This window comes from Pauljensenia sp. OF14-1SRA, assembly GCF_027694595.1.
GTDB lineage: Bacteria > Actinomycetota > Actinomycetes > Actinomycetales > Actinomycetaceae > Pauljensenia > Pauljensenia turicensis_B.
Window position 1 is genome coordinate 1 of sequence record NZ_JAQEVQ010000008.1, and the last position, 84,134, is coordinate 84,134.

Genomic DNA, 84,134 nt, shown 5'->3' on the forward strand with positions numbered 1-84,134 from the left:
CTAATCCCGACACGCCAACAAAAACACACATTTTGTCGTTTAACCCGCAAATGAGACCGATGGTCCGGAGATGGCAGTAACAACTCCGGGCCACCGGCCCCTACGAAAAATTCCACCACATAACATGAACAACATCAAGGACATCTTGATCTCGCTCGCTCTCGCATGCATCATCGTCTGGCTTGCCGTTGAAGGCTATACGGTCTACGCAGCAATCGCAGGCACGTTGCTTGTCGTCGCATGGGTCATCTACCTGATTGCATTCATCATGGGAAGGAACAAGAAATGACAGACCAGACACCCGTCTACCTGTCTCGCTCGGAGTTCGCTCAACGTATCGGCGTCAAAACAGGCACCCTAGCGCGCTACAAAATCCCTGAGCCTGATGTCATCATCGGATCAGGGCCACGTCCCACATTCGGGTGGCTACCCGAAACAATCGACGAGTGGAACGCTAACCGCCCGGGACGTGGCAACTGGTCAAAGCCAACCATTTGACAGCTGGGAATCAGACAAAAACTGCCCTCACAATCCACATGGGAAAGTGAGGGCGGTTTTTCTGATTTTCAGACAATAGGCTAGGAGGGCTGGTCAGGGTTTGTAGCCGATTATAAATGGTTCAAGCGCGATTCCAACCTTTCGTGTGTTTTCTCTGCCGACGCGGTCAGTGCGCGAACGTCGAGTCTGAGCCCATTTGGGGTTAATATCCAAAACCCCGGCACCATTAGGTGACAGGGGTCGGTAGTAGCTTGTTAGCTTTTGTTCGGTCAGGCTTCTTCTAGCCTTGGCATGAAGAACTCGTACCAGTATGGTTCTTCTTCTCGCAGGATCTGAATCTGCTCTGGGGTGAACTTAGAGGGGAAATCAGTCCACAAGTTGAAAATTGTTCTCTTGTCAAAAGTAACAAGAATGGGGCCGCGCAATGGTGATCCATCATCACTGAGCTCAGCTACTCTCCATACGCGACGGCTAGAATCGTTGACGTTATGGATTGCATAGTCACTATTTAATGTCACCGCGATTCCAACCTTTCGTGTGTTTTCTCTGCCGACGCGGTCAGTGCGCGAACGTCGAGTCTGAGCCCATTTGGGGTTAATACCCAAAACCCCGGCACCATTAGGCGACAAGGGCTAAAAGAAAGCGGAGCAGACCGGGCTAGGTGCCGGCAATTTTACCCAGCTGGAATGCATGAAAACTAGCGTAATCTTCATCGTCTTCGCGTATCTTCGGCGAAGTCCATGCCAGATACTCGGTCTCGAGAGACTTCGGAAGCCTCTCCTTCGACTCTGTGAGGGAGTAGAGCATCTCATGCAATGCGATCGTCGACTCTTCATCGATCGTCGAATAAAGATCCGCAACGAACTTTTCGCCAAGAATTACTGCTGCCCGTGTTGTCTTCCAGAAATCAAACAGAGTAAACGCAAGGCGCGTCTGTTGCTCATAGGAAGAAGTCGTTTCGGACATACCTAAAGCGTACCCTTCACACGCCCATTGTTGGATAAACGGAGGAAACTCAGTCTTTCTCGGTTTGCTATCACGCCGTTTGTGGCGGGGTGGTGGGGTGGCGCGGGTGAGGTTTCCCTTCTTTGGTCAGATAAAGTTTGCCCTCAGCGCTGTGAGATTGCCCCTCTTCGGTGCTTCGCCTCTTTTATGTGCGCTTCGCTCAGCAAAGTATCTGACAGAGTGTCATAATAATTGTGTGTATGGCATTCGTTCGTTGATCCACATCAAAGGTCGTTGAAGTATGAGCGCAGTAAACCAGAGTTCTGAAGCAGCGCCCACACGCCGTGACTGGATGGCTCTAGCAGTCCTCTCCATCGGTCTGGGGCTCATTGTCCTTGACGGCACAATCGTCGGAGTTGCTCTTCCCGTTATTATTGGGGACTTGCAGCTGAATATTACCGACGCGCAATGGGTAAACAGTCTCTATGCAGTCCTGCTCGCAGCGCTTCTGCTTTCGACGGGCAACTTGGCTGATAGGTGGGGGCGTAAAAAGGTATTCCTGATCGGTATCGTCGTGTTCGTAGCGGGAAGTTTCTTAGCTGCCCAATCCGAAACCGCGGGGGTTCTGATCTCGTCGCGCGCGGTCCAAGCATTGGGGGCGGCTTTCATTATGCCCTCAACGCTTTCAACGGTAAATGCGGTATTCCGTGGTCGATATAGGGCGGCGGCATTCGGTGTCTGGGGTGCTGTTATTTCCGGCGCTGCCGCAGTTGGTCCGCTTGCGGGTGGAGCGCTGACTCAGTGGGCCTCGTGGCCGTGGATCTTCCTGGTCAACCTTCCGATTGGTGCGCTGGTATTCGTCGCTGCACTGTTTACCGTGCCGAATACTCGGGGGAAGAGTGGGCGTCCCGGCATCGATGTTGATGGAGCCATGCTCAGTGCGATTGGCTTCGGAGCTCTTGTTTTCGCCGTTATCGAGGGTCCTGACCTTGGGTGGTGGACTCCGAAGGGTGAATTCAGCATCTTTGGGTGGAATTGGCCGACAACTGCAGCGCTTTCTCCCGTCCCTGTTGCCTTGGGAGTCGCAGTGATTGCGTTGGCCCTCTTCGTGATGTGGGAACACCATCGTGAGAAGGTTCAGCGCACAGCTCTTCTTCGCCTGGGCCTCTTCCTTCTGCCGACCTTTGCGTGGGGGAATGTGACTGCCGGAATGGTCGCGGTGGGAGAATTCGCGATCATTTTTGTTCTTCCCCTGTATCTCATCAACGCGCTTGGCTTGGACATCATGGGCGCGGGGCTCGTCCTTGCGGCGATGGCAGTTGGTGCGTTCTTGTCGGGTGCGTCTGCGCGATATCTTGCGGCGAGGTTCGGCGCTCCGGCGACAGTATTGATCGGGCTGGCTCTTGAAGTGATAGGCATTCTGGTTCTCGCACTTCTTGTGAGCCCGACGACCCCGGGGTGGGTGATTGGCGTGCCTCTGACCGTCTATGGTCTTGGACTTGGTCTTGCATCAGCGCAGTTGACGGGCACGGTACTTCGGGATATTCCTGTTCAATTCTCCGGTCAAGGATCGGCGACCCAGAGTACGGTCAGGCAGATTGGTTCGGCTTTGGGAACTGCTGTTGCGGGGGCCATGCTCTCCGTTTCACTGTCGATGTCTCTTCCTCAAGCGCTTGAAGACGCCGGACTGACAGGGGAGGCGTTCGATTCCATTGCCGAGGCAACGCGCTCGTCCGCTGGCGTCATGATCGTGCAACTGCGAGCTCAAGGCGATCACAGCGTCCTTGGCGATCAAACTGCTCTCACTGTGGAAGCGCTGACGAGGGGCTTGAGTGATGCCACAAGCTGGGCGCTCCTGGTCGCGAGCCTCTTCCTTGTCATCGGCTTTGTCGGTGTACTACGCCTACGCCGTGCGTCCATGATTTCTTCTGGCGACGAGGCAGGATGAGGCAGGCAGATTGAGCGGGTCTCCTTCTGGGAGCTGGCGCGTCCCATTATTAGGGATTCTGGTATTAGGGATTCTGGGTGCGCAAAAGTAAATACTGGAGTGGACCCCGTTATTGGACAGTTTGACGGTTGTGTTTGTGTCCTGAATTGAGGTGTTGGTGTATTTCGTTGGAGTTTGGTTGCGGGGAGCGGGAAAGTGCCACCTCCCACTCCTCTTTGTCAGGCTATGCGACCGGGTAGTGCCTCGTACATCACGTGACGCACCCCAGCGGAAACTCCTCGCGATAATTCCTATAGGCTCGAGATGAAGACCCCAGAACTTTCACTGGTGAAAGCTACATTGTCGGGGGTTATGTATTTGAGAGCCTAGGGATCCTTGAGCTTCCGCGACTGACGAATGACTGGTCTATGGATAACTCTTTGGAAACTTCGAAGGTGGAGTCGCCCCCGATTAGTGGAGTTGCGCGCATTTAAGCCATAAACCTGGTCTCGATAGGGACATTGACGCGGGTCTGTCGTAAACTAGGCGAGTTGTCATGCGCCCGAATTGGGTGCTCCCGCAAATTTGAAACGTTTTGGAGTGCACGCACGTGAAGAGCACCGTTGAGACTCTCGAACCCACCAAGGTTCGCCTGACCGTTGAGGTTCCCTACGAAGAACTGTCCGATGAGATGAACAAGGCCTACAAGGACATCTCCGGCCAGGTCTCCATCCCCGGTTTCCGTAAGGGCCACGTGCCACCTCGCATCATCGACCAGCGTTTCGGTCGCGCAGCCGTCATTGAGCAGGTCGTCAACGAGGTCCTGCCGGGTCACTACTCGGATGCAGTCGCAGAGCATTCGCTTCGCCCGATGCAGCAGCCGCAGGTCGAGGTCACCGAGATCCCGAACACCACCGGCGAACAGGGTGGGCAGCTGGTCTTCACCGCTGAGGTCCCGGTTGTGCCGGACTTCGAGCTCCCCGAATTCGACGAGAAGACCGTTGTCACCGTCGACACCACCGAGGTTACCGACGAAGACGTCCAGAAGGAACTCGACGAGCTCCGCTCTCGCTTCGCAACCCTGAAGACCATCAACCGCAAGGCCAAGACCGGCGATTACGCAACCATCGACATGGTTGCCACCATCAACGGTGAAGAGGTCGACTCGGTCGCAGACGTGTCCTATGAAATCGGCTCGGGCAACATGCTCAACGGTCAGGACAAGGCTCTGCGTGGCACCAAGGCGGGCGACGAGGTTTCCTTCACGTCCACCCTCAAGGGCGGCGACCACGAAGGTGAAGAAGCAGACGTCACCATCACCGTGAAGTCCATGAAGGCGCGCGAACTGCCGAAGGCAGACGACGACTTTGCTCAGATGGTTTCCGAATTTGACACCATTGACGAGCTCATGGAAGACCTGCGCACGCAGGCTGGCCAGTCAAAGACCTCGCAGCAGGCGCTACAGGCCCGCGACAATCTGATTACCGACCTCCTCGAAAAGGTTGAGATTCTTCTTCCTGAAGAGGTCATCGAACACGAGGTTTCGCGCCGCGTCTCCGAAGGTGCCAAGCCGAAAGAAAAGAAGGAAGCACGCGCGGCCGTCGAGCGCGAACTGCGTTCTGAACTCCTCTCTGAGGCAATCGCGAAGAAGTTCGATGTTCAGGTTTCCCAGCAGGAACTCATCGACTACGCGATCCAGATGTCGCAGAACCTCGGCATCGACATCAACCAGCTGTTCTCCTCCTCGCAACAGATGGCAGCAGTTGTCGCAGACCTCGGACGTTCCAAGGCTATGATCGAGGCCCTGCGTCAGGTCACCGTCAAGGACACCGAAGGCACGGTCGTTGACCTATCTGAGTTCTTCGGCGACGTTGCAGAGGAAGAAGCAGAAGCTGAAGAGGCAGAAGAGACCACTGAAGCCTGATTCAAGCATGCGCTAGCAACGCGCTAGTGAGTGTGGCCGGTACTTTCGGGTACCGGCCACATTGCGTTTGGTAGGCCTCATACTGCTATGAGCACTGCGCCTACAGCGAACAGAGGGGGATTGGCTGAGCCTTGTCCGCGTGAAACCGATAAGTTATACCCAGTGGGATCTGAAAGCGGATCCATTCGACCAAGGAGAATCCTCGTGAGCGACCAGGCTGTAATGGCAGGCGGTGGCGTGCAATCGCCGATGGGTCTGTCCGACTCCGTGTACCAGCGACTTCTTGCAGAACGCATTATTTGGCTGAACGGCGAGGTCCGTGATGAAAACGCCAACGCGATCTGCGCCCAGATGCTTCTGCTTGCCGCCGAAGATCCGGACCGCGACATCTACCTGTACATCAACAGCCCGGGTGGGTCGGTGACCGCAGGCATGGCAATTTACGACACTATGCAGTACATCAAGCCTGATGTTGTCACTGTTGCGATGGGCTTGGCTGCTTCGATGGGTCAGTTCCTGCTGACCGCGGGCGCGCCGGGCAAGCGTTTCATCACCCCGCATACTCGCGTCTTGCTCCACCAGCCTCTTGGTGGTGCCGGTGGTAGCGCCACTGAGATTCGTATTAACGCGGACCTGATTCTGAAAATGAAGAAGGAACTCGCCGAGATCACCGCTGAGCGCACCGGTAAGTCCGTTGAGCAGATCGAACTGGACGCGGACCGTGACAATTGGTTCTCGGCGTACGAGGCTCTGGAATACGGCTTCGTTGACAAGGTCATCGTGAACCCGCAGGAAATTAGCACGCTCGGCCAGGATGGAGAAAACTGATGAGCACCGCCCCATACTTTGAAGGTATCGCCCGTCAGATGCCGCAGGCTCGCTATGTTCTGCCGAACTTCGAAGAACGCACCGCTTATGGTTTCAAGCGCCAGGATCCCTACGCCAAGCTGTTCGAGGATCGCATTGTGTTCCTCGGCGTGCAGGTTGATGACGCCTCTGCTGACGACGTGATGGCGCAGCTTCTGGTTCTGGAAAGCCAGGACCCGGATTCGCTGATCACCATGTACATCAACAGCCCCGGTGGTTCCTTCACCGCGCTGACCGCAATCTACGACACGATGCAGTACATCAAGCCGCAGATCCAGACCGTGTGCCTTGGTCAGGCCGCATCGGCTGCAGCTGTTCTGCTGGCGGCCGGTTCGCCGGGCAGGCGCCTGGCACTGCCGAATGCTCGTGTTCTGATCCACCAGCCGGCCATGGAAGGCATGCAGGGGCAGGCGTCCGATATCCAGATCGTTGCTGACGAGATCGACCGTATGCGCGCGTGGCTGGAAGATACGCTCGCGCATCACTCGGGCATCCCGGTTGAGCAGGTTCGTCGCGACATCGAGCGCGACAAGATCCTGACCGCTACCCAGGCGAAAGAATACGGCCTGATCGACCAGGTTCTTCAGTCCCGCAAGGGCGCCTGAAAAGCGGTGAAGACGGCACCTCGTCACGCGCGTGACGAGGTGCCGTCTTCACCGCTCAGAGGGAGGGCGTCAGACGGCGTCGTCGCGGCCATCGACTCCGTATCGCGCGATGATGCGGAAGCTGAGGAGCTCTGCGACGACGACGGCGCTCGACACCACGGCGAGGGAACGGCTGAGGACATGCACCCTCCCCTCATCGGGACCGAAGAGCCAGACGAGGAAGGAGACCGCGAAGACGGTGAGACTGACGGCGAGCCCGAAACGGCGCGCAATCCGCCTGCGCTGCCAGGTGCGCAGCTCAGGCTCCTGAGCGGATTTCGGCTCTCGATCGTCTAGCACTTCGTGCTGACCCACACCATGAGGGCGTCGAAGCCGTACGCATAGATGAAGGCCACGACTGCGGCACCGGCCGCACCGGCGGCGAGCGCCGTAGCCAGAGCAGCCGACCAACCTGCGTGATGAACGAGAGTCACCACCCAGATTGCGTACGAGCACAACAAGGTCGAATTCGATGCGGCGAGCATCGGTGGGTGGGGGGCGTCGTCGTTCGGAAGGATGAGCGGCGATGGGGTCGCCGTGTCCTTCAGGGATACCAATTGAGCCGTGGAAATAGGCTCGATCGATGTCGGTGAGAATCCCGGCGGCGGGGGGAGGAGGACCTCGTCGCCGCCGGAGTAGGTCACCCGGAACAGACCTGATGAGGCATCGAACTCGGCTGTCACGCTCTGACCGTCAACTTCGATGGTGGCGTGACCGTTTCCAAGCGATTTCATCGTGAGGGGGTTGACGGGATCGGCAAGTTCGAAGTCTTCGATGCTCGCGATTGACAATAGTGGTGTCTGCGGTTGCGGAGAGGCTGCGAGGGATGAGGGTGTCATGAGGCTTGTGACGAGGAAGAGAGCGCAGGTGACAACTAGAGATTCGGTAATGAGGATCAGCTTCTTGTACACGGGTGCGCTCCACATCTGCTAGCTCCCATACAGTGTGACAACTCACAGTCTAGGGAAACTGCCATGCGCATCGCAATGCCTGGCTCATTGGAATTTCAGGAATTCGATCGGAACCGTCGAGGCGCCGCGGAGGATGCTCGAATGACGCCGCGCGCCAGATGGCGCACGGCGTCTGCCTGCTATAGGCTGAACCGCAAGGAAAGCGCCAGTCGGCGCTCACAATGAAGCGGAGGAACCGTGGCTCGACTGACCGACGGAGCTGAACTGCTCAAGTGCTCGTTCTGTGGAAAGAGCCAGAAGCAGGTGCGCAAGCTCATCGGCGGGTCCGGTGTCTACATCTGCGACGAGTGCATCGACCTCTGCAACGAAATCATCGCTGAGGAATTGGGCAAGGCTCCCGAAGAAACCTCGGAACTGCCCCTGCCGAAGCCGATTGAGATCAACGACTTCCTGAATTCGTGGGTGATCGGCCAGGATCGTGCGAAGCGTGCGCTGTCTGTCGCGGTCTACAACCACTACAAGCGTGTGAAGTCGCGTGACGCTGGACATGCGGAAGACATGCAGGGGACCAAGTCGAACATTCTGTTGCTTGGCCCCACGGGTACGGGCAAGACTCACTTGGCGCGTTCGCTGGCGCGTATGCTTGACGTTCCTTTCGCAATCGTTGACGCGACTGCGCTGACGGAAGCCGGCTACGTTGGTGAGGACGTCGAGAATATTCTTCTCCGTCTGATCCAGACCGCGGATGGTGACATTAAAAAGGCTGAACGAGGCATCATCTACGTCGACGAAATCGACAAGATTGGCCGTAAGGGCGAGAACGCCTCGATCACACGCGATGTTTCCGGCGAAGGTGTCCAGCAGGCTCTACTGAAGATTATTGAAGGCACGGTTGCTTCGGTGCCACCGCAGGGCGGACGCAAGCACCCGAACCAGCAGTTCCTGGAGATCGACACGTCGGGCATCCTGTTCATCGCAGCGGGAGCTTTCGCAGGCATTGAAGAGATCGTGAAGGCTCGCTTGGGTCAGCGTTCCACCGGTTTTGGTTCAGATCTGAAGTCTGCTGCCGAAATGGGTGACCTGTATAAGGAGATCACCCCAGAAGATCTGCACAAGTTCGGCATGATTCCAGAATTCATTGGTCGTCTGCCGATCCTGACGTCCACGCAAGAACTGACCGAAGAAGACCTCGTCCGCGTCCTGACCGAGCCGACGAACTCTCTAGTCCACCAGTACCAGCATCTTTTCGAGCTTGACGGCATTGATCTGGAGTTCACACACGAGGCGCTGCTCGAGGTTGCAGCCTTGGCAAACGAGCGTAAGACCGGTGCCCGTGGCCTGTCGTCGATCATGGAGAACACACTGTCTGACCTGATGTTTGAGCTGCCCAGTCGTGACGACGTGGGGCGCGTTGTGATTACGCGCGAGTACGTTCTTGGTGAAGGTGAACCTGAGCTTTACGTCGAGCGCGCTCATCAGATTCGCACCGCCTGAACCGGACGGGAAACTAATGGCAGAAGAAACGCAGATCAGCGCCCACACGTCCGGAGACGCTCTGATCGGAACAGGCATCCCTGCCGAGCTGGCTGACGCGCGTGGAACCATCGACAACATCGATGCTGCGCTCGTCCATATTCTTGCTGAGCGTTTCCGCTGTACCCAGCGAGTCGGACACATCAAAGCTCTCCATGATCTTCCGCCGGCTGACCCGGCACGTGAAGCACGACAGGTTGCGCGCCTGCGATCGCTCGCCGAAGAATCCGGCCTCGATCCCGACTTTGCGGAAAAGTTCCTTGCCTTCATGGTGAAGGAAGTTATTCGCCACCACGAAGACATCAAGGCCGAGTACGACGAGGGGGCGCGCCTCTAAAACGCGCGCCGGCATCCCTCAGGCCATTGCGGTGCTAGAGAATTTCGACCCCACGAATCGTCACCGCCGACACCCATTTGCGCGGAGGTGAATCGGGTCAGAGGCGGGGAATGTGCGAACGCCCCCGCCTCGTTTAGCCCTCTCAGGGTTGTTTGATGAAATTCTGCGCGGGCTCCCCGATAGTTTTCAGGTAGCTTTCAGGGTTGTGGACTGTAATCTATTCAGGCAGTGAGAACCATTGCTGATAAGCAGTCCTCAAGGAGTTTTTTGATGAAGAATCGCACGCAGACGCGCGCCCTTGCCGTCATCGCCGTCACCATGGCGACGGTCCTCAGCGCATGCGGATCGACCGGCTCGTCCACCTCGTCCGCGTCCAGCACCGAGAGCCAGAGCGCAACGGCCACCAACGCGGCCAGCAACGACCCCAATCTGCTGTTTGCTCAGTGCATGCGTGACAAGGGCTTCGACGTGCCCGACACAGGCCTGACGCCCGATCAGCTCAACGATCACTCCACCGCCTTCGACTCTGCCCTCAACGAGTGCATGATGAAGGTCTCCGGTCTGACCGGCGAGGACAACATCGCGAACGACCCCGCAGCGCGCGAGTCAATGGTCAAGGCAGCGCAGTGCCTGCGTGAGGCCGGATACGACGTCAAGGACCCGCAGGCCGGCGAAGGCATCAGCGTCAAGGACATCCCTGAGGATGTGCTCAACAAGTGCTTCCAGCAGTCAGGGGCCGCCAAGTGAAGCGTTCGCGAACCCTACGCCCCGCGGCACTCGCGATCCTGGCGATCGGCGCGCTGAGCCTGTCCGCCTGCTCGGGCACCAACACAGACGCCCAAGCCCCCCAGTCCTTTGACGGCGCGACGGAGACCATCACGAAGGGAGACCTGGTGGGGGAGACCACTGTCCAGGGAAACCTCCACTACGCTGACTCCTACACACTCAAGAGCGCCTTCGAAGGCGTTGTCACCTCCTTGCCCACGCCCGGCACGTCCCTCACCCAGGGATCGCACGTGTACACGGTCGCCGGCAACAACACGTACCTGCTCCACGGCTCTATCCCCGCCTGGCGCACGTTTGAGGAGGGCATGGGCAACGGCGAGGACGTCACCCAGCTGGAGACCGCGCTGTCCGAGCTCGGCTATTTCGAGGCCACCCCCGATGCTCACTTCGACTGGAACACGATCGTGGCGATCCAGAGGTGGCAAAAGGCCCTCAACCTGCCCCAGACCGGCTCGCTGCCGCTGGGCACCATCCTCTTTGCACCTGAGGACCTGCGTATTGGTGCGCTGAAGGCTCGCGTCGGCGACAACGCGACGATGGAGACGGACCTGTTCACGGCCTCGTCCTCGCGTCAGGTCATCTCTGCGAACCTGAAGCTCTCCGACCAGGCCCTCGGCGTCGTCGGAAACTCAGTGACCGTGCGCCTGCCCGGCTCCGCCACCACGACGACCGGGACGATTACCTCGGTCGAACCCCCGCGCGAAAAAGCCGGCGAGGAGGAAGCCGAAGAGACGACCAAGGAACGAATCATTCCGATCACCGTCACCCCCGATGACACCTCCGCCCTCGAAGGGCTCCAGGAGGCCTCGGTCTCCCTGGGCTTGACCTCCGAGACTCGCACAGACGTGCTGTCCGTGCCCCTCAGTGCGCTCGTGGCCCTAAGTGCCAACCAGTTCGGCGTCGAGGTCGTGGATGAGGCGGGCAAGATTCGTCGGGTCCCTGTCACCGTCGGCCTGTTCGCGGGAGACCGCGTCGAAGTGAGCGGCGACGAGATCGCCGAAGGCCAGCGCGTGGTGGTGCCCAACCGATGAGCCACATCCTGCAACTGACCGACGTGCACCGGTCCTTCGGCAGCCCGCCCGTGCACGCCTGTAACGGAGTATCCCTGGCCGTCGACGAGGGAGAGTTCGTCGCCATCGTCGGGCCGTCCGGCTCCGGAAAATCCACTCTGCTCAACCTCATCGGAACGCTCGACCGACCCACCTCGGGCAGCGTGTGCATCAACGGCACGGACGTGTCCTCCCTGCGTGACACGGAGCTGTCGGGAGTGCGATCGTCGCTGATCGGTTTCGTGTTCCAGCAGTTCCACCTGACGGCCGGCGTCTGCGCCCTCGACAACGTCGCAGACGGACTGCTCTACCGGGGCGTGCCCCGTGCCAAGCGACGCGAAGCCGCACGTGAGGCTCTGACCCGCGTGGGCCTCGGACACCGCATGGACCACAAGCCCCACCAGATGTCGGGCGGTGAACGCCAGCGCGTCGCGATCGCTCGTGCCATCATCGGGCACCCGGCCCTACTGCTGGCCGACGAGCCCACCGGCAACCTCGACTCGCGCTCGGGCGCGTCCATCGTCGCCCTCCTGCGCGAGCTCAACGAAGCCGGCACCACCATCATTGTGATCACCCACGACAACGACCTGGCGGCCTCGCTGCCCAGGCAGATCGCCATCCGCGATGGTGAGATCGTCTCCGACTCTGCACACCCGGGAGGTGGCCTTGATGAGTGAGAAGAACTCAGGAACCGGCCGTTCCGCCCTGCGCTTTTCGGACGTCGCGCGCCTGGGCCTGACGGGCCTGCGTGCTCGCCCCATGCGCGCCGTGCTCTCGGCCCTGGGCATCGCGATCGGCATCGCGGCCATGGTTGGCGTCGTCGGCGTCTCCGCATCCTCGCAGGCCCGCCTGCAAGAACAGCTACGAGCACTGGGAACCAACATGTTGACGGCGCGCAGTGGCGCGGATCTGTCGGGAACGGACCTCATCCTGCCCGAGGACGCCGTGGGCCGCACTCTCATGATCCCGGGCGTCACCGACGCGGCCTCGACGTCGACGCTAAGCGGCGTCTCCGTGTACCGCTCGCGCCTGTCCGACCCGAACGCGACCGGCGGCATCATCACGATGGCGGCCGACACGAACCTCCTGAAGGTCGTATCCGGGACCATGAAGAAGGGGACATGGCTCAACGATGCCACCGCGAAGTACCCGGGCGTCGTCCTGGGCTCGAAAGCCGCGCAGTTGCTCGGCGTCGTCGAGCCGGGCACCCAGGTGTGGTTGGGTGGCATGTCGTTCACCGTCCTGGGCATCATGGATCCAGCACCCCTGGCCGAGGAACTTGATAACGCCGCCCTCATCGGCGTTGCCGCCGCGGGTACGTACTTCGACGCGGGTAAGACCCCCACGACGATCTATGAGCGCTCCTTAGAGGAACAGGTGGAGAATGTCCGCGAGCTCCTCGGACCGACGCTCGCCCCGCAGGGCGCCACCGGCCTGAAGGTCTCACGCCCCTCCGATGCACTGGCAGCCCAAAACGCAGCCGACCAGACGCTTACGACCCTGCTCGCCGGCGTCGGCTCGATCGCACTGCTCGTCGGTGGCATCGGCGTGGCCAACACAATGATCATTTCCGTCCTGGAACGTCGCAAGGAGATTGGCCTGCGCCGCTCGCTCGGCGCCAGGAGGGGACACATCACCGTGCAGTTCTTGGCCGAAGCCCTACTACTGTCCTTCCTCGGAGGACTCGCCGGATGCCTCATCGGCGCCGGCGTCACCTGGGGCATGTGTTACGCGTACGGTTGGCCGCCCACCCTGCACTGGTGGGTGATCGCCGCAGGCCTCGGCTCCACTCTCCTTATCGGCGCCGTCGCCGGGCTCTACCCCGCGATCCGAGCGGCCCGCACGCCACCCACAGCGGCGCTCGCCTCGCAGTAGGACGCCCACACAAGAAAGCCGTGGCCGGCTCGCCAATCCCGACACCGAGCGGGGAAGTGCGAGCCGGCCACGGCCTTGTTCATGGGCGCGTCAGTCCTGCACGGGACCGCCGTAGATCTCGTCGATGACGGAGGCAAGGCGGCGCGTGGCCTCCAGGCGCTTGATCTTGAGCGAGGGTGTGAGCAGGCCGTTTGCCTCCGTGAAGTCGGTTGTGAGGACCTTGATCTTGCGGATCGACTCGGCGCGCGAGACGTGCTTATTCGCCGAGGCCACCGCCTTCTCCAGGGAGGCCAGGACCTCGACGTTCGTGGCCGCCTCCGCCACACTCATCGGGGGCAGTGAGTGCGTGGCGAGCCAATCGGGCAGCATCTCCGCGTCCAGCGTGATGAGCGCGGCGATGAACGGCCTCTGGTCCCCCACGACTAGGACCTGGGAGATGAGGGGGTGGGAGCGCATCGGGTTTTCGAGGGCAGCCGGGGCGACGTTCTTGCCGCCCGCTGTCACGATGATCTCTTTCGCGCGGCCCGTGATGGACACGTAGCCGTCGCGGTCTAGGGACCCCAGGTCGCCCGTGCGGAACCAGCCGTCTTCGGTGAAGCAGGCGGCTGTCGCCTCGGGGTCGTTGTGGTAGTGCTGGAAGACGCTTGAGCCCTTGAGTAGGATCTCGCCCTCGTCGCTGATCTTGAAGGACATGGGTGGCAGGGCCGGGCCCACGGTGCCGATCTTGGACAGACGAGGCGTGTTGACCGAGACCGGGCCGACCGTCTCTGTCAAGCCGTAGCCCTCCAGAACGGGGATGCCGACGCCACGATAGAAGTGGGCGAGCCAAGTGGCCAGGGGCGCGCCGCCCGAGACGATGTAGTCTGCGTTGCCGCCCACCAGGCGGATGATCTGCTGGTAGACGAGCTTATCCGCCAGCGCGTGCTGAGCCTTGAGGGAGGCGCTGGGGCCTTCCTCGGTGTCGAGGGCACGCGAGTAGGCGATCGCGATCTTGGCGGCCCAGCGGAAGATCTTGCGCTTGGGGCCGGAAGCCTTCGTGTCCGCCGAGTTGTAGATCTTTTCCAGGACGCGCGGGACGACGAGGAGATAGCTCGGCTTGAAAGATGCCAGGTCGTTTAGCAGGTTCTTGATGTTGGAGGCGTGGCCAAGCACGCCGTTGCCACTGATCTGGAAGACCTGCAGGAAGCGGGCGAACACGTGGGCCAACGGTAGGAAGAGGAGTAGGCGTGAGTCTTTGCCGGCGGCGATCTCTGGCATCCACGAGTGGGCGTTCAGGCATAGGTTCGTGAAGTTCTCATGGGACAGGACTGTGCCCTTGGGCGTGCCCGTCGTGCCCGACGTGTAGACGATGGTTGCGATGTCGTCCTTGGTGAGGGCCTCTGAGCGGGCGAGGACGCGCTCGCGCGGGGTGGCCGAGCCCTCCGCGATGAGGGTCTCGATGGCCTCGGAGTCCAGGGAGAGCACGTGGGTGTTGTCTCGGTTTTCTCGCTCTGCTGCCGCGCGCACGATCTCTGCCATGGACACGGTTTCGGTGATGATGAGGTTGACGTCCGCGTCGACGAGGACGTGGGCGACCTGGTCGATGGAGCTGGTCTCGTAGATGGGTACGGGGACGAGGCCGGCCGCCCAGCACGCGAAGTCGAGGAGGGTCCACTCGTAGCGGGTGCGGCTCATAATTGCGACGCGGTCGCCGGGTTCGAGGCCTCGCGCGATGAGGCCGGCGGCGAGCGCGTGCACCTCATCGTAGAAGTCGCGCGCCGTGATGGAACGCCACGTGTCGCCGATACCGATCTTGCGCAGGATGAGGGGGCGGGTGGCACCGCGCTGCACGCGCTCTTTCAGCAGGTGGGGGATCGTCGTGTGATCGTCGATGCGCACTAGGACGGGGGCGTGCCACTCGAGGGCCTTGGTGGTCGTCTGCGCCTGCGTCGTCTTGTCGTCGTTGGACGAGGCCGGGGTTTCTTCGGCTCTCATGTCTGCTCCTTGGTCGCTGGGCGGTGTGCGCTGCGGGACGGAGCCAGCGACGCTACTACTGTTTTCCCTATCCTACGCGCCCGTAGAGTGGGGGAGGGGGACCGTCTTTAGGGGTGGGTGTCTTTGCCTTGGGTGGTGGAGTCGCGGATTTGTGGCTTTGATGCTGTGTATTTCGGGCATTAGCCCTGTCTTTCAACGGTGCGTAAAACGAGGGGCCGCCCGTGGTTTCCCACGGGCGGCCCCCAGCAGCCTAACGCTCAGCCCTTGCGCTTGGCAGGAGCCTCGCCCAGCTCGAAGGATTCGACGACGGCCTCGGTGGCCTCAGCGTCATCGGAGGCGGTCACGGTCAGGGCGTCCACGGCCTTTGAGGCGGCCTCCAGGTCACTCTTCACGGACTCCAGAGCCTCGACCTGAGTCTGCGGGGCACCCACTGTCACCGCCAGGAACGGCGTACGCGGCGACACCTTCGCCTCAGACTTCACGCGACGCAGGGCGATCAGAGCGGAGGACGCGGCCTCGAGCACCGAGGGATCGCCCTCGACGCCAGCCAGGTCAGCCACGACCGGCCACGGAGCGGTGTGCACGCTACCCTCGCGGTACCAGCTCCACACCTCTTCCGTCACGTACGGCAGATAGGGGGCGAGCAGACGCACGACGTTGTCGATAACGATCGCCAGAGCCGCGCGGGCGGACGCGGCCGAGGCCTCGTCCCACGCGCCATCACGGTTGTAAGCGCGCTCTTTGACCAGCTCCAGGTAGTCGTCGCAGAACGTCCAGAAGAACGACTCCGTGACCTCGAGCGCGCGAGAGTGCTCGTAGGACGCTAGGGCAGCCGAGGCCTCGTCGATGACGGAGGCGAGTGTCGCTAGCACCGAACGATCCAGTGGCACCGTCACCAGCGCCGGATCCAGATCAATCGCCGCGCCCTCACCACCCATGGTCAGAGCAAACTTCGAAGCATTCAGAACCTTGATTGCCAGACGACGACCGATCTTCATCTGCGCTTCATCGAAGATCGCATCCAAGCCCAGTCGAGCGGACGTCGCCCAGTAGCGAACCGCGTCCGAACCGTACTTTTCAAGCAGACCCATCGGGGTGACCACGTTACCCTTGGATTTCGACATCTTCTTATGGTCAGGATCAAGGATCCAGCCCGAGATACCAGCGTGCTTCCACGGAAGTTCACCGAACTCGAGGTTTGCGCGAACAACGGTCGAGAACAGCCAGGTACGAATGATGTCTTGACCCTGAGGGCGCAGATCCATCGGGTACGTACGGCTGAACAGATCCTCGTCCTCGAGCCAACCACATGCCAGCTGCGGGGATAGTGACGACGTTGCCCACGTGTCCATGATGTCCAGTTCTCCCACGAAACCGCCGGCAACGCCACGCTGGGCTTCCGTGTATCCAGCCGGAACATCAGACGAAGGATCGACGGGCAGTTCGTCTTCAGTCGGCGTAATGATCTGGTTGTAATCGACCTCGCCGGCCTCGTTCACCTTGTACCACAGCGGGAACGGAACACCGAAGAAACGCTGGCGGGAAACCAGCCAATCATTGTTCAGGCCAGTCACCCAGTTTTCGTAGCGTACACGCATGAAATCGGGGTGGAATGCCAGCTCGCGACCGCGACCAACCAGCTCTTCGTTCAGATCCTTACCTGACGCCGGGTTCGTCCACGGCTTGCCCCCGTTACGGATGTACCACTGGCGCGAGGTCACGATTTCGAGCGGCTTATCGCCCTTCTCGAAGAAGTTCGTCTGACGCATCGTCTTCGTCGGCTCACCATGCATCTCGCCGGACTTAGCGAGCATCGCAACCAGGGTCTCGCGTGCGGAGAACGTCGTCTTACCGGCGATCGCCTCGAATGCTGCGATACCTTCAGCGGACGTGATCCACTCGGGCGTTTCAGCGATGATACGGCCATCCTTACGCAGGATCGCGCGCAGAGGAAGGTTGAGGTCACGCCACCAGTCGATATCCGTGGTGTCACCGAAGGTACAGCACATGGCGATACCAGCACCCTTATCCATCTCGGCCTGTGGATGAGGAAGAACAGGAACCTCAACACCGAAGACGGGGGAGGCAACGGTCGTGCCGAACAATGGCTTGTAACGCTCATCATCCGGGTGAGCAATAAGGGCAACACACGCGCCGAGCAACTCCGGACGAGTTGTCTCGATGCAGACGTCCACGCCGTTCTCCACGGGAGCACCGGCAGCGACAGCCTTCGCGGCAGCATCAGCATCCGTCAGGTGGAACGCCAGACGGTGGTAGAAGCCCGGGTATTCACGCGACTCAAGCTCAGCCTGAGCAACAGCGGTCTGGAACGTAATGTCCCAAAGGCCGGGAGCCTCGCTCTGGTAGGCCTCACCGCGAGCCAAGTTGCGCAGGAACGCAGCCTGAGCGACCTTGCGGGCGCGCTTACCGATCGTCTGGTAATGCTGTTTCCAATCCACGGACAGACCAAGGTAGCGCCACAGTGCCTCGAACTGTGCCTCATCTTCAACCGTCAGGCGTTCGCAGAGCTCAACGAAATTCTTACGCGAAATCGGTTTTTGATCACGAGCCTTGATCGACTTACCTTCGCCACCCTCATGCGGGGGAACAAAGTCAGGATCGTAGGGGAGCGTCGGATCAACGCGAACACCAAAGTAGTTCTGCACGCGACGTTCAGTCGGCAGGCCGTTGTCATCCCACCCCATCGGGTAGAAAACGGACTTACCCATCATGCGCTGGTAACGCGCAATAACGTCAGTGTGGGTGTAGGAGAACACGTGTCCAACGTGAAGAGAACCCGAAACCGTGGGCGGCGGAGTGTCAATCGAGTACACCTGCTCGCGCGTTGCCGTACGATCGAAATCGTAGGTACCTGCGTTCTCCCAGCTCTCACCCCACTTGTGTTCCAAACCTTCAGCGCCAACACGGTCAGGAACCGTCGGGGCTACAACAGAAGTCGGGGTCGAAAGACGGCCACCCATATCAATATTCTCCATCCGAGTCGTGGACATGTACCCCACTAGAGTAGTGGGATTTCAGGGGGAAAACCAAACGTGCACATCGGGTATTCGCGACCTTTCCACCCCTGGCGATCAATCAACGAGGCCCGGGTAGGAACCTCGTCAATGAAACACAAAAAGGCTGGCTACGAAGTCTCCTTCGTAGCCAGCCACGCGAGTGTGAAATCCTCAATCAGAGAACAACAGCAGCAATCCAACCGCCGATGAGCAACGGAATGTTGAAGTGCAGGAACGTGGGGATCACAGTGTCCCGCATGTGGTCGTGCTGACCATCAACATTCAGACCGGTTGTGGGGCCAAGGGTTGAGTCAGAGGCAGGCGAACCAGCATCACCCAAGGCGCCCGCAGTACCGATCAAAGCGACCGTCGCAACAGGGGAGAAACCGAGCGTCGCACAGAGCGGAACGTAGATCGCAGAAATAATCGGCAGGGTCGAGAACGACGAACCAATGCCCATCGTGATGATCAAACCAACAAGTAACATCGCGAACGCTGCGATGACTTTGGAACCGGCGAAAAGATCAGCGGTCTGCTGAACCAACGGTTCAATTGCGCCGGATTCGTTGAGTACTGAGGCGTATCCCTGAGCGGTGATCATGATCAGACCAATCAGGGACATCATCTTCATGCCACCAGAGAAAACGTCATCAGCTTTCTGCCACGGAACAACGCGCATAAACAGCAGGATGCAGAGGCCAACAAGCGCCCCCACAAGCAATGGGTCAGCAGCAGAATCAACCAGCGTCAACCCGGTCTGAATAACAAAGCAGACGATGATTGCAAACAGCGCAGCCCACACCTTACGAGGCTCAATTGTTTCGATCTTGCGCGTGTATTCGCTAGTAGTGGGCTTGTACTCACGTGACTTCCCATAGGAGAAGAACGCGATGATCAAACCAACAAGCATCGAAAGAGCGGGGATACCCATTGCGACAACCGGGTTCACACCAGTGAGGTTCATCCCAGCTTTTTCAATGTTCGCAAACAGAATGTCATGCAGGTAAATACGACCGAAACCAATCGGCAGGAACATGTAGGTGGTGATAATACCGAACGTGATCGCCGATGCAACAAGACGACGATCCATCTTCAACGTGTTCATCACGCCAAGAATTGGCGGGATTAGAAGCGGGATAAACGCAATGTGAATCGGGATCAGGTTCTGACTCATGATGCCCATGGCAACAACACCCGCAACGATGCTCCATTTCGTCACGGAACGAATGCGTTCACCTCGAGAAGGGTCAGCGCTCTTCATCTTCGAAACAAGCCAGTCGGCAAGCAATTGAGGCAGGCCGGAATGCGCAACCGCCATGGCGAAGGCGCCAAGCAAAGCATAGGAAAGCGCGATCTTCGCGCCACCAGCTAGGCCATCCTGGAAGGCAACCATCGTGCCTTCAATGCCCATATGTGCGGTCAGACCCGCAACCAGAGCAGCAATGAACAGGGAGATAACGACATGCACACGCGCAATCGAAAGCGCGAGCATGATGATGACTGAAATGACAACAGCATTCATTGGGAGATGGGATTTTCTTAGTCGGGTTCGCGCAACTGGAAGTGATTACGCGCAGGACAGACAAAGATCAGGAAGACACTTCCTGATCGCGTGCAATGGCAGCGTCGACAGCTGTAACAAGTGCGGGGGACAGACCGGTGTTTTCAGCGGCCAGCAGACCGGCAATCGTGGTGCCACTGGGCGAGCAGACCGAATCAATAAGCTGGGCAGCATTCACACCGCGTTCTTGGCTTGCAAGAAGCAGATCCGCTGAGCCAGCAACAGCTTGGGCGGCAATCAAGGTGGCAGAAGACTTCGTCAACCCATGTTTCACGCCGGCTCGGGCAAGCGTCTCAATAATCTGGAAAACCCACGCGGGCGAGCAACTTGCCAACGCCATAAACGCAGGGAATTCTTTCTCGCTGATTCGCACGGTACGCCCGACAGCGCCGAGCAGGCGTTCGGTTGCTCCAAGCTGAGCCTCGGTTGCATCCTGAGAGCAGATTGCGCTCATTGACTGGCCAACCTGTGCATTGACATTCGGCATCACGCGGATCAACGGAACCGCTGCGCCGAAATCGTGGAGCATCGAATCAAGGGTGCGACCGGCAGCCAAAGAAACAACGGCCATATCTGGACGCTCGCGAACGATATGAGCGATCTGTGCGATCACTTCAGGCTGAATATGAGGTTTCACCCCAAGGACAAGCAGATCAACCTGATGAGCGAGCGAACCATTGGATGAAGCAACCTGCCCACCAACTTCGCGGGCAAGCGCCGGAGCATGGACACCATTCGCGTCAGTGAAAAGGAAATCAGCTCCGTTCATTCCAGCGGCAACCGCACCGCGTGCAATTGCGGCGACCATTGAACCGGCTCCAATAAATCCGATGCGCATGTCGATTCCTCTTTCAGGCTCTGCTTGATGAAGAAGCATCTCGCAGTGGATAAAGCGAATTGCTCGCCACTGCTGTGTTCCTTAAGCCCTTAGCCTAGTTGGAATAGGCCGTAGCGTGCGCGCCTGTCCGATTTGGAGCCCTACTCAAAGTCAGCGTTTGTCGCTCCCTGACGCAAGCCGGTGCCCACATGGATGTCGGCGCAATCGGAGTTGGGCGACCTGATTCATTGAGAACCGTGACACCTGCTTGTCCGGTACCACGATGTGTCAGAACCTCGTCCAATGCCAAAGGCGTTTCGGGGAATGTCTGAGCTTGACGTTCTGCCTTTCATCCTCAAGGAGAACGAGGCCGGGTGGCGTGACTCACGCCAACCTGTTGATAGCCGGATAAGTTATCCACAGTTTTCTCATTACGTAGGTACGTGAGGAGGTATTGCTTCTTAGTGTGTGCGCATGAATGTCACGAATCGTCTGAATGTCGCTCGTCTGACCGAGGCAGTGTTTGAGCCTGAAGATGAGGATCCGCTCGATGAGCCACGTCCCGAGTGGAAGGTGCGTCTGCTCCCGTCGGTTCAATCGATGATGCTACTGGGAGTCGTTGTTCTTCTTGTTGCGGGGATCGGCGTGTGGAAAACAACCACGGCATCGTCGGCGAAACAGATGAATGACGGTGGAGACTACGCCAGCACTGAGTCTGCGCAGTCGATTCAGGTAGCGTCATCCGCCGGCCAATCCGCGTCGCTTCCGGCACCTCAACAGAGCATAGAACAGGTCACCGTTTATGTGACGGGAGCGGTCAATTCCCCGTCCCTAGTGACCCTAGAAATGGGCAAACGGGTCGCTGACGCACTCGAAGAAGCGGGCGGAGTGGCAGAAGATGCCGATGTTGAACAAGTAAATTTAGCGCGCCCACTGGTGGACGGGGAACATATTGTGATTCCTCGGCTGGGCGAGGTCGCACACACACCTTCTGATTCCTCGTCGCCGACCGCATCAACAACTGGGAGCTCATGTATTGACCTGAATACGGCCGATGTTGGTGCTCTCGAGCAGTTAGATGGCGTTGGTCCGGCACTTGCCCGGCGAATCAAAGAGTTCCGAGACCAATCCGGCCCGTTCCAATCGGTGGATGACGTTGATGCGGTGCCGGGGATAGGACCAGCACTACTAGAGAAGATCCGTTCTCGGGTGTGTCAATGAAACCGCCACCGACAATGCATGATTGGCGTCTTGCCCCCGTGGCGGTGGCAGTCTGGTGCGGTGCCCTCTTCGGAACGAAAACGGACAGCAACACGGCCGTAACTGCTGTTGCGGGCGCTACAAGCCTGGGGTGCGTGTGGATGCTGGCATCGTTGAATGCGGTTCAGCCACGCCAAGGGCGTCACAACCTGATCCCATTTGGTTCCCTGCGAGCCCTGCTAGCACTGGTTAGTTTTGCCACTGTTGTGGCCGTGTGTTTGGGAGCGGTCGCTCACAACAGTGCACGGCGCACCGAGGTCTTCCAAGCGGCTCAAACTGGATCGCTGATCACGATACGTGGCGAACTAGAAGATGATCCATCTGAAGTCTCAGGGCAGTTTTCGTCAAATTCGCAGATCGTTTCCCTTCGCGTGACACACGCAGGCACACAATCGATGCGACCAACTAGCCCTATCAAAGTGCGACTAACAGGAAGCCACTGGCCCTCTCTCTATCGTGGGGACACAGTTGAAACTAGGGGAGTGATCGACACTGAGTTCAGCGCGCATCTTCCTTGGGCAGGAATCATTCACACCTCGAAACTGAAATGTGTTGCTAGGCCACAAGGGTGGCGAGCTGCGGTGCGAAGAATTCGCACCGGCCTCGTCGATCTGGTTGCTGACTTGGAACCTCAAGCGCAAGCTTTGGTTCCGGGAATGGCAATCGGTGATGACTCTGCTATGACGAAAGAACTGAAGGAAGCTTTTCGCCGGACCTCACTGTCGCATTTAACTGCAGTCTCCGGCTCGCATTTGGCGATCATCATGGGAGTTGCCGCCCTCGTCCTACGAGGCCGCACACGTTTTCGTCTGTTCGGAATCGCAGCAATTCTGACCATCGTGGTTGCAATAGTTGGGGCAACGCCTGCAGTAATGCGAGCGGTACTCACCTCGGCGTTGGGGATTGGGGCAGAGTTTAGCGGTAGGGGAAAACAAGGGGTGACGACGTTAAGCGCAGTCACCATCGGATCAATCCTGTTCAACCCGTGGGTCGCAAGTAACTTCGGTTTTTCACTCTCCGTAGCGGCGACCTTTGGAGTTGTTGTGATCGCTCGGCGCCTCCTCGATTATCGGCGCAGAAGAATCCGCTCAGATACACGCATCGGCAAAACAATTGGCATCGCGATTGACTACTTGGCAATCCCAGTCAGTTGCTATGTGATGACTTTCCCCATCCTGCTTCTTGCCAACCCACGCGTCCCGGTATACGGCATACCGGCGAATGTTATGGCGTCGGTAGCGGTTGCGCCGGCGACATTGCTGGCGATCGCGGCAACATGCCTGCTTGGAGTCTCTCCTTGGCTCGCTCACGCGTGTGCGCAAGGATCAGCGTTCTTCACGCGGTGGATTACGAACGTTGCTTTCTTCTTTGCACACCTTCCAGGGGCTAGTCATCAGCTTTCGCACCGTGATGTGATCGTCGCTAGCATTGTGAGCGCGACACTGGTGCTCTACTGGAAGCGTGCACTCGTCATCCCCCTACTACGTAGAGTGCAAACGCATGTGTACATGGAACGTGTCAGACTTATAGGGCGTGCGAAGAAAGAGAGGTAATCAATGGGTAGTCGGGGAACTAAACCGTCAGCTCCGGTTGCTATTGAACTGGCTCCTATTGTCCTGATTAAGGGCAAAGAAGGGCTGCTGATCGATCGCGCTCTTGATTCTCTGCGCTCGCAGGCGCGTTCTGCAGATCCAAACCTTGAACGCACAGACCTGAACGCTGCCACCTATCAGGCGGGTCAACTGGACATGATTGCCTCGCCATCACTGTTTGGTGAAAGCCGACTGGTGATCATTCGTGACCTTGAAACGATGAGCGACGCTCTTGCCAACGACCTCTTGACCTATATTGCGGCCCCTGCCTTCGATGTGTGGCTTCTTCTGGTTCACCCCGGCGGAAACGCAAAGGGAAAAAAGGTCACCGATGCTATCGCAAAAGCTAAATTCCCCGTTATCCCCGCAGAAATCATTAAATCTGACCGAGACAAGCTTGAGCTGATCCGCTCTGATGTTCGCCGTGCTCATCGTCAGATGGATCGTGATGCGATGCAAGCGATCGTTGACGCGCTTGGCTCCGACCTGCGCGAAATGGCGGCCGCAGTTGCCCAGCTTCTCTCTGACTGCGAAGGCATAATCACGCTAGAGGACGTGCGTCGCTACCACGCGGGACGCATTGAAGCCAGCGGATTCGAAGTAGCCGATGCGGCCATCGCTGGTGAAACATCGCGAGCCCTCACCCTTGTACGGCACGCGTTCGCTACGGGTGTTGAACCTCAACAGCTTGTCGCCGCCCTGGCAATCAAGATCCGACAGATGGCGAAAGTATCTGCCTCATCAAGCGGACGCGGAGTCAACGTGGGAATGCAACCGTGGCAGGTGAATATCGTGCGTAGCCAGTTGCGGGGGTGGAACGATCGTTCGCTCGCAGGTGCTATCCAAGCGGTTGGACTTGCAGACAGTGAAACAAAAGGCTTGTCCCGCGACCCGCGCTACGCAGTTGAAAAGGTCATTACGACGATCTGCCGGTTGCATCGAAGGCGTTAAACTAAAGCTCGCGGGTGAACGGGTTATCCTACACGTCCGTCCGTTGCCTGATGAACACGTCGTATAAAAACACTTTGGGGTCGCATCTAACGTGGATGCGACCCCAAAGGTGAAGAATTAGCGATCAGCCGAGCGAAGAAACTCGCTTTGCAAGCTTGGACTTGCGGTTAGCGGCCTGGTTCTTGTGGATAACACCCTTGGAAACAGCCTTATCCAGCTTGCGGGAAGCGGTCTTGAGGGACTCGATTGCGAGCTCCTTGTCTCCTGCTTCAACAGCTTCGCGGGTCTTGCGAACGAGCGTCTTGAGCTCGGACTTCACAGACTGGTTACGAAGACGACGCTTCTCGTTGGTGCGGATCCGCTTGATCTGAGACTTAATGTTCGCCACAGTCGGAAAACTCCTTGCTTGAAGTGATTACAGGGTCGGTGAGGGCTGTGTCAGAACCGGGACTGGGACGTGGGGACATCCGCAAACGGTTCGGACCAGACCCCCTGCCCGACCAGGCCGGGAGTCCGACTAACAACGTTACCAGCGCGATACGCCGAGCGCTATTTTCTTAGCGGAAAGTGGGCGTGAATGCGCTCACTAAACGCGCTTATGCGTGTGCTTCAAAGCCTCAGAAATCTCAACCTCGTCAATGCCACTGTCGCGAGTGGTAGACGAAGCATACGAAGAATGGGACTTCTTCGATCCTGAGCCGGACTTTCGTGAAGTGCTCGTACGACGGTGCGAAGTTATCCACACAGTGCACACCCCCTGAGTTATCCACAATTTGCCACTGGGAAGATGGCGCACTTTTCATCGAAGGCAGATAGTGGGTGCACCAATTACCAATGCGTACAAGGAGGAACGCGATCATGGCACTTCAGTTCACGTCTGCCACCCCTATCGACGAGGCAGGGAATCCCGCCGATTCGCATGCCCCTGACTGGGGTGGGAGTGGCACGGGTTTTTCGCACATGCGTGTGCGCGAGCGTATGGAGGAGGCACTCCAATCAGACTCGGGCGAGGTGATCGCAAAGATTGAGGAGCTGGTCAAGGACGAATCAGTTGATGTGCGCGAGCGATTGACGATTGCTCGGGCACTTGTTGATTGGTATGCGCTCAATGACCAAGCAACCGACTGTCTTCGCCTGGCACGTATCGCTACCGAAATCGGACTGAACAACCTGGGACCGTTGGATGAGGATGTGTTGGTTGCCCGTAATTCTGAGCTTTACTGGCAGGCGACGCTGGGAAAATACCACAATATCGATAAGAACTACCGGATTCTGATTCGCGATGTTGAGCATGTCCTGGGGAACCACAGCGAGCTCGCGTGGGCGGTGCGAACAAATTCCGCGATGCCCGCTAAAGCTAGGGGCGACTTTACAAAGGCCGTTTCAATTTATCGGCGCGTTGTGCGCGATATGGGTACGTGCTTGGCCGAAGACGACTCGCTGGCGATGAGTGCGCAAGACAACTTGGCTGAAGCCTTGGTGCTGGCTGATAAGTACGACTCTGCACTAAAAATTTATCGAAGCCTGCATGGGATCTCAAAGAAGAAGTGGGGGCTTCAAGACGGAAGAACTCTTCGCCTACGCGGGGAGATTGCTCGAACAAAATTCTTGCTGGGGCGCAGAAAACAGGCGATGAAAGAGTGGAAGCAGACGTTCGCTGACTGCCTAGAGGTCCTTGGGGCGCATAATCCGCTGACACTTGAGATTCATTGTGTTCTTCTTGCTGCGTCGATTGATATGGATGATTCGCAGGCGGTTATCGAACTTTCAGAGATGCTCGTCAATGATCCCCCCGAGGAATTGGAAGGAGAAGAGATCGAAAGCTTCCGCCAGATTAGTGAAAGCTATCGTCAGATCGGAGCGATGGAAGGTGAAGAGTAGGGATGCAGCGCAGTTCTTTTATAGGGAAGAACGTGATGTGCGCGAGGTCGCGCGCTCATAGTTGGCACTTGGGGGCGCGTTAATGGGACGATAAAGGGGAATATCTATTGGAGGTACCGTGCCAATCCCTACGCCCGCACAAGTGGAAATGATTCGTCCTGCTCACACCGAGCAGTCACGCCTGCGAAACTTCTGCATCATCGCGCACATTGACCACGGTAAATCCACGCTTGCTGACCGCATGTTGCAGTTGACCGGCATTGTTGAGCAGCGTGATATGCGCGCTCAGTACCTCGATCGTATGGATATTGAGCGTGAGCGTGGCATCACCATTAAGTCTCAGGCTGTTCGTATGCCGTGGACACGAGATGGCCAGGCGTACGCGCTCAATATGATCGATACGCCCGGTCATGTTGACTTCACCTACGAGGTCTCTCGATCGCTTGCAGCGTGTGAAGGCGCGGTTCTTCTGATTGATGCTGCGCAGGGTATTGAAGCACAGACTCTGGCAAATCTTTACCTCGCTCTGGAAAACGATCTTGCGATCATTCCCGTTTTGAACAAGATCGATCTGCCCGGTGCTCAGCCTGAAAAGTATGCTGCCGAGGTTGCTCAGCTGATTGGATGCGATGAATCCGAGGTCCTGAAAGTGTCGGGTAAGACCGGTGAAGGCGTTGCCGAGTTGCTGGATCGTATCGTCGAAGTCGTTCCCGCTCCGAATGGCAACCCAGACGGTGCAACCCGAGCCATGATTTTCGACTCCGTCTACGACACCTACCGCGGTGTGGTGACCTATGTTCGTGTCGTTGATGGTGCCCTGTCCACGCGCCAGCGCGTCAAGATGATGTCGACCGGCGCGACCCACGAACTGCTTGAAATCGGTGTGATTTCGCCAGAACCGATGCCCAGCGAAGGTATTGCCGCCGGCGAAGTAGGCTACCTCATCACGGGCGTGAAAGACGTGCGTCAGTCGCGCGTCGGCGACACGGTGACATTGAACGTTCGAGGCGCTGAGGAACCGCTGTCCGGATACAAGGATCCGCGTCCGATGGTCTTCTCCGGTATCTACCCGGTTGACGGTTCGGACTTCCCTGATCTGCGAGATGCCCTTGAACGTCTTCAGCTCAATGACGCAGCGCTCACCTTCGAACCTGAATCGTCGGCAGCCCTCGGCTTTGGGTTCCGTTGTGGCTTCTTGGGCCTGTTGCACCTCGAAATCATCCGGGAGCGATTGGAACGCGAATTCGGACTCGACTTGATCGCAACAGCGCCGAACGTTGTCTACACGGTCGTTGCAGAAGACGGAAGCGAGATCATCGTTGAAAACCCAGCGATGTTCCCCGAAGGGAAGATCTTAGAGGTTCGCGAGCCTCTTGTTGAAGCAACAATCCTGACGCCGACTGATTTCACCGGCACGATCATGGAACTCTGCCAGGATCGTCGCGGAACCATGAAGGGCATGGACTACCTGTCCGAAGAACGCGTCGAGCTCCACTACACCTTGCCTATGGCAGAAATCGTGTTCGACTTCTTCGATCAGTTGAAGTCGCGCACTCGCGGATACGCCTCGCTTGATTACCAGGAGAAGGGTGAGCAGAGTGCCGATCTGGTGAAGGTCGATATTTTGCTCAACGGTGACCGCGTTGACGCGTTCAGCGCGATTGTTCACCGCGATGCTGCATATGCGTACGGTCAGCGGATGACGAAGCGTTTGAAGGAACTGATCCCCCGCCAGCAGTTCGAAATCCCTGTTCAAGCAGCAGTGGGTGCACGCGTTATTGCTCGCGAAACGATCAAGGCACTGCGTAAGGACATGCTGGCTAAGTGCTACGGCGGTGACATTACGCGTAAGCGCAAGCTGCTTGAAAAGCAGAAGGAAGGCAAGAAGCGCATGAAGTCCATCGGTCGCGTGGACGTGCCACAGGAAGCCTTCATCGCAGCCCTGACATCGGATGTTCCAACCGGAAAGAAGTGATTGTGGCGGATCGCCCCAGCTATCGCTCAGGAGAGGCTCCCGAAGGGGAAGTCTTCTTCGCGCGGACCAAGTCGTTTACACGTCGTAGTCGTGAGCTCCCGCTGAATCTCCAGCGAACCTGGGATACTCACGCGTCGAAGTATGTGATCGAACCTGAGCGGGGGATCGGCTATACGACTGTCGCCGATACTTTCCGCTTGGATCCGGTTCAACTTTTCGCTCGCAAGGCCCCTCTGACTGTTGAAATCGGATCGGGCACAGGCGAACAGATCGTTGAAGCGGCTCGCACGCACCCTGAACGTGATTACTTGGCATTTGAAGTGTGGGTGCCCGGTATCGCGAAGCTGATCTCCAAAGCCGTTGAGGCTGGAGTAACGAATGTTCGTGTGATCGAAGCCGATGCTCAGCAGGCATTCCCGATTGTTTTCGCCGACTCAGCCGCTAACGAGGTTTGGACATTCTTCCCCGATCCGTGGAGGAAGTCGCGTCACCATAAGCGTCGTCTTGTGTCCCCCGAGTTTGCTCTCGAGGTTGCACGAGTCCTCGCTGATGGCGGTATCTGGCGACTTGCAACCGACTGGGACAACTACGCGTGGCAGATGCGCGACGTAGTAGAGGGATGCCCGCTGTTCGCTAATCCCTACGAAGGCGAGCGCCCCGACGAATCCGATGAACAGCCGACTCGCGGTGGTTTTGCCCCTCGCTTTGCAGGTCGCATTGTCACGCACTTTGAAACCCGGGGCCTTGACGCAGGTCGTGTTGCCCACGATGTTGTCGGAGTTCGTTTGCCTCGTGAAACCACTCATGCGCGTACGACCCAGGGTGAAAACACTTCCGATCAGGCGGAATAAGGAGCTGGCTGTTGCCTCCGGTCCAACCCGATGGAATTGAATGGCCGAAAGATGGCCATCTTGATTCAGCAATAGCTGAAGTTGACCAAGGGCGTCCGTTTTCGCTCTACGTGCACGTTCCGTTCTGCACGGTTCGATGCGGATACTGCGACTTCAACACGTACACAACAGGATTCGGTGTGGGGGCAGAGCCTGGCTCATACGCACGCTCCATTGAAGCCGAAGCACAATTCGGTAGGCGCGGCCTCGTGAATGCCGGATTTGAACCGCGACCAGCTGAAACTGTCTTCATCGGTGGTGGAACGCCCACTCTTCTTGACACCGACGAAGTGGCACACATCCTCGATAGCCTGCGAAATCATTTTGGGATCGCACAGCAAGCCGAGGTCACGATTGAAGCGAACCCCGATTCAATCGACGCCAAGGGGCTGCTCAAGTTAAAGGAGGCGGGCGTCACTCGGGTTTCTTTCGGAATGCAGTCAGCAGTACCTCAGGTGCTTGCAACGTTGGACCGCACGCACAATCCCCAGAAAGTCCCCTCTGTCGTCCAAGCCGCGCGCGATGCTGGCTTGGACGTGTCCGTCGACCTGATCTATGGGGCGCCGGGGGAGAGCATCGATGATTGGCATCGGTCGTTGGATGCTGCGGTCGCTCTGGAAACGGATCACATTAGTGCGTATGCGCTGGTGATCGAAGAGGGCACAAAAATGGGCGCGCAGGTCGCTCGCGGTGAGTTGCCCATGCCGGACCCGGACGACGAAGCAATCAAATACGAACTCGCTGACCAGGTCCTTACTGACGCGGGCTTCAAATGGTACGAAATTTCGAATTTTGCGCGCCCGGACGTAAACGAAGCTGGCGTGGAACCGACCGAACTACGTCACGCAAGCCGACATAACCTAGCCTACTGGCGTGACTGGGACTGGTGGGGGCTAGGACCCGGCGCGCACTCGCACGTGGGACGTTACCGCTGGTGGAACGTCAAACACCCGGCCGCCTACGCGGGGCGCGTGCAAGCGGGAGTTTCTCCGGCGCTCGCGGGCGAAATACTTCAGTCCGATGCTCGAGCACTGGAGAAAGTCATGCTCGCCGTGCGCACCTCCGAAGGCATACGCACGTCGGATGTCATCAATATCCACGCGTTGCCAGGCTTGATCGCAGACCAGCTGATCGACGGAGTAAATGCGCTGAAAGGGCGGGTCGTTCTGACGCTGAAAGGGCGACTTCTCGCCGATTATGTGACCCGCGAACTCATGGGATTCTGACCTTCATCTCTCGTTGCCACTGCATTCCTATAGGGGTGCCTCTATCCTTGAAAGGGAGCGCGGTCATTACTGGCCGCAGATGATCCGTCAATAGGAGGGCACGATGAGCCAAGACATGGGACCCAACCCGTACGTCGTCAACATCGAAGAAGCGACGATGGAAAACACCAACTACCGCACCACCCTGTGGACTGGTAAGAACTTGCAGCTCACCGTTATGTGCATCCAGCCCGGACACGACATCGGCCTGGAAATTCACGAAGACCACGACCAGTTCCTCCGCATCGAAGGCGGGCGCGGCCTGGTGCAGATGGGGCCGGCCAAGGATGATCTGTCCTTCGAGGTCGAAGCCTCAGACGATGATGCCATTTTCGTTCCGGCTGGCTCCTGGCACAACGTCACCGCAATCGGTGATGAGCCCCTTCGCGTTTATTCGATCTACGCTCCGCCAGAGCACGCACATGGCACCATCCACGTGACCTACGAAGAAGCCATGGAAGCCGAAGCCTTGGAGCATGGCGAACACTGAGCTTCATAGAAGGGCTGAGCCTTAAAAGGGGCGGGTGATACCGGAGTGATCCGGTATCACCCGCTTTTGCTTCCATTCGAATCCAGCCTGTAGTCCCATCGCGTTGTCTCGTCGGCGAAACTAGAGGCTGAGCATTCACGTGAACTGCAATAATGACAAAGGTTTGCCGAATTTGCTGAGAAATCTTGCGGTGATAAACTCCCGTCGGCACATTCTATTAAGTAGAGAGTCCGGTTATATGCCCAAGACAACACAATCGACGGGGACGTCGCTGAAGGAACTGACTCTGCGAGGCGTCATTATCGGTGGCATCATCACCGTCATCTTCACCGCAGCGAACGTATACCTCGGCCTGAAGGCGGGCCTGACCTTCGCAACCTCCATCCCCGCGGCCGTCATTTCGATGGCAATTCTGCGTTACTTCAAAGACCATACGGTCCAAGAAAACAACATCGTTCAAACGATCGCGTCCGCGGCAGGCACACTGTCCGCGATCATCTTCGTTCTCCCTGGCCTCGTCATGGTCGGTTGGTGGCAAGGTTTCCCATACTGGCAGTCGGTCTTTGTCATCGCTCTCGGTGGCATTCTCGGCGTTATGTATTCGATCCCGCTACGTCGCGCACTGGTCACGCACTCTGACCTCCCCTACCCCGAAGGCGTCGCTGCCGCCGAGGTTCTGAAGGTTGGCGATACCAACGAAGGTGCCGAAGAATCCAAGCGTGGTTTGCTCGCCATTATCTGGGGCGGTCTGTCATCAGCTGGTTTTGCCATCCTCGGCTCAATGAAGGTTCTCGGCACCGAAATCGGCACCGCTTTCAAGTTCGGTGCGGGTGGCACCATGGCTTCGGCTTCGTTCTCGCTGGCCCTGATCGGTGTTGGACACCTGGTTGGCATTGGTGTGGGTATCGCAATGATCGTCGGCCTGGCGATTTCGTACATCGTCTTGCTACCGTGGCGGACCTGGGGAATTGTTGACCCCTCGGCTCTTGCTGACACGGTTGGTACCGTCTTCCGTTCTGAAGTCCGATTGATCGGCGCTGGCGCGATTGCTGTTGCAGCAGTGTGGACGCTGATCAAGCTGATCGGCCCCATCGTCATCGGTATTAAGGATTCGCTTGCATCGACTGCGAAGCGCGAGTCGGGTGAAACTGTCCCGCTGACCGAGCAGGACCTGTCCGGCAAGATCGTTATCGGCGTGACCCTTGCAGTGATGCTCCCGATCGGTGTTCTGCTCTGGCTGTTCTTAAAAGACACCGCCATTGCACACAACTCGTTGGGCCTGATCATCATTTCGATCCTGTTTATCCTGATTACGGGGCTTGCTGTTGCATCCGTCTGCGGTTACATGGCGGGTTTGATTGGTGCCTCCAACTCGCCGATTTCCGGTGTCGGCATCATCGTCGCTATCGCAGCTGCCCTGGTTGTGAAGGCTATTCACGGCACCGCATCCGGTGACGAACTGTCCGCCCTGGTTGCCTACACGTTGTTCACTGCAGCCGTTGTCTTCGGTATCTCCACGATTTCGAACGATAACCTGCAGGATTTGAAGACCGGTCAGCTGGTGGGTGCAACCCCGTGGAAGCAGCAGGTTGCTCTGGTTATCGGCGTTCTCTTCGGCGCGATCATCATTCCGCCGGTTCTGAACCTGATGGGCAACGCTTTCGGTTTCCAGGGCGCTCCGGGCGCTGGCGAAAACGCTCTTGCAGCTCCGCAGGCCTCTCTGATCTCTGATCTGATTAAGGGCGTCTTCGGCGGAGACTTGAACTGGAATCTGTTGGGCATCGGCGCACTGATCGGCATCGTCGTTATCATCATTGACGAGGTCCTGAAGAAGACCACCAAGAAGATGTCACTTCCCGGTCTGGCTGTCGGCATGGGCATGTACCTGCCGATCTCGATTACCCTGACTATTCCGATCGGTGCGCTACTCGGTATGGTCCACGACAAGTGGGCCGCCAAGCAGAAGGATCCCGAGAAGGCAAAGCGCATGGGTACCCTGGTTGCCACCGGTTTGATCGTCGGTGAGTCCCTCTGGGGCGTCGTTTACGCCGGTATCGTCGGCTTCTCCGGTAAGGACGCACCACTTGCGTTCATGCCTGATTCGTTCGCGGGAGTTGCTCAGTGGCTCGGCCTGGTCGTTTTCGCTGGTGTGATCGGCTTCTTGTACTCCAAGACCCGCAAGGACACGCTGAAGTGATCAACGTGAACTAATGCGTTCTGGTGATTGCGCGCTAAGGTGCCCGGTGCCCGTTAGGGGTGCCGGGCACCTGCGTTTCGTGCAGGCACTGCCTTGCAATCTTGCTTAGTGTGGTCGAGTGATGTCCCAAGAAAACCGCTTCGACCCATATTCGACTTCGTTCGACCCGTATGGCACGGATATTTTAAGCTTTGACCCGCACCGTGATGGGCCACATGCGCCTCGCCCGCGTTCGCAGGAAATCCCGGTTGAACTGGGCATGGTGTTAGAGGACGTGGTAACAGGCTGGGTTGGTGCTGTTATTCGCGTTGAAAAATCGGGTGGTATGCACGTCGTTGAATTAGAAGATCGGCGAGGGGCAGTCCGGTCCTTCCCTCTCGGTGGCGGTTTCTGGCTGGAGGGCCGTCCCGTTACGCTTGCACCGCCTCGCCCTCACGAATCTGACGTGCCCACATTCAGGCCTCAGTTGACTACCCACGGTGGGCGTGCGGTGACGAACTCGGGTTCGATTGCTGGGCCGAAGAGGGTCCCGAAGATAGCGAAGCAGTCGCGGATCTGGGTTGAGGGTCGCCACGATGCGGAGCTCGTCCAACACGTGTGGGGCGATGATCTGGCAGAAGTGGGAGTAGTCGTCCAGTTGCTTGAGGGCGTGGATCATCTTGAAGAGATCCTGGAAGTCTTCGGACCGTCTGATGAAGTTCGCGCCGGTATTCTGGTCGATCACCTTGTAGAGGGGTCGAAAGAGTCGCGGATTGCCCAGCGTGTTCAGTCGCGTTGGTCTAGCGGTGTGCTGGTTGTTGGTCACCCGTTTGTGGATATTTGGCAGGCCGTGAAACCTGCTCGCCTGGGGCTGACGCGCTGGCCGGATATTCCGCGAGGTACGGATATTAAGCATGGCACTCTCGATGCGCTGGGCTGGTCGCATGCAAATCAAGCGGATATTGCGATGGGGTGGAAGCGAATTCTCGCCCAGGTCCGCAATTATAAGGACGTTGAGCCGGCTCTGCTGGGGCGCGTTGAAGAGCTGATTGATTTTGTCACTGAACCAGGTACTCGTTAGCGTCTGCGCAGTTGGGGGATAGTTCCACCGCCATTCATTGTTTCGTAGTGACGAGGCCGGGACTGTCAGCAAAGGCTTTGCTTGAGTATTGCCCGTTGTGAAGAGGTAGCGCCAACGTTGTGCTCGTTACTTCGGCTGGGCGCTTTGATGGGCAGGGAGTAGAATTGGCACTCAGATAGAGCGAGTGCCAGATTCGTGTCGAAACCGATCCTTCACATCACGGCTTCGATAGCGCGTGGTACTCCGCGTCAGTTTTCGCTTGGAACGGAGGACACATGAACGACGATCGTCGGCTTGGCGTTCTTCGAGCGATCGTCACTGAATACGTGCACACCCGTGAACCCGTGGGGTCAAAGGTGATTGCTCAGTCGCACGATTTAGGTGTTTCTTCTGCGACGATTCGTAATGACATGGCTCTGTTGGAAGAAGCTGGTTTGATCTATCAGCCTCATACCAGTGCTGGTCGTGTTCCCACGGATAAGGGCTACCGACTTTTTGTTGATTCCCTGTCCGCGTTGAAACCGATGAGTGGCCCGGAACGCAGTGCTGTTGAGCATTTCCTTGAGGACTCATTGAACTTGGACGATGTGGTTGTCCGAACCGTGCGTCTGCTGGCGCAAGTAACGCATCAGGTGGCTGTTGTTGAGTATCCGACGTTGACGTTGCAGACGCTGAAGCGGGTAGAGATCGTTGATCTTGCTGCAAGCAGCGTGCTGGTCATTGTCGTGACCGATTCCGGACGCGTTTCTCAGGACACTATTGAGCTTCGTACGCAGTTGAGTAGCGGAGATATTACGGTTCTTCGCGAGAAGCTCAATGCTGTTTTTTCAGCTCTTGGCCCCGATGAGATTCTCGGTAGCGTCGAGGCCCTGAAGGCGCTTCTTGAAACGCGTTTGCATGATGTGGCAGATGTTCTTGCCCAGAGCATTGCGCATCTCCTTCGCCCCAGTGGTGAATCGAAGATCGTCATGGCTGGTATGTCGAATCTTGCCAGAGGAGCAGTTGACTTCCATGATATTGCGCCGGTCTTAGACGCTTTGGAAGAGCAGGTAGTACTGATGCGCCTGTTCTCTGAACTGCAGCTTGATGATGATGTTCATGTTTCAATCGGTGCGGAAAATGAACATGACGCGCTTGCTGAAGCATCGGTTGTGGCTTCCACGTACCATGCGCCTGCACGTAGCGGTAATACGCGTGCTCACCTTGGTATTGTTGGCCCAACTCGCATGGATTATGCGCGAACGATGGCTTCTGTCAGGGCTGTTGCTGCCTATCTTTCGCGGTACTTGAATCGCTAGATTGCCTCCCATGAGCTTCACCGCCGATGCGGTGATCACACGAAAGAACATAAGGAACGAAGAGAAGTGAACGACTACTACGAGGTCCTTGGCGTATCAAAGGATGCGACTGCCGACGAGATTAAGAAGGCGTATCGCAAGAAAGCGCGTTTGCTACACCCTGACTACGCTGGACCCGAGTCAGAAGAGGCTTTCAAAGAGCTTTCTGTTGCCTACGAAACGCTCTTAGATCCCCAGAAGCGTCAAATGTATGACCTTGGAGGGCCGGATGCCGTGCGTGGTGGTGGTTCACCATTTGGTGGTGCTGGTGGCGGGTTTTCTGACATCTTTGATGCGATGTTCTCTGGTTTCTCCGGTCAAGCTTCCGGGCCGGTGCCTCGCGTTCGTCGTGGTTCCGACCAGCTGATCGGCGTGGAGATTTCCTTGAAGGACGCTGTTTTCGGCGCGAAGAAGGAAGTTTCATACGGAACGTATATTCTGTGTGATTCGTGCCATGGTTCAATGTGTGCTCCCGATACTGAGCCCACACGGTGCGGGACGTGTAATGGAACGGGCTCGGTGACGCGCGTCCAGAACACGATGTTTGGCCGTATGCAGTCGCGTGGAGCCTGCCCGGCCTGTCAGGGGTATGGCACGATTATTGCATCGCCCTGCCATGAATGTGCCGGTCAGGGGCGTGTTCGTTCGCGTCGTACGATTACGGTTGATATTCCCGCCGGTGTAGACGAAGGAACTCGTATCAGGGTTGGTTCCGAAGCTGAAGTTGGCCCCGGTGGCGGTCCGAATGGTGATCTCTATCTTGAGATCAACGAGAAGGCGGATGATGTTTTCGTCCGCCAAGGCGATGACTTACACACGTGGATCACGATCCCGATGACAACGGCTGCTTTGGGGACGAAGTTTGACCTCGATACGTTCGACGGTGCGCAACACGTCGAGATCCCGGCTGGTACTCAGCCGAATGCTGATATTGAACTGAAGAATTTGGGTGTCAGTCGTTTGCAGCGTTCTGGTCGCGGTGATTTGCACGTCCACGTGAATGTTGAGATCCCGAAGAAACTTGATGATCGTTCGCGTGACCTTCTGGAGCAGCTTGCGGATCTTCGCAAGGAGACGCGTATCGAACCAGACCGCCGTCCCTCGTCGATGTTCGACAAGATCCGTGAAGCGTTCACCGGCCAATGACACGTCCCGTTTTCATTTACGAGGGCGACCTAGTCCCCTGCGAGTTGGATGCGGGCGATACAGTCTCGCTTGAAGGAACTGAAGGCCATCACGCGGCCACCGTTCGGCGTATCGGAGTAGGTGAGTGGATCGACCTGATGGATGGCCACGGTACGAGGCTCACGTGCGAGGTTCTCTCCACCTCGAAGAAAGGTCTTGATCTTCGTGTTGATCGGCGTGTGATCGAACCTCAGGCGACGCCCCAACTGATTCTTGTTCAGGGGCTTGCAAAGGCTGGACGAGACGAACAGGCGATTGAAGCCTGCACCGAAATCGGGATTGATAAAGTGATTCCCTGGCAATCTGAGTATTCGGTTGTCCGGTGGAACGGTCCAAAAGCCTCAAAAGGTAAAGCGAAGTGGGAATCCGTCGTTCGTGCGGCCGCTAAGCAGGCGCGACGAGCGTGGATCCCCAGCGTCGGCGACGTTGCCAACTCAAAAGCGCTCGCCACATGGGTTGAAGCAAATATAAAAGCCGGGGGCAAGGTTTTCATTTGTCACGAGGAAGCAACCGAATCGCTGAGTTCAATCATTGCCAGTGATCCCACGTCGTTCACCGCAGCGTCAAGTTTGACGCTGGTGGTTGGCCCAGAAGGCGGAATGAAGAGCGAAGAAGTGGACTGGCTTCAAGACGCTGGAGCGTCTTTGGTTGGTCTTGGCGCAAATGTTCTTCGCTCGTCGACGGCTGGAGCCGTGGGAGCGACGCTCTTAAGCGCGACGCTTGGACGCCTGTAACTCGAGCATGTGCACTGGTGGCCGACAGTGCATACTGTCGGCCACCAGTGCTTCTATGGGTTAAAGCCTCAGCTTTCGATCGAACCGATGATCGTGAAGGTCATTGTGTGGGATTGGCCAGGGGCAAGCACAATGAGATCCTCGCCTGAATTAAAGGCATTCGGAGGGCAGGTCATTGGCTCAACGGCGATGCCGGTTCGTCCCATGGAATCAGCAGTGAATGCCTGAACCCACGGGGTGTCAGCTTTCAATTGAACCGTCAATCCGGTTTCCGGATCACGCAGTTGAACGGTCCATTCACCTTCGGGCAAACCGGTGAAAGCATGGTCAACAGATTGTGAGCCAAGTAGGCGCGGAGTGCGGAAATCACGCTCAAGATCGCCTACCGGGATCGTTTTAATGGGAGCCATGTTCTGGTCGACTTGGATGATCTCAGAGGCTGGAATCGTAACCTCGTATCCATCATTCTTCTTGCCATCGAGCGACAGGTAGGGGTGGGATGAAACGCCATATGGGGCGGGTGTGGAGCCGACGTTCTTTGCCACTAGAGTGATGGTTAGACCACGGCAGGCACTGAGTGCGTAGGTTACCCACGCTTCAATCGGCCACGGGTAGCCGTAGCGGGGAGCGATGAATGCTCCCAGTGTTGCTGAGTCAGAGTCAGCGTGAATGATCGTCCAGTCAACCCAGGTCATCAGACCGTGCAATGCTGAGCCGGTTGCAGCTTCATTTACGTCAACCGTGTAGGTGACGCCTTCCCACGTGTATGCTCCTCCAGCAATACGGTTCGGCCAAGGCATCAGCGTTTTCCCCAAATAGCCTTCGGGAATTTCATCCGCGTCATGGGCGACGACTAAGTCGCGCCCTGCGTACTTCAGCGAGGCGAGTCCGGCGCCGACGGTAACGATCCGAGCCTCGTATTCGCCAGAAGAAAGAAGGATTTCGTAACCGGACGCGTGACGGGTAGGCATAGGTGCTCCTGACGGTTGGTGAATGCGTGAACTAGCGCGCTTATGCAATCAAGCTTAGTTGCGACAAGTGACAAAGTGAGGAAGTAGATTGACGAGGCACGAACTGTCACTCTACCAATTTGTTCAATGGCTAGATGTTCGTCATTCGGCCGTGACACAATGGGCGGATAACACTTTCGTCGCACACTCTTACCAAGGAGGAATCGTGACCACCACCGTCACGCGTGAATTCGTTGCCGGCCTGCCCAAGGCAGAACTGCATCTCCACCTTGAGGGCACGCTTGAACCTGATCTTAAGCTTGCTCTTGCTACCAAGCACGGCGTCGATATCGGTCAGTCGACCATCGAGGAAGTTCAGGCCAGCTACAACTTCACCGACCTGACCTCCTTCCTCGCTGTCTATTACCCGGCGATGAATGTCCTGCAGGATGAAGAGGACTTCGAGGCTCTGGCCTCCGCTTACTTCGCACGAGCCAAGGCGAACGGTGTTCGTCGCGCTGAGTGCTTCTTCGACCCCCAGGCTCACACCACGCGTGGTATTGCGATTGAAACTGTCATCAACGGCTACTACAAGGCTGTTGAGAAGGCTCGCGAAGACGGAATCTCCGCTGACCTGATTCTCTGCTTCCTGCGTGATATGAGCGCAGAATCCGCGCGAGAAACCCTTGAGTCGGCACTGCCGTACAAGGACAAGTTCTTCGCCGTTGGCTTAGATTCTGACGAGCGCGATAATCCACCGGAGAAGTTCGCCGAAGTCTTCGCGATGGCGAAGGACAACGGTCTGCATGTCACGATGCACTGCGACATTGATCAGGTTGGCTCCATCGACAATATCCGTCGTGCGCTGACTGAGCTTGGTGCCGAGCGCCTTGACCATGGCACGAACATCGTGGAAGACGATGCGCTGGTTCAGCTGGTCGCAGATAAGGGTATCGGCTTGACCTCGTGCCCGCTATCGAACTCGTTCGTCACCGCGAACAACCACGATATGAAGGACAAGGAAGTGAAGGCTCTCCTTGAACGTGGCGTGAAGGTCACCATCAACTCTGATGACCCGGCCTATTTCGGTGGCTACGTTGCCGACAACTTCTACGCTCTTGCCGCCCAGGCAGGCTTCACTAGGGACATGCTTGTTCAGCTGGCACGTAATTCTCTTGAAATCGCCTGGGTTTCCGACGCAGAGCGTGCACGCCTGCTGGGCGAGCTCGACGCTTTTGTTGCAACCAACTGACTAGTCTTCTGGTTTCGCTGGGGGCAAGAGCTTCGCGAAGTTCGAACTCGACGTTGAAGGTGTAATCGTGTGAACACACGCCCATTTCACGAAAGAATACCCGCAAAGTGCATGACGCGCAGAGCAGAGAGACTCATGTGAGGCCTCGTCGATAGGACGAACAGTGACTGAGCGTCAGTGAACCTCGAAGCCCAGTAAGCGGAAGTAATCACGAACTTGTTCGGTCGCCTCAGGCGAGGGAGGCTTTGTGTCACGCAACTGATAATCCAAGCCCAGCGAATCCCACTTATCCTGACCCATCTGATGGAAGGGGAGGACCTCAACGCGGTCGATGACATTGCGCCACTGTGTGATGATGTTTCCGATCGCTTCGATATTGTCCTTGCCGTCAGTCAGTCCCGGCACCAAGACAAAACGAATCCACACGCGTGTCGTGCCACGCGCCGCCAGGCGATCACCGAAGTCAACAGTCGGCTGAAGGTCGCCGGTCGTGACCTTCTTATAGAGCTCAGGGATACCGGACTTCACGTCCAGCAGAACCAAATCCAGATCGTCGAGCATCGCGTCATCGCAGTTCGCGCCAAGGAATCCCGACGTATCCAAACAGGTGTGAACGCCCATTGCTTTCGCTCCGGCCAGGATGCGACGAACAAACTCCGGCTGCATCATGGCTTCGCCACCCGACAGGGTGACACCGCCACCCGTCGTGCGGAAAATCTTACGGTAGCGACGGATGCGGCCGAGGATCTCGTCGATCTCAACGGGCGTTCCATTCTTCATGAAGAACGTGTCGGGATTGTGGCAGTACAGGCAGCGGAGCCCGCAGCCGTTGAGGAAAATTGTCAGACGCGTTCCCGGGCCGTCGACAGCGGTCACCAGCTCCCACGAGTGAACGGATCCCAGCGTGCCGTCATGCATCTTGTGCAGGCGCTCCGTGCGTTCCACGTCGCTCAGCTCAGCCAGGCCTGCGACTCCTTGACCGCCTACGCGACCGGTCGGTGCTTGGAAGTCTTGATCGCGGAGCTTCGAGTGGGAATCAATGGGTCCGGTAGGAACGATTGAAGATCCATCGCCTACGGGGGCGGTGTGGGAAAGCTCAGTCATGGTGTCCTGATTGTGAATGAAGGGGAACGAGGTGCACGTTCACACTCTGTTCATTGTGAGTGCGCAATTGTCAAGGGCTGCCGACGCAATTCGGGGCGCAGGAAGAATCCCGCGCCCCGAAGCGGAAGATGCTGAATCTGTTTTACGCCAGCGTAAAGCGGATATCAGGCCGAGTGGTGGAAGGTACGCGAGAGAACGTCAAGCTGCTGCTCGCGGGTGAGCTTCACGAAGTTAACGGCGTAGCCGGAAACGCGAACGGTCAGGTTCGGGTACTTCTCGGGGTGCTCGATTGCGTCTTCCAGGGTGGAACGATCAAGAACGTTGATGTTGGCGTGGTACAGGCCATCGGACTCGCCGCGCTCTTCACGGGCTAGCTTCATGTCTGCGAGGCGCTCTTCGTAGGTCTTGGTTGCCATGATGATTTTCTCCTTATAGGTGTTGGCTGGTCGCGGAGCGAGGCTCGGTAGCGCCCCGCTCCCGGTAAGAATGATCAGTTACTGGAAATCATTTCACAGGTATCGTCCGGGACGAAGCCTGCATCGAGGATTCCGACAAGGTTGTCGATCTGCTCGTCCTTTGTACGGCCAAGGCCGGACGGGGTGATGGTGTTCGTCAGCGAGATGCCGTCGAGCGCATCGTTGTAGTCGAGTTTGCCGACCGACAGCATGGAAGCAACCATGCCGTGGGTGTCGATGCCGTTCTCCGGGTTTGCGCCTGGTGCGAACGGGGTGCCTGCGCGGTGCCCGGATGGGAATGCGCCGGTTGCCTTGCCGTAGACGACGTTCGAGGTGATCGTCAGGACGGACTGCGTCGGGATTGCGTCGCGGTACATCGGGATCTGACGGATCTTGTCCATGACGGTGTGGACGACGGTTGCGGCGATGTCATCGGCGCGGTCGTCATCATTGCCGTAGGTCGGGAATTCGCCTTCGGTTGTGTAGTCGACAACCAGTCCGGTTTCGTCGCGGATCGGTGTGACCTTTGCGTACTTGATGGCTGCCAGCGAGTCAGCAACGATCGACAGGCCTGCGATACCGCAACCCATGGTGCGGATGATTTCGGAATCGTGCAGTGCCATTTCGACTGCTTCGTATGCGTAGCGGTCGTGGCAGTAGTGGATAATGTTGAGGGCTTCAACGTAGGTGCCGACAACCCAGTCGAGCATCTCTTCGTACTTGGCCCAGACCTCGTCGAAGTCGAGTGGGCCGTCACCCTCGATGGGGGCGTAGCCGGTGACGACCTGCTTGCCACTCATTTCGTCGCGACCACCGTTGATGGCGTAGAGCAGGGCCTTTGCAGCGTTGACGCGTGCGCCGAAGAACTGCATCTGCTTGCCGACCTTCATCGGGGAGACGCAACATGCGATGGCGGCGTCGTCGCCCCAGTGCTGGCGGATCTGCGGGTCGGACTCGTACTGGATGGACGAGGTTTCGATCGAGATCGCTGCGCAGAATTCCTTGTAGCCCTTGGGCAGGTTTTCATCCCAGAAGATCGTGATATTCGGTTCGGGGGCGGGGCCCAGGTTACGCAGGGTCTGCAACAAGCGGAATGAGGTCTTGGTGACCAGCGTGCGACCGTCGTCGCCGAAGCCTGCGTCCGACCAGGTTGCCCAGTAGGGGTCGCCCGAGAAGATCTGGTCGTAATCAATCGTGCGGAGGAAGCGCGTGATGCGGAGCTTGATGACGAGGGCGTCAATGATCTCTTGGGCGTCGGACTCGGTGATGAGACCGGCGGCGAGGTCGCGCTCGAAGTAGATGTCGAAGAAGGCTGAGAGGCGGCCGATCGACATCGCGGCGCCGTCCTGGCTCTTCACGGAGGCAAGGTAGCCGAAGTAGGTCCACTGGACCGCTTCCTTCGCGGTCTTCGCGGGCCCGGAGATGTCGAAGCCGTAGTCGGCCGCCATCTTCTTCAGCTTCTTGAGCGCCTTGATTTGCTCGGAGTGCTCCTCGCGGTAGCGCGCCCAGTGCTCGGAGAACGGCTGGTCTGCGTAGCGGTCCTTGTCCTGTTGCTTCCATTCGATGAGCTGATCGACGCCGTAGAGGGCGACTCGGCGGTAGTCGCCGATGATGCGGCCACGGCCGTAGGCGTCCGGCAGGCCAGTGATGATATGCGAGGAGCGGGCGGCGCGGATCCGCGGCGTGTAGATGTCGAAGACCGCGTCGTTGTGGGTCTTGCGGTACTGGGTGAAGATCTTCTTGACCTCGGGGTCGACCTCTTTACCGGCCTCCTTGATGGCGGTCTCGACCATGCGCCAGCCACCGTTGGGCATCATCGCGCGCTTGAGGGGGGCGTCTGTCTGCAGGCCGACGATAACGTCGTCGTCGGAGGAGATGAACCCGGGCTTGAAGGCGTCGATGTCGGCAGGGGTGTGGGTGTCGACATCGAGGATGCGGACCTTGCGCTCCTCGGAGAGGTACTCCTTTTCGAGGGTGTCCCAGACGCGAAGCGTCTTTTCGGTGGGACCTGCGAGGAAGGAGGCATCGCCCTCGTACGGCGTGTAGTTGCGCTGGATGAAGTCGCGGACGTCGATTTCTTTGTCCCAATTTCCAGTTTTGAAATCGGTCCAAGCGTCTTGTGTGGGGATGCTGGGAGCGGTCTGCTCTGTCATCGTTCCTCTTCTCAATAAATGCTTGCGGACGATCGTTGTACCGCACGGCATTAGATGATTCTCGAATGTGTACCGGTAGGTACCTTGTAACAATTGTGTACCTACATAGTGAGGGTTTCCATACAGAGGTCATTTGTCACAGGTGCGGGTTATCACAACCTGCACGATTGTTAACAATAAACATTTTTAATAGGGACGTTAGTCCTATGCGTGGGTGTGATGCTCTTTAAGTACGAGGTCGCGCTCGACTATTTTTCTCTCTCAAAGAAATGGACGTGCGCATGTATTGAGTCCTATCTATGCCTATGCTCATTACCAACAGCGCAAACACGTTCGTGAGTGGTCAAGGAGTTTCTCGGTGGAAGAGCGTAGCCCCGAACTGAAAGTCGGTGTTCTCGGTGCAGGTACCGTCGGATCACAGGTTATCCGCATGCTCACAGAGCAGGCCGACGATTTTGAAGCTCGTTCAGGTGCGCGTATACGCGTGAACAAGGTGGCGGTCCGCAGACTTGATGCGCCTCGTGACTATGATGTGGATCCTGCACTTCTTTCGACCCGTCCCGAAGAAGCCATCGATGGCCAAGACATTGTCGTCGAATTGATCGGCGGTATTGAGCCAGCCCGAACCTATGTCATCCGAGCACTCAAACAGGGCATTTCCGTGGTGACTGGCAACAAGGCGCTTCTTGCTGCTCACGGTCCAGAGCTGTATGCTGCTGCGGCTGAAACCGGCGCAGACCTCTACTACGAGGCCTCGGTTGCGGGCGCAGTTCCCGTCGTTTACGGCCTGCGCGAATCGCTTGCGGGTGACCGCATCACCAAGGTGATGGGCATCGTCAATGGCACGACCAATTTCATCCTCGATGCGATGGCATCGCGCGGTCTGTCCTATGAGGAAGCGCTGAATCAAGCCCAGGAGCTCGGTTTTGCCGAAGCCGATCCCAGCTCAGATGTTGACGGTTTCGATGCGGCAGCAAAGTGTTCAATTCTGGCCTCGTTGGCTTTCCATACGCGCGTCGGAATCGATGACGTTGCCGTTGAAGGCATCACCAAGATTACGGCAGAAGATATGGAAGAAGCTGCCTTCTTCGGTCGTGCGATCAAGCTTCTTGCCATCGCTGAGCGTCGTGTTGGAGAAGATGGTAAAGACGGCGTTGCCATGCGCGTCCACCCTGCGCTCGTCCCGCTCGATTCGCCTCTGGCCAGTGTCGACGGAGCGTTCAACGCCATCCTCGTCGAAGGTGAAGCAGCAGGCCGTCTGATGTTCTACGGTCAGGGTGCAGGCGGTGCTCCCACCGCGTCCGCCGTTCTTTCGGACCTCGTCGCTGCTGCCCACCACCGCGCGTTCGGCGGACACGCACCCCGTGAGTCCGTCTACGCTCACCTGCCGATTCTTGACCCGGGCACGGTTTTCACTCGCTACCAGATTCGTATGCAGGTAGAGGATCGCCTTGGCGTACTTTCCGATGTTGCCGGAATCTTCGCTCGCCACGGCGTCTCCATCCAGTCTGTGCACCAGCGCGACGACAAGGAATCGGGTGCCTGCGTTATCGTGGCGACAACCCACCTTGCCCGCGAAGCGAATCTGGCGGCAGTCGCACACGCCCTGTCGTGCTCGCCCGCGGTTCGTGAAGTCACCAGCGTAATTCGCGTCGAAGGGGAGTGACGTGAGAGTCACCGAAGAATTCGTTGCCGTCCGTGTCCCCGCAACCAGCGCGAACCTTGGCCCAGGATTCGACTCGATGGGGCTGGCGCTGAACCTTTGGGACGAAGTCGCAGTTCACGCAACCTCCGGAGTCCACACAAGCGTCACCGTTGAAGGTGAGGGAGCAGGGAACATTGCAACCGGTGAAGACAATCTTGTCGTCCAAGCGATGCGCTTAGCGCTCGATCGTGCGGGCGCACCGCAGGTTGGCGTGAAAATGCGTTGCACAAACCGTATCCCTCATTCGCGCGGAATGGGTTCATCGGCCAGTGCGATCGTTGCGGGAATCCTTCTTGCCCGCGCGCTTATCGGGCGCGAGGATGTCCTGACGGACGAAGAAGTCCTCATGATCGGTACCGAACTGGAAGGACACCCCGACAACGTTGCGCCAGCAATCGCTGGTGGAGCAACAATCGCGTGGGTCGATAACGGCCGGCCGGCTGCAGTTTCACTCTCGGTTCCTACCGCCATTGCCCCCGTCGTCTTTATACCTGACTTTGAATTGGCAACCGAAAAGGCCCGTTCCGCTCTTCCGCAAGTGGTCACCCATACAGATGCGCGCTTCAATGTCGCCCGAGCCGCTCTTCTTTCTGCCCTCCTTTCAGGACAGGCTCGTTCGGTGGGGCAGGCCTCGTTCCACGATCTGCTGATGGATGCCACGGCGGATGTTTTGCACCAGGAATACCGACGCGAAGCTATGGAGCCTTCGCTTGCGCTGGTGGATTGGTTGCGCAATGCCGGCATCGCGGCCACAGTTTCTGGTGCTGGACCGACGGTTCTGGCCATGGAGACGGTGCCGGACGAAATCTGCCAGGACGCCAGATCAGCGGGCTGGAAAGTCATGACTCTTGACGTGCCAAGCAAAGGTGCAGCGATTACTCGCGGGCGACTGGCGAAACTCTACTGATTATCCTTCGGTTCTGTTTTCTTTGTTTTCTTTCACTTTCGTGTGACTTTATGCGCACAAGCGCGCGACTTTAACGTTGTGGTGCGCATCGAGACAAACGGTTGGTACACTTGAAGCAGGTCTTATGGCCTGCCACGTTTTGGTGGCTCATCCCTTACGTCACGCGATCAGCGCTATCGCAACGTATTCCTCCCGTTTCAAAGGGAGATCCCCATTTGCTCGAAAAGAGCACTCCATATCCAGTGAGGATTCATTCGTGACAAACGAACAAGTCGCCCCCAAGACACGGTCTGCATTGCGGAGCATGAAGCTGGCTGAACTCCAGGCGCTAGCTTCCAGCCAAGGTCTCAAGGGCACGTCAAAGATGCGTAAGTCCGACCTGATCGAAGCTCTTTCTTCCTCGTCTGCGCCAGCTACGAAGGCTTCCGCTTCATCTGACGAGGCTCCCGCGCGTCGTGCCCGTGGTACGCGTCGTGTGGCTACCGCTGAAGTTTCACATGACCAGGTTGCGCCTGCTACCCAAGCGCCTGCCCAGGATCAGGGAACGAAGAATGACGACGCTGAACAGCCCCAGCGCAAGTCGCGTCGTCGTCGCGTCGCGACCGCTGGACCAACCGAACCGGCGACGATTGAACTGCCGGCTCCCAAGAAGGGTGGCGAGAAGCCCGAAGCGGAAGAAAACGCTTCCGTCAAGGCTCCGTCTCTGGACGCCATTGAGCTTCCCGAAGGGGAAGAAGGCGAAGAGCGCGGTCGTAACCGCCGTGATCGCAACAACCGTCGCCGTGATCGCAACAACCGCAACGATCGCTATAATCGTCGTAACCGTGACCGTAATGATCGGGGTGACCGCGAAGAACAGGTGCGCGAAGACGAACAGTTTGCTCCGATCGCTGGCATCTTGGATATCCAGGACAATCACGCATTTGTCCGCACTTCTGGTTACCTTCCCGGTCCGAACGATGTGTATGTCACCCTTGGCAACGTTCGCCGTTGGGGTCTGCGTGCGGGCGATGCCGTTGCAGGTGCCGTTCGCCAGCCCCGTGAAGGCGAACGGCAGCGTCAGAAGTACAACGCTCTGGTTCGCGTTGACTCCGTGAACGGCATGTCGATTGAGGAGGCGCAGGCTCGTCGCGAATTCTCCAAGCTCACCCCGGTTTACCCGAATGAGCAACTACGCCTCGAAACGTCCGCAAAGGCATACACGCCACGCGTTATCGACTTGGTCGCTCCGATCGGTAAAGGCCAGCGTGGCCTGATCGTTTCGCCACCGAAGGCCGGTAAGACGATGGTCATCCAGCAGATCGCGAAGGCTATCGAGATCAACAATCCTGAGGTTCACCTGATGGTCGTCCTGGTTGACGAACGTCCGGAAGAAGTGACGGATATGCGTTCGATCGTCAAGGGTGAGGTCATTGCCTCGACCTTCGATCGCCCCGCATCGGATCACACGATCGTCGCCGAACTTGCCATAGAGCGCGCAAAGCGTCTGGTTGAACTCGGCCAGGATGTTGTCGTTCTTCTTGACTCGATCACGCGACTGTCGCGCGCCTACAACCTGGCCGCACCGGCTTCCGGCCGCATCCTGTCGGGTGGCGTTGACGCATCCGCCCTGTACCCGCCGAAGAAGTTCTTCGGCGGCGCCCGTAATCTCAAGGAAGGTGGCTCGCTCACCATCATTGCGTCGGCTCTGGTTGAGACCGGCTCGAAGATGGACGAGGTCATTTTCGAAGAGTTCAAGGGCACCGGCAATATGGAACTGCGTCTGTCGCGACAGCTGGCAGACCGTCGTATCTTCCCGGCGATTGACGTCAATGCGTCCGGTACCCGCCGTGAAGAAATGCTGTTCCAGCCTGAAGAACTTCGCATCATGTGGAAGCTTCGCCGGGTGATCGGCACGCTGGATCAGCAGTCCGGTCTGGAACTGATCCTTGAAAAGCTCAAGGAAACCCAGTCGAACGCTGAGTTCCTGATGATGGTCCAAAAGACCACTCCCAGTGCTGACTGAGAACCCCTGACGTGAAACGCACGTCAAAAGGTCGCGCGTTTCACGCATATGAGGGCCCTGCCACATAGACGTAAGAGCGCCGAAAGTGGCACAATTGACGCCGTCGGCCATCGGTTCACCGGTTCGCCACCGTTTGGATACTCCAAGGCGGAAGGATACTTGCCACCAGATGTGGGAAGATCTGCGGATCCGGACCCGGGGCACCAACGAACCCAGGAGATACTCCATGAAGAAGGACATCCACCCCGAGTACGTGGATACCCTCGTGACTTGCACGTGCGGTAACAGCTTCCACACCCGTTCCACCCTCACCACCGGTGAGATGCGCGTGGACGTGTGCTCCGCTTGCCACCCGTTCTACACCGGCAAGCAGAAGATCCTCGACACCGGCGGTCGCGTCGCTAAGTTCGAGGCACGTTACGGGAAGCGTGTTCGCCCCTCCAAATGAGGCCAGCATACGTTGCGTTTTGATCGGCGCCGGGAGCGTTAAGCGCCCGGCGCCGAGGCGTATCTGACCACTCAGCTTTAAAGGAAGTCCATGGCAGTCGATAACGAGACCAGTGAAGGTCTGAGTGCCCTTGAAGCACTCTTGAGCGAGTATGAAAGCGTCGAACAGGAGATGGCGGCGCCGGATACTCTTTCCGACCCTGCGAAGATGCGTCGCGTGGGAAGGCGTTTCGCTGAGCTGTCTCGCATCAAGGCTGCTGCTGATCGACTCTCGAGCACCCGAGATGACCTTGACGCTGCCCGTGAATTGGCCACGGAAGATCCATCGTTCGCTGACGAGATTCCAGGCCTCGAAAATGAGGCGCAAGACGCCTACGACGCGCTACTGAAAATCCTCGCACCGCGCGACAGCGAGGATGCCCTCGACGTCATCCTCGAAATTAAAGCGGGGGAGGGCGGCGAAGAATCCGCTCTTTTCGCATCCGACCTCGCTCGCATGTACGCGCGCTACGCCGAATCGAAGGGGTGGAGCGTCCAAGAACTCTCTTCAACGGACACTGAACTCGGTGGCTACAAAGACATCACGCTGGCAATTCGCGCCAAGGGAACCGTGACCCCAGAAGAAGGCGTGTGGGCTCACTTAAAGTTTGAGGGCGGAGTTCACCGCGTGCAGCGCGTGCCCGTCACCGAGTCGCAGGGTCGTATTCACACCTCCGCAGTCGGCGTCTTCGTCATGCCCGAAATTGAAGATGACACTGAGATTGTCATTGACCCGAACGACCTGCGCATTGACGTCTACCGTTCCTCGGGTCCCGGCGGCCAGTCGGTGAACACCACGGATTCCGCTGTCCGCATCACCCATATTCCGTCGGGCATCGTGGTCTCGATGCAGAACGAAAAATCGCAGCTACAGAACAAGGAAGCAGCTCTGCGCGTTTTGGCGTCCCGTTTGGCAGCCGAAGCTCGTGCGAAGCGCGAAGCTGAAGCATCGGCCCAGCGCCTCTGCCAGGTTCGCACCGTTGACCGTTCCGAGCGCGTGCGCACCTACAACTTCCCAGAAAATCGCATCGCTGAACACCGCACCGGCTACAAAGCGCACAATCTTGATCGCGTGCTTGCCGGCGAACTTGAGCCCGTCATCGCTTCGCTGATCGAAGCCGATGAAGCCGAGCGACTCGCCTCTGCCAGCGCCTGAGAGCCTCTTGCGACCATTTCACCTGCTGTCCAATGACTGCCGAGATTTCCACCGTCCGCGACGCTCTTGCCTTCGCACGCGCCCAACTTTCTCAGATCGACGAGGCCGCTCCAGCTTCCGAGGCACGTGAACTTCTGGAATGGGCGGCGGATGTGGACTCAGTGTGGTCAATCCGTGAGCCTATCGCCCCGCCGATCGTTCATCGCTTTATTGATGGGGTGGAACGACGAATGAAACGTGTTCCACTGCAACACATCACTGGGCGTATGTTCTTCCGTGGTTTGACGTTGCGTGCAATGCCAGGCGTCTTCGTGTGCCGTCCAGAAACCGAAGTCGTTGCGGGCCAGGCGATCGATCAGGCGCGCGAGATCTTGAAAACTCGTGACAGCGTGCGCCTCGTCGATCTGTGTACCGGATCAGGAGCAATCGCCTGCTCGCTTGCACACGAAATCCCCAAAGGCGATGTTTTCGCCGTCGAACTGTCGCCGGTGGCATTCCAATGCGCCAGGGAAAACTGCGAAAAATACGGTGGCGGGCGCATTGGCCTCGTGAACGGTGATGCAACTGACCCGGCCACTTTGGCTGACCTTGACGGCAGTGTCGACATTGTTGTCTCGAACCCGCCTTACGTTCCTTTTAACGAGGCTCCGACGCAGGCAGAAGCTCAGCGAGACCCGGATATGGCACTCTACGGGCTGGGGGAGAGCGGCATGCAGATTCCATCTGCGATCCTCGCGCGCAGCGCCACCTTGCTGAAGCCCGGCGGTTGGGTGATTGTTGAACACTCGCCGAGTCAATCAGAACTGATGCGTACCGCTGCACAACGGGCAGGCTTCACGCACCCTCAGACCATGCCCGATCTGACGGGTCGTGATCGCTACCTTGTTACCAGACGTGGCACAATGCCGATGTGACTACGCGAATCATTTCTTGCACCCCCACGTGGGATAGCTCAGACCTGAAGGAAGCGACAACCGCTGTCAAAAGCGGTCAGCTGATCGTCATTCCGACAGACACCGTGTACGGAATCGGGTGCGATGCGAGTAATCCTGACGCAGTGGCTCGCGTTCTTGCTGCCAAGGGACGAGGTCGCCAAATGCCGCCACCCGTTGTCGTTCCGGGGCGCGAATCAATCGAAACTCTCTGCGTCGATATCCCCGAGGTTGCATACCGCTTGGCAGATGAATACTGGCCGGGCGGATTGACTCTGATCCTGCGGGCACGCCCCGATCTTGGTTGGGATCTGGGTGAAACCGGGGGAACAATCGGTGTGCGTATGCCGAACGAGCCCCGCATCCGCACGCTGTTGGATACGGTCGGACCACTGGCTCTGACCAGCGCAAACACCACAGGAAATCCACCGGCAACAAGCGTCGACGAAGCAGTGGACTACTTTGGGACGCAGGTTCTGCTCTACGTTGACGGTGGCCCGACTCCCGGTTCGACACCCTCAACAATCCTCGACTTCACGAAGGGTGGGGTGCGGGCAATCCGTCTGGGCACACTATCCTTAGAACAGTTATCGCTTACCGCTGGAACCACCATCGAACCCGCGAACGCGTCAAAGTGATCGCAACCGATTCACACTGAAAGGCCTGGAACCCCCGACCGATGAAGGTCTATATTCTGCTCATGCTCGTCGCCATGGGAGTCACCGTTTTGATGACTCCCATCGTCAGGCGTGCGTGCATTGCGTGGGGGATTGTTCCCAAGCTGCGTTCCCGCGACATCCAGAAGGACCCGATTCCTCGCCTTGGTGGAATCGCGATGACGGTCGGTCTTGTCGTGACGCTTCTATTGGCGTCGAGGATTCCCTACATGAGTCCCCTGTATGCAACCAGTATTCCTTGGGCAGTCCTTTTTGCCACCCTCGGAATGTGCATCCTTGGAGTTATCGACGACGTCATCGAACTGGACTGGATGGCGAAACTGTCCGGGCAGATCCTGATCACCGGAATCATGGCGTTTAACGGTGTTCAGCTGGTATCTTTTCCGATCTTCGGCATCACCATCGGGTCATCGCGCCTGTCCTTGATTGTGACAGTGTTCCTTGTCGTCGGCATCATTAACGCCGTCAACTTCATTGATGGTCTTGATGGGCTAGCAGCGGGGATTATCGCTATTGGGGCGGCGGCATTCTTCGTCTATTCCTATTCGGTGACCCGCATCGTCGGCGCAACATCGTATGCGACGACGGCCTCGTTGATTACGATCACTCTGGTAGGCGTATGCGTCGGCTTCCTCTGGTTTAACTTCCACCCATCGTCAATCATGATGGGCGGGGGAGCGGAAACGCTCGGCCTTGTTTTGGCCGCAGCCGGCATCATCATGACCGGGCAAATTAACCCATCACTGCTGGGGACGCAACAGATTTTCGTCGGGGTGCTCCCGATTGTCCTGCCCTTGTCGGTCATTTTCATCCCGATTCTTGACTTGGTTGTCACGTCGATCAGGCGAATGCTTCGAGGCAAGAGCCCCTTCCACGCCGACCGATCCCACTTCCATGATCGTCTGATCATGCGAGGACACTCACACCGCACGGTTGTCGCGATTATGTGGATGTGGACAGCCCTAGTGTGTATTCCCGCAGTCTGCCTGCTTGTGGTCGACTGGAAGATCATTCTGCTGATTACCAGCCCATTCTTGGCTGTTGCTGTCGGTCTGACACTGCGCGAATTCCCCAGTGCCCGCTACAGCGCACGCTGAATATCCGTCGCCCACTTTTGAGAGGACTACCTGCAATGATGACTCCCTCCCAAAATCACGAACCGAAGGAAAACGAAGGAGTAGACGATTTTCGTCCCGCGTTCTTCGCTTCGACCGTGGCGAAGCTTGCGCGTTTTGAAATCGTGACCGCAGTGGTAGCGATCCTCTTTGTAGGAGCGCTGGGCTACGCGGGGGAAGTACAGATCCTCTCAATCCTCCTTGCTATCGGCGCGATTGCGTCAATTATTGGCATTCATGTGGGGTCGCTTCTGGCGCTCGGCCAGCCCGCCCGCAATCCTCTGGCGTGGATTGCCTTTTCGTACATCGGTCGCATCGGCGCAATCACCCTGTTCGTCTATCTACCGACCGCTTTTGCCCAGCCGGTGCGTTTTCCCGCTACCTGCGCTTTGATTGCGATCGTCGCCTCTCTATTGTTCGAGTTGGTGGCGCTGGTGCGAATGCGCCAGTTTAACGTCGACTAGTTGCGCGAAGGTTCACGAGGCACAGAAAGAACCTCGTGACTGGCTTTCGACTGTGTGCGAACTCCTCCTCTGAACGCCCGTTCGTTCCCATTTGGGAAAACGTGAGCCACAACAATCTGGTGAGCTCATGTTTAAAGATGAATCAAAGCTCACACTGCTGGTAGGATGGTCAAACCGCTTCATCAACGGTGAAAATGCCTGTCAAAGTCGATTAACCTACCCGGGAGGACACCCTGTCCACGTCATCGCCCTCGACGAGCCGTCGAGCAAGCACTGCAAAACCGGTCTGGTATTGGACGCTTCTTGTCGTTCTCGTCATCGTTATCGTTGTTACGGCAGTCCCTGCTTTTACACAGCACCCCCATCAACCCGGACTTGAGGATTTTTTCCCGAGCGCAATTTTCGGGGAAGGAACTCTTTTTGAGTTCTCACGCTTAACCCTTGCCCGCGTGATCATGGCGCTTGTTCTCTGCCTTGCACTGGTCGGTGTTGCCCGTAAGCCGAAGCTCGTTCCAAGTCGCGGTCAGATGGCCGTTGAATTCCTCGCCGATTTTATTCGCACAAATGTTGCGCTTGAAATGCTTGGTAACAAGAACGGTCGTCGCTTCGCAGGATTCATCGGGTTCGCTTTTTTCGGCGTCTTGGCCATGAACCTTGCCGGCGTTATTCCCGGCATCAACATTGCAGCATCCTCGGTTGTTGCTGTTCCGATGGTGTTCGCCATCATCACTTACGTGACCTTCGTCGGAAGCGGTATCAAGGCCCAAGGCGTTGGCCACTACTTCAAGTCCCAGCTTTTCCCGCCGGGATTGCCGAAGGCAATGTACCTGCTAATCACGCCGATTGAGTTCCTCTCGACGTTCATCGTTCGCCCGTCCACCCTGATGTTGCGACTTTTGGCGAACATGATTGCTGGTCACCTGCTCTTGGGTATGACCTATTTCGGTACCGCAATCCTTTTGCACGAGCTCAACGCAATGAGCTCCCTCGGCGTGCTGACCGGCGCAGCAATGTTTGTCATGACGGCCTTCGAGGTTTTCGTTGCGTTCCTTCAGGCGTACATCTTCACGATCCTTTCCGCCGTTTACATCAAACTGTCCATCGAAGCTCACTGAGCCCAACCGCGCCTCTTGGCGTCCAACACAAAAGGAAGAACACTATGACAACCGCAGCACTTGCCTACATCGGCTACGGTCTTGCAACCCTCGGCCCTGGCATCGGCATTGGTCTCCTGGTCGGAAAGACCCAGGAATCCACCGCTCGTCAGCCTGAGGTTGGTGGCCGTCTGTTCACCAACATGATTATCGGTGCCGGCATGGTCGAGGCACTCGGCCTCATCGGCTTCGTTCTTCCGCTCATCGTTAAGTGACCATCGCTATGCACCAGGTAATCGCCGCGAGTGAGGAAGTAGGTGGCCTCGGCGTCATTCTTCCTCCGCTCTACGAGATCTTCTGGTCGGCGGTTGTTCTGCTCAGCGTCCTCCTCCTCGTTGGTAAGTTTGCTCTTCCGCGTCTTTACGCTGCAATGGACGAACGCCAAGCGAAGATCGAAGAGGGCCTTGCTTTTGCCGAAAAGGCAAAGGAAGACCAAGCACGTGTAGCACGCGATCGTGAAGACGCTCTGAAGCAGGCGAGCATCGAAGCTCACGAGATTCGTGAAAAGGCTTCCCAAGAAGCGCAGGGCATCATTGCTGACGCGCGCCTGGAAGCACAGAACGAAGCAACCCGTATCCTCGAGAACGCGCAACGTCAGATTCTTGCCGAAAAGCAGGCAGCTGAGATCTCCCTGCGCTCTGACGTTGGTCTTCTGGCAACCGAGTTGGCAGAAAAGATCGTTGGTGAACATCTGAGCGACACCGCGCTGACCAGCCGTGTCGTCGATCGTTTCCTTGACGATCTTGAGGCGGATACTCTCCGTGAAAGCGAGCGTACGAATCGATGAGTGAACTCGGTCGACTCTCTAGCGTTGCATGTGCAACGCAACTCGAAGACGCACTAGCCCAGAGCGATGTTGACGCGCGTGCAGTGGGAGAGGACTTCTTCTCCATCACTGACCTCGTGAAGAAAGAACCGCGGGTTATTCGTGCATTCACTGATCCATCACGTAGTGGTGAGGACAAAGCCCAGCTGGTTCGCACTTTGCTGAGCTCGCACCTTACAACGGACGCTTCACTCAGCGTTCTTCAAATGATGGTGCGTGAACACTGGTCGGATCTCGATAGCTTTGCCGATGCCACGGAGGTCCTTGGTATCCTCGCAGTTCTTTCAGATGCGAATCGTGCTTCGAGCCTCGATAGAGTCGAATCCGAACTCTTTGAAGTACGCCATTTCCTTGAAGGCAACCGTGAACTCCGCTTGAAGCTTTCCGATGCTTCGCTAGGCACATCCCATGAACGTGGTGATCTAGCCACCGCGATTTTTGAATCGAAGCTTTCAGTGTGGACGATGCGTTTGCTACGTCGTGCCGTCGGTCGTTCTCGTCGCGGGCGCCTTCTGGTGAACCTTCGACGCTTCGCCGAATGGTCAGCTGTCATCCAAAATAGGCGGCTTGTCACAGTTCAAAGCGCGGTCGAAATGTCGCCGGAGCAGATTTCTCGTTTGCGTTCGCTCTTGGAAAAGCGCTTTAACTCAGAGATTTCACTTGCTATCTCGGTTGTCCCCGGTCTTGTCGGTGGCTTCAAATTACGTGCACAGACAACATCGATCGATGCCAGCCTCTCGACTCGTATCTCAGATATGAAACAGGCTCTGGCTTCCTAACAGCCACCACTACCGATTAGAAACGTTTACAGAAGGAATTACTCATGACTGACCTGTCTATCAGTCCCGAGGAGATCCGTGGCGCATTGGACTCCTTCATGCAGTCCTACCGTCCCAGTGAAGTAGCCACCGAAGAGGTTGGCCACGTCACCGAGACCGCCGACGGTATCGCTCACATCGAAGGCTTGCCGGGCACAATGGCCAATGAGCTTCTCCGCTTCTCCGATGGCACACTTGGCTTGGCAATGAACCTGGAGCAACGCGAAATCGGTGCCGTTATCCTCGGTGACTTCGGTGGCATCGAAGAAGGCCAAGTTGTTCACCGAACGGGTGAAGTTCTTTCTGTCCCGGTTGGTGATGGCTACCTTGGACGTACGGTTGACCCGCTGGGTCGCCCGATCGATGGCTTGGGCGAGATCACCGATGTTGATGGTCGACGCGCACTCGAACTGCAGGCCCCCGGTGTCATGATGCGTAAGTCGGTTCACGAACCGTTGCAGACCGGCCTGAAGGCAATCGACTCAATGATCCCGATTGGTCGCGGACAGCGACAGCTGATCATCGGTGACCGCAAGACCGGTAAGACCGCGATTGCTCTGGACACGATCCTGAACCAGCACGAAAACTGGAAATCTGGTGATCCGAACAAGCAGGTGCGATGCATCTACGTTGCGATCGGTCAGAAGGGCTCGACGATCGCTTCTGTGCGTTCAACTCTGGAAGATGCCGGTGCACTCGAATACACGACCATCGTTGCCTCCCCGGCTTCCGACCCCGCAGGCTACAAGTACATGGCCCCCTACACGGGTTCTGCACTTGGCCAGCACTGGATGTATCAGGGCAAGCACGTTCTGATCATCTTCGATGATCTTTCCAAGCAGGCTGAAGCCTACCGAGCGGTTTCCCTTCTTCTGCGTCGTCCACCAGGGCGTGAGGCATACCCCGGTGACGTTTTCTACTTGCACTCTCGTCTCCTTGAACGTTGTGCGAAGCTCTCCGATGAGCTCGGTGCGGGTTCAATGACCGGGCTTCCGATCATTGAAACCAAGGCAAACGACGTGTCTGCCTACATTCCGACCAACGTCATTTCGATTACCGATGGTCAGATCTTCTTGCAGTCCGATCTGTTCAACTCGAATCAGCGCCCGGCCGTTGACGTCGGTATCTCGGTTTCTCGAGTTGGTGGCGACGCACAGGTGAAGGCAATGAAGAAGGTTGCTGGCACGCTGAAGCTGACACTCGCTCAGTACCGTTCGATGGCTGCATTTGCCATGTTCGCTTCCGACCTTGATCCGGCAACCCGCCAGCAGCTGACTCGCGGTGAGCGTCTGATGGAGCTTCTGAAGCAACCTCAGGCATCGCCGTATTCGACTGCAGAGCAGGTCGCTTCGATCTGGACTGGTACGCATGGCTACTTGGATGACCTTGAGGTCGACGCGGTTCTTTCCTTCGAGCGTTCCCTGCTGGATCATCTGCGCGCGAACTCTTCAGTTCTGAGCACGATCGAATCAACCGGTCTGCTGGAAAGTGAAACAGAAGCTGAACTGGAATCCCAGGTGAAGGCATTCCATGATCAGTGGGTCAGCGCCGGTCGAGGTGTCGCCACACTGGATGACTCTGAGGTGGAAGCTACTCAGACTCGCGAAGAAATCACCCGTCAGCGTCCCTCGAACGAGAAGGCCTGATCCATGGGTGGTCAGCAGAGGATCTACAAGCAGCGGATTGCGTCAACGCAAACGCTGGCGAAGGTCTTCCGCGCGATGGAAATGATCGCAGCGTCAAGGATTGGAGCTGCGCGTCGCGCGGCTTCGGGCCTTGGCCCGTACGAAAAGGCATTGACGCAGGCAGTTGCAGCAGTTGCGATCCACACGGATTTGGATCACGTACTGACGCGTGAACGTCACAATACGCATCGCGTGGCTGTTCTTATCATTGCTTCCGACCGTGGCATGGCGGGTGCCTATGCGGCGACGATTCTTCGTGAATCGGAACGCCTGATTACTCGCCTGAAGGATGAGGGCAAAGAGCCCATCATCTATACCTTCGGTCGTCGTGCACGCTCGTATTTCCGATTCCGTGGAGTCGCCATCGAACGCTCATGGGAAGGTGAATCTGATTCGCCGACTCTTGAAACAACTCGTGAGATCGCAACCGAACTTCTCTCCCGTTTCTTGGACGGCACCCTGATGACGGGTGTTTCAGAAGTTCACCTGGTATACACGCGTTTCGTGTCCGTGATGAGTCAGGTTCCCGAGGTCCGACAGATGCTTCCGCTTTCTGTTGTTGACGCTCCCGAATCGGACCAAGAACGCGGGGAAGAACGCGGTTACTACGACGATCCATCATCGACGTTCCCCGAATACGAATTTATCCCATCCCCGGAAGCTGTACTCGATGCGATCCTTCCGCTGTATGTGGAAAGTCGTATTCATAATGTGCTCCTGCAGTCGGCTGCCTCTGAGCTTGCGTCGCGTCAGCGCGCAATGCACACCGCAACCGATAACGCAGAAGAGCTCATCACCAAGTACACGCGCCTGGCCAACTCGGCCCGTCAGGCGGACATCACCCAGGAGATCAGTGAGATCGTGGGCGGGGCCGACGCATTGGTCGCGGGCTGAGCCCCAGAACACGGAGAAGAACTATGAGCCAGGAAGAACAAAAAGCGGAAGGTCGCGTCGCTCGCGTCGTCGGCCCAGTCGTTGACGTCGAGTTCCCGCCAGACAGCATTCCTCCGCTGTACAACGCACTGAAGGTCGATGTTGATCTTGCCGGACAGGGCGAGGGTGAAGGATCCTTCACCATGACCCTCGAGGTCGCGCAGCACCTCGGTGACAACCTTGTTCGTACCATCGCGCTGAAGCCGACCGATGGTCTAGTTCGTGGTGCTGTTGTCACTGACACGGGTGCACCGATCTCGGTTCCCGTCGGCGATATCACCAAGGGCCACGTGTTCAACGTGACCGGCGAACCGCTGAACCTGAAGGAAGGCGAGCAACTCGAAATCACCGAGCGTTGGCCAATTCACCGCCAGCCTCCGGCATTCGATCAGCTTGAAGCCCGCACCAAGATGTTCGAAACGGGCATCAAGGTTATCGACCTTCTGACCCCCTACGTCCAGGGTGGCAAGATCGGTCTGTTCGGCGGTGCAGGCGTCGGCAAGACCGTTCTGATTCAGGAAATGATTCAGCGTGTTGCTTTGAACCACGGTGGCGTGTCGGTGTTCGCCGGTGTTGGCGAACGTACCCGTGAAGGCAACGACCTGATTCGCGAAATGGAAGAGGCAGGCGTCTTCGACAAGACCGCGCTTGTGTTCGGTCAGATGGACGAACCGCCAGGTACGCGTCTGCGTATCGCACTCACCGGTCTGACGATGGCTGAGTACTTCCGCGACGTTCAGCATCAGGACGTGCTTCTGTTCATCGACAACATCTTCCGTTTCACTCAGGCAGGTTCTGAGGTTTCAACGCTTCTTGGCCGTATGCCTTCGGCCGTCGGCTACCAGCCGAACTTGGCCGACGAAATGGGCCAGTTACAGGAACGTATTACCTCCGCAGGCGGTCACTCGATTACGTCGTTGCAGGCCATTTACGTGCCTGCCGACGACTACACTGACCCGGCTCCGGCAACGACCTTCGCCCACCTCGATGCAACCACCGAACTTTCGCGTGAAATTGCATCGAAGGGCATCTACCCGGCAGTGGATCCGCTGGCATCCTCGTCACGAATCCTTGATCCGACTCTGGTTGGTCGCGAACACTACGACACTGCAACCCACGTGAAGGCGATTCTTCAGAAGAACAAGGAACTCCAGGACATCATCGCGATTCTTGGTGTTGATGAACTCTCCGAAGAAGACAAGGTCACGGTCGCACGTGCACGTCGTATTGAACAGTTCTTGGCACAGAACATGTACATGGCTGAGAAGTTCACCGGTGTTCCCGGTTCGACGGTTCCCCTGTCTGAAACCATCGAAGCGTTCAAGCGTCTTGCCGAGGGCTACTACGACGAGGCTCCGGAGCAAGCGTTCTACAATGCTGGTGGCATCGAAGACGTTGAGCGTGCATGGCATGAGCTCAAGAAGGATGCCTGATGGCCGACAAGGTACTCCAAGTCGAAATCGTCTCCCACGAGGGACGTCTCTGGCACGGCGTTGGTACGTCCGTCCAAATCCCCGTGGTTGATGGGCAGCTGGGTATTTTGCCGGGTCGTCAGCCCATGCTTGCCATGCTGAATGCAGGCACGGTGCTGGTGACGACCAAGGAAGGTGTCCAGACGTGCACCGTAGACAGCGGATTTGTGTCCGTTGACTCTGATTTTGTGACCGTGGTCGCTGATCACGGTACGATTTCCTGATAAGGAGCCCCCGCTCGGGTGAATCCGAGCGGGGGCACTTTCACACTTTTGAACGGAGGTGCTTCATGACTTCGCTTTTCGTCATTCTGGTGTGGCTCGTGGCATGTGTTGTGGTTATTGGTCTGCTTGTCTTGCTGATCATTAACGTGCGTGCTCGTCACTTGGAAAACAAGCTTGGCGCCTTCCGGTCATTCTCACGTCCCGATCAGCACTCGGGATGGACGGCGGGACTGGGCCTCTACGACGTTGAATCGCTGTCGTGGTATCGCTTGGTTGGCTTGACGAATAAGCCCGTGTATTCTGTGAAGCGTCGAGGCCTTCAGATCTTAGCGGCGAACCCGCATTCTAAAGATGGCGAACTTGTTGAGATTCGCCTGCTCTCCAACGAGAAGCGCTATGAGATCGCATTGTCAAAGGAAACATACAATGCGCTTGTCTCGTGGGTCGAATCCGGTCCGCCTCAGGTCTGAGATCCTTTCATGCACTGCTACTAGGTTGCCTGATTCCTGCTTTACAGCCTTGAAATTTGAGCATCTCGCCACGTCTGAGGTGTTGATAGTAAAGATCGGGTGCCTTCACCTGTTAGGCTCTGGGGCGTGCGAGTCCTCATTGCAACGTGCACCGTTGATTATTCCGGTCGTCTGTCAGCCCACCTTGACCCCGCCACGCGCGTCATCATGCTCAAGGCGGATGGTTCAATTTTGATCCACTCCGATGGTGGATCATATAAGCCTCTGAACTGGATGAATGCCCCGTGCACGGTCACTGTGGAAGTGCCTGAAAGTGATGAGGAAGTCGACGGCGTTACTGAAGTTTGGACTGTCCAAGCAGATAAGAAAGATGACCGTCTTGTCATCTCGATTCACGACATCGTCTCGGATGTGAATGTTGATTTGGGCGAAGATCCCGGTCTTGTGAAAGACGGCGTTGAGACACATCTTCAGGCGTTGCTGGCAGAGCAGGTTCCTGAAGTCTTGGGTGAAGGCTGGACTTTCGTTCGCCGTGAGTTTGAAACTCCGATCGGCCCTGTTGATTTGATGGTGAAGAACCCGCAGGGTGAGCACGTTGCTATTGAAGTGAAACGTCGTGGCGGTATCGATGGTGTTGAGCAGTTGACTCGCTACCTTTCGCTTTTGTCGCGCGATCCGTTGCTGAAGAATTTGTCGGGCATTTTTGCCGCCCAGGAGATTTCGAAGCAGGCTCGTACTCTGGCCGAGGATCGTGGCATTCGCTGTGTTGTACTCGATTATGACGCTATGCGTGGCTTCGATGATCCTGAGTCACGTCTGTTCTGATGTCGTCGAACGCGCGCTGACATCTATCGCCATGATGAAGAAGCGAATGGAGAAGTAGGGGCCGTGGCACGGCGTTCAATGAAACGGCGATGGGGTGAGCCTCACCGTGAGCTTGATATGACACGGCTTTCGTCGATGCCTCATACGGAAACAGGGCCTGATGGTAGTGATTATCAGGTTCGTCGCGTCTCGTCATCTTCGAAGGAATATACATGCCCGGGTTGTTTGCGTCCGGTGCTTGTTGGGGCAGCGCACGTTGTTGCCTGGCCAGAAGAAGCTCCCTATGGCCTGCCACAGGGGCTCGATGGTAGGCGTCATTGGCACACGGATTGTTGGAACAGGGGACTGCGTCCGAACTAGGAATCGCTCTAGGTGCATGGCAATGCCCTTTAATCTCATGTTATTTGTCACGAGATAGTGAATTTAACGTGTCTGTTCGTGCGTTTCCTCGTATCGTTGAACGGTTAGAGTCTTTACTTCATAACCGAGGAGGCAACGCGTGGACCGAATCAAGGCGTACGCCGCTGCTACCACCGCTGGCGCGATCGCACTGGTTTTTGTGATCATTGGTGTCCTTGCTCTGACCGTTTTTCAGCCGGCAAAGGAACTGTCGTCGTCTATTGAGTCGCCAACCGCGATCATCATGACGCATGACCGCGTTCTGCCGTTGCTTGACAAGAACGTTGTCGTGACGGCGACGTCAAAATCGGGCGCTGAGCTGACGCTCGGTGTCGGCACTCCCGGTGACGTCCTCGGTTGGATCGGGAACGATCCCTACACCGAAGTTGTTGGTCTGACCTCGGATCGTAGTGTCCTGAAGGTGAATCAGCACGAAGGCGTTGCTGGTGATACCGGTCAGTCGGGCCCGCAGTCTGGTGCTCAGTCTGGCTCGGATACGTCGCACTCCGGTGCTCAGTCGGGCCCGCAGTCTGGTGCTCAGTCTGGCTCGGATACGTCGCACTCCGATGCTCAGTCGGGCGCTCAGCCTGGTGCTACTCAATCTCAGGTGGGGACTGAGCCTGCTCAGTTGGTTGCCGACGCATCCAAGTCTGATATGTGGTTGCACTCTGTGACGGGTGAGGGCACGGTATCCATGTCTTTAGATGATGTTTCCGCTGGTCTTTCGGTGCTGGCAGTCTCTACGTCGGGTGCTTCTGATACGACCCTGACATTGACGTGGGCAACCCGTAGTGTGAATACTCTTGCGATTGTTTCCTTTATTCTTGCGATCCTGTTTGCGTTGATCGCAGGTGTGGCATTCCTGAGCCGTTACCAGCTTCTTCGTCATCGTGCCGAGCGCGCGAAGGCGCTGGAAGAGCGTCGTAGCGCTGACTCGACCGATACTCAAACAATTGACGTTAATGCGGTGAACGCTCTAGCCGATGCAAAGAAGGTCGAAGAAATCGAAGAAGCTTCTGTTCAGGACACTTCCACCGAGGAAAACGAAGAGTCTGCGCAGCAGGACACTTTAGATGAAGCCCTCCACGTCGCAGATACTGAAGCTACAGACAAGGCCAGCGATTTTGAAGAGCCAGTAGAGCAGGCAATCGACGAATGGGCGACAGGTGACCGAGTAAACGCTAGCGAAACCACTGAAGAAACCAGTGACGCGACCACTTCTGATGATGTGGCCTTCGATGATGCCTCTGCTTCCGACGACAGTGAGCAGGGCGCTCAAGCAGAATCTGAAGATTCAGCTGTGGGTGAAGACGACCTCTCAGAAGAAACCCCCGAAGCAGAAGAAACGCTGAAGCCGGTGGCTGGCCGCCACGGTGAATGGACGGGCACCGAAGACCAGGATCCACCGGAGAAGGTCTCAACCGATACCGGCATCATCGATCTGTCGAGCATCCGCCCCGGCGTCACACTTCCAAGCCGTCGCGCACTGCGCGAAGCTCGTGAGAAGGGTGAAGAGAAGATTGTGATCGATGGACGCGAGTTCAACACCGGCCTGATCCCGATCGTGCACCAGACGGATTCTGATGATTCGACGGGATCAGAGTCTGAAGAATCCTCGTCTGCTTCCCGTAGTGGAAGTGACTCGTGGACGAAGCTCATGTCTAGCTGGTTGAAGAAGAACTGACGAAGGAGATTGCAATGAAACGACGCACTCTCGTCTTTTCGACCGCTCTTGTAGCGACGCTTGGCCTGGCTGGATGCGGCAGGGGAGAACTGACTGTTCCTGACACCAACCAGTCGGCCTCCGTTTCTCCGAACCTTGATGAAGAGCGGATTTCGTCAGCGCTGGCAAAGGTTCAAGAAACGTTGAACAGTGCTGATGAAGCGCTCAATGGTGACGTGTTTGACGGCCGTATTTCCGGTGGCGCAGCTCGTATGCGTGAAGCCCAATACGCTTACTCTGTTGCGTCCGCTGAGGCTGTTCCCCAGCTTGACCTGACTCCTCAGACGATAGCAGTGACGAACTCGTCGCAGTGGCCTCGTGCCATCGTGAATATCCGCCAAGCCGACACGTCGCAGTTGCCTGTCATCGAGATGCTCGTGCAGAACGATGCTCGTAGCGAATACTCGCTGGTTGCGTGGGCGCGTATGCTCGGGGGAACTTCGCTGACCACTCCTGCGGTGACGAAGGGGTCGGCATACGTAACGAATGACACCGAGGGCTTTGTCATGACACCCGGTGACGCTGCGCAAGCGTATGTGGACATGCTGAACGCGTCTTTGTCTTCGAATGAAAACTTCGCTTCAGACGAGTTCACGTCCAAGTACCTTGATACAGCATCGGCGTTGAATTCCTCGCTGGCAGCTGCCGGTAAAGTGACTGCGTCGGCAAGTCTGACGGATAACCCGGTGTCGGGCGTTGTGCTGGAAGATGGTTCGGCTCTTGTCGCGACGACGTTCTCGTACACGTTGACGTATTCTCGCACGGTTGCTGGATCGACGATGCGACTGGGCGGCCAGACGGCAACCATGAACGCCGGAGACGATGATTCGGTCAAGGGCACTGCGGTTGCAACCTACGTGGCGACCGTGATGATGAACATTCCGTCGAGCGAACAGGGCGGTGTCGCGCGTATTATCGGCGCTGAACGTGTTCTTGAATCCGTGACGATGGACGAATCAACGAACCCCGGTAACTAAAGTGTTCACAATTCGGCGGTGGTTGCTTGATTGGGCACCACCGCCGACGTATGTCTGAAATGTATTGGAGGAACAATGCCGAATGAATCGAGCATGATGCCCGCTGACTCGCATGGGGCAGTGGAGCTGGGAGCTTTAGCTTCCGCTCCGGTTTCTGGCCAGGAAACGGTGTCATCTGAGGCTCAGGTGGGGTTGAATGTACCACTGGTTGTGCAGGTCAGTGAAGAGAACTTCCAAGATCTGATGGCGAATTCGGCGACCGTTCCGGTTGTCATTGTCATGTATTCGTCGTCGCAGTTGGAGTCGAAGCCGTTTGTTGCTTCGATGGAGGATCTTGCTCGCGACTATGCGGGTCGTTTCCAGTTGGCGACTGGCGATGTTGATGCGTCGCCTCAAATTGCGCAGGCGTTCCAGGTTCAGGGTGTCCCCGCTGTTGTGGCGTTGATGAATCAGCGTCCGCTTCCGTTGTTCCAGGGAATTGCGGCGAAGGATCAGGTGCGTCCGATCATCGATCAGGTGTTGGATGCTGGCGCTCAGATGGGGATTAACGGTCGTATTGCGGTGTCCGAAGAGGATACGGCTGCTCCGATTCCGCCTGCACATGAGGCTCCTCTTGCTGCCGAACAAGCAGGACAATTGGATGAAGCAATCGCTTTGTGGGAGAAGGTTCTGGATCTGAATCCGAAGGACGAGGCCGCGAAGGCTCACTTGGCGCGTGTGCGAGTTGCTGCACGGAGTGCTTCAGCTGATGCGTCTGATCCGGCCGCCCGTGCTGATGCTCTCTTTGCGTCCGGTGATCACGAAGGTGCGTTTGACCTGTTGCTGAAGATCATTGCGACGGCCGATGACATGGAAGCAAAGGATGCAGCGCGGTTGCGCTTGCTGGATCTGTTCCGCGTCGCCGGTAACACTCCCGACGTCATGAAGGCGCGCATGGTTTTGTCGACGCTCGTGCTTGTGTGAGCGACGTAGAAAGCAAGATTTTTCTTAGACTCTTGTGGGGCGGGCATCGTGATGATGTCCGTCCCACAGTGGTTGCTGCAGGGATAGCGCTTCAGTCTTCAGTGATGAGAGCTTCGATGGCTCGTACTGGAATGTCAATCCAGTCGGGGCGGTTTCGTGCTTCGTACACGGCTTCGTAGAGAGCCTTGTCGAGTTCGAGGGCTGCGATCAGTGCTCGCTTACGTTCGGTGTCTGCCTCGTTCATGTCACCGAATGAATCGCGGTATCCATCGATGAAGGCGGTGCGCATGTCGGTTCGCCATGTTTCGTCGGTGGCTTTTCCGACGGCTGCCGCGTAGTCGAAGGAACGGAGCATGCCGGCAACGTCGCGCATGGGTTGGTCAGGCATTGAGCGTTCGGCAAGCGGACGTAGGGGCTCGCCTTCGAAGTCGAGAACAAACCAGCGTGGTTCTACGCCTTCTGGAAGATCTTTTTCGTGGAGAACCTGCCCCAGGTGGTAGTCGCCGTGGATGCGTGTTGCTTCGTCGAGGCGATCAAGAGCTTCGAGGCGTGCGAAGACGCGGTCGACTTTCTCTTCGAAATTCTGAATGCGTTCTGCAAGGAAGGCGACTTCTGCCAGCGCCCACGAGGCGCGTGATCGCAGGGAGTGGGCAAGCTCTGATGGGGGAACGGGGGCGGATGTACCTAGGGAGGTGGCCATATGGGAGTGCATCTGGGCGGTCGTTTGACCGAGAGTGAATGCTAGTGCTTTTGCGGAGCTACGAACTGTTCCATTCGCTTGGTTGTCATGGGTGGCATAGTCGCAGAAGAGTTCAAAACCGTCGTCAGCGGCTGGAATGAAGGTGCAGGCTACCGCGGAGTCGGTCAGGATGGTTTCGCCCGTTAGAGCGTCGTTCCAGGTGAGTGTGGACCATGCGACGGGTGTGCGGACGCGATCCCACCCGTCCTTTGCCAATGCAACAGACACCTCAACATCGGGGTTGCGACCTGCGGCGAGAACACGGAAAAGCTTGATGACAATGTCATCAGCATAAGGATCACCTTCACCGCTACGCATGACGACGTTCGTATTCGACTGCTCACCGGTCATGACTCGTCCGCTATTGGCGCGTCTTTCGATCGCAGCGATGCCCTTATCGTCAAGGAATAATCCCTGCGTGTGGGCAAGCCTCGCCCACGCACGCCAGAAATCGGGGTGGTGCGGACCGTCAATGAATGCGACCTCGGGGGTGCTTTCCATGACGAAACCATGCGATCCGGGGATTTCGCCGGCGACAGCAAAGGAATCAAAGTCTGAAGCGGGTGCTAGGGCTAAGGGGACGTGAATCAGAACGGGGGCCTCGTCGAGAGCGTCGGGGCGTTTCACGCTGATCAACAGATCACGAATCGTGTCGCCCAATGCAACATCGGCGTGGATGCTGAGTTCATCAAGTGTCGGTGCTGCGTCACCTTTCAGTGGAAACCAACGGCGGTCCTGCATCCATGCGTGGAGCCCGGCAAGGAGGTCCTCATCTGCGGGCCACGACAGGTGCGAGGTCGAGGTGTTCACTGTTTAGTCTCCTTTGACGGATGGGGAGCATCGGTTGATGGTGCGCGGTGCATTCGTGTCTGCCCTTGTGTGGGCAACACAAATGCGGACTCATTCTATCGACATTCGTTCGATGAATGAGTCCGCCCTGAAGGTGTCAGTGCTTTGTGTCAGGCTTGACGGGTGCCAGCCAGAGTCCACCGAGCGGCGGAATACGCAGTTCGACTGAGAACGGACGGCCGTTCCACGGGATCGGTTCTGCGATGATCACACCTGGGTTGGTCACGCCGGAGCCTGCGAATTCTTCGGAGTCGGTGTTGAGGATTTCAGTCCATTCGCCACCGAAGGGCAGTCCCACTCGGTAGCCCTCATGCGGGTTACCAGCGAAGTTTGCTGCGCAGACGACGACCGGCTGTTCGGTGCCTTCACGCTTGCCCTTACGCAGGTAGGTGATGAGATTGTGATCCCCGTCGGATGCATCGATCCACTCGAAGCCCGTGTAGTCGTCATCCCAGAAAGCGGGATTCTGGGCGTACAGGTGGTTGAGTCGGGAGACCAGCGCTTGAACACCAGCGTGGCCTTCGAAGTCGGTGATCCACCAGTCGAGCGAGTAGGACTCGTTCCACTCCTGGCGCTGGGCGATCTCTTGACCCATGAACAGGAGTTGCTTGCCGGGGTGCGACCACTGGTAGGCGTACAGTGCCTTGGTGCCAGCGAAACGCTGCCAGTCGTCACCGGGCATCTTTTCGACGACGGTGCCCTTGCCGTGAACAACTTCATCGTGGGAGATCGGTAGCACGTAGTTCTCAGAGAATGCGTAGACCAGCGAGAACGTGAGTTCGCCGTGGTGCCAACGCCTGTTCACCGGGTCTTCTGCCATGTAGTGGAGGGTGTCGTTCATCCAGCCCATGTTCCACTTCATGCCAAAGCCCAGGCCACCACCACTGGTCGGTGCGGTCACGCCCGGCCATGCGGTTGATTCTTCTGCGACCATGACAATGCCAGGATGCGTGCGGTAGGCGGTCGCGTTGGCTTCCTGCAGGAATTCAATCGCTTCAAGGTTCTCGCGACCACCGTACTGGTTTGGACGCCACTGGCCGTCCTTACGCGAGTAGTCGAGGTAGAGCATCGAGGCGACAGCGTCGACGCGCAGACCGTCAATGTGGAAGTCTTCGAGCCAGTACAGGGCGTTCGCAACCAGGAAGTTGCGGACCTCGCGACGACCGAAGTTGAAAACGTAGGTTCCCCAGTCAGGATGCTCGCCACGCAACGGATCCGGATCCTCATACAGGGGAGTACCGTCGAAACGAGCAAGCGCCCAGTCGTCCTTTGGGAAGTGGGCGGGAACCCAGTCGAGAATGACGCCAATTCCGGCCTTGTGGAATTCGTCGACAAGGTAACGGAAATCGTCGGGTGTGCCGAAACGCGAGGTGGGTGCGTAGTACGAGGTCACCTGATAGCCCCACGACCCGCCGAAGGGGTGCTCCGCCAGAGGCATGAACTCAACGTGCGTGAAGCCCATTTCCTTGACGTAGGGGACAAGCTCGTCAGCCAGTCCGCGGTAGCCCAGACCCTGCTTCCACGATCCAGCATGGACCTCGTAAATCGACATCGGGCCTTCATGGACGTTGCGCTCGGCGCGGTCAGTCATCCACTTTTCGTCGGTCCACTCGTGGTAGTAGTCGGTGACGACGGAGGCTGTTGCCGGCGGTATTTCGGTGGCGCGTGCCAGCGGGTCAGCCTTCTGGAACCAGTTGCCACCGGGGCCTTGGATTTCGAACTTGTAGCGTGCGCCTACCTTTACGCCGGGGACGAAGATTTCCCAGACGCCGGACGAGCCGAGGGAACGCATCGCGGTTGCGGTGCCGTCCCAGAAGTTGAAGTCGCCGACAACGCGGACAGCGCGTGCGTTCGGTGCCCACACGGCGAAGGCAACACCGTCGACGTCGCCCATGTCGCCACTGTAGTGCTTAACGTGTGCGCCAAGAACCTTCCAGAGCTGCTCATGACGGCCTTCGGAGATGAGGTAGGTGTCCATCTCGCCGAGCGTTGGCAGGTAGTGATAGGGGTCGTCGAGAGTCGTGATCTGATCACCGTAGGTGACGCGAACGCGATAGTCGGGGATCTCTTCACCGGGAAGGACGCTAACCCACACGCCGGCGTGTTCGTGGGTCGCGGGGTACGCTGCAGTTGCGGTGACAATGTCGACTGCGTCGGCAAGGTGATGAACGGAGCGGATGGTGACTGATGAATCACCAATATGTGCGCCGAGGACAGAGTGAGGATTGTAGTGAGCGCCGTTGCCAACGGCATCGAGCGTCGCTAGATCCACGGGGATGGGGGTCAAGTCATTAGTCATGTCCACATTCTCGCACGTCATCGGCATCTTTGTGAGCTAGGCGACACTAAAGATCGCCATAAGACACCGTGAGAGCCATCCTTTCTCGATGTCAGTGTCGGTTGGTCCAAGGTTCGAGGTCAGTTGTGGGCTCAACAGAGAACACATGACCAAGACGAGTAACGGGGGAAAGGTCAACCCAGCCTTCGGATCCCCAGGTGTAGGTGGCGCCATCAAGCTCGTCGACAATGCGGAAATGACCACCGGCGGTCTGAATTCCCAGGTCGTTCAGATCAATGTGCACGGTGCCTGACACACCTTCATGAGGATTGAGCGACACAATGCAGATCACCGTGTCCGTGTTCCCGGACTCGGTGAATGTTCCGGAAACCTGCTTGGAGAAACAAATGATCTCTGGGTGAGAGGTCGGGTGAATCCGAAGCTGGTGAAGCTGACGCAGGGCCGGGTGCTTCGCGCGAGCAGCATTCAACAGGGTGAACAGTCGTGTAATGCCAAGAGGCTCAGCATCTTCCCAGTTACGTGGGCGGAACTCATACTTCTCGTTATCGTTCTGCTCTTCAAAGCCAGGACGCTGAACATTCTCAACGAACTCGTAGCCCGAGTAAATCCCCCAGTTCGGAGCGCCAAGAGCGGCGAGCATTGCACGAATCGCAAAGATCGCGGTACCGCCCGTCGTCATCTGCGGGGTCAAAATATCGTGAGTGGTCGGCCAAAAGCTCGGACGCATCAGGTGAGCGGTCTGCGTCGAAACCTCGGTCAGGTACTCTTCGATCTCCTGCTTTTGCGTACGCCAGGCAAAGTACGTGTAGGACTGATCGAATCCGACTGCGCCCAGGGTGCGCATCATCGCGGGGCGAGTAAATGCCTCGGCGAGGAAAATAATCTCCGGGTGCGTATCGTGGACGTCAGCGATGATTTCCTGCCAGAAACGCACCGGTTTCGTGTGCGGGTTATCAACGCGGAAGATCGTCACGCCGTGCTCGATCCACACTTCGAGAACATCACGAATGGCCTCGTAGATGCCGTCATAGTCGTTGTCGAAGTTCAGCGGATAGATGTCCTGGTACTTCTTCGGCGGATTCTCCGCGAACGCAATCGAACCGTCGGCGCGGGTCGTGAACCATTCGGGGTGTTCGGTGACCCACGGGTGATCGGGGGAGCACTGCAACGCGAAGTCGAGGGCGACCTCAAGTCCAAGCTCAGATGCGCGCTCAACGAAATCGTCGAAGTCATTGAAATCGCCCAGCTCGGGGTGAATCGCATCGTGTCCACCATCGGGGGAACCAATGCCATAGGGGGAACCCGGATCGCCCTCGTAGGCGACCAGCGTATTGTTCTTACCCTTACGATTTGTTGTGCCGATCGGGTGAATAGGCGTCAGATAGACGACATCGAAGCCCATTTCAGCAATGCGGTCGAGCTCGTAGGAAGCCTGCTTTAGAGTTCCCGACACCCACGATCCATCTTCACGCTGGAACGCGCCGGCTGAACGCGGGAAGATCTCATACCAGGCACCGGTCAGGGCGCGCTCACGGGCAACAGCCAGAGGGTATTCGCGTGAAGACCCAAGAAGATCGCGTACGGGGTGGGCACGGAACACGGCGCGCACGTGTGACGATACGCCCGCGGACAGGCGTTGCTGAACCGAACGCGACGTATCGCGCAGGTGGGCTGCAGCGTCACGCAGAACCTCGGCGTCCTTGGCATCGAGGGGCTTTTGCAGGGGGTTGTTCAGGGCATTTCCGTCGATGGCGCGTTCCATCAGGAGTGCGCCTTCTTCCAGCATCAATTCGACGTCGACACCTGCGTCAACCTTAATGGTTGCGTCGTGACGCCACGTGGCATAGGGGTCCGACCATGAATCGACGCGGAAAGACCAAGTGCCGGGGCGATCGGGTTTGACCCATGCTTCGTACCGGTCAAGGCCAGGCGCGATGTCCGCCATTGGAGCGCGCATGTGCTCGACGCCATCGGGGTCGAGCAAGACCGCTTCGGCCGCAAATGCGTCGTGTCCTTCACGGAAAACCGTCGCGCGAATGGGAAGAGGCTCGTTTTCTGTTGCCTTTGCAGCCAACGTGCCGTCTTCAACGACAGGGAAAACTTCAGTGACTGGGATTCGAGGAAGAAGAATGTCGCTCACGTCACCAGCCTACGTCAGTTGGGGCGCTCGCGTGGTCAGCGTGGGGCTGGAGGTTCGTGTTTGTGGCTGCGGTCAGTTTCAGATAAACCAAACCGGCTTCGTCGCCGAATTGGCGAGGTCGGCCGCGTTTTTAGACTGCGACGCCGAATATATGGCCGACGACGAAGGTCAGTGCCATTGCGACGCTACCGCCAATGAGCAGACGTGCAATTGCGGGAAGGCGAGGTGCACGACCAAGAATCGCTGAGATCCACCCAGTCAAACCGAGCGCAACAAGAACGGCGATGAATGTTGCGGGGATACGCATGCTGGGTGGGAACAACAGCATCGTGAGCAGGGGGAGGAGCGATCCACATAGGAAGGCAAGGAAGGAAGATCCCGCTGCCACCCACGGGTTCGTCAGATCGTCGTGGTCAATGTTGTGTTCAAGCGACAGGTGAGCATCCAGTGCGTCACTTTCGCTTAACGTCCGTGCTACCAACGTCGCGGTGTCTTTCGGCAGGCCTCGTTCTTCCCACAAGGACGCAAGGCGCTTTTCTTGACCAGCTGGATCAGCCGCCAGGGCAGCCTTCTGGTCGGCGACAATCTGTCGCTCCGTGTCGCGTTGGGTGGAAACGGAGACGTATTCGCCGACGGACATTGATAGGGCTGCAGAAACGATACCGGCTACACCTGCAATAGCGATGGCCTTCGTGTTTGCCGGGTTCACAGCCGCGACGCCAACAAGAAGACCCGAAATCGACACGATTCCGTCATTGGCGCCAAGAACGCCTGCGCGCAACCAGTTGAGGCGAGCCGCAAGAGACTCCTTCTTCTGGGCTACAGGCGCAATTGAAGCGACGGGTGAGCCTTTGACAGAGTCGGAAAAAGTGAACGGAATAAGAGTCGTCATGCTTTCAAACTAGGGAGAAAAAGACTGCCCCGCTAGCAAGGAAAAGCGCGCCTCTAGGACCTTTGTACTACCTAAAAATGGGTGCCCTCAATGCGCTGAGGACACCCATAGTTAGTCGGCCTGACCAGCAAAAATGGTGGTTCAGTAGTTCATCTTCATGGCGGTACGTACCTCGTGGAGGGTCTCGTTCGCCTGCTCATTCGCCTTTTCGTTACCAAGTCGTAACACTTGGAGCAAGTAGTCCTCGTTGTTGATCAGTTCGCTACGCTTTTCGCGCAGTGGAGCAAGCATCTCATTGAGGGCCTCGGTGACGAACATCTTGAGCGTGCCGGCACCCTTATCGCCGATCTGCGCGGCGATTGCCTCGGGAGCCTGACCAGACGCCAGGCAGCCCAGCATCAAAAGGTTCGCGACCTCAGGACGATTCGCGGGATCGTAGGTGATCGTGCGCTCAGCGTCAGTCTTCGCCTTCTTCAGGATCTTCGCCGTTTCGTCAGCGGTCATGCCAAGTTCGATAGTGTTGCCACGCGACTTGGACATCTTCGTGCCGTCGGTGCCGAGCAACAGCGGAACCTCGGACAAAAGGGCCTCGGGACGACGGAAGACAGGAACCTCAGGATTAGCGCGACCATAGCGCTTATCGAAACGCTGGGCGATCAGGCGAGCCTGCTCCAAGTGTGGCAGCTGATCCTGACCAACGGGAACAAGATTCGCCTTGCAGAACAGAATGTCAGCAGCCTGGTGAACTGGGTAAGTCAGCATCAGGCCAGTCATAGCGCGACCGTCGGTGGCTTCGAGTTCTGCCTTCACCGTAGGGTTTCTGTGCAACTCAGACTCGGTGACGAGAGACAGGAAGGGGAGCATCAGCTGGTTGAGCGCCGGAACGCTAGAGTGATTGAAAATCGTCGAACGCTCCGGATCAATACCGGCAGCAATGTAGTCGGCAATCAGACCAAGGACGCGTTCACGAATTGGGCCAACGCCGTCGCGGTCCGTGATCACCTGATAGTCGGCAACCAGAACCCACGTTTCAACGCCACGGTTCTGCAACAGAACACGGTTACGAAGCGTACCGAAGTAATGACCGAGGTGCAGGTGCCCGGTCGGTCGATCACCGGTCAGGATACGGAAGCGAGTGGGATCCTCATCGATGGCCAGGTCGATTTCGGCTGAACGAGCCTTCGAACGAGCAAGCGATGCGTCGGATGTCGAGTGTGCAAGTGCGTCTTCACTGGAAGTCATGGGTGTGATTCTATCGAAAGACGCGCCTAACGCTATTTCGCGTCCGCCCGCAGTTAGCGTTTGGGCGGTACCGCAATATCGGAAAGCAAGACCTGCATCGAGTTCGGTCGAAGAGTCACGATGGACTCATTGGCGACCTGTCCCAGGCTCAGGCTCAATGCGCGAGGATCGGTCCCCGGTTGAACACCCTCGTCAAGGCGAGTCCACGCTGTATTCACGCATACGAGCCAATCGACGCCGTGGCCGGTCGGAAGGCTCACATTCTGCTCGTCCAAAGCGCCGTTCACAATGACCAGAGCGTCGCGGTCGTTCCAACGCACGCCCGAACGCAACATTTGGAACACGCGATTGTCGGAAAGAGCCCAGCCTTCTGTCGGCATGGGAGCACCGGTCTTATCCAGCCACGCCACATCCGAGATTGAATCGCCGGGGACGGGTGTACCTGATTCGTAGACATCGGGGCGCAATACGGGGTGAGCTTGACGCAGGCTGATCAACCAACGAACGAAGTCCTTGTGTGCCAGTTGCTCGGGTGTCAGATTCCAGTCGAACCACGAGATTGGGGAATCCTGACAGTACGCATTGTTATTGCCCTGCTGAGTGCGACTAAATTCATCGCCGCCGAGGATCATCGGGGTGCCCGCAGAAATGAGCAGGGAGGTCAGTAGGTTGCGCTGGGTCTGGTAGCGACGACGAGAGGTCGTTTTGATTGCTTTTTTTGCCTCAACCGGGTCAACTTCGTCATCGGTCATGTTCGCGATTGATGCGACCCAGCCTTCAATTCCGTGGTTCCATGAACGATTGTCGTTCGATCCGTCGCGGTTGCCTTCCAAATTCGCCCAATTGTGCTTGGTATCGAACGCCGTGAGGTCAGCGAGGGTGAAGCCGTCGTGCGCGGTAATGAAGTTAATTGAGGCACGAGGCCCGCGTCCGATTCCGGTGCCATGATCGAAAACGGGGCGGGAACCGGCCAAACGGGTCGCTAGGTTATTCGGGCCAGACGCGCCGTGACCTTCGACGAGGGAACGAACGTCGGAGAGCCAGAAGCCACGCAGTGCCCCGCGGTAGTGGTCATTCCACTCTGAGAAGGGGAGCGGGAAATTGCCGGTCTGCCAGCCTCCGGGGCCGATATCCCAGGGCTCAGCGATGAGCTTTGTCGTTGACAGTGTTCGGTCGGTTGCCATTGCCATCAGCAACGGGTGCTTCGGGTCGAATCCCGTGGCGAAGCGTCCAAGGGTTGCGGCCAAGTCGAAGCGGAAACCGTCGACGCCCATTGTGTCTGCCCAGTAGCGCAGGGAATCGAGGATCATCGACATTGTCTTGGGATTGTCGACGTTCACGGTATTTCCGGTGCCCGTGTCGTCAATACAGGCGACGGGAACCGTGTTCGTGTGGCGGTAGTACAGGTCAGAATCGAGTCCACGCCACGAAAGTGACGGGCCGGCGTCGCCACCTTCACACGTGTGGTTGTAGACGACGTCGAGGATGACTTCGATCCCTGCCTCGTGCAGGATCGACACCATTCCGCGGAACTCGTCGACGACTGCTTGGGCGCCACGCTCTTGCGCTGAATGAGTTGCGTAAGAAGGCTCAGGAGTGAAGAAGTTCAGGGTCGAATAACCCCAGTAATTAGTCAGACCACGTTCCGATAGGAACGGTTCCTCACATTTCGCGTGAACGGGGAGAAGTTCAATGGAAGTGATTCCCAGGTTCTTCAGGTAATCCACTGACGCAGGATGTGCCAAGCCCGCGTATGTTCCCTGCAATTCGCCAGGAATACCGGGCATGTTCTTCGTAAAGCCCTTGACATGGACCTCGTACACAATCGTCTTTTCCCACGGGACTCGTGGCTTTGGTGCCACGGGGAAGCGGGAATCAACGACAACGGAGCAGGGGACATGCTCACGCGAATCAAGAGGCGAACGCGCAAATGGATAAGAAGTCGGATATAGGTTCTCGTCAACGATGTGCCCGTAGACTGCGGCACTCATGTCAACGCTTCCCTCGAGGCCTCGTCCGTAGGGATCCAACAGGAACTTCGCCGGATTATAGAAGAAGCCATGATCGGGATCCCACGGGCCATCAGCGCGGAAACCGTAACGCGTGCCCACACCCAAGCCATTGATATGACCGTGCCAAATGCCCTCGTTGCTAGGAATTAGCGCATACCGCGTTTCAGAGTCGTCTAAGTCCAGAACACAGAAATCAACGTGCGTCGCCAGGCGTGCCACGACGGAAACGTCAAGACCACCGTTTGCAACGTGGACACCGAAGCGAGGAGGAACAGGGTTCGGCTGAGTAACATTCACGAGCGCCACCGAGTGATCGTGCGAATGGTCGTGGCCCATGATGTCCTCTCTCTAGCCAGAACATGCTTGAACGGTAATGGTTCAAGAAACTGTTGATGGGAACTGCGTCTTCTTGTCAATGTATCGCGCACATACTCAAAAAATGTACGCTACCACCCGCACTATTATTGCAAGCCGGCAAGGTTTCTGACGCAACGTAGTCAAAGCGTGTGGGAAAACCCATCTCACACCCCTTGCTCTTCGGGCTTACTCGCCCTTTGTGGCACGCTAGAAGCTATGAGAATTGTCGTATGCGTGAAACACGTTCCAGACATGCAGTCGGAACGCCGATTCGAAGATGGTCGCATTGTTCGTGGCGAAGATGACGTCCTCAACGAACTGGACGAAAACGCCATTGAAGCAGCCGTTCAACTGGTCGAAGATAACGGCGGTGAAGTCATCGCCCTGACCATGGGGCCCGAGGACGCTGAAGACGCCCTGATGCGCGCGCTCCAGATGGGGGCCGACCGGGGTGTTCTTATCAGCGACGAGGCACTGGCTGGAGCTGATGCCGGGCTGACCGCGCTCGCATTGGCTGGAGCCATTCAGACGCTCGCCGACGAAAAACCCATTGACCTTGTTATTACGGGTATGGCATCGCTCGACTCGATGACCTCAATGCTTCCCGCGGCGCTTGCGACCCGCTTACACTTCCCGTTGCTCGGTCTGGCCCACGAAATCTCCGTCGATACCGGCGCCTCGACCATTGATATCAAACGCAACGCCGACGGGTACGAGGACGTCCTTTCCGCACCCATGCCGGCAGTTGTCTCGGTCACCGACCAGATCAACGAACCCCGCTATCCGGCATTCGCGGCCATGAAGGCCGCACGCAAGAAGCCAATGGACACCTGGGAACTGGCCGACATCGAAGAAAGCGTTGCCGGCTCGGCTATCGCCCAGCGTGGCCAGGTTACCGAGGTCCTCGAATCCAACGAGATCACCCGCGACAGCGCCGGAACGATCATCCCCGACTCCGGTGATGCAGGCGTCCGACTGGCCCAGTACCTCCTCGAAGTGGTGAAGTGACATGGCAACTCTTTCTCAACCGATCCTCGTCCTTGCTGACCACCAGGGCAGTGACGCCGACGGCTGGCACCTGACCCCAGCATCGGCGCAGATCATTTCTCTCGCGTCCACGTTGAGCGACGCTGGAGTTGTCGCACTTTCCCTAACCACGAACCCGGATATGACCACGCTGGGTGCCCTCGGCGTGGAAAAGGTCCTCGTCCCCGGTATTGACCACTCCAGCGCACGCGTCAGCGCAGTCGTCGCAGACGCCGTCGCATCCGCAGTCACGACACAGAAATTCGGAGCCCTCTTCGTTGTCTCGACCTACCGAGGCCGTGAAGTCGCGTCCCGTATCGCCACCCTGACCAACTCCGGAGTTGTCAGCGACGCCATCGGCGTTGAGGTCGACGACGACTCCCTGGTTGTCACGACCACCGCGCTCGCGGGCTCGTGGTCGAATCGCCTGAAAGTCTCGGGTTCGCTTCCGGTTGTGGCTCTTCGACCCGGATCCTTTGATGTCCTCGAGTCCGCGCCGGTCACTCCGGTCGCCGAATCCATCGACGTTGAGCTCAGCGATGAGGCTCGTGCAGTGACGGTCGTCTGCTCGTCTGCACTGGAGTCAACGGGCGTTTCGCTGACTGAGGCCTCCACCGTTGTTGTTGCAGGTCGCGGAACAAACGGCGATGTGAACATCGTCAATGAATTGGCAGATGAACTCGGCGCGGCAGTTGGCGCTACTCGCGTTGTCTGCGATGAAGGCTGGGCACCTCGTACCATGCAGATCGGCCAGACCGGTCTGTCAGTGTCGCCGAACCTCTACATTGGACTGGGTGTTTCCGGAGCTATCCATCACACGGTTGGTATGCAGTCCAGCGCCCACATCGTCGCTGTCTGCGATGACCCTGATGCTCCGATCTTTGAGATCGCAGATTTCGGCGTTGTTGGCGACATGTTCGAGGTTATTCCGGCTGCACTGGAAGAAATCAAGAAGGCGCGCGACGCCGAGTGACGCACTACCTAGATCACGCTGCAACAACCCCGATCCGTCCTTCAGCGTTGGAGGCATGGGTCGAGGCTCAGCGTGAGCTCAGCGCCCATCCCGGGAACCCGGCTTCATTGCACGGTGGCGGTAGACACGCAAAGAGGATGTTGGAGGACGCCCGCGAACGTGTCGCTATCGCCTTGAGCTGCGAGAAGCCCGAAGTGATCTTTACGTCCGGTGCCACCGAATCAGATGCCATCGGCGTACACGGGGGAGCGCTCGCTGGACGTGCATTTAACGCTGATCGGAACACTGTTCTTCTGTCCCCGGTTGAGCACGATGCTGTAGGAAATCAACGCGAGTATTTAGAATCGCGCGGGTTTGCTGTTGAGCTTTTCCCTGTGGCGTCCAACGGCGTGTGCGTCATCGATACTGACGCGTTGGCGCAGGTGAAAGATCAGTGTTCTCTTGCTTCGCTCACCTTGGTCAGCTCAGAAATTGGGACAATTCAGCCGGTATCGCAGATGGTCGAGGCGCTTGATGGTCGTTCCATGCCGATCGCTCAGCGTCCACTGACCCACACCGATGCCGCGCAGGCAATGTCTCTGATGGACGTGTCCTATGCGGAACTCGGCGTTGACTTGATGACCGTGGGTGGTCACAAGATTGGTGCGCCGGCGGGGACTGGTGTGCTGGTTGCACGTCGCGGGCTGAAGATTCCAACCGATCGTCCCGGCGGTGGGCACGAGCGCGGGATTCGTTCAGGAACCCCCGACGTTGCCGGCGCGTGCGCGTTCGCAGTAGCGCTTGAAGAAACGGTTGCTCAGCGCCAAGAGTGGCAGGTCCGCGCGACGCTTCTGCGCGATCGTTTGGCGCGCGCTCTGCCGGACTGTGCGCGACTGACTGTTTCTCCGGATGACGCGTTGGCTTCGATCGTTCATCTGTCGATTCCGACGTCGCATCCTGAAGCGGTCCTGATGGCGATGGACATGGCAGATATCCACGTCTCTGCTGGTTCTGCGTGCCACGCGGGGGTGACGCGCCCGTCCAACGTTGTCCTGGCACTGGGAGCCACCGAAGCTGAAGCGCTGGGAGTCCTGCGCATTTCCACCGGACATGACACGACCGAAGCGGATATTGATGCATTCGTGGATGCTCTTGAACGCGCCGTCCTTGCAGGGCAGGCGTTAGACTCTCACGATCGAGACCGCATGCACGGTCGAACCCACTGAAAGGACAATTGAATGCGTGTTCTTGCCGCACTTTCCGGAGGGGTGGATTCGGCTGTCGCTGCAGCGAAAGCGGTCGAGGCCGGCCACGATGTTGTCGGCGTCCACATGGCTTTGTCGAGTCAACCGCAGGAATGCCGTATCGGTTCGCGAGGTTGTTGCTCCGTTGAAGATGCGGGCGATGCTGCGCGAGCAGCCGAAATCATGGGGATCCCGTTCTACGTGTGGGACCTCGCCCAAGAATTCGAAGAAACCGTCATCGAAGACTTCGTTGAACAGTACAAGCTGGGGCATACGCCGAACCCGTGTGTGCGTTGCAACGAGTTCGTGAAATTCCGTGAACTTGCGACGCGCGCGAAGGCACTGGGTTTCGATGCTGTCTGCACTGGCCACTACGCTGCAATCGTTGATGGTCCATCCGGCCCGGAATTGCACCGCGGCGCGGATTCTCTGAAAGACCAGTCGTATGTTCTGGCAATCATGGGGCGTGATGAACTGTCACGCGTTCTACTACCCCTTGGCGATGCTCCCACCAAGGCGTGGGTGCGCTCCGAAGCGCAGCGTCTTGGCCTGGGCGTGTCCAACAAGCCGGATTCCTACGACATTTGCTTCATTCCCGACGGAGATACGCAGGGCTTCTTGCGCACTCGATTGGGTAGCGATGAAGGTGAGATCGTGAGTCCCGACGGCGAGGTCCTCGGCACCCACCAGGGCTACTGGAACTTCACGGTTGGTCAGCGACGAGGTCTGCATATTGATCGTCCCGCCGAAGATGGCAAGCCTCGCTATGTTCTGGAAACCCGTCCGGAATCGAACCAGGTCGTCGTTGGAGCATCGACTCTGCTCAGCGTGGATCGAATTGAATGTGAGGACGTCGTCTGGTTGGCTCCCGATGATCTGGGGGCCTCAACGGATGACCTGTTCGTCCAGGTTCGCGCCCACGGTACGCCCGTTCCTGTTTCCCTAGTCGAGCACGATTCCGAAGACGAGGCGCGTGAAGGAGGGGAACGCCACTTGGTCGTGTCCCTTTCCGAATCGATCCGTGGCGTTGCTGCCGGCCAGTCGCTGGTCATATACCGTGACACCCGTGTCTTGGGGGAAGCAACGATCATGCGGGCAAGCCGAGCCTCGTCGTTCGCAGCCTGATGGTTTCTTACGAGGTCCACGGATAAGCTCAGTTCGCCGGGGTTGCCACCGACCTTGTACACTAAACGAGCACTGTTTGCGAGCATAGGTTCCATGCGGAACCTCGTCACCCTCGAAAACAGGTTCGCGCGCGAGTGGCGGAATTGGCAGACGCGCTGGATTTAGGTTCCAGTGTCTTTGACGTGTGGGTTCGAGTCCCATCTCGCGCACCAGGTTTTCCCGCATGATTCTGCGGAAAGGCCGAGGTGCCACAAGCGCCGAGACTACAGCGAGACTACAGATGACCAGTGCAAGGGGTTATCTTGAAGAATCGTTGACCTAGTTTCGGATGGCCTTGCGAGGCGTATCCTCATGCTCAAACCGTCCCCCGTCGTCCTCAAAAGCGGCACGATCATCTACCGCGTCCAATACCGTCTGCGCCCCGGCGCGACCCCGACATCCGACCGTTTCGAGACTTACCGGCAGGCCCTCTACTTCTGCGCCCTCATCGACCGTGTCGGCCCCTTCGTGTGGTTTCCACCCTCGATCACAATGACGGGAGTAAAGTCGATGAGCTGTAAGTCAGGCGGCATGGAAGCGTTTGTTTGCTCCTTGGCGGGTCATGCCGAGAACGTCGCCGATTGCTTGCCAGGAAATGCCTGCTTCTCGGGCGGACGCAACGGCGGCGTCAAGGGCTGTTTCGGCTTCGCGGGCGCGCAGTTGAGCGACTGCGATTCTAGCCAGGGTCGGATCGTCAATGGTGGTCAGAGGATCGGGTCCTGTTCCGTTGTTGGCGTTTTCGATTTCGTTAAGCATCTGTGCAGTGGTTTTCATGGGTCACTTCTTCCTGAGGAACTTCTTTCGGGCGGGCATGGCGTGGAAAACGTTGTTTTCGTTATTCACGCCGATTTCGAGGAGTGTGCCTGTATCTGTCGAGCCGATGACTATGACGTAGCCGTCGAAATAGTGGACAAGGATGGGGTTGTTCAAAGCGTGGTCGATCTCTTGGCGAGAGAAGCCATGTTTCCAGGCGCTGTTCAGAAACCCCATAACGGTAACTATAGTTACCATTCCCCATGTTGTCAACTCCTGTTACCAAGGTGGAGGGGTGTGAAATGCCTGAGGAGGAGGTGATGCGATGTCGTGGGTAAGGCAGGGGCTGACTCGGGTGGGGCTGGCGGTCGCCGGTCTAGGAAGAGGCGTAGAAGGAGGAAGCGTTGATGGGTGGTGGGGTGTGTCCAGTTTCTGGTGAGTCTTTGTTGGGTGGTCAGACTATTAGCAGGACTGCGGTCGCAAGAGTGGGCACTGCTGTTTCTGATCTGCCGGAGTTGTTGGCGGATCTTGACTACGTGGCAGGTGGTCTTTCTCATGGGGATTCTGCCGTGGGTGGGGGTGTTCCTTCTTCGAAAGAGCCGGTCAATCTCAGTTTGGTTCTTGAGGTGTGGGAGGCGGTGGACTTGTTGGCTGAGTGGGCTAACGCTTTGTTGGTCTTTGTGACGGGTCCGAAGTCCCATCTCGCGCACAACGGAAGGACACCAGTTGAATGCTGGTGTCCTTCTTTCGTCAATAGCCCGAATACAGTTGTGCCTCCAAGTAGAAAGTCTCGGAGGCACAACCATGAATCGTAAGGATCAGGCGATGAGCGGCAGGCGAGTACGCACGTACACGGTTAGTGCAACGAGCGCTGCGAGCACAATCCCCAGGCCGATGAGTCCTGAACCGGTGATGGAGAACGTGATGTAGCCAAGCAACGCAGCTCCTGCACCGGCAAGCGCATAGGGAAGCTGAGTGTTGACGTGCGTGATGTGGTTACAGCCAGCGCCGGTCGACGACAGAATCGTCGTATCGGAGATCGGGGAGCAATGGTCGCCCCAGACGGCTCCAGCAAGAACAGCGCCGAACGCGGGAATCAGCAGGTCGGAACCGTTGGGAACAGCTGCCATGACTTCGCCGGCAATCGGGAGCAGGATTCCGAAGGAACCCCACGATGTGCCCGTCGCGAACGCCATAGCACCTGCGATGACAAACATCAGTGGCACCAGCCACTGGGCAGGCAGGCTTGAGGATTCAACCAGCGCACCAAGGTAGGCGCCAGTACCGAGCTCAGAAATGAGCGAGCCTAGCATCCATGCAAACAGCAGGATCTCGATAGCCGGAAGCATCGAACGAGCGCCCTCGACGACACCCTTTCCGGCAGTCTTTAGCTCGAAAGCAGGATCCTTGTGCGTGTAGTGGAAGTAGTAGTATGCCGCGGAGATCAGGCCAAGAACACCACCGACATTCAGCGACACGGCGACGTCGGTGTTTGCCAAGATATCCAGGGCATTCCACGACTTAGAAGCAGAGTGGCCGGTCCATGCGATGCCAGCAAGAACGCCCAGGATCAGGATGACGAAGGGGACGATCAGTGCGCGCATGGCGCCAGGTTCGTGACGTGGTAGGTTGTCGGTCAACTGGCCGGGAATCTGCTCTCCCGGATCGTAGACGTGACCGTGCTCGACCGCGCGACGTTCTTCGCGTCGCATCGAGCCGAAGTCGACTTCGAAAATGACGGTCAACCACAACAGGACGACTGCGCCGATGGCGTAATAGTTCATGCCCGCGCTACGCAGGAATGCGCCCGCGTCGGTCACCTGAATTGAGGTTGCTGCAACGATCGGTGCCATGATGCCGATGATCGAGGCGCCCCACGAAGAAAACGGTGCAAGAACAGCGACCGGTGCCGACGATGAGTCGATCAGGTAGGCGAGCTTTGCGCGAGACACCTTGTGGCGGTCGCTAATAGGGCGTGCCACCTGGCCTACGGCAAGCGCGTTGAAATAGTCGTCAATGAAAATCGCGGTACCGAGTGCGGCGGCGAGAATGTGGGCACCTCGCCGACCTTTGATCTTCGTCATCGTCCATTCTGCAAACGCTGCGGTGCCACCAGCCATCAGGACAAGCGAGGTGATAATGCCCAACGTGATAAGGAACAAGAGAATCAGAACGTAATAGGCGTTGATTGCGCCTTCGGTGAAGAAAATCTGAGAGAAAGCACCCCAGATTTTAACGACTGTTGCGACGATCCCGCCGTTTTCGATAAGGAATGCAGCGGAGATAACGCCGGCTGCGAGCGACATGATGACCTTCTTGGTCGTGATGACAAGAGCAATCGCAAGAATCGGTGGGATGAGTGTGAGAACGGGGTATGCCTCGGTCACGGGGGTCTCCTCAGTACAGTTGGGATGAATTCAGGCTAGGCAAGGCGCATGAGGCCGCGCCTTCGGTGTTCTTACTCTGGACATTTTGATTGCGCGGGTAGCGCAGGATTCGACGAGCGCAGCGCTATCGGCGTCGATATGCTTTTGACATGACTCAACTTGAAATTGGAGCGAAGGCTCCGGAGTTTACCGCTGAATCTACGCAGGGACTGATCTCACTGCCTGAGTTGCTTGCGGGCAGTGAAAAGGGCGTTATCGTCTACTTCTATCCGAAGGCCTCGACCCCTGGTTGCACGACGCAGGCCTGCGATTTCCGTGACAACCTGAACACAATGAAGGCAGCTGGGTACACGGTTGTGGGCGTAAGCGCGGACACAATGCCAGCCTTGGAGAAGTTCACTCAGAAGCAGGGACTTAACTTCCCGCTGATCTCGGATCCCGAGCATGCAATCCTTGAACCGTGGGGCGCGTGGGGTGAAAAGAAGAACTACGGCCGTATCTTCACGGGCATCATTCGTTCGACCATTGTTGTTGGCAAGGATGGCACGGTTGCGCTTGCTCAGTACAACGTGAAGGCGACGGGTCATGTGGCGCGCCTACGTCGCGACCTCGGTTTGGACGACTGATACCGGCTCGTGGCTAACTTTGTCGCCCTATACGTCTTTCCTTGATCGCCGTGTCTCATCATCGCTTCTCGAAGCAGGGACAGAAACCCTAATACGGGTTAATAGACAAAAATCGTTGCTTAAGATCGGTGTTTTCAGTG

General features: G+C 57.6%; 76 protein-coding genes, 1 tRNA gene and 1 pseudogene. 55 read left to right on the top strand and 23 right to left on the bottom strand.

Annotated elements, in window-relative coordinates; all coding sequences use genetic code 11:
* Positions 1-124 precede the first annotated feature (124 nt).
* Entirely contained in the window at positions 125-289 is a 165-nt protein-coding gene (locus PG731_RS05460; protein WP_006681313.1) for a hypothetical protein, read from the top strand.
* Positions 286-498: a helix-turn-helix transcriptional regulator gene (locus PG731_RS05465; RefSeq protein ID WP_270772653.1), complete on the top strand. Its 213-nt coding sequence runs from the start codon at positions 286-288 to the stop codon at positions 496-498. The genes PG731_RS05460 and PG731_RS05465 overlap by 4 nt, the downstream gene beginning before the upstream one ends.
* A 269-nt stretch (positions 499-767) precedes the next feature.
* Here the strand turns inward: PG731_RS05465 and PG731_RS09230 are convergent, their stop codons facing one another.
* On the bottom strand, positions 768-1,016 hold the full coding sequence (locus PG731_RS09230; protein ID WP_442952654.1) for a DUF7675 family protein: 249 nt from the start codon (positions 1,014-1,016) through the stop codon (positions 768-770).
* Between the two features lie 139 nt (positions 1,017-1,155).
* Positions 1,156-1,464: a hypothetical protein gene (locus PG731_RS05470; RefSeq protein WP_270772655.1), complete on the bottom strand. Its 309-nt coding sequence runs from the start codon at positions 1,462-1,464 to the stop codon at positions 1,156-1,158.
* A gap of 280 nt (positions 1,465-1,744) precedes the next feature.
* Between PG731_RS05470 and PG731_RS05475 the strand changes: the two genes are divergently transcribed.
* The 4 genes from PG731_RS05475 to PG731_RS05490 all read left to right on the top strand — a co-directional run bounded on the left by PG731_RS05475 (position 1,745) and on the right by PG731_RS05490 (position 6,766).
* A complete protein-coding gene (locus PG731_RS05475; RefSeq protein ID WP_270772657.1) occupies positions 1,745-3,391 on the top strand; it encodes an MFS transporter in 1,647 nt (548 codons plus the stop codon).
* Positions 3,392-3,980: 589 nt separating this feature from the next.
* Positions 3,981-5,294 carry a trigger factor gene (gene tig / locus PG731_RS05480; RefSeq protein ID WP_270772659.1) on the top strand — a complete coding sequence of 438 codons (1,314 nt, stop codon included), beginning with the start codon at positions 3,981-3,983 and terminating at the stop codon, positions 5,292-5,294.
* A gap of 222 nt (positions 5,295-5,516) precedes the next feature.
* Positions 5,517-6,122, top strand: coding sequence for an ATP-dependent Clp protease proteolytic subunit (locus PG731_RS05485; protein WP_101627434.1), 606 nt, complete (start codon positions 5,517-5,519; stop codon positions 6,120-6,122).
* Complete coding sequence (locus tag PG731_RS05490; protein WP_270772660.1) at positions 6,122-6,766, top strand: ATP-dependent Clp protease proteolytic subunit; 645 nt, start codon at positions 6,122-6,124, stop codon at positions 6,764-6,766. Before PG731_RS05485 ends, PG731_RS05490 begins: the two co-directional genes overlap by 1 nt.
* A 69-nt stretch (positions 6,767-6,835) precedes the next feature.
* Here PG731_RS05490 and PG731_RS05495 read toward each other — a convergent pair whose 3' ends face one another.
* Together PG731_RS05495 and PG731_RS05500 are read right to left on the bottom strand one after the other, a co-directional pair.
* On the bottom strand, positions 6,836-7,105 hold the full coding sequence (locus tag PG731_RS05495) for a hypothetical protein (RefSeq protein ID WP_270772662.1): 270 nt from the start codon (positions 7,103-7,105) through the stop codon (positions 6,836-6,838).
* Entirely contained in the window at positions 7,099-7,731 is a 633-nt protein-coding gene (locus PG731_RS05500) for a hypothetical protein (protein WP_270772664.1), read from the bottom strand. The genes PG731_RS05495 and PG731_RS05500 overlap by 7 nt, the downstream gene beginning before the upstream one ends.
* A gap of 222 nt (positions 7,732-7,953) precedes the next feature.
* Here PG731_RS05500 and clpX point away from each other — a divergent pair, with 222 nt between their 5' ends.
* The 6 genes from clpX to PG731_RS05530 all read left to right on the top strand — a co-directional run bounded on the left by clpX (position 7,954) and on the right by PG731_RS05530 (position 13,296).
* Positions 7,954-9,210 carry an ATP-dependent Clp protease ATP-binding subunit ClpX gene (gene clpX, locus PG731_RS05505; RefSeq protein ID WP_270772667.1) on the top strand — a complete coding sequence of 419 codons (1,257 nt, stop codon included), beginning with the start codon at positions 7,954-7,956 and terminating at the stop codon, positions 9,208-9,210.
* Between the two features lie 16 nt (positions 9,211-9,226).
* Positions 9,227-9,586 (top strand): chorismate mutase, encoded by a 360-nt coding sequence (locus PG731_RS05510; protein WP_270772669.1) that lies wholly within the window; start codon positions 9,227-9,229, stop codon positions 9,584-9,586.
* 270 nt (positions 9,587-9,856) lie between these two features.
* Positions 9,857-10,333 carry a hypothetical protein gene (locus PG731_RS05515; RefSeq protein WP_270772670.1) on the top strand — a complete coding sequence of 159 codons (477 nt, stop codon included), beginning with the start codon at positions 9,857-9,859 and terminating at the stop codon, positions 10,331-10,333.
* A complete protein-coding gene (locus tag PG731_RS05520; protein WP_270772671.1) occupies positions 10,330-11,403 on the top strand; it encodes a peptidoglycan-binding protein in 1,074 nt (357 codons plus the stop codon). Before PG731_RS05515 ends, PG731_RS05520 begins: the two co-directional genes overlap by 4 nt.
* The gene (locus tag PG731_RS05525; protein ID WP_270772673.1) at positions 11,400-12,098 is read left to right on the top strand and encodes an ABC transporter ATP-binding protein; all 699 of its coding nucleotides are present in this window, start codon (positions 11,400-11,402) and stop codon (positions 12,096-12,098) included. Before PG731_RS05520 ends, PG731_RS05525 begins: the two co-directional genes overlap by 4 nt.
* Complete coding sequence (locus tag PG731_RS05530) at positions 12,088-13,296, top strand: ABC transporter permease (protein ID WP_270772675.1); 1,209 nt, start codon at positions 12,088-12,090, stop codon at positions 13,294-13,296. Before PG731_RS05525 ends, PG731_RS05530 begins: the two co-directional genes overlap by 11 nt.
* A 90-nt stretch (positions 13,297-13,386) precedes the next feature.
* Here PG731_RS05530 and PG731_RS05535 read toward each other — a convergent pair whose 3' ends face one another.
* The 5 genes and pseudogenes from PG731_RS05535 to PG731_RS09175 all read right to left on the bottom strand — a co-directional run.
* Positions 13,387-15,270, bottom strand: coding sequence for an AMP-dependent synthetase/ligase (locus PG731_RS05535; RefSeq protein WP_270772677.1), 1,884 nt, complete (start codon positions 15,268-15,270; stop codon positions 13,387-13,389).
* 257 nt (positions 15,271-15,527) lie between these two features.
* Entirely contained in the window at positions 15,528-18,251 is a 2,724-nt protein-coding gene (valS, locus tag PG731_RS05540; protein ID WP_270772749.1) for a valine--tRNA ligase, read from the bottom strand.
* A gap of 211 nt (positions 18,252-18,462) precedes the next feature.
* Positions 18,463-19,809 carry a Na+/H+ antiporter family protein gene (locus PG731_RS05545; RefSeq protein WP_270772679.1) on the bottom strand — a complete coding sequence of 449 codons (1,347 nt, stop codon included), beginning with the start codon at positions 19,807-19,809 and terminating at the stop codon, positions 18,463-18,465.
* A 67-nt stretch (positions 19,810-19,876) separates the two neighbouring features.
* Positions 19,877-20,686: a pyrroline-5-carboxylate reductase gene (gene proC / locus PG731_RS05550; protein ID WP_270772681.1), complete on the bottom strand. Its 810-nt coding sequence runs from the start codon at positions 20,684-20,686 to the stop codon at positions 19,877-19,879.
* A gap of 94 nt (positions 20,687-20,780) precedes the next feature.
* Positions 20,781-20,990, bottom strand: a pseudogene (locus tag PG731_RS09175) (hypothetical protein); the annotation flags it as partial.
* 149 nt (positions 20,991-21,139) lie between these two features.
* Here PG731_RS09175 and PG731_RS05560 point away from each other — a divergent pair.
* The 3 genes from PG731_RS05560 to holA are packed head-to-tail and all read left to right on the top strand — an operon-like array spanning position 21,140 to position 24,468.
* Positions 21,140-21,886 carry a helix-hairpin-helix domain-containing protein gene (locus PG731_RS05560; RefSeq protein ID WP_270772683.1) on the top strand — a complete coding sequence of 249 codons (747 nt, stop codon included), beginning with the start codon at positions 21,140-21,142 and terminating at the stop codon, positions 21,884-21,886.
* On the top strand, positions 21,883-23,478 hold the full coding sequence (locus tag PG731_RS05565; RefSeq protein WP_270772685.1) for a ComEC/Rec2 family competence protein: 1,596 nt from the start codon (positions 21,883-21,885) through the stop codon (positions 23,476-23,478). Before PG731_RS05560 ends, PG731_RS05565 begins: the two co-directional genes overlap by 4 nt.
* A gap of 3 nt (positions 23,479-23,481) precedes the next feature.
* Complete coding sequence (gene holA / locus PG731_RS05570) at positions 23,482-24,468, top strand: DNA polymerase III subunit delta (protein ID WP_270772687.1); 987 nt, start codon at positions 23,482-23,484, stop codon at positions 24,466-24,468.
* A gap of 124 nt (positions 24,469-24,592) precedes the next feature.
* Here the strand turns inward: holA and rpsT are convergent, their stop codons facing one another.
* Entirely contained in the window at positions 24,593-24,856 is a 264-nt protein-coding gene (gene rpsT / locus PG731_RS05575) for a 30S ribosomal protein S20 (RefSeq protein WP_006681291.1), read from the bottom strand.
* A 470-nt stretch (positions 24,857-25,326) separates the two neighbouring features.
* Between rpsT and PG731_RS05580 the strand changes: the two genes are divergently transcribed.
* From PG731_RS05580 to PG731_RS05625, 10 genes are all read left to right on the top strand, one after another.
* On the top strand, positions 25,327-26,349 hold the full coding sequence (locus PG731_RS05580; RefSeq protein ID WP_270772689.1) for a hypothetical protein: 1,023 nt from the start codon (positions 25,327-25,329) through the stop codon (positions 26,347-26,349).
* A gap of 148 nt (positions 26,350-26,497) precedes the next feature.
* Positions 26,498-28,324 carry a translation elongation factor 4 gene (lepA, locus tag PG731_RS05585; protein ID WP_442952655.1) on the top strand — a complete coding sequence of 609 codons (1,827 nt, stop codon included), beginning with the start codon at positions 26,498-26,500 and terminating at the stop codon, positions 28,322-28,324.
* Positions 28,321-29,175, top strand: a complete 855-nt coding sequence (trmB, locus tag PG731_RS05590; RefSeq protein ID WP_270772693.1) for a tRNA (guanosine(46)-N7)-methyltransferase TrmB — start codon at positions 28,321-28,323, stop codon at positions 29,173-29,175. The genes lepA and trmB overlap by 4 nt, the downstream gene beginning before the upstream one ends.
* Positions 29,176-29,186: 11 nt before the next feature.
* Positions 29,187-30,440 (top strand): radical SAM family heme chaperone HemW, encoded by a 1,254-nt coding sequence (hemW, locus tag PG731_RS05595; RefSeq protein WP_270772694.1) that lies wholly within the window; start codon positions 29,187-29,189, stop codon positions 30,438-30,440.
* Between the two features lie 103 nt (positions 30,441-30,543).
* Positions 30,544-30,969 (top strand): cupin domain-containing protein, encoded by a 426-nt coding sequence (locus tag PG731_RS05600; RefSeq protein WP_270772696.1) that lies wholly within the window; start codon positions 30,544-30,546, stop codon positions 30,967-30,969.
* Between the two features lie 238 nt (positions 30,970-31,207).
* The gene (locus PG731_RS05605) at positions 31,208-33,166 is read left to right on the top strand and encodes an OPT family oligopeptide transporter (RefSeq protein WP_165778168.1); all 1,959 of its coding nucleotides are present in this window, start codon (positions 31,208-31,210) and stop codon (positions 33,164-33,166) included.
* A gap of 259 nt (positions 33,167-33,425) precedes the next feature.
* On the top strand, positions 33,426-34,226 hold the full coding sequence (locus PG731_RS05610; RefSeq protein ID WP_442952656.1) for a DUF3097 family protein: 801 nt from the start codon (positions 33,426-33,428) through the stop codon (positions 34,224-34,226).
* Positions 34,227-34,501: 275 nt separating this feature from the next.
* Positions 34,502-35,524 (top strand): heat-inducible transcriptional repressor HrcA, encoded by a 1,023-nt coding sequence (hrcA, locus tag PG731_RS05615; protein WP_270772698.1) that lies wholly within the window; start codon positions 34,502-34,504, stop codon positions 35,522-35,524.
* A 66-nt stretch (positions 35,525-35,590) separates the two neighbouring features.
* Positions 35,591-36,709 carry a molecular chaperone DnaJ gene (gene dnaJ / locus PG731_RS05620; RefSeq protein ID WP_270772699.1) on the top strand — a complete coding sequence of 373 codons (1,119 nt, stop codon included), beginning with the start codon at positions 35,591-35,593 and terminating at the stop codon, positions 36,707-36,709.
* Positions 36,706-37,482, top strand: coding sequence for a 16S rRNA (uracil(1498)-N(3))-methyltransferase (locus tag PG731_RS05625; RefSeq protein WP_270772700.1), 777 nt, complete (start codon positions 36,706-36,708; stop codon positions 37,480-37,482). Before dnaJ ends, PG731_RS05625 begins: the two co-directional genes overlap by 4 nt.
* Positions 37,483-37,550: 68 nt before the next feature.
* Here PG731_RS05625 and PG731_RS05630 read toward each other — a convergent pair whose 3' ends face one another.
* A complete protein-coding gene (locus PG731_RS05630) occupies positions 37,551-38,453 on the bottom strand; it encodes an aldose-1-epimerase (RefSeq protein WP_270772701.1) in 903 nt (300 codons plus the stop codon).
* 205 nt (positions 38,454-38,658) lie between these two features.
* Here PG731_RS05630 and add point away from each other — a divergent pair, with 205 nt between their 5' ends.
* On the top strand, positions 38,659-39,684 hold the full coding sequence (add, locus tag PG731_RS05635; RefSeq protein WP_270772703.1) for an adenosine deaminase: 1,026 nt from the start codon (positions 38,659-38,661) through the stop codon (positions 39,682-39,684).
* Between the two features lie 174 nt (positions 39,685-39,858).
* On the opposite strand, the gene pflA is transcribed toward add, so the two are convergent.
* From pflA to pflB, 3 genes are all read right to left on the bottom strand, one after another.
* A complete protein-coding gene (gene pflA / locus PG731_RS05640; protein ID WP_270772704.1) occupies positions 39,859-40,788 on the bottom strand; it encodes a pyruvate formate-lyase-activating protein in 930 nt (309 codons plus the stop codon).
* A 164-nt stretch (positions 40,789-40,952) separates the two neighbouring features.
* Positions 40,953-41,204: an autonomous glycyl radical cofactor GrcA2 gene (gene grcA2, locus PG731_RS05645; RefSeq protein ID WP_006681276.1), complete on the bottom strand. Its 252-nt coding sequence runs from the start codon at positions 41,202-41,204 to the stop codon at positions 40,953-40,955.
* A gap of 74 nt (positions 41,205-41,278) precedes the next feature.
* The gene (gene pflB / locus PG731_RS05650; RefSeq protein ID WP_270772705.1) at positions 41,279-43,396 is read right to left on the bottom strand and encodes a formate C-acetyltransferase; all 2,118 of its coding nucleotides are present in this window, start codon (positions 43,394-43,396) and stop codon (positions 41,279-41,281) included.
* A 358-nt stretch (positions 43,397-43,754) separates the two neighbouring features.
* On the opposite strand from pflB, the gene PG731_RS05655 reads away from it, so the two are divergent.
* From PG731_RS05655 to PG731_RS05765, 23 genes are all read left to right on the top strand, one after another.
* Entirely contained in the window at positions 43,755-45,062 is a 1,308-nt protein-coding gene (locus PG731_RS05655) for a homoserine dehydrogenase (protein ID WP_270772706.1), read from the top strand.
* A gap of 1 nt (position 45,063) precedes the next feature.
* Positions 45,064-46,008 carry a homoserine kinase gene (gene thrB / locus PG731_RS05660; RefSeq protein WP_270772707.1) on the top strand — a complete coding sequence of 315 codons (945 nt, stop codon included), beginning with the start codon at positions 45,064-45,066 and terminating at the stop codon, positions 46,006-46,008.
* 256 nt (positions 46,009-46,264) lie between these two features.
* Positions 46,265-48,013 (top strand): transcription termination factor Rho, encoded by a 1,749-nt coding sequence (rho, locus tag PG731_RS05665; RefSeq protein WP_270772708.1) that lies wholly within the window; start codon positions 46,265-46,267, stop codon positions 48,011-48,013.
* Between the two features lie 226 nt (positions 48,014-48,239).
* Complete coding sequence (gene rpmE, locus PG731_RS05670) at positions 48,240-48,461, top strand: 50S ribosomal protein L31 (protein ID WP_006681271.1); 222 nt, start codon at positions 48,240-48,242, stop codon at positions 48,459-48,461.
* A 90-nt stretch (positions 48,462-48,551) separates the two neighbouring features.
* The gene (gene prfA / locus PG731_RS05675) at positions 48,552-49,655 is read left to right on the top strand and encodes a peptide chain release factor 1 (protein WP_270772711.1); all 1,104 of its coding nucleotides are present in this window, start codon (positions 48,552-48,554) and stop codon (positions 49,653-49,655) included.
* 32 nt (positions 49,656-49,687) lie between these two features.
* On the top strand, positions 49,688-50,569 hold the full coding sequence (gene prmC, locus PG731_RS05680; RefSeq protein WP_270772712.1) for a peptide chain release factor N(5)-glutamine methyltransferase: 882 nt from the start codon (positions 49,688-49,690) through the stop codon (positions 50,567-50,569).
* Positions 50,566-51,225 carry an L-threonylcarbamoyladenylate synthase gene (locus PG731_RS05685; RefSeq protein WP_270772713.1) on the top strand — a complete coding sequence of 220 codons (660 nt, stop codon included), beginning with the start codon at positions 50,566-50,568 and terminating at the stop codon, positions 51,223-51,225. Before prmC ends, PG731_RS05685 begins: the two co-directional genes overlap by 4 nt.
* A 41-nt stretch (positions 51,226-51,266) precedes the next feature.
* Complete coding sequence (locus PG731_RS05690) at positions 51,267-52,361, top strand: glycosyltransferase family 4 protein (RefSeq protein ID WP_270772715.1); 1,095 nt, start codon at positions 51,267-51,269, stop codon at positions 52,359-52,361.
* A gap of 35 nt (positions 52,362-52,396) precedes the next feature.
* The gene (locus PG731_RS05695; RefSeq protein ID WP_270772716.1) at positions 52,397-52,843 is read left to right on the top strand and encodes a hypothetical protein; all 447 of its coding nucleotides are present in this window, start codon (positions 52,397-52,399) and stop codon (positions 52,841-52,843) included.
* Between the two features lie 233 nt (positions 52,844-53,076).
* On the top strand, positions 53,077-53,958 hold the full coding sequence (gene atpB / locus PG731_RS05700) for a F0F1 ATP synthase subunit A (RefSeq protein WP_270772751.1): 882 nt from the start codon (positions 53,077-53,079) through the stop codon (positions 53,956-53,958).
* A gap of 44 nt (positions 53,959-54,002) precedes the next feature.
* The gene (gene atpE / locus PG731_RS05705; RefSeq protein WP_270772718.1) at positions 54,003-54,212 is read left to right on the top strand and encodes an ATP synthase F0 subunit C; all 210 of its coding nucleotides are present in this window, start codon (positions 54,003-54,005) and stop codon (positions 54,210-54,212) included.
* An 8-nt stretch (positions 54,213-54,220) separates the two neighbouring features.
* Positions 54,221-54,784, top strand: coding sequence for a F0F1 ATP synthase subunit B (locus PG731_RS05710; protein WP_270772752.1), 564 nt, complete (start codon positions 54,221-54,223; stop codon positions 54,782-54,784).
* A complete protein-coding gene (locus tag PG731_RS05715; RefSeq protein WP_101627400.1) occupies positions 54,781-55,602 on the top strand; it encodes a F0F1 ATP synthase subunit delta in 822 nt (273 codons plus the stop codon). Before PG731_RS05710 ends, PG731_RS05715 begins: the two co-directional genes overlap by 4 nt.
* 44 nt (positions 55,603-55,646) lie before the next feature.
* On the top strand, positions 55,647-57,287 hold the full coding sequence (gene atpA, locus PG731_RS05720; RefSeq protein WP_270772720.1) for a F0F1 ATP synthase subunit alpha: 1,641 nt from the start codon (positions 55,647-55,649) through the stop codon (positions 57,285-57,287).
* A gap of 3 nt (positions 57,288-57,290) precedes the next feature.
* The gene (locus PG731_RS05725) at positions 57,291-58,220 is read left to right on the top strand and encodes a F0F1 ATP synthase subunit gamma (protein ID WP_270772722.1); all 930 of its coding nucleotides are present in this window, start codon (positions 57,291-57,293) and stop codon (positions 58,218-58,220) included.
* Positions 58,221-58,243: 23 nt separating this feature from the next.
* The gene (atpD, locus tag PG731_RS05730) at positions 58,244-59,692 is read left to right on the top strand and encodes a F0F1 ATP synthase subunit beta (protein WP_006681259.1); all 1,449 of its coding nucleotides are present in this window, start codon (positions 58,244-58,246) and stop codon (positions 59,690-59,692) included.
* Positions 59,692-59,955 (top strand): F0F1 ATP synthase subunit epsilon, encoded by a 264-nt coding sequence (locus PG731_RS05735; protein WP_270772723.1) that lies wholly within the window; start codon positions 59,692-59,694, stop codon positions 59,953-59,955. Before atpD ends, PG731_RS05735 begins: the two co-directional genes overlap by 1 nt.
* Positions 59,956-60,020: 65 nt before the next feature.
* The gene (locus tag PG731_RS05740) at positions 60,021-60,425 is read left to right on the top strand and encodes a DUF2550 family protein (protein WP_270772724.1); all 405 of its coding nucleotides are present in this window, start codon (positions 60,021-60,023) and stop codon (positions 60,423-60,425) included.
* A 126-nt stretch (positions 60,426-60,551) separates the two neighbouring features.
* Positions 60,552-61,250, top strand: coding sequence for an endonuclease NucS (gene nucS, locus PG731_RS05745; protein ID WP_101627394.1), 699 nt, complete (start codon positions 60,552-60,554; stop codon positions 61,248-61,250).
* Between the two features lie 117 nt (positions 61,251-61,367).
* Entirely contained in the window at positions 61,368-61,610 is a 243-nt protein-coding gene (locus PG731_RS05750; protein WP_270772754.1) for a hypothetical protein, read from the top strand.
* A gap of 139 nt (positions 61,611-61,749) precedes the next feature.
* A complete protein-coding gene (locus PG731_RS05755; RefSeq protein WP_270772726.1) occupies positions 61,750-63,333 on the top strand; it encodes a hypothetical protein in 1,584 nt (527 codons plus the stop codon).
* A gap of 14 nt (positions 63,334-63,347) precedes the next feature.
* Entirely contained in the window at positions 63,348-64,349 is a 1,002-nt protein-coding gene (locus PG731_RS05760) for a hypothetical protein (RefSeq protein WP_270772729.1), read from the top strand.
* 75 nt (positions 64,350-64,424) lie between these two features.
* On the top strand, positions 64,425-65,312 hold the full coding sequence (locus tag PG731_RS05765; protein ID WP_270772731.1) for a tetratricopeptide repeat protein: 888 nt from the start codon (positions 64,425-64,427) through the stop codon (positions 65,310-65,312).
* A gap of 91 nt (positions 65,313-65,403) precedes the next feature.
* On the opposite strand, the gene PG731_RS05770 is transcribed toward PG731_RS05765, so the two are convergent.
* From PG731_RS05770 to glgX, 6 genes are all read right to left on the bottom strand, one after another.
* Positions 65,404-66,861 (bottom strand): phosphotransferase, encoded by a 1,458-nt coding sequence (locus tag PG731_RS05770; RefSeq protein WP_270772733.1) that lies wholly within the window; start codon positions 66,859-66,861, stop codon positions 65,404-65,406.
* Positions 66,862-66,997: 136 nt separating this feature from the next.
* On the bottom strand, positions 66,998-69,199 hold the full coding sequence (glgB, locus tag PG731_RS05775; protein WP_270772735.1) for a 1,4-alpha-glucan branching protein GlgB: 2,202 nt from the start codon (positions 69,197-69,199) through the stop codon (positions 66,998-67,000).
* Positions 69,200-69,290: 91 nt separating this feature from the next.
* Positions 69,291-71,339, bottom strand: coding sequence for an alpha-1,4-glucan--maltose-1-phosphate maltosyltransferase (locus tag PG731_RS05780; protein ID WP_270772736.1), 2,049 nt, complete (start codon positions 71,337-71,339; stop codon positions 69,291-69,293).
* 130 nt (positions 71,340-71,469) lie between these two features.
* Positions 71,470-72,231, bottom strand: coding sequence for a VIT1/CCC1 transporter family protein (locus PG731_RS05785; protein ID WP_101627389.1), 762 nt, complete (start codon positions 72,229-72,231; stop codon positions 71,470-71,472).
* A 141-nt stretch (positions 72,232-72,372) separates the two neighbouring features.
* Positions 72,373-73,473, bottom strand: coding sequence for a tryptophan--tRNA ligase (trpS, locus tag PG731_RS05790; RefSeq protein ID WP_270772737.1), 1,101 nt, complete (start codon positions 73,471-73,473; stop codon positions 72,373-72,375).
* Between the two features lie 53 nt (positions 73,474-73,526).
* A complete protein-coding gene (glgX, locus tag PG731_RS05795; protein WP_270772738.1) occupies positions 73,527-75,821 on the bottom strand; it encodes a glycogen debranching protein GlgX in 2,295 nt (764 codons plus the stop codon).
* A 237-nt stretch (positions 75,822-76,058) separates the two neighbouring features.
* Between glgX and PG731_RS05800 the strand changes: the two genes are divergently transcribed.
* From PG731_RS05800 to PG731_RS05820, 5 genes are all read left to right on the top strand, one after another.
* Positions 76,059-76,850, top strand: coding sequence for an electron transfer flavoprotein subunit beta/FixA family protein (locus tag PG731_RS05800; protein WP_270772740.1), 792 nt, complete (start codon positions 76,059-76,061; stop codon positions 76,848-76,850).
* A 1-nt stretch (position 76,851) separates the two neighbouring features.
* Positions 76,852-77,841: an electron transfer flavoprotein subunit alpha/FixB family protein gene (locus PG731_RS05805; protein ID WP_270772741.1), complete on the top strand. Its 990-nt coding sequence runs from the start codon at positions 76,852-76,854 to the stop codon at positions 77,839-77,841.
* A complete protein-coding gene (locus PG731_RS05810; protein WP_270772742.1) occupies positions 77,838-79,046 on the top strand; it encodes a cysteine desulfurase family protein in 1,209 nt (402 codons plus the stop codon). Before PG731_RS05805 ends, PG731_RS05810 begins: the two co-directional genes overlap by 4 nt.
* 12 nt (positions 79,047-79,058) lie before the next feature.
* Positions 79,059-80,189, top strand: coding sequence for a tRNA 2-thiouridine(34) synthase MnmA (gene mnmA / locus PG731_RS05815; protein ID WP_101627384.1), 1,131 nt, complete (start codon positions 79,059-79,061; stop codon positions 80,187-80,189).
* A gap of 128 nt (positions 80,190-80,317) precedes the next feature.
* Positions 80,318-80,401, top strand: a tRNA-Leu gene (locus PG731_RS05820).
* A 349-nt stretch (positions 80,402-80,750) separates the two neighbouring features.
* On the opposite strand, the gene PG731_RS05825 is transcribed toward PG731_RS05820, so the two are convergent.
* The 3 genes from PG731_RS05825 to PG731_RS05835 form a co-directional block, all read right to left on the bottom strand.
* Entirely contained in the window at positions 80,751-81,002 is a 252-nt protein-coding gene (locus PG731_RS05825; protein ID WP_270772743.1) for a hypothetical protein, read from the bottom strand.
* A 3-nt stretch (positions 81,003-81,005) separates the two neighbouring features.
* Complete coding sequence (locus tag PG731_RS05830) at positions 81,006-81,218, bottom strand: hypothetical protein (protein WP_270772745.1); 213 nt, start codon at positions 81,216-81,218, stop codon at positions 81,006-81,008.
* 581 nt (positions 81,219-81,799) lie between these two features.
* Positions 81,800-83,368: a Na+/H+ antiporter NhaC family protein gene (locus PG731_RS05835; RefSeq protein ID WP_270772747.1), complete on the bottom strand. Its 1,569-nt coding sequence runs from the start codon at positions 83,366-83,368 to the stop codon at positions 81,800-81,802.
* Positions 83,369-83,517: 149 nt separating this feature from the next.
* On the opposite strand from PG731_RS05835, the gene PG731_RS05840 reads away from it, so the two are divergent.
* Positions 83,518-83,994 carry a peroxiredoxin gene (locus tag PG731_RS05840; RefSeq protein ID WP_270772748.1) on the top strand — a complete coding sequence of 159 codons (477 nt, stop codon included), beginning with the start codon at positions 83,518-83,520 and terminating at the stop codon, positions 83,992-83,994.
* The last annotated feature ends 140 nt before the right edge of the window (positions 83,995-84,134 follow it).

Excerpts from the sequence above, each read along its gene's own strand:
- PG731_RS05740 (WP_270772724.1), top strand. The coding sequence starts at position 60,021 with ATGACTTCGCTTTTCGTCATTCTGGTGTGGCTCGTGGCATGTGTTGTG.
- PG731_RS05470 (WP_270772655.1), bottom strand. The coding sequence starts at position 1,464 with ATGTCCGAAACGACTTCTTCCTATGAGCAACAGACGCGCCTTGCGTTT.
- PG731_RS05690 (WP_270772715.1), top strand. The coding sequence starts at position 51,267 with ATGAAGGTCTATATTCTGCTCATGCTCGTCGCCATGGGAGTCACCGTT.
- PG731_RS05485 (WP_101627434.1), top strand. The coding sequence starts at position 5,517 with ATGGCAGGCGGTGGCGTGCAATCGCCGATGGGTCTGTCCGACTCCGTG.
- hrcA (WP_270772698.1), top strand. The coding sequence starts at position 34,502 with ATGAACGACGATCGTCGGCTTGGCGTTCTTCGAGCGATCGTCACTGAA.
- PG731_RS05535 (WP_270772677.1), bottom strand. The coding sequence starts at position 15,270 with ATGAGAGCCGAAGAAACCCCGGCCTCGTCCAACGACGACAAGACGACG.
- PG731_RS05695 (WP_270772716.1), top strand. The coding sequence starts at position 52,397 with ATGATGACTCCCTCCCAAAATCACGAACCGAAGGAAAACGAAGGAGTA.
- trpS (WP_270772737.1), bottom strand. The coding sequence starts at position 73,473 with ATGACTTCCAGTGAAGACGCACTTGCACACTCGACATCCGACGCATCG.
- PG731_RS05525 (WP_270772673.1), top strand. The coding sequence starts at position 11,400 with ATGAGCCACATCCTGCAACTGACCGACGTGCACCGGTCCTTCGGCAGC.
- PG731_RS05630 (WP_270772701.1), bottom strand. The coding sequence starts at position 38,453 with ATGCCTACCCGTCACGCGTCCGGTTACGAAATCCTTCTTTCTTCTGGC.
- PG731_RS05600 (WP_270772696.1), top strand. The coding sequence starts at position 30,544 with ATGAGCCAAGACATGGGACCCAACCCGTACGTCGTCAACATCGAAGAA.
- rpmE (WP_006681271.1), top strand. The coding sequence starts at position 48,240 with ATGAAGAAGGACATCCACCCCGAGTACGTGGATACCCTCGTGACTTGC.
- prmC (WP_270772712.1), top strand. The coding sequence starts at position 49,688 with ATGACTGCCGAGATTTCCACCGTCCGCGACGCTCTTGCCTTCGCACGC.
- PG731_RS05840 (WP_270772748.1), top strand. The coding sequence starts at position 83,518 with ATGACTCAACTTGAAATTGGAGCGAAGGCTCCGGAGTTTACCGCTGAA.
- pflA (WP_270772704.1), bottom strand. The coding sequence starts at position 40,788 with ATGACTGAGCTTTCCCACACCGCCCCCGTAGGCGATGGATCTTCAATC.
- lepA (WP_442952655.1), top strand. The coding sequence starts at position 26,498 with ATGATTCGTCCTGCTCACACCGAGCAGTCACGCCTGCGAAACTTCTGC.
- valS (WP_270772749.1), bottom strand. The coding sequence starts at position 18,251 with ATGGGTGGCCGTCTTTCGACCCCGACTTCTGTTGTAGCCCCGACGGTT.
- PG731_RS05800 (WP_270772740.1), top strand. The coding sequence starts at position 76,059 with ATGAGAATTGTCGTATGCGTGAAACACGTTCCAGACATGCAGTCGGAA.
- glgB (WP_270772735.1), bottom strand. The coding sequence starts at position 69,199 with ATGACTAATGACTTGACCCCCATCCCCGTGGATCTAGCGACGCTCGAT.
- PG731_RS05750 (WP_270772754.1), top strand. The coding sequence starts at position 61,368 with ATGACACGGCTTTCGTCGATGCCTCATACGGAAACAGGGCCTGATGGT.
- PG731_RS05565 (WP_270772685.1), top strand. The coding sequence starts at position 21,883 with ATGAAACCGCCACCGACAATGCATGATTGGCGTCTTGCCCCCGTGGCG.
- PG731_RS05610 (WP_442952656.1), top strand. The coding sequence starts at position 33,426 with ATGGTGTTAGAGGACGTGGTAACAGGCTGGGTTGGTGCTGTTATTCGC.
- PG731_RS05825 (WP_270772743.1), bottom strand. The coding sequence starts at position 81,002 with ATGAAAACCACTGCACAGATGCTTAACGAAATCGAAAACGCCAACAAC.
- PG731_RS05490 (WP_270772660.1), top strand. The coding sequence starts at position 6,122 with ATGAGCACCGCCCCATACTTTGAAGGTATCGCCCGTCAGATGCCGCAG.
- PG731_RS05760 (WP_270772729.1), top strand. The coding sequence starts at position 63,348 with ATGAAACGACGCACTCTCGTCTTTTCGACCGCTCTTGTAGCGACGCTT.
- prfA (WP_270772711.1), top strand. The coding sequence starts at position 48,552 with ATGGCAGTCGATAACGAGACCAGTGAAGGTCTGAGTGCCCTTGAAGCA.
- PG731_RS05765 (WP_270772731.1), top strand. The coding sequence starts at position 64,425 with ATGCCGAATGAATCGAGCATGATGCCCGCTGACTCGCATGGGGCAGTG.
- grcA2 (WP_006681276.1), bottom strand. The coding sequence starts at position 41,204 with ATGGCAACCAAGACCTACGAAGAGCGCCTCGCAGACATGAAGCTAGCC.
- PG731_RS05475 (WP_270772657.1), top strand. The coding sequence starts at position 1,745 with ATGAGCGCAGTAAACCAGAGTTCTGAAGCAGCGCCCACACGCCGTGAC.
- PG731_RS05625 (WP_270772700.1), top strand. The coding sequence starts at position 36,706 with ATGACACGTCCCGTTTTCATTTACGAGGGCGACCTAGTCCCCTGCGAG.
- PG731_RS05560 (WP_270772683.1), top strand. The coding sequence starts at position 21,140 with ATGAATGTCACGAATCGTCTGAATGTCGCTCGTCTGACCGAGGCAGTG.
- PG731_RS05805 (WP_270772741.1), top strand. The coding sequence starts at position 76,852 with ATGGCAACTCTTTCTCAACCGATCCTCGTCCTTGCTGACCACCAGGGC.
- PG731_RS05580 (WP_270772689.1), top strand. The coding sequence starts at position 25,327 with ATGGCACTTCAGTTCACGTCTGCCACCCCTATCGACGAGGCAGGGAAT.
- PG731_RS05830 (WP_270772745.1), bottom strand. The coding sequence starts at position 81,218 with ATGGGGTTTCTGAACAGCGCCTGGAAACATGGCTTCTCTCGCCAAGAG.
- mnmA (WP_101627384.1), top strand. The coding sequence starts at position 79,059 with ATGCGTGTTCTTGCCGCACTTTCCGGAGGGGTGGATTCGGCTGTCGCT.
- PG731_RS05465 (WP_270772653.1), top strand. The coding sequence starts at position 286 with ATGACAGACCAGACACCCGTCTACCTGTCTCGCTCGGAGTTCGCTCAA.
- PG731_RS05710 (WP_270772752.1), top strand. The coding sequence starts at position 54,221 with ATGCACCAGGTAATCGCCGCGAGTGAGGAAGTAGGTGGCCTCGGCGTC.
- PG731_RS05545 (WP_270772679.1), bottom strand. The coding sequence starts at position 19,809 with ATGAATGCTGTTGTCATTTCAGTCATCATCATGCTCGCGCTTTCGATT.
- PG731_RS05715 (WP_101627400.1), top strand. The coding sequence starts at position 54,781 with ATGAGTGAACTCGGTCGACTCTCTAGCGTTGCATGTGCAACGCAACTC.
- holA (WP_270772687.1), top strand. The coding sequence starts at position 23,482 with ATGGGTAGTCGGGGAACTAAACCGTCAGCTCCGGTTGCTATTGAACTG.
- PG731_RS05725 (WP_270772722.1), top strand. The coding sequence starts at position 57,291 with ATGGGTGGTCAGCAGAGGATCTACAAGCAGCGGATTGCGTCAACGCAA.
- PG731_RS05500 (WP_270772664.1), bottom strand. The coding sequence starts at position 7,731 with ATGTGGAGCGCACCCGTGTACAAGAAGCTGATCCTCATTACCGAATCT.
- PG731_RS05515 (WP_270772670.1), top strand. The coding sequence starts at position 9,857 with ATGAAGAATCGCACGCAGACGCGCGCCCTTGCCGTCATCGCCGTCACC.
- atpD (WP_006681259.1), top strand. The coding sequence starts at position 58,244 with ATGAGCCAGGAAGAACAAAAAGCGGAAGGTCGCGTCGCTCGCGTCGTC.
- PG731_RS05735 (WP_270772723.1), top strand. The coding sequence starts at position 59,692 with ATGGCCGACAAGGTACTCCAAGTCGAAATCGTCTCCCACGAGGGACGT.
- PG731_RS05605 (WP_165778168.1), top strand. The coding sequence starts at position 31,208 with ATGCCCAAGACAACACAATCGACGGGGACGTCGCTGAAGGAACTGACT.
- PG731_RS05460 (WP_006681313.1), top strand. The coding sequence starts at position 125 with ATGAACAACATCAAGGACATCTTGATCTCGCTCGCTCTCGCATGCATC.
- pflB (WP_270772705.1), bottom strand. The coding sequence starts at position 43,396 with ATGACAGAGCAGACCGCTCCCAGCATCCCCACACAAGACGCTTGGACC.
- atpA (WP_270772720.1), top strand. The coding sequence starts at position 55,647 with ATGACTGACCTGTCTATCAGTCCCGAGGAGATCCGTGGCGCATTGGAC.
- PG731_RS05510 (WP_270772669.1), top strand. The coding sequence starts at position 9,227 with ATGGCAGAAGAAACGCAGATCAGCGCCCACACGTCCGGAGACGCTCTG.
- proC (WP_270772681.1), bottom strand. The coding sequence starts at position 20,686 with ATGCGCATCGGATTTATTGGAGCCGGTTCAATGGTCGCCGCAATTGCA.
- atpE (WP_270772718.1), top strand. The coding sequence starts at position 54,003 with ATGACAACCGCAGCACTTGCCTACATCGGCTACGGTCTTGCAACCCTC.
- glgX (WP_270772738.1), bottom strand. The coding sequence starts at position 75,821 with ATGGGCCACGACCATTCGCACGATCACTCGGTGGCGCTCGTGAATGTT.
- PG731_RS05785 (WP_101627389.1), bottom strand. The coding sequence starts at position 72,231 with ATGACGACTCTTATTCCGTTCACTTTTTCCGACTCTGTCAAAGGCTCA.